Source organism: Pedococcus sp. P1_H8, assembly GCF_056405175.1.
This window is the reverse complement of the sequence record NZ_JBFUCP010000010.1, coordinates 55,458-166,565: the sequence shown is the minus strand read 5'-3', so window position 1 is coordinate 166,565 and position 111,108 is coordinate 55,458. Positions and strand designations below refer to the sequence as shown.

The window sequence follows — 111,108 nt, the reverse complement described above, 5'->3', positions numbered from 1 at the left end:
CGGAGTCCGGTATGCCGTGCCGCTTCTGTGTTGCTGGACTCAACGGCGTCGCCGAGGAGGTCCGGCTGGGCGCGTGCTGGAAACCCCTGACCAGCACCTTCCACACCCTGACCTACCCGGCGACGCGCCCCGAAGGGCGGGACGGCAGCACGCCCCCACGACCTGCCGTCCAGCCCGCTGGCACCCCTGTGACCAGCGGTCCTTCATCGCCCGGACCCGTCGCCCCCTGCGACAGGTCCTGCACGACATGAGGCGTCCTCTCCGTTGTGTCCTCCTCGGTCCCCCGACCAGGTCTGACACTGGACAAGAGTCCGCACCCGGGGTCCTGATACATCGCCGGCGAGAAATCTTTTCGGCGGAGTTTTCGGCGGTTGTCCGGTATCAACCAGCCCGTCTGGTTCTCCTGTCAGATGAGCATTCCCTCACTACGCTGAACAACGCACGCGTGGTCGACACGACCCTCAGGAGATCCGATGGCCGCATCAGTCCCCCCGCCGCCCCCTGGACCGGGACCCACACCCTGGGTCGCGATCCCGCGCTCGGCGGCCCGGCGCCTGGACGTGCGGGTGCTCGACCCCGCCAAGGCGGTGCGGCTCGATGGGGATGACGCCCTCGCCCCCACCTTGTATGTCGGCAACCGCCTGCTCGTGCGCGGGCTCGCCACCCAGTCGGCGGAAGGTCCGATCACCGCGCTGAAGGGGATCGCCCAGCGGTTGGGCTACTCGGCCGACGCCCAGCGGAACCCACAGTTCGAGGCGCTGCTCCAGCGGAACGAGCTCGAGGCCCAGGTCGACGGCGCCCTCTCCACGACGGTGCTGTTCACGCCGTTGCCGGACCGTCCCGTCGTGGCTCCGGACGCCTGGCTGATCCTGCAGACGCTGCGCGCGGAGGACCCCCAGTCCGCCAAGTCGGTGAGCCTCAGCCACATCATGACCGCCGCTGGCTACGGGTCCGGCGTGGGCTACGGGTCCGGCGTCGGCTACGGCTCGGGGGTCGGGTACGGCTCGGGGGTGGGCTACGGGTCCGGCGTCGGCTACGGGTCAGGGGTCGGGTACGGCTCGGGCGTGGGCGACGGCGACGTGCAGATGCCCGGCGGCGGACCCTCGCCCCGATGCCCGGTGGTCTGGGCCGGTCCTGCACCAGCGCCACTGGGCTACACCGCGGAAACCTCCGTCGATGGAGCAGAGTGCGAGGACGCGGGCGACCCGAAGGGACCGGTCGTCGCGCTGCTCGATACCGGACTCGGGCAGCACCCCTGGTTCGGCTACGGCGTCCTCCGGAACGTGACCGTCGACGGCATACCCATCGGTGAGCGCTTCAGCCCCGACGACGACCCGGAGGGGTCCGGTTGCACCCTCGACCGGGTCAACGGGCTGCTCGACCCACTGGCCGGGCACGGCACCTTCATCGCGGGCGTGGTGCGGCAGCGCTGCCCCGACGCCACGCTGATGATCGTGCCCGTCATGCACGGCGACGGTGTCACCGACGAGGCCTTCCTCGTCGAGACGCTCGGACTCCTCTACGTCCGCCAGCTGCTGGCGTACCGAGATGGCGACAAGGGGCCGGCGATCGACGTCCTGTCGCTCTCGCTCGGGTACTACCACGAGACACCTGGGGAGTTCGACGACGAGCCGGCGTTCTGCGGCATCCTGAGGGCGCTGGCCAGCACCGGCGTCGCGGTGGTGGCCGCGGCCGGGAACGGCGGCACCAACCACGAGTTCTACCCCGCAGCCTTCGCGGTCGCGGGTGGTTTCGACCTGCCCGTGATGAGCGTCGGCTCGCACAACCCCGACGGCCGCACGGTGTCGGTCTACTCCAACACCGGTCCATGGGTACGCACCTATCGGTGTGGGACCGCGGTGGTGAGCACCATGCCGACCACGTTCAACGGCAGCCTGCAGTCGGTCCTGCTCCAGCCGGGCGCACCTGACCCGGCGGCAGCCCGCCCGCTGCGCGGGTCGTGCGACCCCGACGACTACTCGAGCGGGTTCGCCCTCTGGAGCGGCACCTCGTTCGCAGCGCCTGCGTATGCCGGTGACCTCGCTGCCTGCCTCGTCCGCGAGGGCTGGTGGGGGGTCACCTTCTCGACGGCGCAGGGCGAGTCCACCGATCCCCGGACCCGGGCCGAGGAAGTCGCCAAGGCACGGGTCGAAGGGCTGTCCAAGGCCATCGCGACGCTCGATGCTCCCGAGGGGGGCCAGCGGTGATGCACGCGGAGGGCGGCACCCGCAGCCTCGCCGAGCTAGCGGCACGCGCCTTCGCGGACTACCGGGACGGCCGCCCGGAGGCGATGTCGCAGCTGGTGGACAGCACCACCACGCTGCTCTGGCACACCGCCCGGGCGCAGGGCCTCAGCGGCCCCCAGGCCGAGGACGTCGTGCAAAACACGTGGCTGTCGCTGGTCCAGCACGCGTCGGGGATCACCGACCCCCAGGGCGTGCTGAAGTGGCTGCTCACGACCACCCGACGCGAGGCCTGGGCGGTGTCCAAGCGGGCCCGGCGCGAGGACGTCCGCGAGGACATGGGAGACGCGATGCCTGACGTTGCCACGACCAGTGACGAACCTGCCGAAGTCGTCGTGCGCAGCCAGGAGCAGGGGTTGCTCTGGCGGCACTTCAAGGACCTGCCCGAGCGCTGCCAGCAGCTGCTCCGGGTGATCGCCCTCGCCGACCGGCCCGACTACGCGCAGGTCGCCGACGCGCTCGGCATGCCGGTCGGCAGCATCGGTCCCACGCGTGGGCGGTGCCTGGCGAAGCTCCGAACTGCCCTGCTCGGCGACCCCGGGTGGGCGACATCATGAGCGGCGGCGTGAGCGGCGACTGGGGCGGCGATGACTGGAGCGGCGGCGACTGGGAAGCGGAGGCACTCGGCGAGATCGACGACCAGGACCTCAGGGCGCTCGCGACGCTGCGGACCGTCCTGCAGGCGAGCGACCCGGTGCCGAGTGGCCTGGCCGAGCGGGCCAAGTTCGCGATGTCGGTGGCCGCGCTCGAGGCGGAGGTTGCCGAGATCACCACGACGACCGCCGAGCTCGCAGGCGTTCGCTCCACGCAGTACGACCGCGCCGGCACCATCACGTTCTCCAGCGACCAGCTCAGCGCGATGATCACGATCGAATTGGTGGACGGCGGTGGCGCCCGGCTGAGCGGCTGGGTCACCACCGGACCCACGCACGTCGAGCTGCGCGAACGCTCGCGAACCCAGGAGACCACGACCGACGACGCCGGCCGCTTCACCTTCGCGTCCGTCGAGCGCGGCCTCGTCCACCTCGTCATGCGGCGGCTCGACGACCCGCAGAGCCGCCCGGTCATCACTCCCGCCATCGAGATCTGAGGTACGACATCGAGGTTGCTGACCACCAGGTCGCCGAGCTCTTGGCCCGAGCGCGGAACCTCAACGAGATCGGCCGGTTCCGTGACGCCGAGCGCTCGCTCCGTCGCGCCCTCGTGCTGGCTGAGCGCCTGGACGGCGAGGAGCGGGTGTCGACGCGGGCGCGGCTGCTCATCACCCTGGCCTGGCCGACCCTGGCACTGCACGGGCTGGACCAGGCGCTGGCGATGCTGGCCGAGTCCCGTGAGCAGAGCGACTCCGCCCGGCTGCGCGCGCTGAGCTGGATCCAGGAGGCAGTCGTCCACGTCTCCTGCCAGGACTGGCGGTCGGCCCTCGCGGCCCTGGACAGGCTCGGCGACACCGACGGGTTGCTCGTGCCGGGCGAGGAGGTCGCGGCGCGGATCAACGCGGGGCTGGCCCACCTCTCACTGCTCGAGCTCGGACCGGCCCGCACCGAACTCAGGACCGCGCTCGAGATCAGCGTGGAGCACGGGCTCGTGGAGCAGGAGTTCAAGGTCCGCCACAACCTCGGATGCCTCGAGTACTACGCGGGCCGCCTCCCGGAGGCCATCCGCCTGATGCGGGAGGCCGACGAGATGGACGTGCAGGTCGGCCGGGTCAGGGCCCAGCACGACCTGGCGCTGGTCCTGCTCGAGGTCGGGCTGCTCGACCAGGCGCGCGAGACCCTGACCCGCGCACTCGACGAGGCCAAGCGCGACGGCCACCGCCTCGAGGAGGCCGACCTGCGGCTCGACCTCGCGACGACCGCGCTGCTGCGCGACGACCTGGCGACCGCGCGTGACCACCTCGACGCCGCCGTGGCCGCCTTCCGCGCCAGAGGGGCGGGCGAGCGCCAGCGGAGCGCCGCCCTGCTGCGTGCCTGGGTCGCCGTGACGGACGGGGTCGTGCCCCGCGCCCTCGACCGGACCCTCGCGCCCTGGTTGGGCGTTGATCGACCGGTCACGCCCGACGAGCGCCTCGCGGCGCGGGTGCACGTCGAGGCGCTCCTGCTCCGGGGCCAGGTCGCCGAGGCCGGGTATGCCGCGCAGCGGCTGCGGGGACGGGTGCGCCAGGGTTTCGCTGCCGACATGCACGACCGCCTCCTGGTCGCCAAGGTCGCTGCGGCGCAGGGCGACAGCACCAGGTCCCGCCGGGCGGTGCGCTCGGCGATGCACAGGCTGACCGAGCGCCAGGCGCCGAGCCAGAGCGTCGAGATCCGTTCGGCCCTGGCCCTGCACGGCCGCCGGATCGCCGACTTCGACGTCAACGACGCCCTGGCCAGCGGATCGCCCGTGCGGATCTTCGACGCCGTGGAGCGCTGGCGCGCGGTGTCCCACCGCCTGCCGCTGCTGTCGACACCGGAGGACGGGCGTTCGGCCGAGCTGGTCGCCGAGCTGCGCCAGGCCCGTCGTGAGGGAGCCGCACCCGGAGAGGAGGGGGCTCGCCAGCGCGCTCGCGCCGCCGAGCTCGAGTGGGAGGTCAGCCGCCTGGACTGGTCGCGCGCCGAGGACGACGGGGTCGCGGCCGCGGTGGCCCCGGTCGGCCATGCCGCCACCCGCGAGCTGCTCGGGTCGCGGGGCGAACAGGCCCTGGTCTGGGTCGCGCAGGAGGGGGAGGAGTACGTCCTGGTCGTGACTGCCACGGGCACCCGCCTGCACCACGTAGGTGCCGCCGCCGAGGTCGCGGGTCTGGCAGACCGGCTCACACGGGACCTCCACGCGCACGCGTTCGCCGGCACCAACCCAGCCCTGGAGGCGGCGGTCGGCCGAGCCGTGGCCGGCTCCCTGGCCGCCCTCGACCAGCGGCTCTTCGCCGACGTGCAGCTGGACGAGGGACCCGTCGTCGTGGTGCCGGGGCGGACCCTCATGGCGGCGCCCTGGGGGATGCTGCCCAGCCTCTCGGGCCGACCGGTCACGATCGCCCCGTCCCTGACCCGCTGGTCGACCCCGCTGCTGTCGTCCGAGGCCGCTCCGGTGGAGCGGCTCAGGGTCACGACGCTGACGGGGCCGAGGCTCGACCGCGCCGCCGCAGAGGCGGCCGCGGTGACCACGGCCTGGGAGCGCGTCGGCGCCCTGGCGACCCGCCACGAGGGCGCGACGGCACAGACTGTCCGGGAGGCCTTGTCCGGTGCCGGCCTGGTCCACGTGGCGGCGCACGGCACCCACGAGCGCCAGAGCCCGTGGTTCTCCTCGTTGCGGATGGCCGACGGCCCCGTCTTCGCGCACGAGCTCCCGCGACAGGCGACGGCGCACCACGTCGTGCTGTCGGCGTGCGACGTGGGACGGCTCGACCCCCGCCCGGGCGACGAGCCCCTCGGGCTCACGGCCGCGCTGATGGCCCTGGGCGTTCGCAGCGTCGTCGCGCCGGTGGCCCCCGTGTCAGACGCCGCAGCGGCCGTGGCGATGGGGACCTACCACCGGCACCTGGCTGACGGCGACTCCGCGTCGGAAGCCCTGGCCGCGACGCTGACCGAACACCCGGGCGCCGGCGCCTTCTGCCTCTACGGCACCGACTGGCGACCGGAAAGGGCTCAGATCCAGAGGGCAGGGTCCTTGAACATGGCCTCGTAGGGGTCTTCATGCCCCTGCGGGAAGCGGATCACGGCCGGAATCCCCGTGGCAATCGCGCCAGCCGGAACGTCTTTGACCACGACGGAGTTCGCGCCGATCTGCACGTCGTCACCGATGTAGACGGGACCGAGGATGCGGGCACCGGCGCCGATCGTGACCCGCGATCCAACAGTGGGATGCCGCTTGACGCGCTGCAACGAGCGACCACCCAGCGTGACGCCGTGATAGAGCATCACGTCGTCTCCGACCTCGGCCGTCTCGCCGATCACGACACCCATCCCGTGGTCGATGAAGAACCGGTGTCCGATCACCGCACCGGGGTGGATCTCGACCCCCGTCACCGAACGCGCCATCGTCATGACGACGCGGGCCACCGGCTTCGCCCAGCCGCCGCGCAACCAGAGGCGGTGGGCGAACCGGTAGGTCCAGATGGCGTGCAGCCCAGGCGAGTTCAGCGCGACGTCAACCCGCGACGTCGCGGCTGGGTCGCGGGCGATCGCGGCGTCGAGGTCGTCGACGATGCGGCTGCGCGCGCGCCGGGCATACAGGGCGAGGGTCACGGAAGAAGCGCCACCTTGGGTCGGGTCGGGTCGGTCAGTGGGTCAGTCGAGCAGGTCGGAGAAGAGGATCGTCGACAGGTAGCGCTCACCGAACGACGGGATGATGACGACGATCGTCTTGCCGGCGTTCTCGGGACGCCGGGCGACTTGGTCGGCCGCCGCGAGCGCCGCGCCCGAGGAGATCCCGACGAGCAGGCCCTCCTCCTTGGCCGCGCGCTTGGCCCACTCGACCGCCGTCTCGGCGTTGATGTCGATGACCTCGTCGTACACAGTGCGGTCGAGGATCTCGGGCACGAAGTTGGCGCCGATGCCCTGGATCTTGTGGGGGCCGGGCTCGCCACCGTTGAGGATCGGCGACTCGGCCGGCTCGACGGCGACGATCTGCACACCGGGCTTGCGAGCCTTGAGAACCTGTCCGACGCCCGTGATGGTGCCGCCCGTCCCGATGCCCGCGACGACGATGTCGACCTGGCCGTCGGTGTCCTTCCAGATCTCCTCGGCCGTCGTCTTGCGGTGGATCTCGGGGTTGGCCTCGTTGGCGAACTGCCGGGCGAGGATCCCGCCACGCTCCGCCGCGATCTCCTCGGACTTGGCCACAGCGCCCTTCATGCCCAGCGCGCCCTCGGTGAGGACGAGCTCGGCGCCATAGGCGCGCAGCAGCGCCCGGCGCTCCTTGCTCATCGTCTCGGGCATCGTGAGCACCACGTTGTAGCCGCGGGCCGCACCCACCATGGCCAGCGCGATCCCCGTGTTGCCCGAGGTGGCTTCGACGATGGTGCCGCCCGGCTTGAGCTCACCGGCGGCTTCGGCCGCGTCGATGATCGAGACACCGATGCGGTCCTTGACCGACGAGGCCGGGTTGTAGAACTCCAGCTTCGCCGCGACGGTGGCCTCGCTGTCGATCAACCGGTTGATCCGCACGAGGGGCGTGTTGCCGATGAGCTGGGTGACGTCGTCATAGATGGGCATGCGCGCTTCCTTGCGTTCGTATGCCGCGCGCCTGCCGTGCGCGCGGACGTGGACGTTCGTCCTGTTCAGCGAACCAGACGTTATGCGTATTCCAACAGATCGTTATGCATTCTGGCAACGCTCGCCCACGTGGCGGGCAACGCAAGCTCCTCGCACGGCATACGTCGCGCTCTTGGGTCTGCTCATCCGTGCTTTGAGCCTGCTCACAATCCTGCTAAGCAGGCGCTTACCAGCCAGTAGAGTGACGGCCATGTCTGCGCTCGAGATCGTCGCGCTCGTCGTCTGCGGAGTGGTTGCCCTCGTGGGGATCGCCCTGTTCGCACGGGTCATCCGGCAGTTCTTGTCCGTCTTCCGGCTGGGTCAGCCCGACGGCACCCGCACGGGTGACAAGGGCGCGAGGACGGTGACGCTGCTGCGCGAGTTCCTGGGGCACACCCGCATGTCGCGGCTGCCAGTCGTCGCGGTGGCGCACTGGTTCACGATGATCAGCTTCGGGGTGCTGTTCTTCACGCTGGTCAACGCGTTCGGGCAGCTGGTCAAGGCCGACTTCGCACTGCCGGTCATCGGGCACTTCTTCCTGTACGAGTGGGTCACCGAGTTCTTCGCCTGGACCGGGCTGGTCGGCATCGTCACGCTCATGGTGATCCGGCAGAAGAACCACCCGCGCTCGGCCGCCGGTGAGGGCGGGCGTCGCTCGCGGTTCTTCGGATCGACCTGGTGGCAGGCCTACTACGTCGAGCTGACCATCCTCGGCGTCACGATCTGCATCATCACCCTGCGGGCGCTGGAGTACGCGCTGGAGAAGCTCGGCGGGACGACCGGTACGACCGCGGTGGGTCACGCGAACGCGCTGCACTACCCGCTGACCGGCTGGCTCGGGGGTGCGTTCGACGGCGCCTCTGTGAGCACGCTGGAGAAGGTCGTCGTCGTGGTTGCGGCGGTGAAGATCCTGATCTCGTTCGCGTGGATGATCACCATCTCGTTGCAGCCCACCATGGGTGTCGCGTGGCACCGGTTCCTGGCGTTCTTCAACATCTTCCTCAAGCGGCACGCCGACGGCCGCACGTCCCTGGGTGAGCTGCAGCCGCTGATGGTCAAGGGTGAGCCGGTCGACTTCGAGAACATCGAGGACCTCGACGAGGACGCCGCCCTCGGAGTCGGCAAGGTCGAGGACTTCACCTGGAAGGGCCTGCTCGACTTCACCACCTGCACCGAGTGCGGCCGCTGCCAGTCCCAGTGCCCGGCCTGGAACACCGACAAGCCGCTGTCGCCCAAGATGCTCGTCATGGCGATGCGCGACCACGCCCACGCCAAGGCCCCGTGGCTGCTGGCCACCGAGTCCGAGCGCGAGGGCCTGGAAGCCAAGGACGACACGCTGACTGCCGTGTCAACGGTGCCGCTGGTCGGCGACACCGGCTACGACATCACCAACCCGCTCGCGGCCTACAACCCGCACGGCCCCGACGCGGTCATCGACCAGGACGTGCTGTGGTCCTGCACCACCTGTGGCGCCTGCGTCGAGCAGTGCCCCGTCGACATCGAGCACGTCGACGCGATCGTCGACATGCGCCGCTACCAGGTGCTCATCGAGTCGGCGTTCCCCAACGAGCTGAACGGCCTGTTCAAGAACCTCGAGAACAAGGGCAACCCCTGGGGCATGGCCGCCCGCGCCCGCCTCGACTGGGCCAAGGACCTGCCCTTCGAGGTCAAGATCCTCGGCCAGGACGTCGAGTCCGCCGACGACGTGGACTACCTGTTCTGGGTCGGCTGCGCCGGCGCCTACGAGGACCGCGCCAAGAAGACCACCCGCGCCGTGGCCGAGCTGCTCGACCAGGCCGGGGTCACCTTCGCGATCCTCGGCGACGGCGAGTCCTGCACCGGCGACTCGGCGCGACGGGCCGGCAACGAGTTCCTTTTCCAGATGCTCGCCGCCCAGAACGTCGAGACCCTCAACGAGGCCGGCGCCACCAAGATCGTCGTCACCTGCGCGCACTGCTTCAACACCATCAAGAACGAGTACCCCCAGCTCGGCGGCAAGTACGAGGTCGTCCACCACACCCAGCTGCTCAACCGGCTCGTCCGCGAGAAGAAGCTCGTCCCGGTCGCCCGCCCCGCCGACGTGCCGGGCAAGTCCTCCACCAAGGACGTCGCCTCCACCGCCGCGACGGTGACCTACCACGACCCGTGCTACCTCGGCCGCCACAACGGCGTCTACGCCCCGCCGCGCGAGTTGATCGGCGCCCTGCCCGGTGTCGAGCTGCGCGAGATGGAGCGCACCAAGGAGAAGTCGTTCTGCTGCGGCGCCGGTGGCGCCCGCATGTGGATGGAGGAGAAGCTCGGCACGCGGATCAACACCAACCGCACCGAGGAGGCCATCGGCACCGGCGCGGAGCGAATCGCGATCGGCTGCCCGTTCTGCCGGGTGATGATGTCCGACGGCCTCACCGCCGCCCAGTCCGAGGGCAAGGGCGAAGACGTCGAAGTCGTCGACGTCGCCCAGATGCTCCTCGCCGCCGTCAAGCGCCGCGACGACGAGCCGCTGCCAGTCCCCTCTCCCTGACCGTCCCCCGCGCCATGTCGCTAACTTCTGCTAGCAGACCTTGGCTCGCTCAGCAGAGGTTGCAACGTCTGCTGAGCGAGCCAACCTCTGCTAGCAGAAGTTAGGGAAATGGCTGGGGGGTAAGGCGCGAGGCCGGGTCAGTGGCGGGTGTCGACCCGGAGGACCGCGGCTTCGTCGAGACCTCTGGCGACGTCGACGGTCGGCGCGGCGCCACCACGGGAGGCGGGCCACCACCAGGCGGCGGCCGGATCGCCCGGCGGCTGGGGATAGCGCGCCACCAGCTTGTCGACCATGGCGTCCAGGCTGTCGTGCAACCGAGCGGTGAGGGCTTCGGCGGTCTCCCCCGCCAGCGGCACGAGCGGCTCCCCGACGACCACGTCGACCGCTTTGCCGCGACGCAGCGAGTAGCGGCCGTCGACGGTGAAGATGCGGTGGACACCCCAGTGCGCCACCGGGACCAGTGGCGCTCCGGTCGCGAGGGCGAGGTAGGCCGCACCCCGCCTGAAGTCCGCGCGATCCTTGACGACGAACGCCCGCCCGATCGTCGCCTCGGGATAGACCCCCACGACCTCGCCGGCCTGCAACGCCCGCAGTGCCTGTCGGGCAGCGAGCTCACCGTGGGCACGGTCGACCGGGAGGTGCCGCATCCCGCGCATTAGCGGACCGGACAACCGCGACCGGAACACCGACTCCTTGGCCATGAACCGCACGAGCCTGCCCCGCTGCACACCGGCGAGGCCGACGAACATGAAGTCGAGGAAGCTGCTGTGGTTCGCGGCGACGACGACCGGCCCCTCGGTCGGCAGTCGATCGGCACCAGACACGGTGATCCGCAGGCCGAACGCGCGGAACAACCCGCGGCAGAGCCCGATGACGAGGCGATAGGTGAGGTCCGGCACGGGAGGCATTCGGAGCCGCGGCCGCAGTCGCCTGCTCAGGCGACCTCGACCATCAGGGCCGCGAGCTTGGCCCGCGAGGCGATCTCGAGCTTGCGGAAGATGTGCGACAGGTGGGCATCGACCGTGCGCGGCGACACGAACAGCTGCTCCGCGATCTGCCGGCTGGTGAGGCCCTCAGCCACGAGCTCGGCGACGCCGCGTTCGGCTTTGGTCAACACGTGCAGCGGTGACGAGGACGCCTCGGGCGCGACCTGACCGGCAAACAGGGCCGCCACCGCGGCGACACCCTGCGTGGTGAACTGACCGCGCTCCAGCCAGCCGGCGGGACAGTCACGAATGGCTCCCGCGGCATACGCGACGCCGGGACGATCGCGGCCCACGGCGCGGCGGCTGACACGCAGCGCTGCCGCGGCCCCCGCCACCGGCCGGTATGCCGCCGTGCCCGACTCGGCGGCGATGGCCGCCAAGCCGTCGAGCGCGTCGGCGGCCCGCAACGGCATCGGGACCTCGGCCGCCCGCCGCAGCACGGACAGGTAGGAGGCCTGCGCCTGTGCGGGTTCGCCCAGTGACATCAGGGCGTCGGCCACGAGGAGTCTCGCCTCGACCGCGTCCCGACCCAGCTTGCTGCTGTCGGCCAGCACGACGATGTCGGCGGCCCGTCCTGCAGCGCGGCTGACATCGCCGACCGCCAACAGGTCGCGGGCATCCTGGAGCTGGACGACCAGGCGGACGGCCCAGGGCAGGGTCTCGGCATCGACGGCCAGGCCCGGCTCACCCGAGACCATGCGGTGCACCGTGTCGGCGAGCAGGGCGATGCGGTCCTCGCGGATCTCCTCGGCCTGGGTGCGGGCGAAGAGCGCCAACGAGGCCGCCTCGACCAGGCGCCCCTGCTCCCAGGCGATCTTGGCCTGCATCGTGCGCGCGGACAGCGCGATCCAGACTTCGTCGGGAGGGGGCGAGTCCACGATGACGGCTGCCAGCTTCTCGGCCTCGGCGAAGTCACCGGCTGAGACGCGGACGTCCATCAGGGTGCGTCGGACCTGCCGGATGACGTAGGGGTCGTCGCCGCCGAGGGCGAGGGTTCGCTCGGCATCGGCGCGCGCCGCGACCAGGTCCCCGGCGTCCAGGTGCATCTCGGCACGGATGGCCGCGGTCCGGGCCAGCTCGACGTCGCGCATCGGTCCGTCCAGGGCGCTCGCGTGCTCCTCGGACCGGTCGAGCAGACGAAGTCCCTCGTAGGTGCCGCGCACCTCCGACGCGCAGATGCCGGCTCGGCGGGCCAGCTGCGAGCCGATGATGGGCGGCCCGTCGCCGCTGGAGAGGGCGGCGTCCATCATGTCCAGGGCTTCGCGGGCCCGCATGGCGGCCGAGAGGGAGGGGAAGGCCCGGTTGGCGATGGCGTAGCCGCGCGGGCGGGTGGCTTCGACGGCACACGCCTGGCGGACGGCGGTGTCGACGAGGGCCAGCTGGCTGAGGAAGGGCGCATCGGCGGACCCTTCGTTGACGGCCTGCGGAATGACGCGGTCGGCCCAGGCCAGCAGGCCGGCCAGTGACTCCTGGGCATCGTCCGTGGCCTTGGCGAAGGCTCGACCGACCTCCCTCATCGGGGGCAACAGGTCGAAGCTGCCGTCAGGGTGCACCTCGACGAGGCTGCGCCGGGCGAGGGCCGACGCGAGCTGGACGGCCTGGGGCCGACTGACGCCGCACACATCCGCGAGGACATCGAGCCCGAGCGGGCGACCGATCACAGCGAGCCGCCGGAAGCACTGCTGCTGCTCTGCATCGAGCAGGTCGTAGGACCGCCGGATGGCCTCGGCGAGGGTGCCGGCCGGCGAGACGTCGCTGACCCCGATGAGCGCGATCTGGACGGCCAGCTGCTCGACCAGCGAGGGCAGGCCCCCGCTGGCTCGCAACAACCGCCGCAGGATGGCGTCGTGCCTGTCGAGGTCGACCGAGTGCCCGCCGGCCGCGGCCACTCGGGCCAGCAACAGCTCGAGGGCCGGACCCTCCAACGCCCCGCGAGTCGACGGAACGGGCAGCGGTGGCAGCTTCATCGCCTGCTCATGGGGGCGTCCCGCCACCGTGGTCGCGGTGCACAGGAGCTTCCAGTCCTCGGCATCCTCGACGAGGTCGTTGAGCACCCCGCCGAGACCCTCGATCGCGTCCACTCCGTCGAGCACCAACAGGGTGTCGCGACCATCCAGGGCTCGCTTGAGTGCCAACGTCGGCGAGTCACCGGGGGCGACCTCGGCATCGAGGGCATCAAGACACGCGGTGACGAGCGACTCGGTCGTCGTGTGCCGGTGGGCGGGGACCCAGGCCACGGCCGGTGCGGTGCTGGCGGTGTGCCGGGCCACGAGGGTCTTTCCGCACCCGGGAGCGCCCGTCAGCGTCACCCATCGGTTGCTGCCGAGCAGGAGCCGGAGGCGATCGAGATCGTCGTCGCGACCCACGCACGGAGTCAGCATTCGGACAGGCTATCGAAAACCCGCTGACCAAGATCGGTGGTTTCACCGATGCCGGTCCCCACGACCCACGGGCACTCTGATGGACAACGGAGATCCTGGATCCGACGTTGCGGGAGTTGCGGAGGGGCACCTCCCGAAGCGGCGGATCTGGGACAGGCGGACCGGGGGGTCACGCCGAAAGGCCGGGTGCGGGTTCCGGGGGGAGCCCACCCCCGGCCTTCTTCCTGTCCGGGGTCCTGCTGGGTCGTGCTGGGTCGTGCTGAGGCCTGCTGGCTGACGCGGGTCAGCTCAGGCTGTTCTTGGTCAGGAACTCCTTGGCCACCACGTCGGGATCCTTCTTGTCGACGACGACCTCCTTGAGCAGGGCTGCCAAGGTGGCGGTGTCGAGCTTGGCCGACACGGCATTGAGGGCACCTTCGATGGTCGCGTTGCTCTTGCTCTTGGTGATGAGCGGCACGACGTTCTGGGCGGCGTACATGTTCTTGGGGTCGTCGAGCGCCACCAGGTCGTTGGCCGCGATGCTCGGGTCGGTGGTGAACAGGTCACCGGCGTCGATCTGACCGTTCTTCAGCGCGGCCAGCGTGAGCGGGCCACCGGCGTCGAGCGGACGGAACGCCTTGAACTCCAGACCGTAGATCTTCTTGAACCCGGGGATGCCGGTGTCGCGGGTCTTCCACTCGGGCGGGCCACCCACGGTGAGCGTGCTGGCCTTGGCGGCGAGGTCGGCGATCGACTTCACGCCCAGCTCGTCGGCGCGCGACTTCTTCATGACGAGGGCGTCCTTGTCCTCGGCCGCCGACTTGTCGAGCACGGTGAGCGTGGCCGGAACCGATGCCTTGAGCTCGGTGTAGACGGCCTCGGCGTCGGTGCCCGTCTGGCCCTTCTTGAAGTAGTCGCGCAGGACGCCGGTGTATTCGGGGATGAGGTCGATCGACCCGTCCTGGAGCGCCGGGATGTAGGCCTCACGAGCCCCGATGTTCAGCTTCTTCTCGACCTTGACGCCCTTGGCCTCGAGGGCCCCGGCGTAGATCTCGGCGAGCAGTGCGCTCTCGGGGAAGTCGGCCGAGCCGACCTTGATGGTGCTGCTGGCAGCGCCGCCCGAGCTCGAGCTGGACGTGGTGGCGAGCGGGTCGCCACCGGAGTTGCCGCACGCGGCGGTGGCCATGAGGGCCGCTGCCGTGGCGATGGTCAAGGTGATCTTGGTGAGCTTCACGGTCCCGCTCCTACTGTTGATCAGGGGGTCTGGGGATCCACCGTACGTGCCGACGACGGAATGTCTACATCAAGGGGGGTATTACCTTGGTTACGGTTCGGTGACCGCCGACGCGACCCCCGGGCGGGTCCGGCCCCCCGGCCGGTGAGCCCGGGCGAGACGACGTAGCGCTGCACCACGGCGAGCAGCAGGTCGACCACGAGGGCGAGGACGGCCACCAGCAACGCGCCACCCGCCATCTGCGGGTAGTCGCGGACCTTCTGGCCGTCGATGAGGAACCGCCCCAGCCCGCCCGTGCCGGCCACCGCCGCCAAGGTGGCGGTCGCGATCACCTGGAGGGTGGCCGAGCGGAAGCCGGAGAAGATCAGCGGCAGGGCGTTGGGCACCTCGACCTTGCCGAGGACCTGCATCCCGGTCATACCCATGCCCTTGGCGGCGTCGCGGGCCGCCGGGTCGACACCCTCGACCCCGGCGTAGGCGCCGGCCATCAACGGTGGGATCGCCAGGACGATGAGCACGATGAGGCTGGGCACGACGAACGCCGAGTCGCCGGAGAGCTTGGGGAAGAGCCACAGCACCATGAGGTAGAGCAGGCCCAGACTCGGGATCGCTCGCGCGGCGCCCGCGAGGTTGACCACGAAGAACCGACCTCGGCCGGTGTGACCGATGGCGAGCCCCAGCGGGATGGCGATCAGGCACGCAATGAAGAGGGAGATCGCGGAGTACCAGAGGTGGGTGAGGGTCTGGCCGGGGATGCCGTCGGACCCGGACCAGTTGGCCGGGTCGGTGAGCCAGGTGAGGACGCCGTTCATGCCCGGCCTCCCGTCGCCCGCTGCCAGGGAGTGAGCACCCGGGCGAGCAGGATGATGATGCCGTCGAAGACCAGCGCGAGCACGACGCAGCCGATGATGCCCACCACGAGCGGGTCGTAGAAGTCGCGGTTGAACCCGTCACTGAAGAGCAGGCCGAGCTGCTGCACGCCGATGATCGTGCCGACGCTGACGATGCTGACGTTGCTCACCGCGGCGACCCGCAGGCCGGCCGCGATGACGGGGATCGCGAGCGGGAGCTCGATGGCGAAGAACCGCTTGCCGCGGGTGTAACCCATCGCGGTCGCGGCGTTCTGGACGTGGTCGGGGACCGCCCCCAGGCCGTCGGCGACGGTGCGCACGAGCAGGGCCAGGGTGTAGAGGGACAACGCGATGACGACGTTGACCGGACTGAGGATGCCGTAGCCGGTGAACAGCGGGAGGATCACGAACAGCGCCAGGCTGGGGATCGTGTAGAGCAGCCCGAACCCGGCGGTGAACGGCGCGTAGAGCCACGAATAGCGGCGCGCGAGCCAGCCGAGGGGCAGCGCGAGGAGGAGCCCGACCACCAACGGGATGCCCGCGAGGTAGGCGTGCGTCCACGCCAACCGCAGGACCTCAGGGATGTGGTCGAGGAACCAGGTCATGCCGCCGGCGCCCCGGGGTTGTCGGGGTTGGCCAGCTCGGGCCGGCTGGTCTGCTCGATGGCGGTCAGCACCTCGTGGGCCCGGACGGTGCCGATCAGGGAGCCGGACTCGTCCACGATCACGCCACGGCGGCTCGGGCTGGACAGCGCGGAGTCGAGGGCGGCGCGCAGCGGCCCGCTCGCCCGGGCGACGGTGCCACCGCGGTGCAGCAGCTCGGTGCGGACCTCGCCCTTGACGCGCGACGGCTCGACCCAGCCCAGCGGGTGGTTCTGGTCGTCGACGACGAGGACCCAGTCGGCGTCGATGCTGTCGACGCGCTCACCCATGCCGACGGTGCGCTCCGCTGCCAGCGGCAACCGCGGGGTCGCCTGGAAGGACAGCGCGCGGTAGCCGCGGTCGCGACCCACGAAGTCGGCCACGAAGTCGTCGACCGGATGCGAGAGGAGGTATGCCGGTGCGGCGATCTGGGCGAGGTGCCCCCCGACCTTGAGCACGGCCACCTGGTCACCGAGCTTGATGGCCTCGTCGATGTCGTGGGTGACGAAGATGATCGTCTTGCCGAGGTCGCCCTGCAGCCGCAGGAACTCGTCCTGGAGCTGCTCGCGCACGACCGGGTCGACGGCGCTGAACGGCTCGTCCATCAGCATGACGGGCGGGTCGGCCGCGAGGGCCCGGGCGACGCCGACGCGTTGCTGCTGGCCACCCGACAGCTGGGCGGGGTAGCGCTTGGCGAACGCCGGGTCGAGCCCGACGCGCTCGAGCAGCTCCATCGAGCGCTTCCTGGTCTCGGTCTTGTCCATGCCCAGCAGGCGCGGGACGGTCGAGACGTTGTCGAGCACGGTGCGGTGCGGGAACAGGCCAGCGTGCTGGATGACGTAGCCGATGCCGCGGCGCAGCTCGGACTCCTTCATCCGCCCGGTGTCCTTGCCGTCCAGCGTGATCGTGCCCGAGGAGGGCTGGATCATCCGGTTGATCATGCGCAGGGACGTCGTCTTGCCACAGCCGGAGGGACCGACCAGCACGGTGATCTTGCCGCTGGGTGCCTCGAAACTGAGGTGGTCAACGGCGACAGTGCCGTCGGGGAACTTCTTCGTGACACCGTCGAAGGCGATCATGCGGATCAACCTAACCCAGCACACCGACATCCGACACCGGCATCCGTCACCGACCAGCGATACTTGGCGGCGTGACGCAAACCGTGCACCTCGACGGCCACAGCCTCGATCTCGACGCCCTGGAGCGCGCTGCCCAGGGAGCCACCGCGTCGATCGAACCAGCCGCCATGGAGACTGCTGAGCGCTCGCACCGCCATGCGGCAGAGGTCAGTTCGCGCCGATCGGTCTACGGACGCACGACTGGCGTCGGAGCCGCGCGCGACGAGAGCACGGACTCCAAGGTCGACCACGGGCTGCGGCTGCTGCGCTCGCACGCAGCCGGCTGGGGTGAGGTGATGCCGTCGACCGTGGTGCGGGCGGCGCTGGCCGTGCGGGCCAACCAGCTGCTCGCGGGTGGGTCCGGAGCCAACCCCGCGCTGGCGCAGGCGTTGGCGGACCTCGTGGGCGCTCCGGCTGAGGACCTGCCGGTGGTGCACCGGTACGGCTCGCTCGGGACAGGTGATCTCACCGCACTCGCCGAGGTGGGGCTCGCGCTCATCGGCGAGCGCGAGCGCTCCGGCGGCGAGCACCGCGCCGACCTGCAGCTCACCTCGGCCGACGCCCTGCCGCTGATGTCGTCCAACGCGTTCGCGATCGCCGAGACGGGCCTGCACGCCGCCTCCCTGCACGCCCTGGCGCGCGCGGCAGACACGGTTTGCGCGCTGAGTTTCGTTGCCCTGCAAGGCAATCCGGAGGCAGTCAGCGAGACGGCCGCAGCGGCGACGCCCTTCCGGGGCGCCCAGGAGGTGATCCGCGTCCTGCGGGAGCTGCTCGAGGACCAGCCCGGCGAGCCGGCCCACCTGCAGGACTTCTTCGGCCTGCGCACCTGGCCACAGGTGCACGGACCGGTCCTCGACACCATCCTCGAGCTCAAGACCGTGGTCGAAACCGCCGCGAACACTGCCTCGGAGAACCCCCTCTTCACCGGCGTGGAGGACGTCGCCGAGGTGACGCACCACGGCGGCTTCCACGCGGCATACCTGGTGTTGGCGGTGGACACGACGTTGCTGGCCCTCACGCGGTCGGCGCAGGCCGTGCAGTCGAGGATCAGCCACACGCTCACCGACGCCGACAGCGGGCTGCCACTGTTCCTGTCGGACTCGACCATGGGGTCGTCGGGGGTGCTGATCGCGGAATACGTTGCGGCGTCGGCGTTGTCGACGATCCGTGGGGTGGCCTCGACGCCGTCGAGCGTGCAGACCGCAGGGGTGTCGGCCGGCATCGAGGACGACGCGTCCTTCGCGGGGCAGGCGGCACTGCGGCTGGGCGAGGCCACCGCTGCCTATCGGCGGATGCTCGCCGTCGAGCTCGTGTGCACGGTGCGGGCGCTGCGGATGCGAGGGGTGGTGCCGGTGGGTGAGCTGGGCGAGGCGTTCGCGCGGTGCGAGAGCCTGCCTGCCGGCATCGAGGACCGCGACCTCTCCCCCGAGCTCGCGACCGCCGAGCACATCGTGGAGCGGTATGCCGTGTCGACGCCGGAGGAGCGCTAGTCACCTTCGGCGCACGGCCCGGGGGGTCGGCTAGGCCTCGGCGGGCCCGCTCGGGCAGTGCTGTTTCTCCTCGACCGCCTCACGTGCCAACAGGTGGGTGGCGAGGAAGTCCGCGGACTCGCGGTGCCACCGGGCCGCCTGGCGCAGCATTGCGTGGCTCTCTCCCCTGACCGCGTCATAGGTGACGTCGGCGCCGAGCGCTCCCATCGCCGTCGCCAGCGCGCGGGAGGCGCGGGGCGACGTCATCCGGTCGAGCGTGCCGTGCATGAACAGCACGTGCAGCCCCCGGTGCCAACGGGCCCGGTCCTGGGCTTCGACCCACGGAGCCAGGGCCACGATGGCGGTGACGCGCTCGTCGTCGGCGAGGTGCAGGGCGACCCGGCCGCCCATCGAGTGCCCGAGCAGGCCGATGGGCACGCCGGGGTACCTCGCGGCGATCTGCTCGAGGGCGAGGCGGGTGTCCGCGAGCGGACTGGCCTTGTCCCCGTTCCAGCCGCGCACGGCATACCGGATCGAGGCCACGGCGATGTCGCCCTCGCCGGCTTCGCCGATGGCACGGGCGAACGGCGCCATCCGGAGCACCGCCCCCTGCCACGGCCGGACCGGGCGGTGGCTGCGCGACTTGCCACCGTGCAGGACGAGCACGACGGCGCGCGGCTGGTCGACCTCGATGGGCCAGAGCAGTCGGGGGGCGCGCACGGGTTCTCCTCACGGTGGGACGGTCGCAGTATTTCGTAGCCGGGGGCCGGGTGGATGGCGGCCCGACACAGGCGGGTGGCCGCGCTTGCTCACCAGGCGTCGTCGAGGGCCCCGCGCTGGTCGTCGGTCAGGGTCAGGCGCGCCCCGTCGAGCGCCTCGGTGAGCTGGGCGGCGCGGCTGGTGGCCACGATGGGGCGGATCGCCGGGTCGCCTCCGACCATCCACGCCAGCACCACCGCGCTGCGGGACACCCCGAGGTCACCCGCAACCTCGGCGACGGCCGCCTTGCGACGGTCGCTGCCGAGGTGGTCGAAGGCCTCCTCCGGCTCACGGTCGTCGCGGTCGTAGGACCCCTGCATCAACGGGCTGTAGGCCCAGGCCTCCCACTGCGGGTTGGCCTCGAGGTAGTCGATCGTCTCGTCGGTGATCCAGCCCATCCGGTGGTCGTGGATGCGGTTGCGGACCATCGGGCGCGGCTGGAGGTAGGAGTAGCGCAGCTGGAGGGTGTCGGCGCCCGGCAATCCCTGGCTCTCGGCGTGGGCGCGCGCCCGTTCGGCCCGCCAGACCGGCCAGTTCGACAGGCCGACGCGCCCGATCCGACCCTCCGCCGCGTGCTGGCCCAGGGTCTCGGCCACTTCCTCGACGCTGACCTCGCGGTCGTCGCGGTGGGCGAAGAAGAGGTCGACGCTGTCGAGGCCGAGCCGACGCAGCGAGGCCTCGAACTGGGTGTCGATCGCCGCTCTGGACAGTCCAGTCGTGGGGCCTGGAAAGACACCTGCTTCGACCGGCTCGCAGCCCGCCTTGGTGGCGATCTTGACCCGGTCGCGCATGCCGGGGCGTTGGGCCAGCCAGCGGCCGATGAGCGCCTCGCTGTCCCCACCGGCGCCGTTGTCGCTGAGCCAGAACGCATAGCAGTCGGCCGTGTCGATCCACACCCCGCCGCCGTCGACGAACTGGTCGAGCAGCGCGAACGAGGTGGCTTCGTCGATGCGGGTGCCGAACTCCATGGCTCCCAGGGCAATTCTCAGGTCAGCGGTCATGCCACCACTCTGGCCCCTCGCCCTGCGGGACGCCTACCGGGGGCGGGGGTGGGGCTGGGTGGTGAGCCCGCGGCATACCCCCGGGTGGTCTCAGACGTCGGTGACGTGGAAGTTCTTGAACGAACGGCTCGCGGTGGGGCCGCGCTGACCCTGGTAGTGAGAGCCGTACTTTGCTGAGCCGTAAGGGTTTTCGACGGGGCTGGACAGTCGGAAGAAGCAGAGCTGTCCGATCTTCATGCCGGGCCACAGCTTGATCGGGAGGGTCGCAACGTTGCTCAGCTCGAGCGTGACGTGACCGGTGAACCCGGGGTCGACGAACCCGGCCGTCGCGTGGGTCAGCAGCCCGAGCCGGCCGAGGCTGGACTTGCCCTCGACGCGGGCGGCGAGGTCGTTGGGGAGGGTGACCGTCTCGTAGATGGAGCCGAGGACGAACTCGCCCGGGTGCAGGATGAACGGCTCGCCCTGATCGACCTCGACGAGGCGGGTGAGGTCGGGCTGGTCCTCGGCCGGGTCGATGAACGGATACTTGTGGTTGTCGAACAGCCGGAAGTAGCGGTCCAGCCGCACGTCGACGCTCGACGGCTGGACCATGTCGGGGTCCCAGGGCTCGAGGACTACGCGTCCGTTGTCGATCTCGGCCTTGATGTCACGGTCGCTGAGCAGCACGGAGAGAGACTAACGCGAGGGGTATGCCGGCGGCCGTCAGTCTCGCGCGCGCCTTCGGTTAGACTTCCTGCCGCACCGCCCGCGGGCGGTGTTCACGTGGCTCTTGGGCCACGTGTGCCGGTGTAGCTCAATGGTAGAGCGCCAGCTTCCCAAGCTGGACACGCGAGTTCGATTCTCGTCACCGGCTCCAAGAAGAGAAGGGCCCAGACACGCTTTACCGTCTGGGCCCTTCTCTTCTTTGGTTTGAAAGCTCGCCGGGAATCGGGAGGAGCGCCGCCCGCGAGCGAAGCGAGCCCAGCACGCGACGGCTCTCGTCACCGGCTCAGACACGACGAAGGCCCTCCCAGTGACGCACGGCGCTATTCGCGTGGGCCCTCAGCGCGGGTGCGTTGGATGCGTTGAGCCGCGATGGTCACGACGATCAGGGTGACGACGAAGATGGCCACGACCTCGGGAGCAGACAACCCGCCGATCCTCGTGTCCAGCGCAACTGACGCACCGCCTGCCACGAGAAGCGCCAGGATGAACGCGACCACCCGTTGCCCCATTGTCGATCTCGCTCTCATTCGTGCTGCCAGCCTTTGCTGTCGTCACGGTTGAACCAGCTCTCTGGCCCCCGGCCGCGACGCTAGTGGCGAGGACGGTTTAGGTCGTCATTCTGTGACGATGACCTCTTTGGATCGCGATGCCGTGCCCACCCCACCCCAACAGGTGTAACGAGCCATCGGTGTGTTGCGGTCGGCCCCGGACTTCGTGGAACGGCCGACAGCTGACCCTCGACTCCGGACGCGAGCCGAGGGTCAGCTGTCGAAGCGTTCCGACCTCGCCTTAGCGGACGACCTGGACCTTGATCACCTGGGTCTGGCCGCCGACTCGCATGCCGATGTTCCAGTAGCGCTGGTGAAGCATCGCGCTCTTGAAGGTCACGCCGAGCGCCCACCGGTTGGTGCCGGTCTTGACGAACTTGTTGTCCAAGCCGCGCGGCGCCTTGGGGTAGGGCATCGCGTCGACATATCGCGGCTGACTCGTCGCGGCTGCCAGCATCGTGTAGGTGCGACCCGCGTGCACCGTGTACATGCCCTTGCTGTAGGTCGCGCCCTGGATGACGAACTTGGCCACCTGCGCGGTGAGTCGGGTCGTCGAGACGTTGCCAGCCTTGTCCGTCGCGGTCGCGGTGTAGATCGCACTGCTGCCGCTGAGACGCCGGCTGATGGTGCAGGACGCGATGCCCGAGAGTCCATCGCGAGCGCTGCAGCGCCCGACCGGTGCGGTCGCGAAGTACGGCGTCTTGGTCGAGACGCCAGTGATCGCCACCGTCGGCCGGGTCTGGTCGAGGTTGATTCCGGTGACCGAAACGGTCGCTGCGCCACCGTCGACGGCAGTGATGGTGCGCGAGACGGACTGCGCAGCGCCGTTACCGCTGAGCGTGACCGGCTGCGGGCAGCCGGACACCAGTGCGGCGCCGTTCGGGGTGCAGGTGAAGCCCACCGTGACGGCACTGCGGTACCAACCACTCTTGCTCTTGGGGTTGGCGCTGATGAGCGTCGCCGTGATCGTCGGGTTGTGACGAGTCGTGGAAGCGGACGAGGCGAGGAAGTTGGAGTCGCCCTGGTACTGGACGGCGACCTCATCGGCCTTGTCGGTGGGGAGTGAGTAGCTCAGCGTCGCGACTCCTGCGACGAGCGTCGCAGTCCCGACCGGGATGCCGTCGACGGAGAACGTGACGGTGCCGCTCGGCATACCCGAGCCCGGTGCCACCGGGGCGATGCTGGCCGCGATGCTGTCAGCTCGCACGGTGATGGTCGGCGTCGTCGCAGCCTGGTCGACGACCAGGGTCTGAGGCGTTGCGCTGGAGGGTGCGTACTTCGTCGCTGCGAGGGGCGTGAAGACCGCCCCGACCGGGTGTGCGCCGGGCGCCAAGGTGCCCAGCGCGGGGCTGGTCGCCTGGCCGTTGCTCACCGTGACGGGTGCGCCGAGGTCAGCGCCGTCGACGGAGAACTGGATGGTCCCGGCCTGGCCACCACCCACGGTTGCGGTCGCGGTCGCGGGCTGGCCGAAGACCGACGTGGCCGGGCTGAGGGTGGCGGACACCGAGGTCGGCGCGAGCGCGACGGTCACGGTCTGGCTCACCTGCGGGGCGCCCGCGTAGTCGGCGTTGCCTGCCTGGTCGGCGACCACGTCACAGCTGCCGGCGTGGTCGAACGACAGGGTGGTCCCGGTGATCGAGCAGGCCGAGCCGGTCGTGCTGGGCGCGACGGCGAAGGTCACCGGGTTGCCCGAGGCGCCGCCGACCGCGGTGAGGGTCTGCGTGTCGCCCACGGTCGCCGGGGAGGTGAGCGGGGCGAAGGTGATGGCCTGTGCCACGACGCCGACGGCGATGGTCTGCTGAGCCTGCGGAGCGTCGAGGTAGTCGGCGTTGCCGGCCTGGTCGGCGTCCACGACGCAGGTGCCGGCGTGGTCGAAGGCGACGGTCGAACCGCTGATCGAGCACGTGGAGGCGCTAGCGGCATCGATGGAGAACGTCACAGCGTTCGCCGATGCGCCGCCAGTGGCCGCGACCGGGTAGCTGTCTCCCATCACGGCAGCGCTGGGGGCCGCCGAGGTGAAGGTGATGGCCTGGGCGCCCCGGCCGACGGTGATCGTCTGGCTGGTGCTGATCGCGTCGGAGGAGGTGCCGTTGCTCGCGGTGACCGTGAAGGTGGAGACCCCGGCGCTGGTCGGGGTGCCCGAGAGCACTCCGGCGCTGGTCAGGGAGAGCCCGGCCGGCAGCGTGCCGGAGGACACGGCATACGCGGGGGCCGGGTAACCGGACGCGGTGAAGGTGTAGGAGTACGCGTCACCCACGGCGCCCGTGGCGGGCGCGGTGGCCGCGGTGAACACCGGCGCAGTCGTCAGGTAGGTGAATGCGCCGACGGCGGGGAGCGTGACTCCGCCGGTCGTGGTCACGTTGACCGGCTGCGGTCCGCCGGGAGGCGTCGAGGGCGCCGGAACGGTGGCCACGACCTCCGTGTCGGTCGAGGAGGTCACCGTCGCGGCGTAGCCACCGATGGTGACGGTCGCTCCCGTGAGGCCGACGCCATCGATGGTCACCGAGGAACCGGGCAGCCCGGTCGCGGGCGAGATCGTGGTGAGCTTCGAGGGGTAGTACAGCGTGACGATGCCGTTGCCGCCATGGATGCCGGCGGCCGCACCGGTCAGCGAGCCGGCGAAGTAGGAACCGCCACCGCCACCGCCGCCGTTGTTGCTGAAGTTGTACCGGCCGCCACCGCCGCCGCTGTAGCCACCACCGCCGCCTCCTGCGTACGAAGTCGTCGCGCCGCCGGCGCCGAGGCCGCCGCTCGCGACGGACCCGCCGCCACCACCCTGGGCGCTACCACCGTTGGTGAGCAGGCCGCCGCCACCGCCTGCGGTGCCGGCGCCGCCGCCGTTACCGCCAGTGCCGCCCGCGCCACCGCCGTTGCCACCACCGTTGCCGGAGGTGCCGGTGCTCGCTCCGGAGGGGAAGTTGTTCGATGCCGCGCCTCCGCCGCCGCCCGCCGCAGCGAGGATGCCGCTCTGGTCCGGAGTCGTGTAGACGAACGACCCACCGCCACCGCCGGCTCCTCGGCTGTACACGCTGCCATTCGTGCCGTAGCTGCCGGCGATGATGTGGAGCGTGCTGCCTGGGGTCACGGAGATGTTGCCGGTGAGTTCGGCCCCACCACCACCCCCGCCGTAGGACGCCCCGCCCTGCGCACCGGCGATGTCGACGTAGACCTGCGTGACGCCTGCGGGCACGGTCCAGTTTTGGACGGTCCCGGTGGCGCCGAAGGTCTGGGCCGTGTCAGTGGTGACTGCGAAGGACGGAGTGGCCGCGATGACGGCCGCGGCCGTCATCGTGCTGACCGTTACGCCGGCGGCAAGCAGGCGATAGCGCATCGATTTCATGAAATGTGTAAACTTTCTGTCAAATATCAGTCAAAGTCAGGTCTCGCCGAGTAGAGCACTATTCACGACCTTTCGTTGGGTTTTCATCCAGTTGGACCCAGAAGGGTGACCCTCGAGGAAGAGCCTGCGCAGGGGGTGTGGAGGGTCGGCCGTGATGCCGGGCCAGGCGGGCCGAATCAACGTCATCGTCCCGCCGGCGGAGCCCACCTCGGTGACGGTGGCCGGCGCGCCCCTGCTCGCCGATTTCAGCGGTCGATGACCAGGACGCCCCAGGTGTCGAAGCTCGGGACGTCGACAATGACTTGCTCGCCGTCTCGCTGCGGTGCCACGTCCTGAAGCCCTGGCCCCGCAGCGGGGTGCCCGAACCTCACGCGAACGGACTCGGACGCCACGCGAACGGTCAGCCTCAACCCCGTCGTGGGCTGAGTTTCCTGCCGCGCCACGTTCCACCTGCTATCGCCCTGACCGGTGAAGTCGACGAACTGGAGAACCAGCCGCCGGCCCTGCGTCGACGCACGCACCCAGACCGCGCCGGCCGCGGGGCGCAGGGAGACAGGCGCTCCGGAGACTTCGACGTCGCCGTTGATCCCACCGACGAGATGGGTCGTCGTCTCGAGGAGGTCGGGGTCGAAGAGCAGGTCGCCAATGGCAACGGAGAAGTCGGCGAAGGTGCGCAGCTCGCGCACCGCGGACTCGTCGAGCGTCGCGTAGTTCGGGTAGTACGGGTGCACGAGCACGCCTGCCTGCTCCCCGAAGAGGAGGTACTGGCCGCCCTCCGCCCACGTGGTGGCCAGCGCGAGCTTGGCTGCCGCGACCTCCGCCGGCCCGCAGGCCTCCGCGAACGGCTCCAGGTAGGCGGCGAGGATGACCGGACGGTCCGGCGCGAGGGAGCGGGCTCCACGGACCAGGTCGACGAGATCCGCATGGTCGTCATGGGGAGACCAGACCTCGATGTAGGTGGCGTCCTGCGCGGCTCGGACGGTGGTGCGGGTCGGGAAGTTGTTGACGTTGTTGAAGATCAGGGTCGCCTGGGGCAGGCGACGACGGACGGCGTCGATGAACGTGGGGAAGGCGGCCGCGAGGTCGAGCACCTCACCGCCGGCGGTCGTGGCGAGCTTGGGGTCGCCGTACTGGTCGAGGTGCAGGCCGTCGAAGCCCACGGACTCGACGGCGCGGCCCATCTCCTCGACGATGTGCCGGGACCAGGACGAGCCGGGGGTGAGGTCCGTGTTCCACAGGAAGTCCCCGAGCATCCACGGGGTCCCGTCGGGGTGGTTGACGACCTCCTCGGGGTGCTCGGCGGCATACTCCTTGCCCGCGGCGTACACCGCGGCATAGGCCAGGGCCTCGGCACCCGCGCCGTGCACGGCGTCGACGAAGTCGCGGACGACGGCGAGCGACAGCTCGCGGCCGAGGGTGTCGGTGAAGACGTCCTGCGGTGGCAGGAGCTGGGCGTGCCTGTACATCCAGTCGTAGAACTGCACGTGGGTGATGTGGAATGTGCGCAGCGACTCGGCCACCTCGGCGGCGTTGTCGCGGCCCGGGTGGAAGTCCGTGACGAAGCCGTACCGCGGGCGCGCGGAGCGTTCGAGGAGCACGTCGTATGCCGTGTGCACGGCTTCGCCGTTCACCTCCAGCGTGACGGCGTAGGACCCGGCGTCGAAGCTGCCGAGGGACAGCCGGGTCCTCCCGTCGGCGAGCTCCACCTGGCGTGACAGGACGAGATCGCCCAGGTGCGTCACCTCGAGCTGCCCCCGGTCGGCGTGGGTGGAGTCCACGAGCAGGGCGACTTCGTCACCAGGACCTGCGTCCGAGCGTTCGGGGCGGACGTCCAGGACGGTGCTCATCGCAGCCCCCGCTCGGCGCGCAGACCGAGCTCGTCGACGAGGACGAGGTACATGGCGTGCGACCACAGGAGGGGGGTCGCGACCGGGCCCCATCGGTCGACCCACTCGGCCACGTGACCGGGACTCTGCGGGTGGTCGTCGACCTGTTCCGGGAGGTCCAGCGCGGCGGTGGCCGTGGACTCGATCCACTCGAGGCACGCGATCGCTTCCTCCCTGCGGCCGAGCTCGAGCAGCGCCCACCCGAGCCACGCGGTGAGGAGCACCCATTCACCGCCGCCATAGAACGTGTCGCCGACGTAGCGGCGGACTCCGCCGCTGGGGACCTGCAGCTCGGCCTGGACCCGCTCGACCGTGCGGACGAAGGTGGGGTCGTCCGACGTCACCACACCGAACGGCAGAGCCAGCCACAACAGCGAGGCGTCCACGGCGTTCGTTCCGGCGTACTTGACGAAGGTGCCGTCGGACCGGAACTCGTGCAGCAGGACCTCCTTGAGGGAGCGTGCGGCGTCCCCGAAGGCGTCGTCGCCCAGGACCTGGGCGGCAGCGCCGAGTCCAGCAACGCAGGCGGAAAGAGTCGCCGCATGCCGGTGCTCGACGAACTCCTCCCAGCAGTCGTAGCACGGCTGGTCGCGGGCGGCAGCGAGATAGCGGGCGACGAGCTCGACCGCCTCTCGTTCATCGGGCCGTGCGTCACGTCCCTGTCTGCGCAGGTGGTCAGAGAAGGCCCACAGCCAGGTGCCGTAGCCGTCTAGCTGGAAGTTGGGCCACTCCTCCTCCCCGGACTCCTCGGCGCCATCGAGCTCGAACCGGGTCGGCAACATGGCGGCGATGTCGCCGTTCGTCGCGGCAGTGATGGCATCCTCGACCCGCTCGCGCATGCCGAGGACCGTGCCGCACACCCACCCGTGGAACCGCTCAGCGGCACGGTAGTCGCCGAGCCTGTCGAGGGCCTCGGCGCAGAAGCTCCCGTCGCGCAGCCAGGCGAACCGGTACGTCTCGTAGGTCGGGCTGGCGACGAACGCGCCGCTGGCGGCCTGGCCCCCGCTGAGAACTGAAAGCGAGTGATCCACCAGTCCTGTGCGGATCGAGGGGGTGGTGATGGTCATCCTTTGACGGCTCCTGCCTGGACGCCAGCGACGAACTGTCGCTGGAAGATGGCGAACACGGTGATCACGGGGACCACGGCGATCACGGAGGCGGCGAAGACCAGCCCCCATGACGTCGCGTGCTGTCCCTGGAAGAGGGCGATGGCGATGGGCAGGGTGCGCTTCTCGGGCGAGTCGATGACGGTGACGGCCCACACGAACTCGTCCCAGGCGCCGAGGAAGGAGAAGATGCCGGCGGTTGCCAGGGCCGGCCGGCACAGCGGGAGGATCAAGCTCCAGAAGATGCGGAACGGGCCCGCGCCGTCGATGAGCATGGCCTCGTCGAGGTCGCGTGGGATGGTCACGATGAAACCGCGCAGCAGGAACGTCGTGAACGCGAGCTGACCTGCGACATAGAAGAGCACCAGGCCGAGCCGGGAGTCCAGCACGTGCAGGTCCTTGGCCACGAGGTACTGCGGGATGATCAGCATCATCCCGGGGATCATCAGGGTCGCGATCAGCGCGAGGAAGATCGCACGCTTGCCCGGGAACTCGAAGCGCGCGAACGCGTAGGCCATCATCGCGCCGAGCAGCAGCACACCCGCGACCGTGGCCACGGCGACGAGGACGCTGTTGAGGAAGTAGGTCGCGAATCCCGTTGAGGCCCAGGCCTGCTGGTAGTTCGCCAGGGTGGGGTCACGGGGCAGCAGCTTGGGTGGCACCTCGAGCACATAGGTCTGCTTCTTGAACGACGTCGAGACCATCATCAGGAACGGCACGCAGGTGACCAGCGCACCCGCTGACAGCACGGCATACCGTGCCCATGGGATGGGTCGGCGACGCAGCGACGGGACTACGGCGGCGGTCACGCACCCACCTCCTGGTCGTAGTGGAACAGGCGCATCTGCGCAAAGGACAAGGCGAAGATCACCAGCGCGAGCAGGTAGGCGATCGCGGAGCCGTAGCCGAAGTCGAGGAACGTGAACGCCTGCTTGTACATGTAGCTCAGGACCACTTCGGTGTCGTTGGCCGGCCCTCCGCCGGTCATGACGAAGACCGAGATGAAGACGTTGAAGCCGCCGATCACGAGCATGACGGTGACGAACGCGACGACCGAGCGCAGCAGGGGGAGGATGACGCTGAAGAACTGGCGCACCGGCCCGGCACCGTCGACCGCTGCGGAGTCGAGCAGCTCGCGGGGCACCGCCTGGAGGGCCGCCAGGAAGATGAGCATCGACCAGCCGACGCCCTTCCAGATGCCGAGCAGGCTGAGCGTGATCATGGCCGACCACCGTCCGCCGAGCCAGTCGACCGGCTGGCTGGTGACGTGCAACCAGTCCACCAGCACGTGGTTGACGAAGCCGGCCTGGGTGTTGAAGAGGTACTCGAACACGAGGGACACGACGACCCAGCTGGTGATGACCGGCAGGTAGTACAGCGCGCGGAACACCACCCGGCCACGGATCGCGTTGTTGAGCAGCAGGGCCAGGAGCATGCCGATCACCATCTGCGCGGGAACCGTGGCGACGAGGTAGAAGACGGTGTTGACGGTCGCCTTGCCGAGGATCGGGTCGTGCAGCGCCCGGATGTACTGGTCGAGTCCGACGAAGGGACTGACCGCACCCTTGACCACCTTCCAGTCGAAGAAGCTGATCCGCAGTGCCAGGAAGACCGGGTACGCGATGAGGGCCGCGAAGAGCAGCAGGCCGGGGGCCAGGAAGAGGTATGCCGTGCCCCAGTCCCGTCCGCGCCCCCGGGGGGAGCGGCGCGGACGGGCCTGGGTGGCGGGGGCAGTCGTCATCCTGCGAGCAGGGGATCGATCTGCTTGGCAGCGTTGTCGAGCGCTTGCTGCACGGTCTGCTGGCCCTTGAGCGCCTTCTGCACCTCCGTCGAGATGATCGTCTCGATCTTGGGGTACTGCGGGTGCGGCAGACGCGGCTGCGCCGTCTTGAGCTGCTCGGCAAAGATGGCGTAGTAGGGCTGGATGTCGGTCAGCTTGCTGCCGAGGTCGGTGAGGACGGGCATCTGGCCCACCTTGGCCATCGCGGTCTGCGCGTCGTCGCCCAGCAGGTAGCGGGCGAACTCGGCGGCCTGTGGCTGGTGGTCGCAGCTGGAGGTCATGACGAGGTCCTCGCCGCCGACCACCGACACCGAGCCACCCGGCCCGGCCGGGACGAGCGCGGTCTTGAGGGCGAAGTCGGGGTTCTGCTTCTGGAAGATCGGGAACATCCAGGGCCCGTCGAGGATGCTGGCGTACTGGCCCTTGGGCAGCCCGACAGAGGTCTCGACCCCACCCTTGGCGCCCAGGATGATGTCAGGCAGCTGGCCCTCCTTGTGGAGGTCGGCGAGCAGCTGCACACCCGCCACGGACTGGGGCGAGTTGAGGTAGCCGGTCGCCTTGGTCAGGTCCTTGTCCGTGACCGAGCCTCCCGCGGACCAGATCCAGGGGAACAGGTTCCACCCGCTGGTTCCGTTGTCCGCGAAGGCGACGTCCTTGGTCCCCTTGAGCTTGGCGGCGAGGGCGCGCAGGTCGTCGAAGGTCTTCGGCGCGGCGTTCAGCCCGGCCTTCTTCAGGGTGGCTTCGTTGTACATCAGGACCCGCGTGTTGGTGTCCAGCGGCAGGCCGTAGTGCTTGCCCTTCCAGACGTTGGTGGCCAGAGCGCCGGGGTAGGTCTTGGCGGCGATGCTGTCGTAGTCCTTCATCACCCCGTCGAGGGCGGTGATGCCGCCCAGCTTGGCGAGCTCGGGGACCCAGATGATGTCGCTGCGCACCAGGCAGGGCAGGGTGCCACCGGCCGTGGAGGTCAGCAGCTTCTGGTGCAGCTGGTCGTAGGGGAAGGCGACGGACTTGATGGTGATGTTGGGGTGCGTCTTCTCGAAGCCGGGGATCACCACGGTGTTGAGGGTGTTCACCTCAGGGCTGTCGGCGCTGAGAGCGTGCCAGTAGGTGATGGTGACCTTCTGGTTCGTGGCTGCGTCGGACGAAGGACCGTTGGCGCAGGCCGCCAGGCCAAGCACCGCGAGTCCGGCGACGGCCACGCAGACGGGGGATGCAGGCATGCGTATGACTCCTCGTTGAGACATGAGCGGGGGCGGGACGGAGGGCGGGGCGCCATCCGGGATTATTTTCACCACGGAACTTAGTTGGTGTCAATAGGCACTTGCGGGGCACCTGACTCACTGCATTAACATCATCCTGAAATGAACGCTGCGGTAGCGAGGGGAGCGACATGGCAGTCACCGACGGGCTCTGGACGGGCGCGGCCGGCAGTGGCGCACTCGACGGCCTGGCCCGCGACCTGGCGCTCACCGTGCTCATCCACGGCCCCCTCTCACGGCGGGAGCTGGCCGACCGGTTGGGCGTGTCAGCACCGACCCTGACGCGGCTCAGCGCACCCCTCGTGGAACGCGGGCTTCTCGTCCCGGCCGACGAGCCGGTCTCCGGACGCCTCGGCCGGCCGGCGAGACCTCTCGACATCGCTGCAGGGGCGCACTCCTTCATCGGCGTGAAGCTGGCCGGCGACAGCCTCCATGCAGTCCGCACCAACTTTCGAGCCGAGATCCAGGCCGCCGCCGACGCACCTTTGACGTCACAGGATCCAGCCGAAGTCATGGACATCATCCACGACCTGCTCCCACGACTTGGTGCGACCCACGACATCAGCGGCCTGGGCATCTCCCTCGGCGGGAGCACGCCCGACCACCGGCGGGTTACGCGAGCGCCCTTCCTGCACTGGACGGACGTGCCCTTGGCGGATCTCGCCACCGAGCGCCTCGGCCTCCCCACAGTCATCGAGAACGACCTCGTCGCGCTCACCGTGGCGGAACAGTGGTTCGGCGACGGTCGCGACGTAGACAGTTTCGCCATCATCACCATCGGTGCAGGCGTGGGCTACGGCCTCGTCATGCACCGACGCCTCGTCACCAGCCCCGATGCCGGAGTCGGGCTCGTCGGTCACTTCCCCGTGGATCCCGACGGGCCGTGGTGCGCCGACGGCCACCGCGGCTGTGCGGACACGATGCTCAGCCTGACCGGCGTCAGGGCGCAGGCCGGGCTGGCCCTTCGGCGGGACGTGACCTACGACGAGGTGATGCAGCTGGCCCGCGCCGGCGATCCCGCAGCGACAGCCATCGTGAACGCCTCCGCCAGGGCGCTGGGACGGCTGGTCTCAGCCGTGGCCAACCTGACGATGTGCCAACGGATCTTCCTCTCCGGAGAGGGAATCGAGCTCGCGATCGTCGGGCGCGAGGCGCTCTCGGACGGCATCCAACGCGACAGGGACCCGAACGCCGACCCTGTAGACCTCGTCATCCAGCCCTACGACTCCGACCTCTGGGCCAGAGGCGCCGCCTCCGTGGCCATCCAGCAGTTCGTCCTCTCCGAGCCGATCTAGGGAACAGCGTCGGCTTACTCCTTGGGAACCGGGGCCTCGCGCACACCGGTGTCACAGCGCTCGTGGACCGCTTGACGCCCGGCGACCGGGCGAAGGGCTCGCACGTCTGGGGATGTTGTCGCGCGTGGCCGCCGGTCAGACAATGGGCCATGACCCGGCGCAGGCTCACCGACATCCTTGCGATGTCGCTCGGAGGTCTGTACGTCGTCGCGGGCATCGCGGAGACAATTCGCGCCGTCGTCACCGGTGACGGCGGAATCCCCTTCTGGTTTGGATCCCTCGTCGGTGGTGGCGCGCTGATCCTGCTGGGAACTCTGGGTCTGCGTGGTCGCCCGAGGTTGGCCCGCGGCCTCGTCACGGTGGGGTGTCTCGCCGGAGTGCTCGCGACCCTGTGGACGATTGTCATCCCCCTGTTCGCCCTGACCGTCGTCGTCCTCGTGCAACGGAACGGCGAGGACGCACTGGCGCGACCGTCGGCATCGTGATGCTCCACGGATGGGCTCAGCCGCCGCCACCCCCACCGCCCGCTCGCCCCCGCGAGTCGACCCCTGATCAGGAGCCAGCGACGTAGTCAGGACGACTGCCGGTGGACAAGCTCTAAGGGCACGAAGGCCACGTCGTTGACAGGGACGCAGCAGCTGAGGTCGGCGCGGCAGGCCGCCGGTGGTGGTGACGCTTCGAGAGCTGCACGCACGCCGCGGAGCTGGTCCGCAAAGGCGGTGAGCTCCTCGATGCGACCGGCGATCTCGGACTGCTTCTCGTCGATGAGCTGCACGACCCGGTCCTGGGCGGAGCTGCAGTCTGCTCCGCCCCAGACGGGCAGCAGATCGCTGATCTGCTCACAGCTGAGCCCGAGCCTGCGGGCTCGGGTGACGAACAGCAGGCGGACGGCCGACTCGTCCTCGTAGACCCGGTAGCCCGAGCCGGTACGCGCCGGCGCGCCCATGAGGCCGATCCGCTCGTAGTAACGGACCGTCGAGACGGGCACACCCACCTGCTCGGCAAGCTGTGAGATCCGCACCTTTCAACGGTAAACCCGTCACCCGGGTTCAGGGTCAAGCCCTTGACCTTGAACCCGGGTTCAGGGCCTACCTTCGGCGCACGGACCGAGACACGGTCCACGCACCAGGGAGGCAGCGATGTACGAAACACGCAAGGTCGTTCCCGTCGACGACATCGAGATCGCCTGCACCATCGTCGGGGACGGCGACCCCGTCGTCGTCCTCCACGGCGCGATCGGCCTCGGCAGCGCCTACCTGCGCACTCTCGACACCTGGGGCGACGAACTCCGCCTGGTTCACTACGACCAGCGTGGCAGCGGTGGAACTCCGCTCGGTGATGCGCAGAAGGTCACCTTCGCCGGCGGCGTCGAGGACCTCGACGGGCTACGGCGAGCGCTGGGTCTGGACCGCGTAAGCCTGCTCGGACACTCGGCTGGCGCATACCTCGCGGCGCTGTACGCAGCCAAGTACCCCGAGGCGGTCGCCGGTCTGGTGCTGCTCAACGCCGGTCCCCCGCTGGTGCCGGACCTGATGCGACGGTTCGGGATGTCGATGGCCGCCAGACGAACGCCCGCCGACGATGCCGCTCGGATGGCCATCGAAGAGTCCGACGGGTTCCGAAACCACGAGCCGGCCGCGTTGGAGCACCACCAGCTAAACACGTTCATCCCCTTCTTCAGGGATCGCGCGACCGTCGACAGGGTCTCCTTGGGATTCACGGCGATCACGGCCGCGAACGTCCAACTGGCGGCCGAGCGGATGGTCGGAAGCTTGGGCGCCCTCGACCCGATGCGGCAGTTCGCCCACATAGGCTGCCCCACGCTGGTCGTCCATGGGGGGCTGGACCCCATCCCCGTCGACTGGAGTCGGCTCGTGGCCGACACGATTCCTCGCGCCGACTTCGTCGTCCTCGAGGCCGCGAGCCACTTCCCGATGATCGAAGATGCCGCCGCACTGCACCGCGCCGTCATCCCCTGGCTCCTCCGACTGCCCCGTGAATCCGTCAGGCCGAGCCGCCGTGGTCCGGCGCCTGAGGTCGCCATCGCAGCGGTGGCATCTGCCGTCCGCGCAGAATGACCGTTGCGGTACCCAACGGAAGCCTCGCTGTGCATGCGTCGCGGGCGGTTTGAGGCTGGCTGCGCATTTTGGGGGAAGTCTTCACAGGGAAGTGGGAAGACCATGGCGGGTGGGCGCATCCGCACACCGACGGCATCGGAGGCCCGACCGGGTGCGCGTTGGGAGGCGTCATGGCGTCCAGAACTCTCCTGGCCGGTGTCGCCGTCGTCGCGACGGTAGCCCTGGTCAACGTGGCCCCCGCGGAGGCGCGGGATCGGCCCTTCTCCACCTTCCGCATGGTCGTCCGGCCTGTGCTCGATCCGGGTGACGGTGGTAGCACGACGGGAGGCAGCGGCCAGTTCAGCAAGGTCGCCATCGAGCAGTATCGCTGCAACGTCGCCGCCGGGGCCGCGTACGGCTCGCCGGCTGGCGCCATGGACATCTCGTGCAACGACACCGAGCCGTACCGGCAGGACTTCAACCCGGACAACGAACTCGCGATCGCGGTGAACCCCAAGGTGCCGACGCACCTCCTCGCGGGGTCCAACGACTACTTCTACCGGTTCAACAACTCCACCGGTGTCCGGCAAGCACTGGTGCCGACCGGGTTCTTCACGTCGATGGACGCGGGGGCGACCTGGGTGGACGGCCAGGTCCCGCTCCGCAGCGGCAACGGTGCTGGAGACCCGTCGCCGGCCTTCGACGGCAAGCTGTCCGGCAGCACGGCCGCGACAGGGTGGGCGATGATGGCGCAGCTGGAGAACACCGGCGGCCAGGGTGGCCCCTACGTGTCCCAGGGCGATGTCGCAGTCAGCTGGTCCTCCGACGGAGGGATCACGTGGAACGAGCCCGTGACCGTCATGAAGGGCAAGGGAACCGGCATCGGTCCAGCCAACAGCGCGCTGTTCTTCGACAAGGAATGGCTGACCGTCGACAACTACCCGGCCTCGCCGCACTACGGGCGCGCCTATCTCGTGGCGGCGCGGTACCTCAACGGGCTCCAGGGCTCGTATGACGAGTCGCCGGTCTACTTCGCCTCCTCGGACGACGGTGGTCGGACCTGGTCGGACCCCAAGGAGATCTCGGGCACGAACCCTCTCTGCAGCGCGCAGAGCGCGGGACCGGCGGGCGAGTGCGACGAGGACAGCTTCCCGATCCCCGAGGTGGCCTCGAACGGTGACCTCGTCGTGCACTTTGCCACTGGCAACGTCGACGCGGCGTGGGAGACGGCCGGCGAGTACGAGCAGACCTTGCTCGCGGTGAAGTCCACCAACGGGGGCGCCACCTTCAGCGCCCCGGTCGTCATCGCCCCGCTCGAGGACGGCGCTGCCGACACCCCGTGGAGCGTCATCGGGCGACAGACCGTGACAGGACACCAGATCCGGTGGCAGTCACCGGGCACCATCACCGCCGACCCGACGAACGCGCAGCACTGGGCCGTGGTCTACAACGACAACGCCGCCGGCGTGCACGACAACGCCCCGGCCAGCTGTCTGAACGACATCCCGGGTGAGGCGCCGGACTACAACCCGTGCGGCGCCGTGACCGACACGAACATCTACCTGGCCGAGAGCTGGAACAGCGGGGCCTCGTGGACGCCACGGATCACCCTCGACGGCTCCGCGGGCGACCAGTGGTTCCCCTGGGCTGACTTCCGCTCCGACGGCTCCCTCGCCGTGGCCTACGACTCCAACGAGAACATCGCCGACCCCGGCGCTGACCGCGACGACACGTTCAACCACGTGCTGCTCACCGTCGCGCCGCGGACCTCCGCCGGTGGGCCCGCTGTGGTCACCGGCCGTGAGGTGCTCGTGCCCAACGGTGCCGGGCGTCAGCCCACGGAGCAGGTCGACCTCTCGGTGACGCACTGGGCAGGGCAGTACGTGCCACCGAGCGCCTGGCCCCGCAGCTGCGGCCCGGACGGCTACACCGACCCGCCGGTCACGGATGCGTCCGGCAAGGACTGCAACGTGTTCGACGGCGACTACACGGGTCTCGTGGTCGGCTCCGACGACCGCGTCAACGTGGTCTGGACCGGCCTGAACCGGTTGGCCGTCTCGCCCCAGATCGACGCCTACACAGGGCTCCCGCACGACGGGTACGCGCAGGACGCCATGTTCGCCCGCAGGTAGGAAGTGAACAGCTAGGAGGTGAAGACGAGGAGGGCTGTGCCGTCGGCGGCGCCGCGGCACAGCCCCCTCTATGCCGCGGTAGACATTCAGCGTGGGCCGAGCTGCGGGTCGCTCCCGTTGGACGCGTACTGAGCCGTCGCGGCTAGCGGCTCGGCTCGGTGGCCCGCTCCTCCTGGTCCGCGGCCTGTTGAGCGACGGCCGCACCCTTGAGCTTTCGCGGCCACGCGCTGAAGTCGCCCAGCAGCGTGAGCAGCGCCGGCACCAAGATCGTCCGCACGACCAGCGCGTCGATGAGCACCCCCAGCCCCATGACGAACGCCAGCTCGCGGAACTGCCGCAGCGGGATCAGCGCGAGCATCCCGAAGCTCGCCGCCAGGGTGATGCCGGCTGCGGTGATGGCGCCGGACGTCTCGGGGATCCGCTCCGCAATCGCCTTGCGGAGCGTCGTGTGGTTGGCCCGGGTCCAGACGTGACCGACCCCGTAGATGTTGTAGTCGGAACCAAGGGACAGCAGCAGCACCGAGGCCGCGAACGGCACGTAGAACGCCACACCCTCGTGGCCCAGCCGGTCCTGGAAGACCAGCGTCAGACAACCCAGCGACGCCGCGAGGGCAAGCACACTGCAAGCGAGCAACAGCACCGGCGCGACGATGGCACGCAGGAACACCATCAACAGGACCAGGTTGACCAGCAGCACCGCGACCGCGATGCGGCGAAGATCGGCGTTGGTCGCTGCCACCAGCTCGCTGGCCACGGCGGTGTCTCCGGCCAGGCCGTATCGGGCGCCCTCCAGACCAGCCCGCTGCAGCAGTCCGGGCATGGTCGCCGACAGGTGGTTCAGGTCTCGGATCGCCGTGGGCCCAAGGGGGTCGTGGTCGAGGATCACGAGGAGGCGAGCCGCGTCGCCACTCTTGGTCACCAGTGCACCACGCACGACCTCGTCCGGCAGGGCGTTGGGGCTCAGGACACCGGCGACCCCCGGCTGGTGCCCGAGCTCCTGACCGAGGCGGGTGAGCTTCTCCCGATCACTGCCGACGCCGTTGCCCTGCAGTAGCAGCTCGGTCGGCCCGACGATGCCGGGCGCGAAGCCCGAGGAGGCCGCTTGCGCGGCCGCGTGCGGCTCACTGTCAGAGGGGAGCGACGCGACGAAGGACACGCCGAGGTGGAGGCGTCCCGCGTCGGCGGAGAGCGCCGCCAGCCCCAGCACACAGGCTCCTCCGAGGACCAGCGCCACCACCCTGACGGTCAGGACCCGGGCGGCGGCACGCGCCACGGGAGGACCGATGCTTCGCTTGGGCCGCGTCGGCGACGTCGGCCAGAACAGCGCGCGACCGAAGATGGCCATGAGGGCCGGCAACAGGGTCAGCGAGACGACGACCGCCGACAGCACCGACAGGGACAGCACCGGTCCGAAGGCGCGGAAGAAGCCAGACTTCGCCACCAGCATCGCCGCACTGCCAGCCGCCACCGCGATCCCCGCGACCAGCACGATCCGACCGGTCTGCGAGGCCGAAGCCCTGGCCGCCGTCAGCTTGTCCAAGCCATCTTCGAGACCGGTGCGCATACTGGACAGGTAGAAGATGGCGTAGTCCGTGACGATGCCCAGCACCAGCGCGAGAACCAGCGGTTTGAGTTCCTCGGGAGCCCCGCCCTCAACGAACCCGCCGGCATAGTTGGTGACGCGCACGGCCAGGAAGTACGACGCCGCGGCCGTCACCAGCGCCACGAGCGGGGCGACGACCGAGCGGAACTTGAGGGCGACGATCCCGATGACCGCCACGAGGGTTGCGCCCTCGAGTAGCAGCAGGTGGTCGTAGAGGATCTTGGACTGGGCAAGCTGCGCGGGAACGGTGCCCGTCACCCCGACCAGGTGGTCGTCGGGCTGGTTCACGTGCTGTTGGCCGAACCTGCGCGCCGCGGCGACCTCGTCGCCGAAGGTCGTACCCGGTTTGGTGAAGACGAAGCTCAGGGCCGTGGTGCCCTGCTCCGACGACGACGGAAAGGCGCCCTGGCTGTTGGCGATGGGCACCACGGCCACGATGGGGCCGACGTCACCGATGGTCTTCTTGGCCACCCCTACCGCGCGCTGGACGACCCGCTGCTGCGCTGCCTGCGACAGGCCGCGCTCATCGCGTTGGACGAGCAGCGTGCGGGACAGCACCGGGAACCCGAAGGCCTTGGCCGACGCTGTTTCCGTCGCGATGGCGCGGCTGTTGGGCGGCGCGAACCCGCCCAGGTCCGCGTTGGGGGTGGTGGCAGGGAGCCACAGGGCGGCCGCGATCGCGCCGACCGCCCACCCCAGCACGACGAACCAGCGGAGCCGCACCACCAGCCAGGCGTAGATCCTGGCGAGCGAGCCGGCCTCGGACTTGCGCCACGACCTCATTGATCAGCCTTCCGTGTATGGAGAAGGACTATCCCATTTCAGCGTCCGGCACACCCCGGGGCACGCGGCGGCGCGAAGGCGCACCTCGAACGGCATACCCCCCAAGCGGTCCATAGACGCGCCGGCCGGGTCCGTGGCAGCGTGGCTTCATGATGCGCACTATCGACGCTGACTATCTCGTCGTCGGGGCCGGTGCCATGGGGATGGCGTTCACGGACGCGCTCATCGACCATGCCGACGTCCGCGTGGCCCTGATCGACCGTCGCCACGGTGTCAGCGGGCACTGGCTCGAGGCGTACCCCTTCGTGCGCCTGCACCAGTCCTCTGCCTTCTACGGCGTCGCGTCGACCCTGCTCGGGGGTGGTCAGCTCCAGCAGCGTGGGCCCGAGAAGGGGCTTCAGGAACGAGCCACCCAGTCGGAGATCTGCGCCTACTACGCGCGGATGCTCGACCGGATGGTTGAGTCGGGGAAGGTCGAGTTCTTTCCCAACTGCGAGTACGTCGCTGACCGCGGGGTCGTCTCGCGCATCTCGGGTGAGCGGTTCGAGGTGTCGGAGGGGTGCCGCATCGTCAACGCCCACTACCTGGCCCCCAGCATCCCCGCGGAGAAGCCGGCGCCGTTCGACGTCGCCGAGGACGCCCGGGTGCTGCCGGTCAACGACCTGGCGCGGCTGGAGGAGGCGCCGAGCCAGTACGTCGTGGCCGGGGCGGGCAAGACCGCGACCGACGCCTGCATCTGGCTGCTGTCACGGGGCGTCGACCCCGACGCGATCTGCTGGGTGCGGCCCCGCGACCCGTGGATGATCAACCGCGCCGTGGTCCAGCCGAATCCCGCGATCTTCCTCGGCATGGCCGCCGACACCATGCAGGCAGCGGCCCAGGCGACCTCGCTCGACGACTTGTTCCTCCGGCTCGAAGAGGCCGGCATCATGCTGCGGATCGACAGGACGGTCCTGCCGACGATGGCCAAGGCCCCGACCCTTGCCACGTGGGAGCTCGAGCAGCTCCGCACGCTCGAGAACGTCGTCCGACGCGGGCACCTCAGGACCGTGGACCGGGGAAAGCTCTCCTTCGCCGACGGATCGGTCGCCGTCGCGGAGGACGCCCTCGTCGTGCACTGTGCGGCAGACGGACTGAAGTACCCCCCGCTCGTCCCCGTCTGGCGCCCGGAGGAGATCACCCTGCAGGCGATCAGGGCCGGCTTCCCGTGCTTCGGGGCGGCACTGGTCGGGTACGTCGAGGCGACCCGCGCTGACGACGACGAGAAGAACCGGCTCTGCCCGCCGACGCCGTACGGCAACTCGATGGCGGAGTGGGCGCGGATGAACGTCCTGGGCACCCGAGCAGCGATGTCCTTCATGGCCGAGCCCGACATCAGGGAGTGGTGCAACCAGGTCTGGCTCAACCCGGCGCGCATATCGCCCGGACAGCCCGCGTCGGCGGCACTGGATGACGCCCGCGAACGCCTGGCGACGCACACCGGTCCGGGGCTGTCAGGGTTCGCGGCGCTGTTGTGAGCCGGTCTCCTCAGCCGGCCTCGACACGGACGTTCCCCGCCGGTGGCGATCAGGCCGGGGCCTGCCGCTCGACGAGCGACTTCAGGTTCGCTAGCTCCTTGCGCGCCTCTGTGGGGCTCAGGATCGCCAGCTCAATGACCTTGCCAACCGGACCGAGTCGGCGGCGCCACTGGGTGGCAACGTGGAGCCGCAGGTCCGTGCCCCCAGAGCGCCCGCTGAGACGCGAGGTCACCTCGAGCTGCAGGCCGAAGTAGGCATCAGTCCTCGTGACCAGTTCGCGCGGTGCGTCGGCGCGCAGCACCGTCGTGCGCGCGGAGAGCGGGCCCCGTCTCGAGACGTACGTGGAGCCGGGCAGGCCGTGGGCACCCTGCAGGTCCCCGATTACCGGCTTCCCGGTCTGCCACTGCGGAATTCGGGTGGGGTCGACGTAGGTGCGCCACACCTGCTCAGGTGTTGCCTTGATCCAGACGGAGTGCTCGAGCTCGCCCACGCGATCCACCTCCGCGCCGACGACGACGCCGACACTCACAAGGGTACGCATCCGGCGTCCGGGCAGCCTAGGTCCGCGTCGCCCGCATCTGGGCCGCCACTGCTTCGGCCTCGCGAGAGTCCTCGCGCAGCAGGCCGTCCACCACACCGGCCCCGTCCTCGTCGGAACGGTTCTGGCTGAGCTTGGCCTTTGCCTCCACCCGCTCGACGGCGATCTCGACACCCACGATCGCGCGCAGCTGGCCCTGGAGGTATCGCTCGGGCGCATCGGCACTGCGCCACGGCGCCTCACGATGTCCCTCGTGCCGCTCGACGAGCTCGTCCACGGCTCCACGGACCCACTCGGCGTCGTCGTGCACCGTCGCCCTCCCGGTGAGCTGGACCACCGAGTAGTTCCAGGTGGGCACGACCCTGCCGTGCTGGGCCTTGCTGGCGTACCAGGACGGCGAGATGTAGGCCTGCGGACCGGTCACGACCAGCAGGACCGGTTCGTCGGCGCCGATGGACGTCCAGTGCGGGTTCGCGCGGGCCAGGTGCGCGATGACGGTGTCGCCGCGCCAGACGACGGGGAGCAGGGTCGCCAGCGGGTAGCCGTCCGGGCCGACAGTGATCAGCTGCGCAGAGCCGATCTCCGCGACCATCCGGCGGATGGCCTCGGCGTCGTCCAGGGCATTGAAGTGGGGCACGTACATGGCCGTCAGTCTCTCTCCCCGCCGAGCCGCACGCGCACGGCAGCACCCGCGCACAGGACGACGACGAGACCGCCGACGATCGTGGTCCAGGTCAGGTCCTCCCCCAGCAGCAGTCCCGCCCAGGCGATCGACAGGACCGGCTGGACGAGCTGCACCTGGCTCACCTGGGCCATGGGTCCGATCGCCAGGCCGTGGTACCAGGCGAAGAACCCGAGGAACATGCTGACCACACCGAGGTAGGCGAACGCGGCCCACTGCGCCGTGGTCCCAGACGGTGGTTGCTGGGACGCGGACAGCACCGCCAGGAACACCATGAGCGGCGAGCAGAGCACGAGCGCCCACGACACCGTCTGCCACGCGCCGAGCTCGCGTGCGAGCAGGCCGCCCTCGGCATAGCCGATCGCCGCAGCCACCACCGCGCCGAAGAGGAGCAGGTCCGACCACCGCAGCTGCCCGACGCCACCCCACTGGGCTGACGCGAAACCCATCGCCGCGACCGCACCCACCACCGCGATGACCCAGAAGGCGACCGGCGGACGCTCGTGAGCGCGGAGCACGGCCATCGTCGCGGTCGCAGCCGGCAGCAGCGCGATGACGACGGCGCCATGACTCGCGGGTGCGGTCGTCAGCGCGTACGACGTCAGCAGCGGGAATCCGACGACCACCCCGCCGCCGACCACGGCGAGCCGCGCCCACTGGCGGCCACGCGGCATACGTTGGCGGGTCAGGGCAAGAGCGGCGCCGGCCAGCACGGCCGCGACCACCGCACGACCCGACCCGATGAACAACGGCGACAGGCCCCCGACCGCCACGCGCGTGAACGGCACGGTGAACGAGAAGGCTGCTACTCCGACCAGGCCCCAGAGCAACCCGGCGAGCGGCGTGGAGGGTACCGCCGTGCGGGATTTCAGAGTAGCGCTACTATGTTGCGTCATGAATGACGATAGCAGTTCGCGGATCGCTGCGAAACTCCGGGACTGGATCGCGAGCGCTCCCCCCGGTGCGCGCCTGCCGTCGACGCGAGCCCTGGTCGACCGGCACCACGCCAGCCCGGTCACCGTGCAGAAGGCCTTGCGAGAGCTCACCACCCAGGGACTCGTCGAGACCCGGCCCGGCGTCGGGACCTTCGTGCGGGCGGTCCGCACGGCGCGACCCTCGGACTACGGCTGGCAGACGACCGCGCTGCGCGCCCCCCAGTCGCGCGGCCAGGCCGTCTCCACCGCCATGCGCAGCGCGCCGAACGACATCATCGCCCTGCACTCCGGCTACCCCGAGCGCGAGCTGCTGCCCGAGCGGCTCGTGCGCGCAGCCCTGACCAGGGCGGCGCGCGGCGACACGGCCACTTCGCGACCCCCGGCGGCCGGCCTCCCCGACCTGCAGTCGTGGTTCGCCCACGAGCTCGGTGCCGCAAGCCCGGTCGGGGTCACGCCTCCGGCCGCGAGCGATGTCATCGTGCTGCCGGGGAGCCAGAGCGGGCTGAGCTCGGTGTTCCGCGCGCTCGTGGCCGGCGGGCAGCCCGTGCTCATGGAGTCGCCGACCTACTGGGGTGCCATCACGGCCGCGGCCCAGGCCGGGGTGCGCGTCGTCCCGGTGCCCTCAGGACCCGACGGCCCCGACCCCGACGAGCTCGCGCGGGCCTTCGAGGAGAGCGGCGCCCGCGTGTTCTACGCACAGCCCAACTACGCGAATCCCACCGGCGCGCAGTGGTCGACCGAGCGCGCGGAACAGGTACTCGGCGTCGTCCGCGACCACGGCGCGTTCCTCGTCGAGGACGACTGGGCCCATGACTTCGGCATCACCACGACGCCCAAACCCGTTGCTGCGCATGACGATTCGGGCCACGTGATCTACCTGCGCTCATTGACCAAGAGCGTGTCCCCGGCGCTGCGCATCGCCGCCGTCATCGCTCGCGGGCCGGCCCGCGAGCGCATCCTCGCCGACCGCGGAGCCGATTCGATGTACGTCAGTGGCCTCCTCCAGGCGGCGGCACTCGACGTCGTGACCCAGCCCGCGTGGCAGACCCACCTGCGCAGCGTCCGTGAACAGCTCCGAGCCCGTCGCGACCTCCTCCTCGACAGCCTCCGTGAGCACGTGCCGCAGGCCCATGTCGAGCAGGTGCCGACGGGTGGCCTCAACCTGTGGGTCCGCCTCCCGGACGGCACGGACCTCACCGAGCTCGTCACCCGCTGCGAGCGCGCCGGGCTGCTCATCGCGCCGGGCACCGAGTGGTTCCCGGCAGAGCCCGCCGGACCGTTCCTGCGCCTCAACTTCAGCGGCCCCAATCCGAGCGCCTTCCCCGATGCTGCGCGGATCCTCGGCGAGTCCCTCGAGTCCCTCCGCGCCCAGGTCCACCGCTGACGGAGCGCGTGGTGAAAGAGTCGCGCCATGCGTGACCTGTCTGCGTGGGCCGAGGCCGCGGTGAGCCACGTCCGGACTCGGGCGCTCGGTGCGCCGATCGACCCGGCGCTGCGCGTGACGCTGAACTTCCACCCCGACCGGCAGCACCGCGGCATACCGATCCTGCGGTCCATGGCGCGCGACGGGCGCTACCGCAACCAGTTCGAGACGGGCACCGGCAACGGTGGGCTGACGGCGCACCCGGGCGGCAGGCGCTGGGTCTGGGAGCAGCGCATCTTCGGCGGCGCGTACGACGACGCCCCGGCACAGGAACGCCCCAAGTACGGCGCCCTCAACCACCGCGACTCCCCCGTCGGTGGGGCACCACGGTTCGGGTCGGCGCACCTGCGGCTCGCTCCACACACCCTCGCCCGCACCACCTTCTGCTACCCCGACTCGGTGTTCGAGCCCGAGCACTTCGGCACCGCCACCCACCTCGACCTCACGACGGCCGCCGACCAGGACTGGACGACGGGGGTGACCGAAGACCTCGACAACTACGTCGAGGCCCACGTCCACGGGGTCGTCGACCTCGCCACCGACGTCGAGGCCCTCGTCCTCGACCCCGTCTACCGCGGCACCTCGGTCGAGTCGGACGCCGCGGCGTTGCCCTGCGAGGTCGAGTGGCACGGCGGCTTCCGGCTCGACCTCGCGACGGTCCGCGCCAACCCGGAGTACCGCGGCGCCCACATCGTCGACGTCGCAGCGCAGGTCGCCGCCGACGGCCACCTCGACCCGGCCGTCATCGGCGCCGCGGTCGCCACCGGTCGCCAGGACCCTCAGGACGTCAAGAAGGTCTGGCACTACCTCGCGCGTTTCGGCGGGCCCGGCTGATCGAAGGCCACCGGCTCACCTGACTTCCTCGAGCACCGCCTGGATGCCGCGGCGCGCGGTCGCGACCATGGCCGGGTTGGTGTGCAGGTAGTAGGGCAACGCGATCACGCCGCCGGAGACGACCAGCCCGCGCGCGCGCTGCACCGTCGCGTCGTCCGCCCCGGTCAGCGCGAGGAACCTGGCGCGGGCGTCACCCTCGAGGACGTGCCAGGCCGGCGTGATGTCGTATGCCGGGTCACCGGTGGCCATCGCCCCGAAGTCGAGCACTCCGGCCAGGCTGCCGTCCCGGACGAGGAGGTTGCCGGGGAGGAGGTCGGCGTGCAGCCACACGGGTGGGCCGTCCCAGTGGGGTGCGGCGAGCGCGTCCTCCCAGACCGCCGTGACCCGATCGACGTCGAGCAGGCCGCCGCACTCCGCGAGGGCGTCTCGGAACTGCTTGTCGCGCTGGGCGATCGGCATCCCGCGCACGAACCCGTCCGACCCCGGCACCGGCGCACCCGCCAGGTCGATCGACTGCAGTTCTCGGACGAACTCGCCGAGGTCCCGAGCCAACTGGTCCTTCGACGCGAAGTCGGCAGTCAGCGCGTCCTGGCCGTCGAGCCAGCGCACCACCGCCCAGGGGAACGGATAGTCCTCGCCGGGCTTGCCCACGGCGACGACCTCCGGGACGGGCAGCGACACGTGCGGGGCGACCACGGGGAGCCAGCGCACCTCCTTGAGGAGGCCGCCCACGGCACCGGGAGTCATCGGCATACGGAGGGCGAGGTCGTCGCCGAGGCGGAAGACGACGTTCTCGGTGCCACCTGACGGGACGCGCACGATCGGCAGGTCGGCCCACTGCGGCAACTGAGCCGCGACGAGCGAACGCGCCAACGACTCGTCGATCTCGACCTGGTCGGCGTGCAGTCGTGGGGCGAGCATGCCCGCCATCCTCAGTCAGAGGATGCGACCGCCACAAACGGATATCCCTGCTGGGACCGGCTGCTGGGGCGAACCGCGGCGATGCTTCTAGGCGGAGCGGCGCAGGGCGGCGACGGCCGGCAGGTCGTCGAGTGCCGAGAACACCGCCGTGTCGCAGACCGTGCAGCAGAAGCCGCCGGGCAGGTCGTCGATCACGGGCACGAGGATCCGCTCGCCCTGGCACTCGTCACACCAGGCCTGGACCGCATGCAACAGCAGCACATCCGAGGTGTTGTCCATGCATCGAGAGTGACAGGAGGCACCGACAGCCGCGTGGACCCACGCCGTTCAGGTGGGCCGTGTGCGCACCAGGACGGGCTCGGCCAGGTCGGTGTTGTCGACGACCAGGTCGGCTCGTGACCACGGAGACCGCTCGGCGAAGTAGAGCCGCTGCCCCTCGACGTAGCGCCGCAGCTCGGGATGCGCGGGGTCGGACGGCGACCCGTCGCGCACCGCCATCCGCGCGGCCGACACCTCGAACGGCACGTCGACGAACACGGTGAAGTCGAAGCAGCCGGCCAGCTCGGCCCGATGCAGGAAGAGCCCGTCGACCACCACGACAGCACCCTCGGGAGCCTCGACGAGGTCCGGTCGGAGCACCTCGTCGGTGCGCACGTCGTGTCCGGCCGGCCGGAAGCGCCGCGAGCCTCCCGGACCCAGCGGCCCCAGGGCCTCCTCCAGCAGGCGCGGGTAGTCGTACGAGTCCAGCCAGAAACCCTCTGGCGACTGCGGGCCGCGGGCGTGGCGTCTCGCTCGCACGCGGTGCCATCCGTCGAGCGAGAACTCCACGACCGGACGCCCCAGGTCTCGAAGTGCCGCCGACAGTTCGGCGGCAAAGGTGGTCTTCCCCGCGCCATCGACGCCGTCGACCCCCACCCGGACACAGTCCGGTCCGACGGCAACAGGCACGCGGGCAGCCACCTCGGCCACGAGCGCCTCGCGGACGCTGGTCCCTGCGAGGGACTCGGGACCGGCCCCGAACCCCGAAACCATCAGCCCGGGACCAGCCAGCCCAGGAGAGTCACGAGGCCGATGACGGCACACACGACGAACAGTCCGGCCAGGGCCACCGCGATGATCGTGGCGGCATCCGTACCGCCCTCTCCGGAGGACGAGCCGTTGGCCGACCCTTCGTCCGCCGCTCCGGCGCCCGCCGCTCCGGCGCCCGGCGGCCGGGGCGCGCCACTCGGGGCGGTCGGCGTCGTGACCTGCTCAGCGCGTCGCCGCAGCGCGTCGACCCGCTTGTTGCCCTCCCGCTCACGCACCGACCGGGGCAGGCTGCTCCACATCTGGGCGAAGTGGTCGCCGTGCCGTTCCCGCCAGGCCTCGACCGCCTCGTCCACGTCCTTGCCGCGTCGGGCCGTGCCGAACCAGGCCGCCCCCGCCGCCGGGAGGTCGCGCATCGCGTAGTTGACCTCGCCCAGCAGCTCCAGCGCCTCGGCGTCGAACTCGCCGGCCAAGTGACCGACGAGGCGCTCGCGCGCCTTCCACTCCCGCCCGGCGTCGAGGTCGGCCCGAGCACGCTGGACCGCGTTGCTCGGCTGGCTCGAAGGCTGCGTCTGGGGTTCCTCGGTCACACCACGTGAGTATGCCGTGCCCTCCCCCGCGCGCCGCCTCCGATCCGCGTCATCGCCGCGTCATGGGGCGCACGCGGCATACGTCATCCGTTTGGTGGGGAATCCCACAGAGGGGTTGCAATTGTTACCCACCGGTAGCACCATGGAAGTTACCGGCCGGTAAGGGCCGCTCGACCACAAGTCATCACTCGGAGGTTCCCCGACATGGGCCACTACAAGAGCAACCTGCGCGACCTGGAGTTCAACCTCTTCGAGGTCTTCGGCCGCGGCGACGTCCTGGGCACCGGCCCCTATGCCGACGTCGATGCAGACACCGCCAGGGAGATGCTGAAGGAGGTCGCGCGACTGGCCGAGAACGAGCTGGCCGAGTCGTTCGCCGACGCCGACCGCAACCCGCCGGTCTACGACCCCAAGACCTACTCGGTGACGATGCCCGAGTCGTTCAAGAAGAGCTATCAGGCCTACGTCGACTCCGGCTTCTGGAACGTCGACGTCCCGCGCGAGCTGGACGGCACCGTCGCCCCGCCGAGCCTGAAGTGGGCCATGAACGAGATGGTGCTCGGCGCCAACCCGGCGATCGCGATGTTCGCCGCGTCCTACTCGTTCGCCAACCTGCTCTACATCCTGGGCAACGACGAGCAGAAGAAGCTCGCCCACTGGATCGTCGACAAGGGCTGGCACTGCACCATGGTGCTGACCGAGCCCGACGCCGGCTCCGACGTCGGCGCCGGCCGCACCAAGGCCAGCGAGAACGCCGACGGCACCTGGAACGTCACCGGCGTCAAGCGGTTCATCACCTCCGGCGAGTCCGACATGACTGACAACGTCATCCACTTCGTGCTGGCCCGCCCCGAGGGCGCCGGCGAGGGCACCAAGGGGCTGTCGCTGTTCATCGTCCCGAAGTTCCACATCGACCTCGAGACCGGTGAGCTCGGCGAGCGCAACGGCGCCAACGTCACCAACCTCGAGCACAAGATGGGCCTCAAGGTCTCGACGACCTGCGAGATCACGTTCGGCGACAAGGAGCCGGCCATCGGCACCCTGCTCGGCGACGCCCACGACGGGATCGCCCAGATGTTCCGCGTCATCGAGCACGCGCGAATGCTGGTCGGTACCAAGGCGATCTCGACCCTGTCGACGGCCTACCTCAACGCGCGGGACTACGCCAAGGAGCGCGTCCAGGGCGCCGACCTGACCCAGATGAACGACAAGGCCGCGCCCCGCGTGACCATCACGCACCACCCCGACGTGCGACGCTCACTGATGACGCAGAAGGCCTATGCCGAGGGCCTCCGCGCGCTCGTCATGTACACCGCGACCCAGCAGGACATCGTCCACCAGGCGTTCCTCGAGTCCGGCTCCGAAAAGCTCGCCGAGGGCTCCCCTGCCGAGATCGCCAACCGCGTCAACGACCTCCTGCTCCCGATCGTCAAGGGCGTCGGCTCCGAGCGCGCCTGGGTGCTGCTCGGCACCGAGTCGCTGCAGACCCTGGGCGGCTCCGGCTTCCTGCAGGAGTACCCGATCGAGCAGTACATCCGCGACGCCAAGATCGACACGCTCTACGAAGGCACCACGGCGATCCAGGGCCTCGACTTCTTCTTCCGCAAGATCATCAAGGACAAGGCACAGGCCCTCTCGCACGTGGCCCTGCAGATCCAGGAGTTCGCCAAGGACCTCGGCGCCAGCGGCGGACGTCTCGACGCCGAGCGCGAGCTGCTCGGCACGGGCCTCGAGGACGTCCAGGGCATCATCGGCTACATGGTCGGCGAGCTGATGAAGTCCGACCCGCGCCAGGAGGGTGGCGAGCTGTCCAACCTCTACAAGATCGGCCAGAACACCTCACGCCTGCTGCTGTCCGCCGGCGACCTCGTCATCGGCTGGCTGCTCCTGCGCCAGGCGGCCGTGGCTGCGAAGGCCCTTGAAGGAGAAGGGTTTTCGGCCAAGGACCGCGACTTCTACGAGGGCAAGATCGCTGCCGCGTCGTTCTTCGCGCGCAACGTCCTGCCCAAGATCGCGGCCGAGCGCGCGATCGCCGAGGCGACCGACAACGCGCTGATGGACGTCCCCGAGTCCGCGTTCTGACGCGTTCCCACGCGTTTCCCACCCAAGGTATGCCGGGTGCTCCCGGCACGCTCGAAGGGCTGGCTTCCCCTGGGAGCCAGCCCTTCGGCATACCTGCTCTTGTTCGTCAGGCTGTGTGGTCCCGCCCTCCCCTCCGGGGACGAGCGCACCTCACTTGTTCGGATCAGCCGGCGAAGCGGATGTCACCTCAACGCGGGAAGCGGATGAAGTCGCTGAACTGCTCGCTGCCGGTGCCCTTCGTGGCGCGGCGGTAGCTGTAGGTGTCCGAACGCACGTGGTTGTACTCCTCCACCATGAAGCTGCCGTCGCTGTTGACCTTGGCGACGTAGGCGACGTGGCCCCAGGTGCCGCTGCTGCGGACCGCGATGTCGCCGACCCTCGGGGACTTGTAGACGGGGATGCCGGCGGCGCGAGCGGCGTCGTCCCAGTGCTCGGCGTTGCCCCAGTGCTGGCCCTGGTAGGAGTTGGAGAAGGAGACCCCGAGGTTGTGACGGACGCGCCAGGCGGCGAACGACGTGCACTGGCCCTTGTAGAAGTTCCACGGGTCGACGCCCGAGGCGGCGCCGCGGTAGGGGTAGTCGTCCTTGATGGCGCCGGACGGCGGGGTCGTGGGCGGGGTCGTGGGCGGGGTCGTGGTGCCACCGCACTTCGGGGCGACGAAGCCGTCCCGACCGGTGTAGACGTAGGCGTCCGAGACGAACTTGCCGGTGCCGATCTTGTCCCAGATGTTCGAGGTGCCGTAGGTGCCCCTGACCGTCGACCCGTAGGTCTGGCAGCTGATCGTGACCCTGGTGCCCTTCGGGAGGGTGGTCACGGCGCTGTAGGACGTGCCCGGGCCGGAACGGACCGTCAGGCTGGCGGCGCTGGTCCGGATCGTGCCGGTGGCGGCATCGGCGATCGCCGCGCCACTCGCGACGACGGACAGGCCGAGGGCGCCGGCGAGGGCCATCCGGACCGGCTTCTGGCTGAGCTTGAGGGTGCGCATTGTCGTTCTCCTGCATCGTTGTTCGGATCGTCCTGCCCCGTGGCGGGACCGGCTGCTGACAACGAAGCTAGGAACGAAGGCGATCGCCGTCGATGGGGAGGACTACCCCGGCGCAGGGGTCACGCACGGACCGCTGGGAGGGGAGCACTCCCCCGGGGACGGGACACGACACTGAGTCGGACACGAAAGAACGGCACCGGATCTGTCCGGTGCCGCCCTGTCGTGGATCGGGTGGTTCAGGTGGTGCTGGTCAGGCGCGGGGGTCCACCTCGACCTCGTCGACCTGGGTGCCGGTGGCCGGGTCGGTGTGGCTCACGCGGCGCGACGAGTAGCCGGCGCCGGTGCCGCGGCGGCCGGTGACGACCAGCGACAGCAGGATGGCCAGCACGCCTGCGGCCATGCAGATCCAGCCGATCATGCCGAGGTTGACCACGTCAGTGGACGCGTTGAGCGCGAAGGTCAGGATCGCGCCGACGACGATCAGGAAGATGCCGACTCCGATGTACATGCTCACTCCTGGGGGGATTGCGGGCACTTGTCACCCGTTGCCCCGACTCTACCGGCCAAGAGCCCCTGACCTGCGCTAACGCCGCGTAATCCTCGCTCAGGACCGCCTCCGGGCGCTGCGCCGAAGGGCCCCGCCGCCTCGCCACGCCTGCGAGCCAGCAGGGCTACGTGACCTGACCACCTTTCTGGCCATCATTCTGTGGATTGCGCTTGTGTTCGAACATATGTTCGACTAGAGTTGCCTACATGTCAGCAGCCGCCACCCTTCGCACCGTCCCACTGGGGACGGTCGAAGTGCTGCACGAGATCGACGAACTGCTGGACCGGGTCGACACGGGCGATGTGAGCGGCGGCGCTGCCGCGGCGGCAGCGTTGGGCGACGTGGACCGCGTGATCACCCGGTTGCAGGCCGTCCGGCTCTCGCTGGTCGCCGAGGCGGACCGGTCCGAGGTGGCGTCCGACTCCGGACTCACCGACACGTCCGCGTGGTTGGCGGTCAGCACGCGCCGCGAGGGCGGGCAGGCGGCCCGTGACGTGCGACTCGCGACGGCGCTCGACAACGGCCTTGCCGCCACCCGTGAGGCGCTGGCCGCCGGAGACGTCTCCACCGAGCACGCCCAGGTGATCGCGACAGCCACGACGCAGCTGCCCGGCGGCCTGAGCCCGCAGGAGCGGGCAACGATCGAGGCAGACCTGGTGCGCCGAGCCAAGCTGGTCGACCCCGGCACCCTCCGCAAGGAGGGCCGCAGGATCCTGTCGGTCGCGCAGCGTTCTCAGGCCGAGGTCGATGCCCACGAGGACCAGGTGCTGCGCACCGAGGAAGACGCGGCGCTGGCCAAGGCACGACTGACCTGGCACCACAACGGCGACGGCACCACGACCGGCCATTTCACCCTGCCGACTCTCGCCGCGTCGATCCTGGCCAAGACCGTGCAGCAGATCGCGTCTCCCCGTCGGTTCGCCCAGCAGGCCGCCAAAGCGGCCAAGGCTGCCGGCGCCGCCACGGCGGAGGACGTCCAGGCCGCCACCTGGGAGGCCTTCCAGGCAGGCGGCGACTGGGCGCACCGCTACGGCACGGCATTCGTCGAGCTGCTCGAGCACCTGCCCACCGACAAGCTCAGCGGCAAGGTCGCAGCCACGGTCGTCGTCACCATCGACCACGACCAGCTCAAGGCTGCGGTCGGAGCCGCACACCTCGACACCGGCCACGACGTCTCGGCCGGGGAGGCCCGACGGCTGGCCTGCAACGCCGGCATCGTCCCGGCGGTTCTGGGTGGCCAGTCCGTGCCGCTGGACCTCGGTCGCCAGGAGCGGTTCTTCACCGAGGCCCAGCGGGTCGCCCTCGCCACGACGTACGACACGTGCGCGGCGACAGGCTGTGATCGGCCCTACGCCTGGTCCGAGCTTCATCACGAGGATCCGTGGGCGAGTGGGGCCCGGACCGATCTGGCCCTGGCAGTCCCCGTGTGCGGACACCACCACCGCAGGATCCACGACCCGCGCTACTCGCACCGGATCGACACCGACGACCGGGGGAAGAAGTGCGTCACCTTCGCCCTGCGGACCTGACGCGAGGGTTGGCGCGTTGGGCGGGCACACCCGTGGGGCTTTGGCATGCCCCGGGCCGGGTCTTGGCGTGCCCGCAGCTTGCTAGATCAGACGCCGCGCAGGTCGAGGGTCAGTTCGGCGGTGGCCCCTGCGACGAGGACGACGGGGATCCCCCAGTCCTGTTGGTAGAGGTGGCAGGCCGCGTGTTCGGGCACCTCACCGGTCTCGGGATCGCCGTCACACGATGCGGCCTGGACCGAGACGTGCAGCACTCCGTCGCCGGCCGCGGGGTCGAGGGTCAGCGTGCGGGTCAGGCCTTCGGAGCTGCCGGCACCGTCGCGCAGCAGGCCGTCGGGAGTCGCCGAGACCATCAGCCGGGTGGGGTCGCCCCACCGGAAGTCGAGCTTCTGCCCGGTCGGCGGGATGAAGTTCACCGTCAGCGTGAGGGGGCCTGGCGCGACCTCGGTGCGGGGTCGCTGGGTCTGGTGCGCGAGGCCGTCGACGCGCTGGGCCTTGTCGGGCAGGGCGATCCGCACGAGTTGGTGGGCCGCCGACTCGACGACGACCAGGCGCGCTCGAGGCTCGACGCTCGAGCGGTCACCGGACTCGGTGTCGCCGACCTCGTTCAGCTCGACGACGGCATCGGAGGGCTCGCGAAGGCCGGTCGCCAGGGTGCTGACCTCGCGGGTTGCCGAATCGAACCGGCGGATCGCTCCGTTGTAGGTGTCGCTGATGGCCACCGAGCCGTCGGGCAGGGTGGTCACGCCGAGGGGGTGCTGGAGCAGGGCTTCGCCGGCCGGGCCATCGCGGTGGCCGAAGTCGAACAGGCCCTGACCCACGTGGGTGGTGACGATGAACCCCTCGTCGGTGACGTCGAGGGATCGCAACGCCGAGGTCTCGGAGTCGGCGACCCACAGACGGGAGCCGTCTTCCGACACTGCGAGCCCGGACGGCTGGGCGAACCACGCCTCGTCGGCCGCGCCGTCGCGGATGCCTTCCGCGGACGTGCCGCCCAGGACGGCGACCGTGTTGTCGGCCGGGTCGGTGGCCAGGTGCAACGCCCACAGCTGATGGGTCCCGGCCATGGCGATCACGACCCTGCCGATGAACCAGGCCAGGTCCCACGGCGTCGACAGGTCCTGCTTGAGGGCCGGGCCGCTGCCGGACCGTTCGCGCAGCTGTCGACCCGTCCCGGCCAGCACCGTCCACGCGCCGTCGGCGAGCCGCAGGCCCAGGATCCTGTGGTTGACCGAGTCCGCGACGACCACGTCGTACCCGACCCGCTCCGCTGTGTCCGCCGGAAGCACGACCAGCCCCTGCGGTTCGTTCAGCTCGGTGCCACTCGTTCCACCGAAACGTCGGCGCTCGGTCGCCAGGTCGGACTCGAGCCACACGAGCTCGTGGTGCGCCGTGTCGGACACGAGGAACGAGCCGTCCGGCAGGGCAGCCGCCTTGCCCGGGAACCGCAGCGCCGTCTCGGCAGGTGCTGGCGGGGTGTACGGCGAACTGCCTTGGCGCAGGGTGCCTTTGGCACTGTGCTCGGCGATCAGCTCCTCGATCAGGACGGACAAGCCGTGGCCGTGGCCCTCGCCGGACATCGAGGCGACGAGGTAGCCCTCGGGGTCGATGACGACCAGGGTCGGCCACGCGCGGGCGGTGTAGGCCTGCCAGGTCACGAGCTCCGGATCGTCGAGGACAGGGTGGTGCACGGCGTACCGCTCGACCGCCGCGGCGAGGGCGTCGGGGTCGGCCTCGTGCTCGAACTTCGGGGAGTGAACCCCGATGAGGACAAGGGAATCCGCGTACTTCGCCTCCAACGGACGCAGCTCGTCGAGGACGTGCAGGCAGTTGACGCAGCAGAACGTCCAGAAGTCGAGGACCACGATCCGACCACGCAGGTCGGCCAAGGTCACCGGCTCGCCGCCGGTGTTCAGCCACCCGCGTCCGACCAGCTCGGGCGCGCGCAGGCGGGCTCCTCTTTTCACAGCAACACTCTTCACAGCCGCCGGTCCCGCAGGACGGGGAACTGCTCGCGCCAGGTGGTCACCGCATCGAGGTCGACCTCGACGCTGAGCACCTCCTCGCCGCTGCCTGCCATGGCGAGCGCTTCGCCGGTCGCCGAGATGACCTGCGAGTGGCCGCCCATCGCGGTGCCCGCGTGGGTGCCGGCGGTGTTGCAGGCGATGACGACGCACTGGTTCTCGATGGCGCGTGCGTGAGCCAGCAGGGTCCAGTGCCGCACGCGGGCCGCGGGCCACGCGGCCGGGATGACGAAGACGGTGGCGCCCGCGTCGAGCTGGCGGCGATAGAGCTCAGGGAACCTCAGGTCGTAACACGTCGAGAGCCCGGCGCGGTGGGCAGCGTGAGCGTCCTTGGACAGCGAGACCTCGCCCGGCAGGTCGACGAGGACGATCTCTTCACCGGCGTCCATGAGCTTGGGCTCGCCCGAGCCGAAGCCAAAGCGGTGGATCTTGCGGTATGCCGCGACGAGGCGGCCGTCCACGGCGTACACCAGCGAGGTGTTCCAGAGTCCGTGGCCGTCCGAGCCCACCTCGCCCGACGCGGGGCGTTCGACGATGGACCCGGCGTGGAGCATGACCCCTGCGTCCCGGGCGGCGGCGGACATCGCGGCACCGATCGGACCGTCGACCGGCTGGGCGCGCGCATCCCATTCGCGGTAGGAGAACCCGCCCGGCGCCCAGAGCTCGGGCAGGACCACGAGGTCGTGCCCGGCCTGGGCGCGCACGAGGTCCGTGACGCGCGTGATGCGCTCCGACATGGGTTCGTCGTCGCCGTACCCGATCTGCAGCACCGCAACCCGCATGGTCAGTCCTTCCCTGGCTCGTCGCCGCTTGGTTCGTCGCTCTGCACTCGTCGTTGCGGCGACTCGCGCTGCGTTCGCTTCGCCTCACGCTGCTTGAGTTCCTGCAAGTGTGCGTTGTAGGCCGCCAGCTCCGCATCCCCGTCGCGGTCGGCCTGGCGGTCCTTGCGCTTGGTCTCGGCCCGGTCGGTGCGGACCCAGGCCATCGCGACGAGCAGGGTGAGGATGACGGTCGGCGCCTCGCCGATGCCCCAGGCGATCGCGCCGGCCTCGCGCTGGTTGCCGAGCACGTCGGTCATCCACGGCAGCTTGAGCGCTTCGAAGAAGTCGGGGGCCAGCACCGTCGTGCTGCCCGTCATGACGACGCCGAAGAACGCGTGGAACGACATCGTCGCGAAGAGCACGACGAGCAGCATGATCGGCGGCCACTTCTTCGGGCCGGGGTCGATGCCGATGAGCACCCAGGTGAACAGGTAACCGGTGAGCAGGAAGTGCACCACCATCAGCACGTGGCCGGTGTGGGTGCGCAGGGCCAGCTCGAACAGCGGCGAATAGTAGAAGATCGCGAGGCTGAAGAAGAACAGCGCCGCTGCCACGACCGGGTTGGCGACCACCTTGAGCAGTCGAGACTGCACCACCTGGAGGACGACCTCGCGGGGCCCCCAGGTCTTGTCGGCGCGGGCCGGCAGGGCGCGCAGGGCGAGCAGGATCGGCGCCGCGGGCACGAGCAGCAGCGGCACGAGCATCGCGATGACCATGTGCATGACCATGTGCATGGAGAACAGCACGCGACCGTAGACGCCGGGGGCACCCGAGGTCGCGTAGGCGAACACCGCCCAGCCCAGCACCCAGACGATCGTGCGGTGCACGGGCCAGGCGTCGCCCCGGCGGCGCAGTCGCAGGACGCCGGCGATGTAGGCGCCGACGGCCAGCACGGCGAGGCCGAGCCAGAGCCAGTCGGTCGTCCAGGTCGTCAGCCACGAGGACCCGGAGAGCGGCCCGGGGTCGGGATAGCCGGTGAGCGCGAAGGTCCGTGAGGCGTCTGCCACAGGCACGTCCGGCACCGGCGGAGCACTGCGCGACAAGGCGACGGCCGTCCCCAGCGCCACCCCCATGACGACGAGCTCGGCACCCACGAGACGGACGAAGGCCGTGGACGTGCCGCGCTCGAGGCCCGCCAGCAGCGAGCGTCGGTGGCGCCACCCGGCATACCCGAGCAGGAAGAGGGCCACGGTCTTGACGATGAGCAGCACGCCGTAACGGGTGCCGAGGTCGCTCCACGACCCCACCCGGATCAGCGCACTCTGCAGGCCCGAGAGCGCCACCGCCGCGAAGCACCAGCCCGCCAGCGTCGAGAAGCGCGCCGCCGTCGGGGCGAGGTCGCCACCCAGGAGCGGCCGCAGCAGCGCGAGCGCGAGCAGGCCGCCGACCCAGACGGTCACCGCGACGAGGTGGACTGCGAGCGCGTTGACGGCGGTGCTGTGGTCGGTCGCCCCGGCCGCGTGACCGGCGAGCGCGAGGGGCAGCAGCCCGACCACGGAGATCACCGAGAGCCAGGCCATCGCGGCTCGGCTGGTCACCACGAGGGCGACGACCGAGACGAGCGCAGCGACGACTGCCGTGATGAGGGTGACCCTGATCGGCTCGATCCGCCAGGCGAACGTCGTGAACTGCTGCCCGAACGACGGGTCGGAGAGGGGGATCCCGATCAGGTCGGCCATGCCGAGCACGGCGCCGGCGGCGCCGGCGAGCGCCCACAGCCCGGCGGCGATACCAGCGAGCCTGGTGGCGGTCAGCCGGCGGTTCGTGCGCGTCGTCTCCGGCACGAGGTATGCCGCGTGCAGGAGCAGCCCGACCGTCACCGCGGCGGCGAGGTCGTGGACCACCCGGGCGTAGAGGACTCCCCACCGGACGACGACGCCGGGATCTGCGACGACCGGGGCCGTGGCGGCCTCGCCGATCACGGCCGCCAGAGGCAGCGCCACGAGGGCCGCGACCGCGAGCGCCAGGAGCGGAAGGCGCCCCATTGAGGCCGGTGGGGCCGGTGGGGCCGTCACGGTCCTGGCGACGGGAGAAGTCATGGCGACAGCCTAAGTATGGTGGAGTCATGTCCTTGCACCCGGCAGCACCCGAAGACCTGGCCGGACTCGTCACGGCCTACCAACAGACGACGCAAGCCGTCATCGACTTGGGCCGGTCCTGCTCGGATGCGGACTTCGACCTCCCGACGGCCTGCCCCGGCTGGACGGTCAAGGATCAGATCTCGCACGTCGTCGGTCTGGAGTCGTGGCTGCACACCGGAGACGTGCCGCGCGTCGACCTGCCCGACTACGACCACGTGCGCCATGAAGCCGGCAAGTTCATCGAACGGTCGGTCGAACTGCGGCGCTCGATGCTGGGCGCCAAGGTCGTCAATGAGCTGGAAACCATTGCGGCGCAACGCGTGGAGCAGTTCAGCGCCCCCGACATGACCCTCGAGACCATCGTGCGCGGAGCCTGGGGGCCGGCACCCGCGGGTGAGAACCTCCGCACCCGGATCCTCGACATCTGGACCCACGAGCAGGACATCCGGCAGGCCTTGCGCCGGCCCGGCAACCTCGACTCCGGTGGCGCCACCGTGTTCATGGAGCTCCTCTTCGCCTCGCTGCCCAAGCTCGTGGCCCGCACCGCCGGTATCGAGCCCGGCAACGTCGTCATCATCGACAGCACCGGACCGGTGGCCGGCCGGGCCGGCGTGTGGGTGGAGGCCAGCGACGACGGCAAGCCGCGCGGCATACCCCTGTTCTCGGGCATCGCCCACGACGGGGACCCCGACGACGTCTTCACGACGATCACGCTCTCGACGGACGCCCTCACCCGCCGGGCCGCCGGTCGCGGCGGGCTCGAGGACATCCACTTCACCGTGCAGGGCGACGAGGACGTCGCCCGCCGGGTGCTGGAGAACCTCGTCCTCGTTCCCTGAGAATCTTTGCTGCTGGGTCGTTGCTTGCATCACACAACCATGTCGTGATACTTGTATGTCGCAAGCAACTGTCTGTGCACCCTCCCAGCTCTGAGGTCCCCCATGTCCACGCACCACCTCGACCGGCAGACGGCTGAGCGCGTCAGCGTCGGCCTGATCCGGCTGATGAAGCTCCTGCAGGCCCTGCGCCAGCACGCGCCGCGCATCCACCCCGCCGTGGACGCCACCGCCTACCCGATCCTGTTCAACCTCGCCGCCGAGCCGCGGCGGGTCTCGGCGCTGGCCGAGTGCGTCCACTCCGACGTCTCGACCGTGAGCCGGCAGGTGAGCACCCTCGAAGGCCATGGCCTCGTCGACAAGGTCAGCGACCCCGACGACGGACGGGCCCAGGTCGTCCGTCTCAGCGACGAGGGCCAGGCCCTGCTCGCGGGCATCCAGCAGCAGCGGACCGAGTGGTTCCGCGAGCTGATGGCCGACTGGACCGCCGAGGAGGCCAGCGACTTCGCCGGTCACCTCGAACGGTTCGGCGCCGACCTCGAGGGCTTCCGCGAGCAGCTGACCACCCGCCGCCCCGTCCTTTCCACGCCCGCCTCCACCCCTACTCGTTCCACGGAGAACTGACATGGCAGCCGCCGCCCCCGCCCGTCCCGACGGGCCCCTGACCCACCGACAGATCATCACGATCCTGGTCGGACTGATGATGGGCATGTTCCTCGCCGCCCTCGACCAGACCATCGTGGCCACCGCCATCCGCACGATCGCCGACGACCTCAAGGGCCTCGACGAGCAGGCCTGGGCGACGACCGCCTACCTGATCACCTCGACGATCGTCACCCCGCTCTACGGCAAGCTGAGCGACATCTACGGTCGCAAGAAGTTCTTCTCGGCCGCGATCACGATCTTCGTCGTCGGCTCGGTGCTCTGCACCCTGTCGCAGTCGATGCTCCAGCTGGCGTTCTACCGCGCGGTCCAGGGCCTCGGCGCGGGTGGTCTCTTCTCGCTCGCCCTCGCCATCATCGGCGACATCGTGCCCCCGCGGGAGCGGGCCAAGTACCAGGGCTACTTCCTCGCCGTCTTCGGCACCTCGAGCGTTCTCGGCCCGGTCATCGGCGGGTTCTTCGCCGGTCAGGACAGCATCCTCGGTGTCGACGGCTGGCGCTGGGTCTTCCTCGTGAACGTGCCGATCGGCATCGCCGCGCTCTTCGTGGTCTCACGCACGCTGCACCTGCAGCACACCCGCCTCGACCACCGGATCGACTGGTGGGGCGCGGCCACGCTGACCCTCGGGCTCGTCCCCCTGCTGCTCGTCGCCGAACAGGGCCGCGACTGGGGCTGGGGCTCCGGACGGTCGATCGCCTGCTACGTCGTCGGGATCATCGGCGTCATCGCCTTCCTGCTCGTCGAGCGGGCCATGAAGGACGAGGCCCTGCTGCCGCTCACGCTGTTCCAGGAGCGGACCGTGGCCGTGGCATCCGGTGCCTCGGTGCTCATCGGCATGGCCATGTTCGGTGGCCTCGCCTCGCTGCCGCTCTACCTGCAGATCGTCAAGGGCGCGTCGCCGACCAAGGCCGGTCTGCTGCTGCTCCCGCTGACCCTCGGCATCATGGCCGGCTCGATCGTCTCGGGCCAGATCATCAGCCGCACCGGGCGCTACCGCCGGTTCCCGATCATCGGCTCGGCCCTGCTCGCGATCGCGCTGTTCGTCTTCCACTTCATCAAGGCGGACACCCCGCTGTGGCAGACCGGCATCGTGATGGTCGCGTTCGGGCTCGGGCTCGGCTTCAACTTCCAGCCGCTCACCCTCGCCGTCCAGAACGCCGTCTCCCCGCGGCTGATCGGCGTCGCCACGTCGTCGGCGACCTTCACCCGCCAGATCGGCGGCACGCTCGGCACGGCCGTGTTCCTGTCGATCCTGTTCTCCACGGTGCCCGACAAGATCTCGGCAGCGCTCACCACGGCATCGGGAACCAAGGACTTCCAGGCCGCCGTGGCCGATCCGGCCAACGCCGAGTTCGCCAAGGGACTGCAGTCGGCGGCCGGACAGGCCGGGGGGACGGCCGGGAGCGTGCTCAAGGACAGCTCGTTCCTCACCCACCTCGACCCACGGCTGGCCAAGCCGTTCCTCCAGGGCTTCTCGGACTCGATGGACCTGGTCTTCCTCGTGGGCGCAGGGGTGATGGTGATCGGCTTCCTCGTGATGCTGTTGCTCCCGCACGTCGAGCTGCGGGGCGGGTCTGCCTACTCCGAGCGCGGCGCGGCCGACAAGGCCGACGCTGACAGAGCCGACGCCGACAGGGCCGACGCCGACAGGGCCGACGCCGACAGGGCCGACGCTGACGCTGCTGCCGCAGCGCCGCCCGCGATCGGTCACTGACGTAGGGGTCTTCCCTGAACCTCCCCTGAATCTCCACCGAACCTCCCCTGAATCTCCACGTAGCCGCGCTGGTCGACCCGACCCGCGCGGCTACTGTGGCTCGCGTGGAAGCCGAACGAGTGGGGGCCGTGGTGCGCACCGAGCGCCTCACCAAGGACTACGGTCCGGTGCTCGCGCTGGACTCGCTCGACCTCGAGATCGGTCCGGGGATCACGGGACTCGTGGGCGCCAACGGGGCCGGCAAGTCGACGCTGCTCAAGATCCTGCTCGGTCTGGTCCCCGCGACCGGCGGGAGGGCGCAGGTGCTCGGCCACGACATCGCGACTCAGGGGCCGGCCATCCGCGCGGCCGTGGGGTACCTCCCGGAGCACGACTGCCTGCCCCCAGACGTGAGCGCGAGCGACTTCGTCGTGCACCTGGCGATGATGTCGGGGCTACCCAAGGTCGCGGCCCGTGAGCGAGCGGCCGAGGTGCTGCGCCACGTCGGACTGGCCGAGGAGCGCTATCGGCCGATGGGCGGCTACTCCACCGGCATGAAGCAGAAGGCCAAGCTCGCCCAGGCACTGGCCCACGACCCCCGACTGGTGCTGCTCGACGAGCCGACCAACGGCCTCGACCCCGCCGCGCGCGAGGAGATGCTCGGCCTGGTCCAGCGGATCGGGCACGACTTCGGGATCGCGGTCATCGTCACCTCGCACCTGCTCGGCGAGCTCGAGCGGGTGAGCGACCACGTCGTCGTGCTCGACGGTGGCCGGCTCCTGCGGGCCTCGCGCACCGACGAGTTCCTCGATGCGACCGGTGTCCTGCTGGTCGAGGTGCTCGGTGAGGACGGGACCGCACGGATGGCCCAGGCGCTGGCCGCCGTCGGGGTGGCGACCGCTCCGCGCGGCGCCCTCCTGACCGTCGACGCCGCTGCTGGGCAACTCGACGGGCACGAGGTGCACGACCTGATCCGTGACACCGCGAGCGACCTCGGACTCGGGCTGGTGCGGCTGCAGGTCGACCACCGCCGCATCGAAGATGTGTTCTCCGATGAGTGATCCCACGTCCGCGACCCCCGAGGGACGCAGCGTCATCCACGACCTCGGCTACCGGCCCTACACCGGCCCACGGCTCGGATCCGCGGCCATCGCCCGGGCGCTCCTGGTCACCGGTTTCCGCAACGCGTTCGGGCTGGGCCGGTCGGGCCGGTCGAAGGTGCTGCCGTTCATCCTGCTCGGCCTCAACGTCCTGCCCGCCGTCATCATCGGCGGGGTGATGGTGCTGGTCGGCCTCAAGGAGCTGCCGATCGGCTACGCCCAGTACGCCTCGACGACCCAGGTGCTGCTGGGCATCTTCGTCGCCTCCCAGGCACCCGTGCTCTTCTCGCGCGACCTGCGACACGGCACCATCTCGCTCTATCTGGCGCGCCCGCTGCCGTCCGCCACCTACGCGATCGCCCGCTGGGCCGCCCTCCTCGGCGCGACCCTCGTCTTCCTCCTGCTCCCGATCCTCATCCTGTATGCCGTGGCGCTGCTGGGTGAGCTCGACGTGTCCGACCAGTCCCGCGAGGCCGCCGTCGCCACCGGGATGGCGGTCCTGCTCGCGCTGTCGCTGGCCGGCGTGGCCGGGCTGATTGCGTCGTGGTCGACCCGTCGCGGGTTCGCCGTGGTCGCGACGATCGCGCTGCTGTTGCTCGGCAACGGCATCGTGACGGCGATCCAGGGCATTGCCGGCGAGGAGAACCACCCACGGGTCGGAGAGGTCGCCGGTCTGTTCTCGCCCTACTCGCTCTATCGCGGGCTGATGGCGATGTGGGCCGATGGTGAGATCGCGACCCCACCCACGGGCGTGCCGATGCAGACTGCCTACGTCGTCGTGTTCGTCGGCCTGTCCGCCGCGTGCCTCGGCGGCCTGGTGTGGCGCTACCGGCGGGTGGCGACGGCATGAGGGTGGTTGGTTCATGAGTGAGATCTGTCATGAGTGAGATATCGGTCGACCAGGCCTCACGGTGGTACGGCAACGTCGTGGCCGTCAACGGCATCTCGATGACGGTGCGGCCCGGGGTGACCGGGCTGCTCGGACCGAACGGCGCGGGCAAGACCACGCTCATCGCCCTGATGTCCGGCTTCCTCGCCCCGTCGGCCGGTTCCGTGACCCTCGACGGCAGGCCCATCTGGCGCCACACCGATGCCTACCGCGCCATCGGCCTGGTGCCGGAACGCGAGCTGAGCTTCGGCTACCTCACCGGCCGCGAGTTCGTGCGGGCCAACGCCGAGCTCCACGGGCTCGCCGACCCGGGCGCCGCGACGGAACGCGCCCTCGACGTGGTCGAGATGACCGAGCCCGCCGCCCGCCGCATCGGCACCTACTCCAAGGGCATGCGGCAGCGCGTGAAGCTCGCGTCCGCGCTGGTGCACGACCCGGCGGTGCTGCTGCTGGACGAGCCCTTCAACGGCGTCGACCCCCGCCAGCGGTTGCACCTGATGACCCTGCTCCGGCGGATGGGGGCCGAGGGTCGCACCGTGCTCTTCAGCTCGCACATCCTCGAGGAGGTCGAGCAGGTGGCCCGGCAGATCGAGGTCGTCGTGTCCGGCCGGCACGCGGCGTCGGGTGACTTCGGCCAGATCCGCAGGCTGATGACGGACCGCCCGGTGCAGTACGTCGTCGTGGGCGACGACGACCGTGGACTGGCCAGCGCCCTGATCTCCGAACCCTCGGTGGTCGCGGTGTCGCTGCGCCCGAAGGGTGGGGTGGACGTGTCCGTGTCCGACTTCGGCGCCTTCGCGGTCCGGTTGCCCCAGGTGGCCCGGCAGCACGGCATCCGGATCCTCGAGCTGACCCCGACCGACGAGTCGCTCGAGAGCGTCTTCGCCTACCTGGTGGGGGGCTGAGCTGTGCGGACCCGAAACCGCTTGCCTCTCAACCCCACGATCCTGCGCCTGTCCCGCCAGGCCCTCCTCGGCCGTCGCCGCGGCCTGGTCCTGGTCCTCATCCCCGCAGTGCTCGTCGCCCTCGCCGTGATCGTCGCGGCGCTGACCGACGACGCCGTCGGGTACGACGCCGTGCTCACCCTGGGCTTCACGCTCGCCCTGCCCCTCGTCGCACTCCTCGCCGCCACCGCGGTACTCGGCCCCGAGGTCGACGACGGGTCGATCGTCTACCTGATCTCCAAGCCGGTGAGCCGACACGTCATCGCCCTCAGCAAGTTCGCGGTGGCGTGGGCTGCCACGATCGCGCTGGGTGCGCTGCCGCTGCTGGTCGCGGGCCTGGTCCTGGACGGCTCGGACATGCGGCAGGCGGTCGCCTGGGGCACCGCCGGTGTGGTGGCGGGCACGGCATACACCGCGTTGTTCCTCGCGCTGGCCGCCTTCACGCGGCACGCCGTGGTGATCGGGCTGCTCTTCGCCCTCCTGTGGGAAGGGCTGCTCGGCTCGCTCCTCGGCGGGATCAAGTGGGTCTCCATCGGGCCGTGGGGTCGCGGTGTCGCCGAGGAGATCAGCCCACAGGTGTCCGGCTCCGGCACGGGACTGGCCTACGCGCTGGTCGCGGCCACACTCGTCAGCCTCGCGGCACCGTCATCGGTGCGGGCCTTCGACGTGTGCGCTGGACTCAGCCCCAGACGAGGCCTCGGGCCGGGTCGGCCAGGATGGCCCCGACATCGGCGATGAACTTGCTGCCGAGCTCGCCGTCCACGAGGCGGTGGTCGAACGACAGGGCCAGCTGGGTGACCCAGCGCGGCTCGATCGTCTCGGTGCCGTCGGCGGCCGTGACGACCCACGGCTGGCGACGGATCGCACCGAAGGCCATGATCGCCGACTCGCCCGGGTTGATGATCGGGGTGCCGGTGTCGACGCCGAAGACCCCGACGTTGGTGATCGTGATGGTGCCGCCGGACATCTCGGCGGGCTGGGTGCGGCCCTCACGCGCGGTCGCCGTCAGCGCGCCGATGGCCTCGGCCAGCTGGCGCATCGACATCTGGTCGGCGTCCTTGATGTTGGGAACCATCAGGCCACGCGGGGTGGCGGCGGCGATGCCGAGGTTGACGTAGTTCTTGACCACGATCTCCTGGGCGGCCTCGTCCCACGTCGCGTTGATCTCCGGGTGGCGACGGATCGCGACGGTCATCGCCTTGGCCAGCACCAGCAGCGGCGTGACCTTGACGTCCTTGAACTCGCGGTCCTTCTTCAACCGGTCGACGAGCTCCATGGTGGCCGTCGCGTCGATCGTCACCCACTCGGTGACGTGCGGTGCCGTGAACGCGCTGCCGACCATGGCCTGCGCGGTCATCTTGCGGACACCCTTGATGGGGATGCGCGTCTCGCGCTCGCCTCCGCGGGTGAAGACCGGAGCCACGTATGCCGGCTGGCCGGCACCCGCCGGCGCGACCGGGGAGACGCCGATGGCAGCGTTGCCCGCGCTGGAGGACTGGCCCGTCGCGTGGGCGTCGATGTCGGCGCGACTGATGATGCCGCCCTCACCGGAGCCCGCGACCGCGGCGAGGTCGATGCCGAGGTCCTTGGCGTACTTGCGGACCGGCGGCTTGGCCAGGGCGCGGGCGCCACCCTCCCGGGCGGCAGGCGCGCTCGCTTGACCCGACAAGGGTGCGCTTGACCCCGAAACGGTTGTCGAGTCAGGCGCCCCTTTATCGGGTGACCCGATAAAGGGGGGATCAGCTGACTGCGACTTGCGGGGACGACGCTTGGCCTCGGTCTGCTTGACGCCGTAGCCGACGAGGACGGCGGTGCGACCGGTCGACGTGGTGCCGCCGATCTTGCCCTCTTCGATCTCCTCGTCGTCGGAGGCGTCAGCCGCGGCGGCCGCCATCTTCGGAGCAGGCGAGCCCTCGATGCCGGGCTCGACGGCGCCGGCCGCGGGGGCCTCCTGGACAGGAGCGGCGCCCTGGCCCTGCGCCGGTCCACCCGCAGTGTCGACGGAGATGATCGGCGTGCCGACCTCGACCGTGTCGCCCTCGGAGACGTGCAGCGCCGTCACGGTGCCGGCGAACGGAACCGGCAGCTCGACGAGCGACTTGGCGGTCTCGATCTCGACGATGATGTCGTTGACCTTGACCGTGTCGCCGACCTTGACGTTCCAGGTGACGATCTCGGCCTCGGTCAGGCCCTCACCGGGGTCTGGAAGCTTGAACTCTTTGACTGCCATGCGTTTTCGCGCCCCTCTCAGAAGGCCAGTGAGCGGTCGACGGCGTCGAGCACCCGGTCGAGATCGGGGAGGAACTCCTCCTCGAGCTTGCTCGGCGGGTAGGGCAGGTTGTAACCGCCGACCCGGAGCACCGGAGCCTCGAGGTGGTAGAAGCAACGCTGCTGCAGGGCTGCGGCGATCTCCGCACCCATGCCGAGGAACGTCGATGCCTCGTGGACCACGATGGCCCGGCCGGTCTTCTCGACGGACGCCGCGACGGTGTCGAGGTCGAGCGGGCTGAGCGTCCGCAGGTCGATGACCTCGAGGTTCTTGCCCTCGCCTGCGGCGGCCTCGGCCGCCTGGAGGCACGTCTTGACCATGGGGCCGTAGGCGACGAGCGTCGCGTCGGTGCCCTCGCGGCATACCTGTGCCTTGAGCAGGTCGCGGGGGGCGGCGGACTCGTCCACGTCGCCCTTGTCCCAGTAGCGGCGCTTGGGTTCGTAGAAGAGCACCGGGTCGTCGGACTCGATGGCCTGCTGGATCATCCAGTAGGCGTCCTCGGCGTTGGAACAGCAGACGACCTTGAGCCCTGCGGTGTGGGCGAAGTACGCCTCGTTGGACTCGGAGTGGTGCTCGACCGCGCCGATGCCACCGCCGACGGGGATGCGGATGACCATGGGCAGCTTGATCTTGCCGAGCGAGCGGGCCCGCATCTTGGCGACCTGGCTGACGATGTGGTCGAACGCCGGGTAGATGAACCCGTCGAACTGGATCTCGACGACGGGACGGTAGCCGCGCAGCGCCATACCGATCGCGGTGCCGACGATGCCGGCCTCCGCGAGGGGGGTGTCGATGACGCGGTCCTCGCCGAAGTCCTTCTGGAGGCCGTCGGTGACGCGGAAGACGCCGCCGAGCTTGCCGATGTCCTCACCCATGAGGACGACCTTGGGGTCGCGCTCCATGGCGGCGCGCAGGCCGTTGTTGATGCCCTTGGCAATCGTCATGGTCCCCATCAGTGGCTCCCCTCACCCTCGAAGCCGGCGTGGTAGGCGGCGAACTCCTTGCGCTCGGCCTCGACCACCGGGTGCTCCTCGACGTAGATGTGGTCGAACATCGAGTCGGGCGTCGGGTCGGGCATGGACAGGCAGCCCTCACGGACGGCGACTGCGAGCTCGTCGGCCTCGGTCTCGAGGGCGTCGAAGAAGATCTGGTCGGCCTTCTGGGTGTGCACGAGGTAGGACTTGAGCCGCTCGATGGGGTCGCGGTGCTTCCACACCTCGACCTCGGCGGAGACGCGGTACTTGGTCGGGTCGTCCGAGGTGGTGTGGGCGCCCATGCGGTAGGTGTAGGCCTCGATGAACGTCGGGCCGTTGCCGGAGCGAGCCGCGTTGAGCGCCTGCTGGGTCACGGCATACACGGCCAGCACGTCGTTGCCGTCGACCCGCACGCCGGGGAAGCCGAAGCCGCGCGCCCGCTGGTAGAGCGGGATGCGGGTCTGGCGCTCGTTGGGCTCGGAGATGGCCCACTGGTTGTTCTGGCAGAAGAAGACGACCGGGGCGTTGTTGACGGCCGCGTAGACGAACGACTCGTTGACGTCGCCCTGCGCGGTGGCGCCGTCACCGAAGTAGGCGATCACGGCGGCGTCGCGCTCCTCGTCGCCGGTGCCGACGTCGCCGTCGCGCTGGATGCCCATGGCATAGCCGGTGGCGTGCAGCGTCTGGGCGCCGATGACGATCGTGTAGAGGTGGAAGTTCTTCTCGTTCGGGTCCCAGCCGCCGTGGTTGACGCCACGGAACAGGCCGAGCAGGTTGAGCGGGTTGACCCCGCGGCACCAGGCGACGCCGTGCTCGCGGTAGGTCGGGAAGGCGTAGTCCTGCGGGCGCATCGCGCGACCGGATCCGACCTGCGCCGCCTCCTGGCCGAGCAGGCTGGCCCAGATGCCGAGCTCGCCCTGGCGCTGGAGCGCGGTGGCCTCGGCGTCCACGCGGCGGATGAGGACGAGGTCGCGGTAGAAGCCGCGCAGGTCCTCGTCGGTGAGGTCCTTGACGTACTCGTCGTACTCGGTGTTCTCGACGCGCTGGCCCTCGGGGGTGAGCAGCTGGACCATCTCGGGTCCGCCGTCACCGACCTCCGGGACCGGGGCGGTCAGCTCGGCGAGCACCTCGTCCTCATGCTCGACGCTCGTGGCGCCGGCGACTGCGTTGTCGCTCACTGGAACTCCTTCTTCACCCGGGCGGGGTCTCCGCCGACGTGGGGCGGCTGGTGTGGGGCGCGCTTGTGGCGGCGCTCACAGGGGTCCTTACACGGCCAAGATATCGGGACGACGGAAAATCTCAGAATCCGGACGCTTCCGTGCTCATCACCTGCACCTTTGTATGCCGCGCGGCCCAGTTCAGTTCGTCTCACGTGATGCGGGACTGCGAGCGCCAGAGGTCGATCCCGGCGTCGACGGCGTCGCGATCGATCCCCTCGAGCTCGGCGTCGCTGAACCGCAGGTTGCTGACCGCCGCTGCGGAGTCCTCGAGCTGGCCGACCGAGGACGCTCCGACGAGCACCGAGGTCACCCGCTCGTCGCGCAGGGCCCAGGCCAGCGCCAGCTGGGCGAGGGACTGGCCCCGCTCGGTGGCGAGGTCGTCGAGCTTGCGGATGTGGGCCAGCGACTCGTCGGTGAGCAGGTCGGGCGACAGCGACTTGCCCTGGCTGGCGCGCGAGCCTTCGGGTATGCCGCCGAGGTACTTGTTCGTCAACATCCCCTGGGCCAGCGGGCTGAACGCGATGCAGCCGATGCCCCGCTCACCCAGGGTGTCGAGCAGGCCGCCCTCGATCCACCGGTTCACCATGGAGTACGACGGCTGGTGGATGAGCAGCGGGACGCCCATCTGCTCGAGCACCTCGGCCGCACGCTCTGTGCGCTCGGGCGAGTAGCTGGAGATACCGGCATACAACGCCTTGCCCTGCTGGACCGCGGTGGCGAGGGCACCCATCGTCTCCTCGAGCGGGGTGTCCTCGTCGGGGCAGTGGCTGTAGAAGATGTCGACGTAGTCCAGCCCCATCCGGGTCAGGCTCTGGTCCAGGCTCGCGAGGAGGTACTTGCGCGAGCCGCCGATGCCATAGGGGCCGGGCCACATGTCGTAGCCGGCCTTGGAGCTGATGACGAGCTCGTCGCGGTAGGGCTTGAAGTCGGCGGCGAAGTGGCGCCCGAAGTTGACCTCGGCCGCGCCATAGGGCGGGCCGTAGTTGTTGGCGAGGTCGAAGTGCGTGATGCCGATGTCGAAGGCGCGGCGCAGGATCGCGCGCTGCACGTCGAACGGTTTGTCGTCACCGAAGTTGTGCCACATACCGAGGCTGACGGCCGGGAGCCGCAGGCCGCTCTGACCCACCTTGCGGTAGGGCATCGGGCCGTAGCGGTCCGGGCGGGCGAGATAGGGCGGGAGCCAGGTGTCGACCATGGCCCCAGTCTGTCGCGCCGGGGCGCCCCCGACTACCTGGGGCCCTGTGCGTCGGCGCGGTCGACGCGGTCAGCCGGTGGGTGCGATGTTCTGGTTGTGCCGGAACACGTTCTCCGGGTCCCACACGCCCTTGATCGCGCGGAGGCGGGCGAGCTTGGTCTCGCCGAAGGAGCTCTCCACCCGCTCCTGACCCTCATCGCCGATGAAGTTGAGGTAGACGCCTCCCGACGTCCACGGCTTCATCGCCGCCGCCAGCGTCCGCGTGTGGGCGATGTTCGCGTCATCGTCTGCCGGGTCGGGCCAGATCGACAGGTAGTGGATGTTGAACGGCGCCTGCCGCTCCCCGAAGGCGGTAGCTTCCTCGGCCACGCGCGCGACCGCACCCCCGCCGGGGACGACGATGACCTGGCTCACCGGCGACACGGGCGCCGACGCCAAGGACGCGAGGGTCTCGACCGCCTCGTCCGGCAGCTCCTCGAGGAAGTCGGCCGTCCAGTAGTTCTGCAGGCCGTGCGGGTTGGCATCATCGAGCAGCCGCTGCAGCGCCACGTAGGGCATCGGGCCGACGTGGGCGAAGACGGGCGGCCCGAAGGTCAGCAGCGGGGCCAACGCCGCCTCGGCGCCCTCGAGCGGGCCGGTGTAGGCCACGATCACGCCCACTGCCGGTTTGCCGCGGGCCGGCTCCGGCACCATCTCGATCGGCGGAGCGGTGATGAACGCGACGCCCCCACCCACCTCGTCGGGCGCGTCGACGAAGAAGTCCCGGAAGTTGCGCAGCACCGCGGCTCCCATCGGGGGCGGATAGATGAGCATGCCGCCGAAGACGATCGGTCCGATCGGGTGCAGCCGCAGGGTGAAGCGGGTGACGACGCCGAAGTTGCCGCCCCCGCCGCGCAGGGCCCAGAACAGGTCGGGGTTCTCGGTCTCCGAGGCCGTCACGATCCGGCTGTCCGCCGTCACCACCTCCGCCTCGATGAGGTTGTCGCAGGTGAACCCCAGGCTGCGCTCCAACCAGCCGCTGCCGCTGCCCAGCGCGAGACCACCGACGCCCGTCGTCGACACGCGCCCGCCGGTCACCGCCAGACCATGCTCCTGGGTGGCTGCGTCGAGCTCGCCCCACGTGCACCCGCCGCCCACCTGCGCCGTCGCCGTCTCGGCGTCGACCACGATGTCGCGCAGTCCCCGCAGGTCGACGCACAGCCCGCCGTCCACGACCGCCGAGCCGTTGACCGAGTGGCCGCCTCCGTAGACGGAGATCGGCAGTCCGCAGGTCCGGGCGTGGGCGATCGCGGCCGCCACGTCCGCCGCCGTCCGGCAGGTGGCGATCAGGGCCGGCGCCCGGTCGATCATGCCGTTGAACACGCGCCGAGCCTGGTCGTAGCCGTCGTCACCCGGCGCCAGCTGGAGGCCCGAGAACTCCGGGATGGTGGGGCGGACGTCGGTCAGGTCGGTCATGGCAGGCCTCCAGGAGTGTTTTGCCGACTCTCCTCCGGCCCCCGGATGCCGCGCCTCCCCCAAAGGGACGACGGGGCCGGGAGGTCAGGCCGGGTCGACCGGGTGCTCCGCGAGGAAGTCGCCCGCCACCTGGATCAGCACGTCGTTGGCCTCGGTCTCCCCGATGGTCGCGCGGACCCCGTCCGTGCCGTACTGGCGCAGCGTCAGACCTGCCTCCTGGGCGGCCGCCGCGAAGTCGGCGGACCGGTCACCCAGCGCGAACCACACGAAGTTGGCCTGCGTCTCGGGGATGAACCAGCCCTGGCCGCGCAGCTCCTCGACCACCCGGGTGCGCTCTGCGACAAGGGAGTCCACGCGCTCCTTCAGCTCGTCGAAGGCCCTGAGCGAGGCCACCGCGGCAGCCTGCGCGATCGAGTTCACGCCGAAGGGCGTCGCCGTCTTGCGCAGGGCCGACGCGACCGGGGGGTGCGCCACGGCATACCCGATGCGCAGGCCGGCCAGGCCGTAGGCCTTGGAGAAGGTGCGCAGCACCATCACGTTGGGGCGGTCGCGGTAGAGCTCGAGGCTGCGCGGCGCCTCCTCGTCGGTGACGAACTCGACGTAGGCCTCGTCGATGACGACGAGCACGCGGCTCGGCACGGCGTCGAGGAACCGCTCCAGCTCGGCGTGGGTCACCATCGGGCCGGTGGGGTTGTTGGGGGTGCAGACGATGACGACCTTGGTGCGGTCGGTGATCGCGGCGTGCATCGCGTCGAGCCGGTGGCGAGCGTGGTCGTCGAGCCCGACCTGGACCGAGCTGGCGCCGGCGAGCGCGGTGACGATCGGGTAGGCCTCGAACGAGCGCCACGCGTAGACGACCTCGTCGCCCGCGTCGCAGGTGGCCGCGATGACCTGGCCGAGGACACCGACCGAACCCGTGCCGGTCGCGATGTGCTCGGCCGGGACGCCGAGCGTGTCGGCGAGCGCCTGGGTGAGCTCGGTGACGGCCATGTCGGGATAGCGGTTGATCGCGCCGGCCGCCTCGCGCACCACCTCGAGGACCGACGGCAGCGGCGGATACGGGTTCTCGTTGGACGAGATCTTGTATGCCGTGACGCCCGCGGGCGCGGCTGCGGGCTTGCCGGGGACGTAGGCGGGCACCTGGTCGAGGGCCGCGCGCAGGCGGACGTCGGTGTCGTTGGTAGAGGCAGCGTCGCTCATGGCTTCACTCTAGGCGCGGCCCCGCCGGCGGCTGACCGGGCCGTCGTCGTCGGACGTGTCGTCCAGGTCGTCGTCCAGGTCGTCGTCAGGGGCCTCGCCGGTGAGCCGCGTCTCGAGATCCTCGCGCACGTCTCGGCGGAACTCGTCGTCGCAGCGCAGGACCGGTGAGGCCGCGACCCAGTAGTGGCCGTCGATTCGCAGTTGGACGGCGCCACCCTCCTCGAGGTCACCTCGCACACCGCAGCGCCCCTCCGGTCGCGGATGCTCCTCCGAGCCGAGGACAACTGCCCAATGGGGGATGTCGCCCAGCAGGAGCAGCACGAACCACAGCTCATCCTCGGTGCGGACCAGCTGGTAGTCCCACTCACTCGTCACCGTGCCCAGGGCCGCCCGTCGGATGACCAGCCAGGCGGTGAGCGCACGGTAGGCGGCCCACAGCAGCACGACCAGCGCGCCGGCACTGAGGGCGTAGCGCCACGGGTCGGGCAGCGACTCGGGGAACCAGGCAACCGCGAGCAACACCCCCGCCGGCCACCACCGGCCGGCGGCGAGGGACATGACCACGGGTTCCCACCACCGTCTGGGAGGAGGCTCGAGGGCCGCCTCACCGACCCAGTCCTCCTGCCGAGAGACCGACCGAGCCAGCTCGCGCAGGCTCAGGGCCGCGACCTCCGCGGGCCGCGGTGGCGCCGCGGCCTTCGGCGCCGAGCCGTCGGGTGCCCGGAGCCTCATCACGGGCCGGCGCAGCCGGCGGGCACCCAGCACGAAGCCCACCAGCACGGCCAGCAGTCCGGGGCCCAAGGTGAGGCTGGTGATCCCCTCGAAGCTGCCTTCGCGGTCCATGGCGCTCTCGTCGAACGGCCAGGCCAGCGCGCGGACCGTCAGGGTGGAGCCGACGCGCGGATAGGGCTCATAGCAGTCGACCTCGGCGTACTCCGACCGCGCACCGTCGCGCCAGGTCACGGCGCACGAGTCACCCTCGTCGCCCGCGACCAGCCGCACCATGGTGGCCGAGACGTCGTGGCCGGACCACCAGATCGCCTGGAACAGCCCGGCGCCGACGAGGGCGACCAACGCGAAGAGGACGGCTGAGCGGGGAACCCCCGCCCGGAGGCGCTGAAGTGTTCCCGCAGGCCGGGCAGGAGCCGCGAGCAGGGCGTCGAAGGTAGGCCACCAGCTCTCCGTCGGACCCAGGAAGTAGCGCTTTCCCGAGTCGTCCACGTAACCCCGGAGGTCGGCGACCTCGTCCAGCTCCTCGTCCACCTTGGACCGACGCGTCGCGCTCCGGCCGACCTCCTCGCGAGCCAGCAGCAGGTGGTGGCGGGCGGTGACCACGCGCAGGTCGTTGCCGTCCAGGATCGCCAGACCCGCGGAGTCCTGCTCCGCGTCGACGAGCACGGGGATGGCCACCCGTCGTCCGGCGCGCACTGCCGGGAGGCTCCGCCGTCCCCGCCAGCCGCGCCACGCGGCATACCCGAACCCACCGGCAACGCTCAGGCCGATGCCGATGGCCGGTCCGACGAGATCCTCCCAGGAAGCCATCTGCGCAGTGTCAGGACGTGATCAGTCGTCGTCGCCGTCGGGGATGACCCAGCCGAGGACCATCGAGACGATCGTGATGATGATGGCGCCGAGCACCGCGTCCCAGAAGAAGTGGTCGATCGTGAAGCTGAGCCCCAGCGGGTCGGCGATCCACTCGGTCAGCTGGAGCATGAAGGCGTTCACGATGAAGGTGAACAACCCGAGCGTCAGGATGATGAACGGGAAGCTGAGCAGCTTGGCGATCGGCTTGACGACGGCGTTGACCAGACCGAAGACCAGGGCGACCAGCAGCACGGTCGCGAACTTCGAGCCGAACTTGCCCTCCCCGAAGCTGATGCCCGAGACGAGCCAGGCGGCCACCCACAGTGCCACCGCGTTGACCGCGACCTTGATGACGAAGTTCATGGCCCCGATCGTGCCAGATGGCTAGACGTGTCGGCGGGAGGTGACGACCCGGAACCGGTTGGCCACGAACGCGGCGTCGACGTAGGCCGCGTTGGCCGCGGGGTTGGCGCCGGTGCCGTGGAAGTCGCTGAACGCCGCGGTCTGGTTGACGAACACCGGTCCGGTGAGGTTCTCCGACAGCGCGACTCCAGCGTCCGCCGCGGCGTCGCGCGCGGCGTCGAGGACGTCCTCGCTCGTCGAGTAGACCGCCGCCGTCATCGCGCCATGCTCGCGCACCGTGTCGCGGAACTGCGCCAGCGACTGGTCGGTCCCGGACGTCGCGATGAGGAAGGTGACCGGCCCGAAGCACTCCTGGGTGTAGACGTCCTCGCGGCTCGCATCCATGCTGACCAGGCCCGGGGCCCGGACCACCGCGTCGGGGTATGCCGGGTGGCTGACCTCGCGCGAGTCCAGCACCACCGTGCCGCCCGCCTCCTCGGCGAGCGCGGCCAGACCCGCCGCGTTGGCGCGGACCCCGTCGTTGACGGTCGCGCCGAGCAGCTCGACGGCTCGGGCGTCGTCGCCGGTCAGCTTGCCCACGGCCGCTGCGAGCTTGGCCCCGAAGTCCTCGAAGGAGACCTGCCCCTCGTCGGTGGCGATGCCGTCGCGCGGGAGGTAGATGTTCTGCGGGGTCGTGCACATCTGCCCGGAGTAGAGGGTCAGCGAGAACGCCAGGTTGCCCAGCACCCCGCGCAGGTTGTCGGTCGAGTCGACGACGATCGTGTTGACGCCCGCCTTCTCGGTGTAGACGAGCTGGCCACGACCGGCGCCGTTCTCCTCGAGCCAGCCGCCGAAGGTCGGGCCGCCGGTGTAGTCGATGATCCGGACCTCGTCGCGCTCGGCGAGCACCTTGGCCAGGCCCTCACCCTCGGCCTCGGGCGCGAGCTGGACCAGGTCGGGACTGAAGCCGGCCGCGGACAGCACCTCGCGGCATACCGCGACGGAGATGGCGAGGGGCAGCACGGCCCGCGGGTGCGGCTTCACGATGACGGGGTTGCCGGTGACCAGGGAGGCAAACAGCCCCGGGTAGCCGTTCCAGGTCGGGAAGGTGTTGCAGCCGATGACGAGGGCGACGCCACGCGGCACGACGCGGTAGTCCTTCTGCATCCGCAGCGGGGCCGGGTTGCCCTCCTTGTCGCGGCCGGGCTTCTCCCAGACGACGGACGCGGGCACCCGCTCCTGCTCGACGAGGCCGGCGACGATCGACTCCAGCGCGCGGTCCTGGGCGTGCGGTCCGGCGGCCTGGAAGGCCATCACGAACGGCTGGCCGGTCGTGTGCATGACCGAGTGCGCCATCTCGAACGAACGCGCGTTGATCTGTTCGACGATCTCCACGCAGACCGCCGCGCGGGTGCGGGCACCGGCGTCACGCCACGCGGTGGTGGCGTCGGCCGCCGCCGCAAAGGCCGCGTCGAGGTCGAGGTGCGGGTAGGTGATGCCGAGCGCCGGCCCGTACGGCGAGACCTCCTCGCCGACCCACTCACCATCGGTGCGCACGTCACCGAGGCCACCGAAGGCGTTGTCCCGCAAGGCTTCGTATGCCGCCTGGCCGGCCTCGGCGGACCCCTCGCCGTACACGCGCGGCGACGGCGACTCCGGGAACCGGCTGAAGTAGGAGCGGTCGGCGAGGGCCTGAGTCGCCTGGGCGATCACCTCGGCGTGCTTGTCGACGAGCGGGTGGGTGGTGGGCGCCGTTGCCGTGGTCATGCGGTCATCGATCATGCCTTTCATCGTAAGGGCCACTGGACACCGCGCCGACGGTTGCTCTAGAGTAACCGTTGCCCATGAGTAACCAATCAGCCCTTGTCCTCGACGCTCTCGGCGACCCCAGTCGGCGCCAGATCCTCGAGCTCCTCGCCGAGCGACCGCGCGCGGTCGGCGAGATCGCCGCGGCCATGCCGATCGGGCGGCCGGCGGTCAGCAAACACCTCAAGGTGCTCGAGGGCGCCGGCCTGGTGGACCACGAGAGCCGGGGCACGCGGAACCTCTACGCCCTGGCCCCCGACGGGCTCGTCGACCTCCAGCAGTGGCTGGTCGCGACCTGGGACACCGCGCTCGCGTCGTTCGCCACGTATGTAGCTGAACACCGCGTGGAGCAACACCGCGTGGAGCAACCCCGCGTGGAGCAACACCGCGTCGGGCAACGACGCGTCGAACAGCACCAGCCGGAAGGACGTCCGTCATGACCACTCAGCCTGCCGAGACTGCCGAGAGCACGTCCCGCCCCGTCGCCCCGGTTCGCCGCGAGGTCCGGGTGCGCTGCGACGTCGACACGGCGTTCGAGCTGTTCACCGCCCACCTCGGGGCGTGGTGGCCGCTCGACACGCACAGCGTCTTCGGGGCGCAGGCGAGCGTGGCGTTCGAGGACGGCGTCGTCGTCGAACGCCATGGCGCCGACAAGGCGGTCTGGGGCACGGTGCTGCGCTGGGACCGGCCCAACGGTTTCGCCATGACGTGGCATCCCGGCCAGGGTCCGGAGCGGGCCACCGAGGTTGCGGTGGCGTTCGAACCCGACGGTGACGGCACGCTGGTGAGGCTGACCCACACCGGCTGGGAGCGACTGCCCGAGCCCGATGCCGCGCGGGCGGAGTACGACCGCGGCTGGCCGCTGGTGCTCGCCCGCCTCGCTCAGCGGGTCGAGGTGCAGCCCTGAAACGTGCGGCTCACGACGTGAGCTCAACGCCTCCGCCCCACTCGCCGGAGGTATGCCGCGAGCCGGCGCCGCGGCATACCTGACGTTGCGTCGTCTCGGGGCGGCTACTTGGGGGCATTGGAGAACTCCTGCCACCCCGAGCCAAGAGCTCTCAGCCACTCGACCCGCTTCCGGGCGGGGGGCGCCGAGCCCGCCAGCGCATCCGCCTCGTTGTCGATGCGTTCTCGCAGAGCCGGTGCCACGACGTCCTCGGCTTCCTGGTAGTCGTGAATGACCCAGTCTCCGGGATCACCGGCCCATCGGGCCTGCCGAGCCTCGGCGTAACACGCGGTGTGGCGATCGGCGGCCAGCCGGTAGCAGGCGAGCAGCTCGACGGTGACCGAGTGACCGGGCTGGCACGCGATGAACCTGAACCCTCCCCACTCCGGATGCGTCGTCATGTCCAGCTCCGAGAGACGGTCTGGGGTGACCCGTTGGATGGAGGCGTCGGCGGCGGCCTTGCGGACGATGCCGAGGTAGTACGTCGCGGTGGGAGTGTCCTTGCCGTAGACCCGCTCGATCGTCAGCCGCCACTGCTCGTCGGTGACTCCCTTGACCGCGCCCAACAGAGGGAGCAGCTGTTCCGCCGAGGCGATGGCCGCGACGGCGCCCTTGCAGGTCGCCGGATAGGCGATGGGGGTGAGGCGGTTCGCGGCTTTGGCAGTGGCTCCCTCACCCGGTCGGACGCTGGTACGCGCAACACCGGCGCCTGAGGTCGTCCGTGTCGCGGAGTCAGTCGCGGGGGTGTCCTGGTAGCGGTCGAGGGTGAACGCCGCACCCAGGGCAGCCGCGATGGCCAGGGCTGTGCCGCCCGCGAGGAGGCGCCGGTTCACTGGACCGACGACGCTGGGTGGCGGCGGTCGTTTGCGGAAGATGTCACTGCTGAGGGACGGGGCGAGGGCGAAAGGGTGACGCGCCCGGCCCTTCCTTTCTCTGCCAGACTCCGGACCATGCACGAGGAGGCAGCACGGTGACCGCAGACCTCACGCACGTCCTGCAGATGTGGGAGGACGACCAGGCCTCGCGGGCCCTCGGCATGGAGGCGACCGTCATCGAGGTCGACCACGCGCTGGTGCGCATGACCGTCACCGCCGAGATGGTCAACGGTCACGACATCGCCCACGGGGGCTACCTGTTCACCCTGGCCGACTCGACGTTCGCGCTGGCGTGCAACAGCCGCGGCGCGTTGACCGTGGCGGCAGGGGCGGACATCACCTTCGTCACCTCCGCCCGTCTGGGCGACGTCCTCGTCGCAGAGGGCCGAGTACGGACGGCCTACGGGCGCAGCGGAATCACCGACGTCACGGTGACGCGCGAGTCCGACGGTGCCGTGGTCGCGGAGTTCCGCGGACGCTCGCGCGCGCTGCGGTCCGCGCTCCCGCCGACGCCATGACCGCCCGATCGGTGGCTGCCCGCGCTGGGAGCCCGCCGCGCGGCATACGGTAGGGCCATGCGCGTCCTCGTCACCGGCGGTGCCGGCTACATCGGATCCCACACCGTCGTCCAGCTGGTGGCGGCAGGCCACGAGGTGGTCGTCGTCGACAACTTCTCCAACGCCAAGCCCACCGTGGTGGGGCGGCTGGAGTCGTTGACCGGGACACACCTCGAGGTGCACGCCTTCGACCTGACCGACCGGGACAAGATCGAGTCGCTCTTCGCGGCGCGGCAGTTCGACGCGGTCATCCACTTCGCCGGGCTCAAGGCGGTGGGCGAGAGCGTGGACGTGCCGCTCGAGTACTACCAGAACAACCTCGACTCGACCTTCGCCCTGGTGCGTGCCATGCACCGACACGGCTGCCACCGCCTGGTGTTCTCCTCCTCAGCCACCGTCTACGGCGACAACGCCCCGGTGCCGATGAAGGAGGAGTACCCGACCTCGGCGACCAACCCCTACGGCTGGACCAAGGTGATGATCGAGCAGGTGCTGCGCGACGTCGCCGTCACGGACGAGCGGTGGCGGATCGCGTTGCTGCGCTACTTCAACCCGGTCGGAGCCCACCTCTCAGGGACCATCGGCGAGGACCCGCAAGGCATCCCCAACAACCTCATGCCGTTCATCGCGCAGGTCGCCGTCGGCAAGCTGGAGAAGCTCAACGTCTTCGGCGGCGACTACGACACCCCGGACGGCACGGCCCTGCGGGACTACATCCACGTCGAGGACCTCGCAGCCGGACACCTCGCGGCGCTGACCAAGCTCGGCAGCACCGACGAACGGGTCTCGACCTGGAACCTCGGCACCGGGCACGGGACGTCGGTCCTCGAGGTGCTGCGAGCCTTCGAGAAGGCGTGCGGACACCAGCTCCCCTACGAGATCGTCGAACGGCGGGCCGGCGACATCGCCGCGTCCTACGCCGACCCGACCCGCGCCGAGCGCGAGCTCGGGTGGAAGGCCACCCGCACCATCGAGGACATGTGCGCCGACCAGTGGCGTTGGCAGCGTGGCAACCCGCTGGGCTACCCCGACTGACCGGCTGGGCCGCCGCGGTGCCTGAGCAGCTCAGGCCCGCTGTCGCGGAGCTCGTCGACCGTGGAGACGCCGAGCAGCCTCATCGTGCGAGCGATCTCCTCGCCGAAGAGGCGCAGCACGTGGTCCACTCCGGCCTGCCCGGCCACGGCCAGCCCGTAGAGGTAGGGCCGGCCGATCGAGCACGCGGTGGCACCCAGCGCGATCGCCTTGACGACGTCGGAGCCGCGCCGGATGCCCCCGTCCACGACGATCTCGAGCCGGCCGGCGGTCGCTCGCACGATCTCGGGGAGAACGTCCAGCGGGGAGGCCATGTGGTCGAGCTGGCGTCCGCCGTGGTTGCTGACCTGGATCGCGTCGATGCCGAGGTCGGCGGCCTTGACCGCATCGGCGGGGTTCACACACCCCTTGAGGACGATGGGACCGGCCCAGCGGGCCCTGAGGTCGGCGATGTCGGTCCAGTCCGTGGGTTCGTAGGAGCCGTCGAGAAGGGTGCGCCACATCGCCGGCGAGCTGGCCATCGGGCCCTCGGGAAGGGTGCCGTCGAGGTTCGGGAAGGCGATCGCGTCCTGCGTCAGGAAGCCCAGGCTCCAGGCAGGGTGCAAGGCACCCTCCACGAGTGTCCTGGGCTTGATGGACGGCGGTGCAGTGAAGCCGTTGCGATAGTCGCGTTCGCGGCGCCCGATCGCCCGGCAGTCGACATTGACGAGCAGGGCCTCGTAGCCGGCACGGGCGACCCGGTCGAGAAGGCCCTGGAGGGCGACCTTGTCCGTCGTGGGCTCGAGGTTGAACCACCGCCGCAGGCCGGGGGTCCCCGCACTGACCGACTCCATGGCGGTGGTGCTGAGGTGTGCCAGGCCGTACGGGATCCCCGCGTCGCGGGCCGCGCGGGCGGCCCCGATCTCGCCGTCGGGGTGGAAGAGCCGGGTGCCGCCCGTCGGGGAGAGGGTGAGGGGCAGGGCGACCGGGCCACCGAGGAGCCGTGAGCCCAGGTCGAGGTCGGCCACCGAGCCCCACCGGGGCAGGAACGTCCAGTCGTCGAAGGAGGTGCGGTTGCGCCGCAGTGACACCTCGTCCTCAGCACCACCCTCGAGGTAGTCGAAGACACTGCGGGGCAGGCGCCGTCCCGCAGCGCGCCGCACGTCGTCCACGGTGAAGTACTTGCGGGACAGGCGCTCTGACGCCGTGGCGGCCGGCCCCGGCACCGTGACCAGCGCCCTGAGGTCGCTGAGCCTCACTCGTCCTCCGTCCTCGTCCTCCGTCCTCGCCCTCCGTCCTCGTCCGCCGTCCTCGTCGGTCGGGGTGGGTTCATCGTTGCCCAGACGGACGCCCGAGAGCATGGAGTAAAGACCAGAAGAACGAGCACGCTCTGGTGATAACGTCCAAGGGTGGACGAGGCCACCCACGGGCCCGGAAATGCTGACACGCAGGTCGTCCGGCTTGCTGACTTCATCGAGCTCACGCATGCAGAGCTGGTGCATGCCAATCCCACGACCGACACGCTCGATCACCAGGTCTCCGACGTGCTCATGTACGACGCGTTGGACGACTGGAGCGACAGCGGCGACCGGATCATCCTGGCGGTCGGCATCGCGGTCGGCACGCCGGACTTCGACCAGCTGCTCCATCGAGCGGCCGAGAGCAACGCGGCCGCAGTCGTCGTGAAGGCGCACGGCGCTTCGGTCGAGCAGCTCCGGGAGGCAGGCGTCCGCCACCACCTCGCGGTACTCATCGCGCCAGACTCGGCCGACTGGTCCCGCCTCGCGACGGTCGCCAGGGCCTCCGTCATGGGCGCCGCAGCGGACTCGGTCTCGGGGGCCCGACTCGGCGACCTGTATGCCTTCGCCAACACGATCGCGTCGATGACCGGAGCTGCCGCCAGCATCGTCGACCCCCTCGGGCAGATCCTCGGCTACTCAACCCTCCCGGGGCAACAGATCGACGAGCTCCGGAGGGCGACCACCCTCGCTCTCCGGGAGACGACCCCACCGGGGATCGACCCCGACTACAAGATCGTCTACACCTCCCCCCGAGCGGTCCACATCCCGCTGGACGAAGGAGGTTCCGATCGACTCGCCCTCGCGGTCCGGGCCGGCGGCGAGCTGCTCGGGTCGGTGTGGCTGATCGACCCGGGAGAGGAAGAGCGTGCCGAAGCGCTCGCGGCACTTGACCGGATCGCTCCCCTGATCGGGCTGCACATGCTCCACGCCCGGTCCACGTCCGACTTCGGCGAGCGGCGCAACGGTGACCTCCTGCGGACCCTCATGGAGGATCCCGCTCACGCCGCCTTCGCAGCGGCCCAGCTGGGGCTCAGCCCGGGAGGCGGTCTTGCCGTCGCGGCGTTCGCGGTCGTCCGGCCCGAGCCGGCGCGGTTGGACCTGGCGCGAGAGACACACCGCCTCCTCCACCTGGTCTCCACCGTCTGCGACGTCTATGTCCACCAGAGCACCACCGCGCTGATCGAGTCGACCGTGTATGCCGTGTTGGCCGGCTCGGGGGAAGGTGCCCGCACCAGGCACCGCCGCATCCTGCAGGAGGTCGAGTCCCACTCCGACACGATCAGCTCGTTTCCCATGGTCGCGGCCGTGGGGAGCGTCTCGACCTCGGTCGACGCCCTACCGACGTCGAGGAGGGAGGCGCTGGACACGCTTGCGTACCTGTGGCGGCGGGCCTCGGCGTTCCCCCGCGCTCCGGGCGCCGCTCCGGGCGCCGCTCCGGTCGGGTCCGTGGCCCTGTTCGAGGACCACCGCATACCCCTGAACCTCCTGAAGATCCACGGGTTCATCGCTGACAACGCACTCGGCGAGGGCGACGCGGTCACGACCATCAGCGCGCACGACCGCGAGCACCAGACGGACTACCTCCAGACCTTGCGGGCCTACTCCTCGACCAACGGCAACGTCTCCGCCATGGCGGCGGTTCTCCACGTTCACAAGAACACCGTCCGCTACCGCCTGAGCCGACTCGTCGACGAGTTCCACCTCGACCTCGAGGACCCCCACGTCCGGCTCTGGCTGGCCCTGCGAGTGGCCAGCAGCGAACTGGCGGACGCGGTCGACGGCGCGACCTGACCCACCTTCCGCACCTCGGTGCACGACCGCGCGGGGCGAAATGTCGTCGATGCACCGAACGACCCCTGGGACTTGGCGTAGCGGCCAACCTGCCCCGTCGAATTCCGTACGAGTGCCCAAGGTAGGGCGACCGGGCGCAATGTCATCCTCGTCGTGCGCCGATCGACGGCAGCAGGCAACAGGTGGCTCGACCACGCAGGGCTGTTGACCAGTCGCTCCCGGCCCGGCTCAGCAAGGGTCCGCGAGTCGCGACCCACCTGACCACCCACCTGGAGCCATACCGCCATGCCCGCTTACGCACAGCCTTGGGCCGATGCCCCTTCGCGCCCGCCAGCCCAGCCCCTTCCCTCGGACGCGCCGCTGCTGGCCGCCGCCCGTCACGGTGACACCCGAGCTGTTGCCGAGCTGTACTCCCGTCACCAGGCCGCCCTGATCAGGATGGCTCGGCGCCGCGCCCACCCCGACTACTCAGCACAGGACCTGGTCTCCGAAGCCTTCGCCAAGATGCTCGAAGCGCTGGCGAACGGCCAAGGACCCCACGACAACGCCCTGGCCTACCTGGCCGTGACCGTCCGCAACCTTTCGGCCGCGCACACCAGGCGGCGCAGCCACCGCTACGCGCCTTCTGTCGCCGCGGACGAGACGTTGCTGGCGGTTCCCGACCCGCGTCCAGGAGTGGACCACGATGTCCTCACCGAGGAGCTGCACGACGAGCTGCGCGCCACCCTCGAGGCCCTGCGTCCCCGTTGGCGTGAGGTGTTGCTGCTCACCCACGTCGAGGAGCTCAGCGTCGCCGAGGCCGCACGCCTGCTCGGCACGACGCCGACGGCCTTCAGGGCGCTGTCGTACCGCGCGCGTGGAGCCTTGCGTATCGCCTACGTCACCCGCACGCAGACCCACCTGGCCGCGGACGTCGGCTGACGCACGTCGGGCGAGTCGCAGCCGGACCCGGGCGATGTCGTTGAATGGACCCATGGCAGAACAGCTGGCCGCCAAGCGTCCCTACCGAGTCACCGTCGTCTGCACCGGCAACATCTGCCGCTCCCCGATGGGCGAGTTCGTCCTGCGTGAGCGGTTCGAGGACGCCGGCCTCGGGGACGCGGTCGCGGTCGACTCGGCGGGCACGCACTCGTGGGAGGTCGGCAGTCCCGCCGATCCGCGCACCCTGGCGGTGCTCGAGCGCAACGGCCACGACGACTTCGGGGGGCGAGACCATGTCGCTCGCCGGTTCGAGGCTTCCTGGTTGGCCCAGGTCGACCTCGTCCTGGCCGCGGACGCCGGACACCTGCGCGAGCTGACGAGGCTGGCCCGCACCGAGGAGCAACGCGCCAAGATCAGGCTGTTCCGCTCGTTCGACCCGGAGGCCGAGCGCGCCGGAGCGCTCGACATGGACGACCCCTGGTACGGCGACGAATCCTCGTTCGACCAGACCTACGCCGAGGTGGTGGCCGCCGCCGACGGCGTGGTGGAGCACGTCCGCCGCGAGCTCGCCGCCGGCTGCAGTCCGGAATAGTTGAATATCGAACTAGTGTTGAGCGGGCATGACGACCAGCATGCCTTTCGCCCTGCGGCTCGACTGGGCTCGCGGCCTGTTCGACCGCGGCGACTTCAGCGCTGCCGCCACCGCCGTGCGAGAGCTCGTCGACGAGGGCGACAGCACCGAGACCCTGCACGGGACGGCAGACCTTCGAATCCTGCTGGCCCGTGCCTACTTCGGTTCGGCCCAGCTGGGGCGCGCCGAGACGGTGCTGCGCCGACTCGTCGAGGAGGCGCCTGACGACGGCTACCTGCACCTGCTGCTCGGCCGCACGCTGCAGCGCCGGGCCCGGCACGACGACGCGCGCCGACACCTGGCCCTGGCCGAGGTCCTGGGCGACTACGCGCGACCCACGGCCTACGGTGAGCAGCGATGACCGACTACGGGCACGACCTCCAGTTCGGGATCTTCCCGACTCCCGACGCGGACGCCGCCGACCTCGTCCTCGAGATGAGCGAGGCGGCGGACGTCGCGGGGCTCGACCTCGTGACGATCCAGGACCACCCCTACCAGGCCAGACACCTCGACGCCTGGACCCTGCTGTCGGTCATCGCAGCCCGGACGACCTCCATCCGGGTCGCGCCCAACGTCCTCAACCTGCCCCTTCGACCACCCGTGGTGCTGGCGCGCAGCGCGGCGACCCTCGACCTGCTCAGCGGCGGCCGGGTGGAGCTCGGCATCGGAACCGGTGCCTTCTGGGACGCCATCGTGGCGGCGGGCGGACCGCGCCGCACGCCCGGCGAGTCGATCGAGGCGCTGGAGGAGGCGATCGCCATCATCCGTGGCGTGTGGTCAGGAGCCGGACCCGTGGCGGTCGAGGGAGAGCACTACCGGGTCCGGGGGCTGCATGCCGGGCCTGTGCCGGCGCACCCGATCGGCCTCTGGATCGGTGGCTACAAGCCGCGGATGCTCCGGCTCACCGGTCGCCTCGCCGACGGCTGGCTCCCGAGCCAGGGGTATGCCGAGCCCTCGGCCCTGCGTGCCATGAACGCGACGATCGACGGCGCCGCCCTCAAGGCGGGGCGCGACCCGGCCGCGATCCGCCGCCTCTACAACGTGAGCCGGAAGGCGTCGCCTGAGCTGCTGGCCGAGCTGGCGCTCGAGGAAGGCATGAGCGCCTTCATCACCGGCGTCTCGAGCGTCGCCGACGTGGAGCGCTGGGCGCACGAGGTCGCGCCGGCCACCAGGGAGCTGGTCGACGCCGAGCGTGGGCGCCCGGCCGCCGCCGACGCGACCGTCGGGCCCGCGGTCCACGACCGGCCGCTCGACGTGAGGGACGACGCCGCGGCGAGCACCCGGCATACCGAAGCCGTTGCGGCGCAGCAGTCCTCGGGGGCCGGCGCCCACCTCGTCGAGGTGCACGACGGCCTGCGTGCCGAGCTCGGCCGGCTGCGCGACATCGTCGAGCAGGTGGTGGCAGGCGAGGAGCAGGCGCATCGCGCGCGGAACGCGATCAACGAGCTCACCATGCGGCAGAACAACTGGACGCTCGGGGCCTACTGCGCGCAGTACTGCCGTTTCGTCACCGGGCACCACACGCTCGAGGACCGGTCGGTCTTTCCCCACCTGCGACGGAGCGACCCAGCCCTCGCACCGGTGCTCGACCGGCTGGAGGCCGAACACGTGGTCATCCACGACGTGCTCGAGCAGCTGGACGACGCGCTCGTGGGGCTGGTGTCCGGGGCTTCCGGAACGGCAGAGCTGCAACGCGTCGTCGACCGGCTGACCCAGACCCTGCTCGACCACCTCTCCTCCGAGGAGTCCGAGCTGGTCCCAGCGCTCGACCGCCACGGGTTCGCCTGAGCAGTCGCGCCGCGGGGCGCGCCGCCTCTCGTCAGCCGGTCAGTCCCCGGTGCCGCTGGTCGACGCCGGCCGCGCCGTAGGGATAGTCGTCCACCTGGGGGGCGCTGACCGACGACAGCCGGTCCACGTGTTCGCGGCTGAGCTCGAGGTCGGCAGCGGCGAGGTTGTCGCCGAGCTGCTCGACGGTCCGGGCGCCGAGGATCACCGAGGTGACGGCGGGCTGCGCGGCGACCCACGCGAGGGCTACCTGCGCCGAGCTCACGTCGAGTTCCCCGGCGACCTGGCCGACCGCGTCGATGACGGCCCAGGTGCGTTCCTGGGCGTTGCGCGGTCCCCACGCCTCCATCCCGCGCGTGGGGTCATCGCCGAGCCGGGACTCCCCGGTCGGGGTCGTGTCGCGCTGGTACTTGCCGGTCAACCAGCCCCCCGCGAGCGGCGACCACGGCAGCAGCCCCAACCCTGCGTCCAGGCAGGCAGGGACGACCTCGTGCTCGATGTCGCGGACCAGCAGGTTGTACTGCGGCTGCAAGGTCACCGGGGCGGTCCACCCGTGCTCGCGAGCCGTGAACACGGCCTTGGTCACCTGCCAGCCGAGGTAGTTCGAGAACCCGTAGTAGGAGATCTTGCCCGCGCTGACCGCGTCGTCGAGGAACCGCAGCGTCTCCTCGATCGGGGTCAGCGCGTCCCAGGCGTGCATCTGGTAGAGGTCGATGTGCTCGACACCGAGGCGCCGCAACGAGTCGTCCAGGGCGCGGCGCAGGTGGCGGCGCGAGAGCCCGAGGTCGTTGGGTCCCTCTCCCATGCCGAAGCGTCCCTTGGTGGCGACGACGAGGTTGCGCGCGTCCTCGGGGTGGGCCTTGAGCCAGCGGCCGATGATCGCCTCGGACTCACCGTCCTCGGCGTAGACATCGGCCGTGTCCACGAAGTTGCCGCCCGCCTCGACGAACGCCTCCAAGATCGTGCCGGACGTCGCCTCGTCCGCCTCGGCGCCGAAGGTCATGGTGCCGAGGCACTGGGTGGAGACGACGGTGCCGCTGCGGCCGAGGGTGGTGTATCGCATGGCTTCACCGTATGCCGCGGCTGCCCGCCCCGCGCGCCGCGGGACAGCCCGTGACCGCGGACCGTGTCCACGGCGCTCTCGTCACTCTGGGAGACTGTCGCCATGGCTTCGCTTGCTGACGCGACCCCACCCATCGCGCTGGGCGCCCTCGACGGCCGCTACCGCGGTGTGGTGGGCGCTCTCGTCGACCACCTGTCCGAGCCGGCGCTCAACCGGGAGCGGGTGCGGGTCGAGGTCGAGTGGCTGATCTTCCTCACCACGCACCAGGTCGTCCCCGGCGTCCGCGCCCTGACCGACCCGGAGCAGCAGCGGCTGCGCCAGGTCGTCGAGGACTTCGGCGCCGACGAGATCGCCGAGCTGGCACAGATCGAGAGCGAGACCCAGCACGACGTCAAGGCGGTCGAGTACTTCCTCAAGCGCCGCCTCACCGCGATCGCGCCCGGCGACGAGGACCGCGGGCTCGCCGAGCTGATCCACTTCTGTTGCACCAGCGAGGACATCAACAACCTGTCCTATGCACTCATGGTCAAGGGTGCGGTCGCCGACGTCTGGCTGCCCCGGGCGACCCAGCTCGTCGAGTCGGTCGCGACGATGGCCTCCGACCTGCGCGACGTGCCCTTGCTGTCGCACACCCACGGGCAGCCGGCGACGCCGACCACGATGGGCAAGGAGCTGGCCGTGCTCGCCCACCGGCTCGGCCGCCAGCTGCGGCGCATCGGTGCCGCAGAGTTCCTCGGCAAGCTGAACGGCGCTACCGGCACCTACGGCGCCCACCTCGCGGCCGTGCCCGACGCCGACTGGCCGACGCTGAGCCGTGAGTTCGTCGAATCCCTTGGGCTGCAGTGGAATCCGCTCACCACCCAGATCGAGTCGCACGACTGGCAGGCCGAGCTCTATGCCGACATCGCCCGGTTCAACCGGATCCTGCACAACCTGTGCACCGACGTCTGGACCTACATCTCGCTCGGCTACTTCGCGCAGGTCCGCGGCCAGGGCACCGTCGGGTCGAGCACGATGCCGCACAAGGTCAACCCGATCCGCTTCGAGAACGCCGAGGCCAACCTCGAGGTGAGCAACGCGCTGTTCGACGTCCTGTCGTCGACCTTGGTCAACAGCCGGCTCCAGCGCGACCTCACCGACTCCTCCATGCAGCGCAACATCGGCGTCGCCTTCGGGCACTCCCTGCTCGCCATCGACAACGCCGCTCGTGGACTGGCCGGGCTCGACGCCGTCCCCGCCGCGATGGCCGCCGACCTCGACGCCAACTGGGAGGTCCTCGGCGAGCCGATCCAGTCGGCGATGCGCGCCCTCGGCGCCCAGGGCGTCGCCGGCATGGAGAACCCCTACGAACGCCTCAAGGAGCTCACCCGCGGCCGCCGCATCACCGGCGACGACCTGCGCGAGTTCGTCGCCGGCCTCGGGCTGCCCGACGACGTCGCGAAGCGCCTCGCCGAGCTGACGCCCCAGAGCTACATCGGCGCGGCTCCCGCGCTGGTCGACTATCTCGACTGAGCTCCGCGACTGACACGTATGCCAGGTGGTCACCGCAGGGGTGACCACGCGGCATACCTCGCCCTCGTGCGACGCTGGGCGCATGGTGGCGTTGGGCTGGTTGGTGTTGGCGCTGGTGTTCGTCGACGAGCTGCTCGCCGCGGCCGCGGCGGCTGTGTGGGGCAACCACGTGGGTGGGGTGCTGCTCGCGATCGTGATGGCGCTGGTGGTGGTCGCGGTCTGGTGGACGTTCGCGTCTCCGAAGGCGCCGCTGGGTGGTCGGGTGGTGCGGCCGGTCACCAAGGTGTCGGTGTTCGGTGTCGCTTCGGCCGGGCTGTGGGCCGCGGGGCACCACCGCTGGGCGGTGGCGTTCCTGGTGTTCTCGATCGTGGTGAACGGTCTCGCCCTCCTGCCGTCGATCCAGGCCCTGGTGTCCGAGGCAGAGGTGTCCGAGGCAGAGGTGTCCGAGGCGGAGGTGTCCGGTCGGGAGTCGGCGTAACGTCGCCGGCATGGCTGCACGCAAGGCGAAGCTGTCGGACCTCGCCGAGATCGCGCTGGCCCTCCCCGAGGCCGAGGAGGGCAAGTCGTGGGGCAACCCGGCCTACGTGGTGCGCAAGAAATCGTTCCTGCACTTCCGCGAGCCGCGCCCGGATGCCATCGACCCCGAGACGGGCGAGCGGATGCAGGACGTCATCATCTTCAGCGTGCCCGACCAGAGCGACAAGGAAGCACTCGTGGAGGGCGATGGGCCCTGGTTCACGACGCCGCACTTCGACGGTTACAACGCGGTGCTGCTGCGCCAGCGCGATCTGGGTCGGCTCACCCGTGCCGAGCTGGCGGAGGTCATCACCGATGCCTGGGCGGCGAGCGCGCCGAAGAAGCTGGTCGACGAGTACTTCGGGAAGGGCTGACGGTTCCGCTCTGGGCGAAATCCGTTGCGCAGCAACGAATTCTCCCTGTGGATAGATGGACGAGCGATTCGAACAGGTGTACGATCGGGGTATGTCGATCAGCCCCTTGGCCACCCAGCGCGATGAGGTCCAGCGTGACCTCTGGACGCGCACGGCCGAGGTCGCGGGCCGGCTCAACCGGGCGCAGGGCGAGCTCGTCGACCTGGCTGCGGAGGTCATCGACGGCAACCACTGGGGTGACGGTGGGTTCCGGTCGCCGGAGCACTACTTCGTCGTGCGGGCCGGTCTGTCACCGTCGCACGCCCGAGACGTGGTTGCCGTGGCGAAGCGCCGGCACGAGCTGACCGCGGCCTCGGAGGCACTGCGTGACGGGCTCCTGTCGCTTGACCAGACCGCCGTCGTGGCGCATCACGCACCGGCGAGCCACCAGCAGTCGGCGGCCGACTTCGCCAAGCACGCCACGGTGCCCCAGCTGCGTCGCGCGTTGAGTCGGCACGCCTTCGCCCCCGCACCAGTCGCGGACGTCGAGAACCCCGACGGGGAGGCCTCGACCGAGTCCCCCGCGCTCGTCCTGACGGCTCCCGGGCTGCCCGGGCAGGAGGACTCGGAGCGCCGGGCCTGCGCTCGACCGGACCTGTCGATGCACTACGACGTGGATGGCCGGTTCCAGCTGCGCTACAGCGCACCGGCGCCGACCGGTGCTCTCGTCGAGCAGGCGCTCAAGGAGGCCAAGGACGCGCTGTTCCTGGAGTCATCCGGTTCGCGCGACGGGGAGGCAACCGGTGCCGACCAGCCCGACTCTCCCGGCATCGCGGCGATGGACCGCCCCACCCACGCAGACGCCCTCGAGGAGCTCGCCCAGCGGTCGCTCTCGTCAGTGACCTCGACCGGGCGCACCAGCCACTACCGGGTCTACCTGCACCTCTCCACCGACGGAGCGTGGGTGAACGGGGGAGGGGCCATCCCGCGCCGACTCCTCGACCGCTTCGTCTCCGACGGCGTCGTGCAGCCGGTGTGGGAGACCGAGGGCCGACCGGTCAGCGTCGGACGCTCGATGCGGATCCTGCCGGAGCGGTCTCGTCGACTCATCGAGGACCGCGACCGGGGATGCCGGTTCCCCGGCTGCACGGCCACCCGGTTCGTCGAAGTGCACCATCTCCACGAGTGGGCCGACGGCGGCTCGACCGACGTCGACAACCAGGTGAGCCTCTGCCCGTTCCACCACGACGCGATCGGCCGGGGCGACTTCAGCATCGCGGGTGACCCGACCAGGCTCGACGGCCTGGAGGTCACCAACCGCTACGGCCTGCACGTGCGACCGCCCACAGCCGCCGAGCTCGCGCCGCCACTCGGCGGCGACCCACCGTGGAGGTGGGCGGGCGCGCGCGGCGAGCCCCCGGCATACCAACCACCCACGGGCGAACGTGCTCGGTGGTCCGACATCGAGATCCTCCCCGACGCTGCGACGCGATGGAGACGGGAGCTCCACCTCGTCAAGCCGCTTGACGATCTCGCGGATGGATCCGACGACCCTCCCTGGCCACCACGTGACGCCGACGCCGAACTGGTCCCCAGCAGCTACCGCACCTGGGACGGCTAGCGTTCACAATTCCCGCCTCGTCATCAACTTCCCTGCCGGGTACACCTAGAGCGAGAGCAGCACGAAGGCCTCGATGGCCTCTGCCTTGCCCTTGAGCTCCAGGGACCCGAGCGGCTCGGTCCGTGCGCCCGGCAGCAGGTCACGGGTGGCGGCGCTGACCGCGACGCCTCCGACTGGTGCCTTGCCCTCGAGCCGGGAGGCGGTGTTGACCGCGTCGCCGATGACCGTGTGGGTCCGCCCGCCACCGGCGCCCAGCAGGCTGACCGAGACCTCTCCCGTGTTGACGGCCGCGCGGAAGCGGGGCCAGCCCGGGTGGTCGGCCGCCACCCGGGCGGTGGCTTCCTGCATCTGCAGGGCTGCCGCCGCCGCACGACGGGCGTGGTCGGGTTGGTCGCCACGGCGGTTGAACGTGGCCATGATCGCGTCGCCGATGATCCTGTCGATGTCGCCGCCATGCGCCCTGACGACCGGCGGGATGGCCACCTCGAAGTAGGTGTTCAGCATCGCGGTGACCTCTTGGGGGTCGTGCGTCTCGGAGAAGGTGGTGAAGCCCTGGAGGTCGGCGAAAAGGATGCTCATCACGCGCCGCCCCGAGGTCGTCTGGTCGAGATAGAGACCGGAGAACCGCTCCTCGTGCCACTGCCGCTGCGCCCCCCACGCCACCAGGGCGAACGCACCCAGCATGAGCACGTGCCACTCCCACCAGCTGAGCCGCCAGTTGGGGGCGAACACCAGCGCCACCATGGCCTCGGCGAGCAGCACCACCGCCGCCGCGACGGCCAGCGGCATGGTCCCCCGACGTCGGCGCCAGAGCGCGAGGTAGTGCAGCGCGGTCCAGGCGTACAGGCCGATCGACACCACGGCGAGGGCTACGAGCGGCCTGAGGCGCGCTCCGGGGCGGTGTGGGCGTCGAGCGGAGGCAGGCTCGCCAGCGAGGCGACGGCCCACAGCACCATGACGCCGATCAGCGCCACGCGCAGGGTCGTCGCCCGGACGATCACCCGCACCCCAGGTGGTCCCTCGAGGTGTGCCGTCGACCAGGCGGCGAACACCGAGGCGATGCCCAAGCCCACCGGAGTCGCCACCATGAACCCGGCGTTGGGATGGGCCACCAGGACCCCCGGAGTGGCGAGCGCGTGCAGCCCGAGGAACCCTGCGGCAGCAAGGAAGCTCAGCGAGACCAACAGGACCCGGGCGTCACCGCGACGCGTGGCGGCGACTCCGGTGCCGTAGGCGACCATGGCGCTGAGGACGCCCGCGCCGAGGACGAGCCAGAAGTGCGAGGGGTGGTGTTCCCAGGTCAGGTCCAGCGAGGGTCGACGCCGAAGCAGGACCAACCCGCCGAGCGGCACACACGCCGCCAGCACCCCCAGCACGACGGGCCCCGTTCGAGTCGGCGCGGCCTTCCGTCCGGGCCTCGCTGTCACGGCCCGGCACCACCTGCGGCACCACCCGCGGCCTCACCCGCGGTGGCACCAGCGGCGGCCGCACTGGCGGTGGCACCAGCGGCGGCGGCACCCGCGGCACGCACCTGCCCGAGGTACTGGTGCAGCTGGGACACGACGACCGAGCCCTCACCGACCGCCGACGCCACGCGCTTGACCGAGCCGTCACGGACGTCACCCACGGCGAAGAACCCCGGCAGCGTCGTCTCGTAGGGCATGGGCGGTCGTTCGAGCGGCCACCCCTGAGGTCCCATGGCGTCAGTGCCGCACACGACGAACCCCCGGTTGCGGCGAACCCGCTCCGGCAGCCAGTCCGTGCGGGGCTCCGCTCCGATCATGACGAAGAGCCCGTCGGCCTCGACCCGCTGCTCGTCGCCGGTCGAGCGGTCGCGAACCACGACGTGGTCGAGCCAGCCGTCGCCACCACCGCCGGAGACCTCGCTGTTGGTGTGCACGGTGATGGTCGGATTCTGCTCGATCTCCCCCACGAGGTACTGCGACATCCCCTCGGCGAGGGAGCCGGACCACACGACGAGGCGCACGTGCGCGGCATACCTGGCGAGGTGGAGCACCGCCTGCCCGGCCGAGTTCCCGCCACCCAGCACCACCACACTCAGTCCCGTCAGGCCCTGGGCCTCCGAGACGCTGGCGCCGTAGTAGACGCCCGCACCGCTGAGCGCCTCGAGCGGCTCGATGCCCAGGCGGCGGTACGACACCCCGCTGGCCAGGACCACGGTGGTGGCATGGACGGCACCGACGCCGCTGATCTCGACGTCGAAACCTCCCGGCTGACCGCCTGAGTCGCGCGCCTCTCGCACCTCGACCACCTCGCGGGTGAGCAGGAAGTGGGCGCCGAACACCCAGGCCTGCTGGTAGCCGCGCTGGGCCAACTCGGCTCCGCTGAGCCCTCGCGAGAAGCCGAGGTAGTTGCGGATGAGCGAGCTCGAGCCGGCCTGGCCGCCGAGGGAGTCGCGCTCGACGACCAGCACGCGGAGCCCTTCGGAGGAGGCGTAGACGGAGGCCGCCAGTCCGGCCGGGCCGGCGCCCACCACCACCACGTCGAAGTCGCGGCTGTCGTCGTCCAGGGTGGTGCGGATCCCCCACGCCTCGCACAGCTCGGCGTCCGTCGGGTCGAGCAGCACCGCGCCACCGATCGCCGGCATCCACACGACCACTGGTCCGGTGAGGTCTTCGGGGTCGCGGACCCCGACCTGCCGCAACGCGGTGATCGCGCCCGGCGAGCCCCGCTCGAGATAGGTGTGGGGGATCCCGTTGCGGGTGAGCAGGCTGCGTATGCCGTGCCCGCGCGGCGCCCGCCGTTCGGCGACGACGACGACCTCGCGTTCCGGTGAGACCACCGTGCGGGACCACTCGTGGACGAACTCGCCGATGGTGCGACTGAACAGCTCGTCGTGGTCGGACCAGGGCTTGAGGACGTAGTAGTTGATGTCGCCGACCGACATCGCCCGCAGGATCGCGTCCGCCGTGGGGCGGTCCGACCAGGCGCCCCAGCGCACGAGCAGGGCGCGCCGGGCATCGGGGTGCATGGTCCGCACCCGCCCGAGCAGCTCGGCGCCCGAGGTCTCCCCGAGCCACTGGTCGGCAAGGACGGCCACCACGGGTTCACCGCGGTCTCGTGCCGCTTCCAGCTGGACCATCGCCTCCCGGCCGCCCAGCTCACCGCGCACGCGGTACTCGGCCCCGAACCGGCGTTGCAGGTGGGCCTCGATCCGGGACAACGACTCGGGGTCCGCATCGACGGCAAGCAGGAGTGGACGTGCCATGGCAACTTCCAGCGGTCGGGGCCCTGACGTCCCTCAACGCTAGGCGCGCCCCCGCCCCCCGGACTCGTCTCGATGACGTAGATACCCGAGGGTCGTGCAGTCAGACGGTCAGACGGTCAGACGGTCAGACGGTCAGACGGTCAGACGGTCAGACGGTCAGACGGTCAGACGGGCAGGCGGTCAGACGGTCAGACGGTCAGACGGTCAGACGGTGACCTTGCCACTCGGGGTGTCGAAGGTGACCGCCAGCAGCCCGGGGGTGCCGTGCGGCGCGACGAAGGTGAAGTCGATGACCGAGGACGTCTGGTCCACGGGGAGGTCGAGCCAGTCCCGGACCCGGGCCGGGTCGCCGGCGATCTGCAGCCCGTCGATGGTGACGTGGGTGTGCGCCGCCGTGGAGGGGTGCAGGCTCGGGTCGTCCCACTGGATGAAGAAGGGCAGCTGCGGATCGGAGATCAGGCCCTTGACGCCGAGCTGGCGCCAGCGGAGCTCGACCCCGTCGGGGCGGTGCCGGTTGCCGACCACGGCCTCACGGCCGATGCGCGCCTCATAGGGTGCGAGGTCGTCCACCGCGACGACCCACCCGAGCCAGCCCCCGCCGGCTTCGGAACGGGCGCGGACGGCTTGCCCGAAGGGCGCCTTGTCCGATGCCGGGTGGTCCAGGACTTCGACGATCTCGACGTAACGCTCGTGCGCCAGCGGGAGGATCACGTTGCGCGTACCGAACCGCGGATGGATTCCCCCATCGACCGGGTCGACCCCGATCAGCTTGGCGAGGCGTTCCGCGGTCGCCTGCAGTCCGTCGTGCTCTGCTGCATACGAAACGTGGTCAACTCGCATACCCGACATCGTGACATACGTCAGGGAGTGCTCCTGACACGGGTGTGCTCAGTGGGATCGGGCAGGGCCGGAGGCGCCCCGCTGCCGCACCGCTTCGTAGATGACGATGGCGGCGGAGGTCGCGACGTTGAGCGAGTTCGCCTTGCCCACCATCGGGATCCGGACCTTGTATGCCGCGTGGTCGAGCACCTCGTCGGTCAGTCCGTACTTCTCGGCACCGACGGCGATGGCCACCGGGCCGGTGTAGTCGACCTCGGTGTGCAGCACGTCCGTGTCGGGGGTCGTGGCGACCAGGGCGATGCCGTGGGCGTCGAGCCACGCCAGGGTGTCCGCGGTGGAGTCGGTGGCCACCGGGACGCTGAACACGGTGCCCTTGGAGGCGCGTACGAGGTTGGGGTTCCCCCAGTCGGTCACGGGGTCGGCCGCCACGACGGCCTCCGCTCCGGCGGCGTCGGCGGTGCGCAACATGGCCCCGAGGTTGCCGGGCTTCTCGACCCCCTGGCACAGCACGGTCAGCGCGGCCGGACCCACGACCAGCTCGGCGCACCGGCGCACGACCGAGGGGACGACCGCGATGAAGCCGTCCGGACCCTCGCGGTAGGCCGCCCGCTCGAACGCCGTCCGCGACACCTGGACGGTCTCGACCCCGTCGCGCCGCGCCTCGTCGACGACCCGCGTCTGGCTGGCCTCGTCGAGCATCAGCTCGGGGCAGTAGTAGAGCGCCTCGGGCCGCACCCCCGCGCTGAGGGCGAGGGTCAGCTCCTCGTACCCCTCGATCAGGGTCTGGCCGGCTTCCTCGCGCGTCCGACGGCGCCGGAGCCCGGTGAGGGACTTCAGGCGCGGGTTCGACGGCGAGGTGATGATCAGGTCAGCCATGGCGACCTCAGTCTGTCAGTCGAAAGCAGTCTGTCAGTCAAACCGACCCGGGTCAGGCAGACTGTCGGCCATGAGCCAGCCCACGGTCACCGAACACTTCTCCCTCCGCCAGAAGATCACGATGATGGTCAACCGCTACGAGATCCGGTCGGTGGATGCCGCCGGGGTCGAGGGGCCGGTCATCGCGATCGCCCAGCAGAAGCGGATGGCGTTCAAGGAGCAGGTGACCTTCTACGCCGACGAGGCCCGCACGCAGCCGGTGTTCTCGTTCAAGGCGCGGACCCGGATGGACCTCGGCGCGACCTACGACGTGTTCGACGCCTCCGGTGCCTCGATCGGCTGGTTCCGCAAGGACTTCGGCAAGTCGCTGTTGCGTTCGTCGTGGCACCTCGGGACGCCCGACGGACTCCAGGCGTTCGGGACCGAGCGCAACCAGAACATCGCGATCCTGCGGCGCGTGTGGGACCTGCTCCCGGTCGTCGGCGAGATCCCGCTGCCCTTCATCTTCCACTTCGACTTCACCGCGCCGGACGGCAGCGTCGTCCTGTCCTCGGAGCGCCAGCGCTCGCTGCGCGACCGCTATGACATCCGCATGCCGCAGGCCAGCAACGGCTGGCAGCTCGACTGGCGCGTGGGCCTGGGCATGGCCGTCGCCCTCGACGCGCTCCAGGGCCGCTGATCCGGGGTCGCTGGGCCGAGGCCGCTGAGCCCCGGCCGGGCGACTAGAGCAGGGAACGCAGGACGGGCACCAGCCCGTCGTCGTCGACGTCGAGGGTGACCTCGTCGGCGATCGCCTTGACCTCATCAGGGGCGTTGCCCATCGCGACACCGCGGGCGGCCCAGTGCAACATCTCGACGTCGTTGCGCTGGTCCCCGATGGCGACGGTATGCCGCGGCTCGACTTCCAGCCGGCGGCGCAGGAGCTCGAGGGCGGAGCCCTTGGAGACGCCTTCGGGGTTGAGGTCGAGCCAGGCGCTGAACCCGACGGCGTAGTTCACGCCGTGCAGGCCGATGCGTTCGGTGAGGGCCAGGAAGTCCTCGGCGGTGCCGCCGGGCGCCCGGAAGGTCACGCGGGTCACGGGTTCGGCGACCAGCTCCTCCCACTCCACGACGCGGAGCTCGCCCTGGAGCTCACCGTCCGGGAACGGTGCGCTCAGCTTGAAGCCGAGGCCGAGCTCCTCGACCGCCACGACCGCCCCAGGCCACTCGTGGCGCAGGAGGTTCAGCGCCGGGGCAGGGTCGAAGGTGACGGCCTCGATGATGCGAAACCCGTTGTCCGCCAACGGATCCAACTCGAGGGTGACCGCGCCGTTTGAACACACGGCATACCCGCTCTCGATCCCGAGCTCGGCGAGGATCGTCGTCGTCGCCACGATGGAGCGCCCGGTGGCGACGATGACGTGGTGACCCGCGGCCACGACGGCGTGCACGGCCTCGCGCACGTCGGGTGACAGCTCACCGGCGTGGTTGATCGTCGTGCCGTCGAGATCGAGGGCGATGAGGCGAGGCACGAACTGGGGATCGGTCGCCTGGTGGGCATCGGTCATGCGGGGCAGCCTACGGAAGGCGGACGTGCTGCGGCCCGAGGTCCGCGATCCGGCGAGCGCCCAGCAGGGCCATCGTGCGTCGCACCTCGGTGGCCAGGATCTGCGCCGCGCGTTCGACACCGTCCTCGCCGCCGGCCATGAGTCCGTAGAGATAGGCGCGCCCGACGAGCACCGAGCTGGCGCCGAGCGCCATGGCGGCGACGACGTCGGAGCCGGACATGACGCCGGTGTCGACCATCACCTCCGGGCCGTCACCCAGCGCCTCGCGCACGTCCGGGAGCAGCCGCACCGGCACTGGGGCCTTGTCGAGCTGGCGACCGCCGTGGTTGGACAGCACGATCGCGTCGGCGCCGGCGTCGAACATCCGGCGGGCGTCGTCGACGGTCTGGATCCCCTTGACGATGAGCGGCCCGTCCCACGTCGAGCGCACCCAGTCGAGGTCCTTGACCGTCATGGTGGGGTCGAAGAGGGCGTTCATCATCTCGGCGACGGTGCCGTCCCAGCGGTCCAGGCTGGCGAACCGCAGTGGCTCGGTGGTGAGGAAGTTGAGCCACCAGTTCGGGTGCATCGCGCCGTCGAGGACGGTCCTCGCGGACAGCGCCGGGGGGATGTTGAAGCCGTTGCGCACGTCGCGCAGCCGCACGCCCGCGACCGGGACGTCGACGGTGAGGATGAGCGCCTCGAACCCTGCGGCCCTGGCCCGCGCCATCAGGTCCTCCGCGGGAGCGTGGTCACGCCAGACATAGAGCTGGAACCACTTGCGCGCGCCCGGCGAAGCCTCTGCGACGCCCTCGACGTCGGTCGTGCCCAAGGTGGACAAGCCGTAGGGGATGCCGAGCCGCTCGGCCACCCGGACCACGGCCCGCTCGCCCTCGTGGTGCATCATCCGCGTGAACCCGGTCGGGCCGAAGCCGAACGGCAGGGCCGACGGTGTGCCGAGCACCGTGGTCGTCGTGTCGATGTCGCCGACGTCGCGCAGCACCGACGGCTGGAAGGTCAGGTCGCGGAACGTCGCCCGGGCCCGCTGCAGGCTGAGCTCGCCCTCGGCAGCACCGTCGGTGTAGTCGAACACCGAGCGCGGCGTACGTCGCCTGGCCACCTCGCGCAGGTCCGCGATCGTCAGGGCGGACGCGAGCCGCCGCTTCTTGGCGTTGAGCTCGACGGGCCGGGGGCGCAGCAGCGGCTTGAGCTCGCTCCACCTGGGCAGCTGTCGATCGCTCACCCTGCCGACGCTACCCGCGAACGGCTACACCGGCTTGAGGACCTCGAGGCCGAGGAAGGGCTGCAGTGCCTTGGGGACGAGGACCGAGCCGTCGGCCTGCTGGTGGTTCTCGAGGATGGCGACCATCCAGCGCGTCGTCGCGAGGGTCCCGTTGAGCGTGGCGACGGCCCGGGTGCCCGAGCCGTGGGGGTCGCGCTCACGAGTGCCCAACCGTCGAGCCTGGTAGGTCGTGCAGTTGGAGGTGGAGGTCAGCTCGCGGTAGCGGCCCTGGGTGGGCACCCAGGCCTCGCAGTCGAACTTGCGCGCCGCCGGTCCGCCGAGGTCGCCCGCCGCCGTGTCGATGATGCGGTAGGGCACCTCGATCTTGGCGAGCATCTCCTTCTCCCACCCGAGCAGCCGCTGGTGCTCGGCCGTCGCGTCCTCGACGCGGCAGTAGGTGAACATCTCGACCTTGTGGAACTGGTGGACGCGGATGATGCCGCGGGTGTCCTTGCCGTGCGACCCGGCCTCGCGGCGGTAGCAGGCCGACCACCCGGCATACCGCTTCGGGCCCTCCGACAGGTCCAGGATCTCGTCGGCGTGGTAGCCGGCGAGCGCCACCTCGGACGTCCCGGTGAGGTAGAGGTCGTCGGCTTCGAGGCGGTAGACCTCGTCGCCGTGCTTGTCGATGAAGCCGGCTCCGGCCATCACGTCGGCCTTGACCAGCGTGGGCGTGATCATCGGGGTGAAGCCGTGCTCGACGGCCTGGGCGATGCCCATGGTGAGCAGCGCGAGCTCGAGCCGGGCGCCGACGCCGGTGAGGAAGTAGAAGCGCGACCCGCTGACCTTCGCGCCACGCTCCATGTCGATGGCCGCGAGCGACTCGCCGAGCGCCAGGTGGTCCCGCGGCTCGAAGTCGAACTCCGGCACGGAGCCGACCGTCTCGAGCACGGTGTAGTCGTCCTCGCCGCCCACCGGGACACCGTCCTCGACGATGTTGCCGATCTGGCGGATCAGCACGTCCAGCTCGACCTGCGCGGCATCGGCGTCGGTCTGCAGCTGCTTGACCCGCGCCGAGAGCTCCTTGGTCTGGGCGAGCAGCGCCTGCTTCTCGTCTCCCTGCGCCTGCGCGACCTGCTTGCCCATCGACTTCTGGGTGGCACGCAGCTGCTCGAACTCGGTGAGGGAGGAGCGGTGCGTCTGCTCGGCAGCGAGGATCGAGTCGACGATCCCGTCGTCCTCACCGCGGGCGCGCTGGCTGGCGCGGACACGGTCCGGGTCCTCACGCAGGAGCTTGATGTCGATCACCGGGCAAGACTACCGAGCGCTCCCGGGCCCGATGGACGCCGTGTATGCCGTGCCCCACCCTCGGGGGCTCGGCACAGGAACCGCGCTGGGCTCCCAGGCCTCCGCAGGTCACAATGCCTGCATGCTCTCGCGGCGGCACCTCCTCCTCCTCGCGCCGCTCGGTGCCGCGGCGGCCTGCGGCCGCGACTCCACGCAGGGGGCCCCGYCCCCCACGACCGGTCCCGCGGACGGGAGGTCGAGCGCGCCGACCGTGTCACCATCAACCACCACCGCGCCCACCACCGCAGCGCCGTCCACGACCAGCCGGGCTCCCGCGCCGACGAAGGCCCCCGCCCGACCCGCCGCGACCCTGGGTGCCTTGCGCGACGAGCTGTCCGCCCTGTCCCGCCGCTACGGCGTCGACCTGGGGGTCGCGGCGACCGAGGCCCGGTCGAAACGGTCCTTCACGTGGGGCGCCGACACAACCATCGAGACGGCCAGCATCGCGAAGGCCGACATCCTGGCGGCCCTGCTGCTCCAGCTCCAGGACCGCGGCTCGCGGATCTCCGCGCGGCAGCTGGCCGTCGCCGGCCAGATGATCCGCCTGAGCGACCACGAGTCAGCCTGGACGCTGTTCCGCGAGATCGGCCTCGCGGACGGCATGGAGGACGCGAACGAGCGGTTCGGACTGAGGGCGACCCAGTGCTTCGACTACAGCTGGGGGTTGACCCGGACCACCGCGCGCGACCAGCTGCGGTTCCTCGGGGCGATCAGCGCGGCGGGGACGAAGACCTCACCCCTGAATGCCCGATCAGGGGCGTTGCTCCTCGACCTCATGGAGGACGTCATCGCCGAGCAGAAGTGGGGCGTGAGCGCCGCCGCCCACCGCGGCGACAGCGTCAGCCTCAAGAACGGCTGGCTGCCCCGCTCGACCCTCGGCAAGCGGTGGATCGTCAACAGCATCGGCCGGATCACCGGTCCGGCACTGGACCTTCGGCTGGCCATCCTCAGCCAGAAGGCGACGTCTCAGGGCCAGGGCATCGAGATCGTCGAGCAGGCCGCGACCTTGACCCGCAAGCACCTCGGGGTCTGAGTCATCTCGCACCCTGGGCAGACGCCGAATCCCGTTGCCCTCGGGGGCAGTCGGGCGCGATCCTTGCGGGTATGCCGTCCACGCCCACCCTCGCGTCGTTCGCCCTCGCCGCCACCGCGCTCATCCTGCTGCCCGGTCCGGCAATGCTGTTCCTCATCTCCCGGGGGATCGGACAGGGCAGCCGCCGGCTTGCGGTCGCGTCGATGGCCGGCATCGAGACGGCGACAGCGGTGATGGTGGTCGCGACGGCGTTCGGCCTGTCCGCGGTGATCAGCTCGTCGGTCCTGGCCTTCTCCGTCGTGAAGTACGCCGGCGCGGCATACCTGGTGTGGCTCGCCATCCGCGAGTTCCGAAGCAAGGGGCACTTCTCCCTCGACCGCGCGCCCGTCACCAACTCAGGTCGCGCGTTCGGGGACGCCTTCCTCGTGGGCATCTCGAACCCCAAGACGGCCGTCTTCTTCGTGGCCTTCTTCCCACAGTTCCTGCACCGCGAGTCCGGCGCGATCTGGTCGCAGGTGCTCGTCCTCGGGGCGATCTTCGTCGTGATCGGCGCGGTCTTCGACAGCGTCTACGCGCTCACCGCCGGCTCGCTCGGCCAGTGGCTGGCCCGCCACCCGCGGGCGGTGGAGCGGCAGAAGTACGTGTCGGGGAGCATCTTCCTCGCGATGGGCGGGGCGGCCGCCCTCACCGGCCACCCCCAGAAGGCCTGACCGCCGCGTTGCCCACCTTCGGGCGCAGGTATGCCGCGTGCGCGGCTCAGGCGCCCACGTCGACGAGGTGGTGGGCGAGGTCGTGCAGGAAGTACTGCCCGAGCGTGTGCACCGTGAACTCGGACCCGTCGCTGCGCAGACCGGTGCGCTCCCAGGCGTCGTCGGGCACCGCCGCGAACACGGCCGCGACGGCGGCGGCAGCCCGCTGGACCTCACCACTGACGACTGCCGGGTCCTGCTCGCCGTAGCGTTCGGCGACCGCCGTCTCGTCCTGGTCCCAGTTGGCGAACTGCGGCCCGTCCTGCTCCAGCATCAGCTCGACCCTGCCCTTGAAGATCCGGCACACGTCCCTGACGTGGCACGCGTACTCCAGAGGCGACCACACGGTGGGAGCCGGCCGTTCGCGGGCCGAGGCGCGCTCGAGCACGGTCGTCCACGGAGCAGTCGATGCCAGGGTCAACGGTGCGATGTCGGCCCGCGCGACGGACGCCGCCTCGAATCCGCAGTCAGGACAAGGCCGGGCGAGGGTCCAGGTCCAGTCCTTGGTGTCGGGGACGATCTGGTCGCTCGCGTCGGCGTTGAGGTCACCCATGTCGAACACAGTATCCGGGCTCTGACCTGTGCTGATGGCACGCCGACCGTGGGGTAGCGTCGGCCCGTGCTCCGCGAACATTCCGGCTGGATCGCCTTCGGGGCGATCGCCCTCGTCATCCTGCTCGCCCTCGGCGTCGCCGGGTGGGCAGGGATGCGCGGGCTCGCTGCCGGTGGTGCCCACCGTGGTCGTCGATGGGGGCGTCGCCCGCACCGCAACGACTTCCGCCCGGAAGGCACCGTGTCCGACTCGCCGATCCGCCGCGCAGCCATCATCGTCAACCCCACGAAGTTCGACGACGTGGCTGCGGTGCGCCGGAGGATCACCGAGCAGTCGGTCAACCACGGCTGGGCCGAGCCACTGTTCATCCTCACGACCGAGCGCGATCCCGGCACGGGACAGGCCAAGCAGGCCCTGGCGAAGGGCGTCGACCTCGTCTGCCCCCTCGGTGGGGACGGCACCGTGCGCGCCGTGGCCGAGGCGATGGTCGGCAGCGAGACCCCCATGGGGTTGCTGCCCGGGGGCACCGGCAACCTGCTGGCCCGCAACCTCGACCTGCCCGTCGACGACCTCGGCGACGCGCTGCGGATCGCCCTCACCGGCCAGAACAAGCGCGTCGACGTCGGTCGCCTCACGATGGACACCTCGGGCGAGGACGACCGGCCGGCCACCCACATCTTCCTCGTCATGGCCGGCCTCGGCTTCGACGCGGCGATCATGGCCGATGCCCCGGAGGGGCTCAAGGCCAAGGTGGGCCCCGCGGCCTACGTGGTCTCCGGCACTCGCAACCTGCGCGGCCCGCAGTTCAAGGTGCGCGTGAAGGTCGAGGACCAGGAGGAGTTCACCCGGCGCGCTCGCACCGTCGTCATCGGCAACTGCGGCAAGCTGCTCGGCGGACTGGTGCTGATGCCCGAGGCCGAGGTCGACGACGGCCAGCTCGACATGGTCATCCTGTCGCCCAAGGGCGTCGTGGGCTGGGCCGCCGTCGCCGCACGGCTCGCGTCCAAGAAGCGCAAGGGCCACCAGATCGTCGACCACTACACGAGCCCGTCCGTCCGCGTCCGCGCAGATCGTCCCCAGGAGGTCCAGATCGACGGCGACACCCTCGGCAAGGCCCGCGCGATCGCCGCCGAGGTTGTGCCCGGCGCCCTCGTCGTCCGGGTCGGATCGCTCGACTGATGTCCTCCTCCACCACGGCCACGCCGCGCTCGCCTCGCACCCCTGGCACGCCACGCAGCTCGCGCGCCGCGCGGCTGGCGCGCGGCGCTGCAGCCATGGTGCTGTTCGTCGTCCCCGTGCTGCTGCTCGGGTTTGCGGTGCGCCAGAAGTTCGACCCCCTGATCCGGCTCGACACCGACCTGATCCGCTCAGCCACCGACTTCACGCGCGCGCACGACACGGCTGGCGCCCTCCTCGCGCTGCAGACAGGGAGCCAACCGTTCCTGCTCTACGTCGTGGCGACGGGCGTCGCGCTCTGGGCGTGGCTGGCCAAGGGCCTTCGCAGCCGGGCGCTGTGGGCTTTCGTCACGATGATGGTCGCCTGGAACGTCGGCTTGCTGGCCAAGGCGCTGGTCGGACGCGCCCGCCCGATCGTCGACGACCCGATCTCGCACTCCCCCGGTTACTCGTTCCCGTCGGGCCACGCGTTCAACGTCGCCGTGGTCGGCACGGTGGTCGTGTTCCTGCTCTGGCCGCTGCTCTCGACGGTGGGCCACCGGGTCAGCGTGGCCGTCGCCGTGGTGTGTGCCCTGGCCGTGGGCCTGGACCGGATCTTCCTCGGCGTGCACTTCCCGTCGGACGTGCTGGCTGGGTGGATCCTCGGGATTGGCGTTACGTTCTCCTCATGGCTCGGATTCATTGGCAAGACGGCCGCGACCTCCTCACCAGGGCCGTCGCACCCGGCGTAGTCCTCTTCGGGGTGCTCGCCGGCCTCGGCCTGCTCATCACCGGACCCTTCTCGGCGATCGACAAGGCCGAGGACAGGGCGGCGAGGGCGCTGAGCCGTGATCGCACCGACTTCTGGAACCCGATCAGCTGGGTCTTCTCGAGGCTGGGCAACACCGAGATCGTCATCGGCGTGTGCCTCATCGCCGTCGCCCTCATCTGGTGGCGCACCCGCGAGTGGCGGTGGTCCGTCGTGCCGCTCATCTCGATCTCGCTGCAGGCGACGATCTTCCTGTTCCTGACGCTTGCGGTCGGACGGGCGCGACCCCCGGCCAACCCCATGGACACCTCACCGCCGACGACCAGCTATCCCAGTGGTCACACCGGCGCCTCCACGGCGCTGTACTTCTCGTTGCTCCTCATGGCGGCAACGCGCATCGAGCGCCCGTGGCTCCGCCGGCTGTTGATGACCCTGTGTGGCGTCATCCCGTTCCTCGTCGGGATGGCCCGGCTCTACCGCGGCGCCCACCACATCTCCGACGTGGTCGCCGGGCTGGTCAACGGGGTCGTCTGCGCCGTGCTCGTCTTCCAGTGGTACCGCCACCGCACCCGTGCTGAGGGCGCCGATGGGGTGCGCGGGTCGGCAGCGCCTCAGCTGGAACCAGCCTGACCCCCGACCCACGTCGTCGACGGCCGTCTCAGTGGTGCGTCGTCAGTGGTGCGTCGTCAGCCGTGCGTCCACTGTCGCGTCGTACTCACGTTGCCGCCGGGTCACCCGATCTGCGATGCGCCCACGGAGAACACGGTGATACAGCAAGGTCAGCACGACGCAGACGGGGATGGCGACCAGCCAGCTGTCCGTCCACCAGAGGCCCAGCGCTCCGGCGGACCAGGCCGCGAGCACGGCCAGGAAGTCCACGACCCTCATGGCTCACCCCTCATCCGACGCAGTTGGACAGGGCTACTTTGTACCAGCCGGTCGACGGGCCCACGATGCGCCTCTGGTAGCAGGTGGCGCTCGAGGTGCTTCCCCCCGTGCGCCAGAGCGAGACGATCGAGTTGAGGATGGCTCGGATCGTGGGGACGCCGACGACGGTGCACAGGAGCTGCACGATGCGCCCCAACAGGACCGGGAACTTCGACAGACCCGAACACGCCACCACGGCTCCCGCCCCGCCCACCGCGATCACCGCGCTGCCAATCGCCTTGGCCTCAGCCCCCGTCACGTTCAGGTAGATGCCCCACCCGTAGGTCAGCCGAGGGTCGGCTGCGATCGGGTACGTCGCTCCTTCGGTGTCGACGTGCTGGGTCAGGACCCGGCGGGACGAGTCGAGCACGTACCAGGTCGACAGTGACCTGCCGCTGGCATCCTTGGCCCACGGCGGGGCGATCTCGGCGCTCAGCCGCACTCCCGGCGACGCCTCCCTGCTCAGGACGACCGAGCCGTCGGCCTGCAGCTCCCCCGTCGCCGGCAGGCCGAACGACGCGGTGGTCTGTCCCTCCTCCAGCGCCGCGATCACGGCGTCCTGCGTCGCATAGGCCCTGCGATCCCGCGGGGCGGTGATGCTGACACCAGCCAGGTCCACCGTGCCGGTGACCTCACGGACCTGCTGGTCGACGCCCACCGAGCGCTGCACCACACCGTCCGTGGTGTGGTCGGCAGCCTGGGCCCCTGGCGCCTGACCGACCAGCAGAGCTGCGGCCGCAAGGGTCACCAGGACCGATTTCCAACGTTGCATGTGTTTCCCCCTCGTGCTTCCGCACCCGGCTTGCGAGTGCGGAATGAACATGGACATACATCCAAGCATTTGGATGCATACCCAAACAAACCACAGAAGAACTCTCTATGCAACCCTATGTTTCTGGTCAGTAGAAACCCGGCGGACAGCGCAGCGGGACGTGGGGTGGGCCGCGCGAAGGAAGAGTCCGGCGGCGCCGACTAGCTGAAGAGGTCCTGACCCCAGTGCTCGTCGGGACCGAGCCCGGGCGGGCAGGCGAAGATCGCCGATCCGGTGTGCTCGATGTACTCGTTGAGCCCGTCCTTGGCCGCCAATGACCGCTGCATGGGCACGAACTGGGTGTGCGCGTCGCGCATGAACCCGATGAAGAACAACCCTGCATCGAGGTGCCCGACGCCATCGGACCCGTCGGTGAAGTTGTAGCCCCGGCGCAGGATGCGGATGCCGTTCAGCCGGCTCTCGTGGGCGAGCGCCACGTGGGCGTCGACCGGGATGGCGGGCTTGCCGTCGGCGCCCTTGGCGTCGAAGTCGAGCGTGTCGAACTCGGCCTTCCGGCCCAGGGGAGCGCCCTCGCCCTTGTCGCGGCCGATGATCTCCTGCTGTTCCTGCAGCGTGGTGCGGTCCCAGATCTCGATGTGCATCCGGATCCGGCGGGCCACGAGGTAGGAGCCACCGGCCATCCAGGCACTCGCGCCGGGCACGTCGTCCGGCTGCACCCAGACGTGCTCGGCGAGGGCGGCACCGTCCTCGGCCTTGAGGTTGTTGGTGCCGTCCTTGAACCCGAACATGTTGCGGGGGGTCACCTGGCGGCGGGTGGTCGACGACGTCCGCCCGAAGCCGAGCTGGCTCCAGCGCACGGACACCACGCCGAAACCGATCCTGACGAGGTTGCGCACGGCGTGCACGGCGACCTGCGGGTCATTGGCGCAGGCCTGGATGCAGATGTCTCCCCCGCTGCGGGCCGGGTCGAGGTCGTCGCCCACGAAGCCCGGGAGGTCCTTCAGCGCGGCCGGCCTGCGATCGGCCAGCCCGAACCGGTCGTCGAAGAGCGAGGGTCCGTAGCCGATGGTGATCGTCAGGTCCGACGCATCGAGGTCGTACGCCTCACCGGTGTCCTGCGGCGCCCGGTAGGGGCCGCCACCTACGACTCCGCCGGGCGCCGCCTCGGCACCCACGGACATCCGCTCGGCGGCTCGAGTCCACGCCTTCAGCATCTCGGCGACTGCGGCGCCGTCCTTGGTGACGACGTCGAGCGCGACGAAATGCATCCGGTCCTGGGCGGGGGTGATGATCCCCGGCTGGTGCTCACCCCTGAACACCACCTCGGCGTCCCCGACCGCCGCGTCCCCGACCACGCCGTCCCCGGCCAAGGCGGAACCGTCGCCGGCACCCGATCCGTGCTGCGCGGCATACGCACCACCGACGCCCGCGAGCCCCCCTGCGACGACGGCGCCCGCACTGACGCCGAGCAGCCTGCGACGGGAGAGGTCGGTCACTGGGCCACCACTCCGGCGACCTTCGAGATGTCCTCGCTGACCGCGTCGACGGCAACGGACAGCGCCTTGACCTGGTCCTTGGACAGGGCGGTGTAGAGCTGGAAGCCGGCGTCGGTGCGGTACTTGTCGAGCTCGGCGTCGAGCGCCGCGAACCCGGTGTCGATGGACGCGAGCAGGGCGCCGTCACGGGCCTTGAGCACGGGGCGGAGGGCGTCGATGGCGGCCTTGGACCCCTTGACGTTCTCGTCGAAGTCGTAGAGGTCGGTGTGGCTGTAGCGGTCCTCCTCGCCGGTGATCTTGCCGACGGCGACCTCGTCGAGCAGCCCCTTGGCGCCGTTGGCCAGCTGCAGCGGATTGAGCGTGACGGCCTTGGCCTGGGCCACGATCTGCGTGACGTCGACGAGCAGCTTGTCGGCGATCGCGGCCGAGTCGGCCTGCAGACCGGTGACCCACAGGTCTTTCTCCAGGCGGTGGAAGCCGGTGAACTTCATGCCCTCCTCGACGACGTCCTCGCGACCGTCGATCATCGGGTCGAGGTCGCCGAACGACTCCGCGACCGGCTCGATCCGCTCCCAGGGCCCGCGGGCGACGGGGAACGCCGCCTTGGCCTCCTCGACCTTGCCGGCCTTGACCAGGCCGACGAACTCGGTGGTCCGGGTGAGCAGTTCGTCGGACTGCGCCGAGACGAAGGCCTGGTAGCTCGTCACCGCGGCTGCCCTGGCAGCGTCGGGCGCCTGGCTGGCCGTCGCGCCGGTGATGGTGAAGTCGGCGCGGATCCCCTTGCCCTTCATGCCCGGCTTGCAGGCCGTCTGGTAGGAGCCGGGGTTGGCGACCTCGACGTGGAAGGTGCGCGTCAGGCCGGGCGTGAGGTTCTCGACCTCACCGATGATCTGGTCACCGTCGCCGTAGAGGTAGAACTCGTTGACCTTGGAGCCGGCGTTCCGGACCGTGAACTCGATGGTCCCGGCGGCGGCCTCGCTGCGGCCCACCGTGCACGAGGTGTCCGTGGCCTCGACCGTGATCGGGCCCTTGCCGCCGGCGGCACTGGTCTCGTCGGAGCCGGCACAGGCAGCGGTCGCCAGCAGGACGGCGACCCCGAGGGCGGCGGGGACGGGGGCGATGCGCATGGTGCTCCTAGGTGAGTGGTGAGGTGGCGTGCGATGGGTATGCCGGCTGGCTGGGGCTGGGCGTCGGCGCGGGTCGCAGGAACAGGGTCATCACGACGACGAGGTAGAGCGTCCAGGCGATGGCCTGCAACCACGTCGTGTTGGGCGTGAAGTTGACGGTGCCCTTGAGCAACGTGCCGTACCAGGAGTCCGGCGGGATCGTGGCGCTGACGTCGAAGGCCAGGGAGTTGAGTCCGGGCAGGAAGGCGGCTTCCTGCAGGTCGTGGATGCCGTAGGACAGGATCCCGGCGGCGACGACGATGAGCGCGATCCCGGTGTAGCGGAAGAACTTCGAGAGGTTGATGCGCACGGCCCCGCGGTAGATCAGCACCCCGAGGACGATGGCGACGGCGATGCCGAGGAGGAAGCCGACCAGCGGCTGGGCGGTGCCGCTGCCCGCGGTCTGGACGCTGGCGTAGAAGAACAGCGCTGTCTCGAGTCCCTCGCGGCCGACGCCCAGGAAGCCGACCAGGGCCACGGCCCAGCCGCCGATCGAGAGCGCCTGGTCGAGCCTGCCCTTGAGCTCCCCCGAGATGGTCCGGGCAGCGGTGCGCATCCAGAACACCATGGCCGTGACGAAGGCGACCGCGAGCACCGAGGCGCTGCCGCCGATCAGCTCCTGGGTCTCGAAGGACAGCTGCCGGGTGCCGAACGTGAGCAGCGCGCCGAGGCCGACCGAGAGGACGACGGCGAGCGCGACGCCGGTCCAGACGGGCTTGAGCGCCCAGCGGCGGTCGGTCCTGACGAGGAAGGCGACGAGGATGACGACGACAAGGGCCGCCTCCAGCCCTTCACGGAGTCCGATGAGCGCATTGCTGACGAGCACGATGACCTGATTTCCGGCATGTCGACGGTGCGTTATTAGAACCAAGGTAAGCCTCACCTAACCCCGCGCGTCAAATCGCTGGACAACCGGGTGCGCAGGCCCGCCTGCGGTGGAAGTATCGGAAGGTGCCCGAGCAGACCGCGCCCAGCGCCCAGACGATCTCGTATCCCGCCGCTGACGCACGCAGCTCGCGCGCCGCCGTGGAGAAGGCCGATCCGCACGTCATCGTGCTGTTCGGAGCCACCGGCGACCTGGCCCGTCGCAAGCTGTTGCCCGGCATGGCCCACCTGGCGACGTCGGAGCTGGCGCCCGCCATCCGGGTCGTGGGCACCTCGCTCGAGGAGATGACCGACGAGCAGTTCCGTGAGTTCGCCCGCACGGCCGTCGACGAGTTCGCCACCCACCCGCTCACGCCGGAGCAGTGGGAGAAGTTCGACGACAACCTCGTCTACATCCCCCAGTCGGCCGGCCCCGGGCCCCTGGCTGAGGCGGTCAAGCGCGCCGAGGAGTCGCTCGGCCCGGACGCCCAGCGGCTGCACTACCTGTCGGTCCCGCCCAAGGCGGCCGTCGCGGTGATCACGATGCTGCGGGACGCCGACCTCGTGGCGCGCTCACGGGTGGTGATGGAGAAGCCCTTCGGCACCGACCTCGCGAGCGCCATCGCCCTCAACAACACCGTCCACGAGACGTTCGACGAGAGCCAGGTCTTCCGGATCGACCACTTCCTCGGCAAGGAGGCGGCGCAGAACATCCTGGCCTTCCGGTTCGCCAACGGGCTGTTCGAGCCGATCTGGAACCGCAACTTCATCGACCACGTCCAGATCGACATCCCCGAGACCCTCGGGCTGGACGAGCGGGCCAACTTCTACGAGGCGACCGGCGCCTACAAGGACATGGTGGTCACCCACCTGTTCCAGGTCCTGGCGTTCGTGGCCATGGAACCGCCGACCGCCCTGGAGCCGCGGGCCATCTCGGAGGAGAAGAACAAGGTCTTCCGGTCGCTGATGCCGATCGACCCTTCGGACGTCGTGCGCGGCCAGTTCGCCGGCTACACCGGGCTCGACGGGGTCGCCCCCGACTCCGACACCGAGACGTTCATCGCGCTCAAGGCCGGGATCGACAACTGGCGCTGGGCGGGCGTGCCGTTCTACCTGCGCACCGGCAAGAAGATGGCCGACGGCGCGCGCATCATCTCGATCGCGTTCAAGGAGGCGCCGCGCTCGATGTTCCCGGCGAACTCCGGCGTGGGGTCGGCCGGGCCTGACCACCTGACCTTCGACCTGGCCGACGAGTCCAAGGTGTCGCTGTCGTTCTACGGCAAGCGCCCCGGGCCCGGCATGCGCCTGGAGAAGCTCTCGATGCAGTTCTCCACGCGCGAGACCGAGCGGGCCGGCGACGTCCTCGAGGCCTACGAGCGACTGATCCTCGACGCGATGCGGGGCGACCACACGCTGTTCACGACGGCCGAGGGCATCGAGTCGCTGTGGGAGCGCTCGCAGCCATTGCTGGCCGACCCACCCGAGGCCAAGCCCTACCCCGTCGGCAGCTGGGGTCCGAACGCGATCCACCAGCTGATCGCTCCCCACGCCTGGCGACTGCCCTTCGAACGCGTCTGGCGCGAGAAGAAGTAGCCCCCGGCTACCTCCCCTTTATCGGGTTTAGGGACTTTGTTGCGCTTCACCCGAGAACGGTTGTCGGGTGAAGCGCAACCTTCCCCCTAAACCCGATAAAGGTGCGCGCACGGGCCAAGGGTGCGTCGGGTCAGGGGTGAGTCGGGTCAGGTGCCGCGCAGGGAGTGCAGCCAGGCGCGGGCATCGCCGAAGGCCGCGTCGCTGGTGTGCGGCGTGACGTGCACCGCGGTGCCGTGGGCGGCAGGGTAGCTGCCGAGGAACCGCACGTCCGCGCAGACCCGCTTGAGCCCGAGCAGTGCCTCGCCGACCCGCTCGTCGAGGACGTGCCCCTCGATGTCGATGGAGAAGCAGTAGTCGCCCATCGACGACTTCGTGGGTCGGGACTCGAGCCGCGACATGTTGATGCCGCGCACGGCGAACTGTTCCAGCAGCTCCAACAGCCCGCCGGCGTGGTCGTCGCGCTGGAACAGCACCAACGTCGTCTTGTCGGCGCCGGTGCGTTCG

Annotated in this window: 101 protein-coding genes and 1 tRNA gene (1 of these 102 cut by a window edge); 43 read left to right on the top strand and 59 right to left on the bottom strand. The window is 70.3% G+C overall.

The window, feature by feature from the left end; translation table 11 throughout:
- The first annotated feature begins 473 nt into the window (after positions 1-473).
- From AC1DYG_RS15860 to AC1DYG_RS15845, 4 genes are read left to right on the top strand one after another with little or no spacing between them, the layout of a single operon-like run.
- Positions 474-2,207, top strand: coding sequence for a S8/S53 family peptidase (locus tag AC1DYG_RS15860; RefSeq protein ID WP_477640833.1), 1,734 nt, complete (start codon positions 474-476; stop codon positions 2,205-2,207).
- Complete coding sequence (locus AC1DYG_RS15855) at positions 2,207-2,800, top strand: RNA polymerase sigma factor (protein ID WP_477640836.1); 594 nt, start codon at positions 2,207-2,209, stop codon at positions 2,798-2,800. The genes AC1DYG_RS15860 and AC1DYG_RS15855 overlap by 1 nt, the downstream gene beginning before the upstream one ends.
- Positions 2,797-3,333 carry a hypothetical protein gene (locus tag AC1DYG_RS15850; protein ID WP_477640832.1) on the top strand — a complete coding sequence of 179 codons (537 nt, stop codon included), beginning with the start codon at positions 2,797-2,799 and terminating at the stop codon, positions 3,331-3,333. The genes AC1DYG_RS15855 and AC1DYG_RS15850 overlap by 4 nt, the downstream gene beginning before the upstream one ends.
- A gap of 41 nt (positions 3,334-3,374) precedes the next feature.
- Positions 3,375-5,900, top strand: a complete 2,526-nt coding sequence (locus AC1DYG_RS15845; protein ID WP_477640831.1) for a CHAT domain-containing protein — start codon at positions 3,375-3,377, stop codon at positions 5,898-5,900.
- Here AC1DYG_RS15845 and cysE read toward each other — a convergent pair.
- Together cysE and cysK are read right to left on the bottom strand one after the other, a co-directional pair.
- Positions 5,861-6,460, bottom strand: a complete 600-nt coding sequence (gene cysE / locus AC1DYG_RS15840) for a serine O-acetyltransferase (protein ID WP_477640830.1) — start codon at positions 6,458-6,460, stop codon at positions 5,861-5,863. The two genes, AC1DYG_RS15845 and cysE, sit on opposite strands and share 40 nt — an antisense overlap.
- 42 nt (positions 6,461-6,502) lie before the next feature.
- Entirely contained in the window at positions 6,503-7,429 is a 927-nt protein-coding gene (cysK, locus tag AC1DYG_RS15835) for a cysteine synthase A (RefSeq protein WP_477614424.1), read from the bottom strand.
- Positions 7,430-7,679: 250 nt separating this feature from the next.
- On the opposite strand from cysK, the gene AC1DYG_RS15830 reads away from it, so the two are divergent.
- A complete protein-coding gene (locus AC1DYG_RS15830) occupies positions 7,680-9,989 on the top strand; it encodes a (Fe-S)-binding protein (RefSeq protein WP_477640829.1) in 2,310 nt (769 codons plus the stop codon).
- A 137-nt stretch (positions 9,990-10,126) separates the two neighbouring features.
- On the opposite strand, the gene AC1DYG_RS15825 is transcribed toward AC1DYG_RS15830, so the two are convergent.
- From AC1DYG_RS15825 to AC1DYG_RS15800, 6 genes are all read right to left on the bottom strand, one after another.
- Positions 10,127-10,888, bottom strand: coding sequence for a lysophospholipid acyltransferase family protein (locus AC1DYG_RS15825; RefSeq protein ID WP_477640828.1), 762 nt, complete (start codon positions 10,886-10,888; stop codon positions 10,127-10,129).
- Between the two features lie 35 nt (positions 10,889-10,923).
- A complete protein-coding gene (locus AC1DYG_RS15820; protein WP_477640827.1) occupies positions 10,924-13,356 on the bottom strand; it encodes a LuxR C-terminal-related transcriptional regulator in 2,433 nt (810 codons plus the stop codon).
- Positions 13,357-13,639: 283 nt separating this feature from the next.
- On the bottom strand, positions 13,640-14,569 hold the full coding sequence (locus tag AC1DYG_RS15815) for an ABC transporter substrate-binding protein (RefSeq protein WP_477640826.1): 930 nt from the start codon (positions 14,567-14,569) through the stop codon (positions 13,640-13,642).
- A 20-nt stretch (positions 14,570-14,589) separates the two neighbouring features.
- On the bottom strand, positions 14,590-15,381 hold the full coding sequence (locus AC1DYG_RS15810) for an ABC transporter permease (RefSeq protein ID WP_477640825.1): 792 nt from the start codon (positions 15,379-15,381) through the stop codon (positions 14,590-14,592).
- Complete coding sequence (locus AC1DYG_RS15805; protein WP_477640824.1) at positions 15,378-16,025, bottom strand: ABC transporter permease; 648 nt, start codon at positions 16,023-16,025, stop codon at positions 15,378-15,380. Before AC1DYG_RS15805 ends, AC1DYG_RS15810 begins: the two co-directional genes overlap by 4 nt.
- Positions 16,022-17,140 (bottom strand): ABC transporter ATP-binding protein, encoded by a 1,119-nt coding sequence (locus AC1DYG_RS15800; RefSeq protein WP_477640823.1) that lies wholly within the window; start codon positions 17,138-17,140, stop codon positions 16,022-16,024. The genes AC1DYG_RS15805 and AC1DYG_RS15800 overlap by 4 nt, the downstream gene beginning before the upstream one ends.
- 71 nt (positions 17,141-17,211) lie before the next feature.
- On the opposite strand from AC1DYG_RS15800, the gene AC1DYG_RS15795 reads away from it, so the two are divergent.
- Positions 17,212-18,669, top strand: coding sequence for an aromatic amino acid ammonia-lyase (locus AC1DYG_RS15795; RefSeq protein WP_477640822.1), 1,458 nt, complete (start codon positions 17,212-17,214; stop codon positions 18,667-18,669).
- Between the two features lie 30 nt (positions 18,670-18,699).
- Here the strand turns inward: AC1DYG_RS15795 and AC1DYG_RS15790 are convergent, their stop codons facing one another.
- The 3 genes from AC1DYG_RS15790 to dcd all read right to left on the bottom strand — a co-directional run bounded on the left by AC1DYG_RS15790 (position 18,700) and on the right by dcd (position 21,074).
- Positions 18,700-19,368, bottom strand: coding sequence for an alpha/beta hydrolase (locus AC1DYG_RS15790; RefSeq protein ID WP_477640821.1), 669 nt, complete (start codon positions 19,366-19,368; stop codon positions 18,700-18,702).
- 89 nt (positions 19,369-19,457) lie between these two features.
- Complete coding sequence (locus AC1DYG_RS15785) at positions 19,458-20,408, bottom strand: aldo/keto reductase (RefSeq protein WP_477640820.1); 951 nt, start codon at positions 20,406-20,408, stop codon at positions 19,458-19,460.
- A gap of 90 nt (positions 20,409-20,498) precedes the next feature.
- Positions 20,499-21,074 carry a dCTP deaminase gene (gene dcd / locus AC1DYG_RS15780; RefSeq protein WP_477640819.1) on the bottom strand — a complete coding sequence of 192 codons (576 nt, stop codon included), beginning with the start codon at positions 21,072-21,074 and terminating at the stop codon, positions 20,499-20,501.
- A gap of 116 nt (positions 21,075-21,190) precedes the next feature.
- Between dcd and AC1DYG_RS15775 the strand changes: the two genes are divergently transcribed.
- Positions 21,191-21,264, top strand: a tRNA-Gly gene (locus AC1DYG_RS15775).
- A 169-nt stretch (positions 21,265-21,433) separates the two neighbouring features.
- On the opposite strand, the gene AC1DYG_RS15770 is transcribed toward AC1DYG_RS15775, so the two are convergent.
- The 7 genes from AC1DYG_RS15770 to AC1DYG_RS15740 all read right to left on the bottom strand — a co-directional run bounded on the left by AC1DYG_RS15770 (position 21,434) and on the right by AC1DYG_RS15740 (position 30,993).
- Positions 21,434-21,610, bottom strand: a complete 177-nt coding sequence (locus AC1DYG_RS15770) for a hypothetical protein (RefSeq protein ID WP_477640818.1) — start codon at positions 21,608-21,610, stop codon at positions 21,434-21,436.
- 292 nt (positions 21,611-21,902) lie between these two features.
- A complete protein-coding gene (locus AC1DYG_RS15765) occupies positions 21,903-24,992 on the bottom strand; it encodes a beta strand repeat-containing protein (protein ID WP_477640817.1) in 3,090 nt (1,029 codons plus the stop codon).
- Positions 24,993-25,246: 254 nt separating this feature from the next.
- Positions 25,247-26,848, bottom strand: a complete 1,602-nt coding sequence (locus AC1DYG_RS15760; RefSeq protein WP_477640816.1) for a glycoside hydrolase family 66 protein — start codon at positions 26,846-26,848, stop codon at positions 25,247-25,249.
- Positions 26,845-27,954 (bottom strand): glycoside hydrolase family 15 protein, encoded by a 1,110-nt coding sequence (locus AC1DYG_RS15755; RefSeq protein WP_477640815.1) that lies wholly within the window; start codon positions 27,952-27,954, stop codon positions 26,845-26,847. The genes AC1DYG_RS15760 and AC1DYG_RS15755 overlap by 4 nt, the downstream gene beginning before the upstream one ends.
- Positions 27,951-28,802, bottom strand: a complete 852-nt coding sequence (locus AC1DYG_RS15750; RefSeq protein WP_477640814.1) for a carbohydrate ABC transporter permease — start codon at positions 28,800-28,802, stop codon at positions 27,951-27,953. The genes AC1DYG_RS15755 and AC1DYG_RS15750 overlap by 4 nt, the downstream gene beginning before the upstream one ends.
- Positions 28,799-29,734 carry a carbohydrate ABC transporter permease gene (locus AC1DYG_RS15745; RefSeq protein WP_477640813.1) on the bottom strand — a complete coding sequence of 312 codons (936 nt, stop codon included), beginning with the start codon at positions 29,732-29,734 and terminating at the stop codon, positions 28,799-28,801. The genes AC1DYG_RS15750 and AC1DYG_RS15745 overlap by 4 nt, the downstream gene beginning before the upstream one ends.
- A complete protein-coding gene (locus AC1DYG_RS15740; protein ID WP_477640812.1) occupies positions 29,731-30,993 on the bottom strand; it encodes an extracellular solute-binding protein in 1,263 nt (420 codons plus the stop codon). Before AC1DYG_RS15740 ends, AC1DYG_RS15745 begins: the two co-directional genes overlap by 4 nt.
- A gap of 170 nt (positions 30,994-31,163) precedes the next feature.
- Here AC1DYG_RS15740 and AC1DYG_RS15735 point away from each other — a divergent pair, with 170 nt between their 5' ends.
- Positions 31,164-32,327, top strand: a complete 1,164-nt coding sequence (locus AC1DYG_RS15735; RefSeq protein ID WP_477640811.1) for an ROK family protein — start codon at positions 31,164-31,166, stop codon at positions 32,325-32,327.
- Positions 32,328-32,476: 149 nt separating this feature from the next.
- Positions 32,477-32,812 (top strand): hypothetical protein, encoded by a 336-nt coding sequence (locus AC1DYG_RS15730; protein ID WP_477640810.1) that lies wholly within the window; start codon positions 32,477-32,479, stop codon positions 32,810-32,812.
- Positions 32,813-32,898: 86 nt separating this feature from the next.
- On the opposite strand, the gene AC1DYG_RS15725 is transcribed toward AC1DYG_RS15730, so the two are convergent.
- Positions 32,899-33,348, bottom strand: a complete 450-nt coding sequence (locus AC1DYG_RS15725) for a MerR family transcriptional regulator (protein WP_477640809.1) — start codon at positions 33,346-33,348, stop codon at positions 32,899-32,901.
- 118 nt (positions 33,349-33,466) lie between these two features.
- On the opposite strand from AC1DYG_RS15725, the gene AC1DYG_RS15720 reads away from it, so the two are divergent.
- Positions 33,467-34,405, top strand: a complete 939-nt coding sequence (locus tag AC1DYG_RS15720; protein ID WP_477640808.1) for an alpha/beta fold hydrolase — start codon at positions 33,467-33,469, stop codon at positions 34,403-34,405.
- Positions 34,406-34,575: 170 nt separating this feature from the next.
- Positions 34,576-36,516, top strand: coding sequence for a sialidase family protein (locus AC1DYG_RS15715; RefSeq protein ID WP_477640807.1), 1,941 nt, complete (start codon positions 34,576-34,578; stop codon positions 36,514-36,516).
- A gap of 142 nt (positions 36,517-36,658) precedes the next feature.
- Here the strand turns inward: AC1DYG_RS15715 and AC1DYG_RS15710 are convergent, their stop codons facing one another.
- The gene (locus AC1DYG_RS15710) at positions 36,659-38,902 is read right to left on the bottom strand and encodes an MMPL family transporter (protein ID WP_477640806.1); all 2,244 of its coding nucleotides are present in this window, start codon (positions 38,900-38,902) and stop codon (positions 36,659-36,661) included.
- 149 nt (positions 38,903-39,051) lie between these two features.
- Between AC1DYG_RS15710 and AC1DYG_RS15705 the strand changes: the two genes are divergently transcribed.
- Positions 39,052-40,419, top strand: a complete 1,368-nt coding sequence (locus AC1DYG_RS15705) for an NAD(P)-binding protein (protein ID WP_477640805.1) — start codon at positions 39,052-39,054, stop codon at positions 40,417-40,419.
- Between the two features lie 49 nt (positions 40,420-40,468).
- Here AC1DYG_RS15705 and AC1DYG_RS15700 read toward each other — a convergent pair whose 3' ends face one another.
- From AC1DYG_RS15700 to AC1DYG_RS15690, 3 genes are read right to left on the bottom strand one after another with little or no spacing between them, the layout of a single operon-like run.
- Entirely contained in the window at positions 40,469-40,960 is a 492-nt protein-coding gene (locus AC1DYG_RS15700; protein WP_477640804.1) for an SRPBCC family protein, read from the bottom strand.
- Positions 40,961-40,976: 16 nt separating this feature from the next.
- A complete protein-coding gene (locus AC1DYG_RS15695) occupies positions 40,977-41,600 on the bottom strand; it encodes an FMN-binding negative transcriptional regulator (protein ID WP_477640803.1) in 624 nt (207 codons plus the stop codon).
- Positions 41,601-41,605: 5 nt separating this feature from the next.
- Positions 41,606-42,535, bottom strand: coding sequence for a DMT family transporter (locus tag AC1DYG_RS15690; protein WP_477640802.1), 930 nt, complete (start codon positions 42,533-42,535; stop codon positions 41,606-41,608).
- Here AC1DYG_RS15690 and AC1DYG_RS15685 point away from each other — a divergent pair.
- Together AC1DYG_RS15685 and AC1DYG_RS15680 are read left to right on the top strand one after the other, a co-directional pair.
- The gene (locus tag AC1DYG_RS15685; protein ID WP_477640801.1) at positions 42,534-43,958 is read left to right on the top strand and encodes an aminotransferase-like domain-containing protein; all 1,425 of its coding nucleotides are present in this window, start codon (positions 42,534-42,536) and stop codon (positions 43,956-43,958) included. The two genes, AC1DYG_RS15690 and AC1DYG_RS15685, sit on opposite strands and share 2 nt — an antisense overlap.
- Positions 43,959-43,985: 27 nt before the next feature.
- Positions 43,986-44,831 carry a DUF3626 domain-containing protein gene (locus tag AC1DYG_RS15680; protein ID WP_477640800.1) on the top strand — a complete coding sequence of 282 codons (846 nt, stop codon included), beginning with the start codon at positions 43,986-43,988 and terminating at the stop codon, positions 44,829-44,831.
- Positions 44,832-44,846: 15 nt separating this feature from the next.
- Here the strand turns inward: AC1DYG_RS15680 and AC1DYG_RS15675 are convergent, their stop codons facing one another.
- The 4 genes from AC1DYG_RS15675 to AC1DYG_RS15660 all read right to left on the bottom strand — a co-directional run bounded on the left by AC1DYG_RS15675 (position 44,847) and on the right by AC1DYG_RS15660 (position 47,368).
- The gene (locus tag AC1DYG_RS15675; RefSeq protein ID WP_477640799.1) at positions 44,847-45,752 is read right to left on the bottom strand and encodes an aminoglycoside phosphotransferase family protein; all 906 of its coding nucleotides are present in this window, start codon (positions 45,750-45,752) and stop codon (positions 44,847-44,849) included.
- A gap of 87 nt (positions 45,753-45,839) precedes the next feature.
- Positions 45,840-46,031 (bottom strand): hypothetical protein, encoded by a 192-nt coding sequence (locus AC1DYG_RS15670; protein ID WP_477617286.1) that lies wholly within the window; start codon positions 46,029-46,031, stop codon positions 45,840-45,842.
- A 48-nt stretch (positions 46,032-46,079) separates the two neighbouring features.
- Positions 46,080-46,784, bottom strand: coding sequence for a nucleoside/nucleotide kinase family protein (locus AC1DYG_RS15665; protein ID WP_477640798.1), 705 nt, complete (start codon positions 46,782-46,784; stop codon positions 46,080-46,082).
- On the bottom strand, positions 46,784-47,368 hold the full coding sequence (locus tag AC1DYG_RS15660) for a DUF6584 family protein (protein WP_477640797.1): 585 nt from the start codon (positions 47,366-47,368) through the stop codon (positions 46,784-46,786). Before AC1DYG_RS15660 ends, AC1DYG_RS15665 begins: the two co-directional genes overlap by 1 nt.
- A 204-nt stretch (positions 47,369-47,572) precedes the next feature.
- Here AC1DYG_RS15660 and AC1DYG_RS15655 point away from each other — a divergent pair, with 204 nt between their 5' ends.
- A complete protein-coding gene (locus tag AC1DYG_RS15655; RefSeq protein ID WP_477640796.1) occupies positions 47,573-49,450 on the top strand; it encodes an acyl-CoA dehydrogenase in 1,878 nt (625 codons plus the stop codon).
- Between the two features lie 187 nt (positions 49,451-49,637).
- Here AC1DYG_RS15655 and AC1DYG_RS15650 read toward each other — a convergent pair whose 3' ends face one another.
- Positions 49,638-50,435, bottom strand: a complete 798-nt coding sequence (locus AC1DYG_RS15650) for a CHAP domain-containing protein (RefSeq protein ID WP_477640795.1) — start codon at positions 50,433-50,435, stop codon at positions 49,638-49,640.
- 250 nt (positions 50,436-50,685) lie between these two features.
- The gene (locus tag AC1DYG_RS15645) at positions 50,686-50,943 is read right to left on the bottom strand and encodes a DUF6458 family protein (protein WP_477640794.1); all 258 of its coding nucleotides are present in this window, start codon (positions 50,941-50,943) and stop codon (positions 50,686-50,688) included.
- A gap of 245 nt (positions 50,944-51,188) precedes the next feature.
- Between AC1DYG_RS15645 and AC1DYG_RS15640 the strand changes: the two genes are divergently transcribed.
- A complete protein-coding gene (locus AC1DYG_RS15640; protein ID WP_477640793.1) occupies positions 51,189-52,511 on the top strand; it encodes an HNH endonuclease signature motif containing protein in 1,323 nt (440 codons plus the stop codon).
- 86 nt (positions 52,512-52,597) lie between these two features.
- Here the strand turns inward: AC1DYG_RS15640 and AC1DYG_RS15635 are convergent, their stop codons facing one another.
- From AC1DYG_RS15635 to AC1DYG_RS15625, 3 genes are read right to left on the bottom strand one after another with little or no spacing between them, the layout of a single operon-like run.
- Positions 52,598-54,475: an NHL domain-containing thioredoxin family protein gene (locus AC1DYG_RS15635; RefSeq protein WP_477640792.1), complete on the bottom strand. Its 1,878-nt coding sequence runs from the start codon at positions 54,473-54,475 to the stop codon at positions 52,598-52,600.
- Positions 54,476-54,486: 11 nt separating this feature from the next.
- Positions 54,487-55,314 carry a carbon-nitrogen family hydrolase gene (locus tag AC1DYG_RS15630; protein ID WP_477640791.1) on the bottom strand — a complete coding sequence of 276 codons (828 nt, stop codon included), beginning with the start codon at positions 55,312-55,314 and terminating at the stop codon, positions 54,487-54,489.
- A gap of 2 nt (positions 55,315-55,316) precedes the next feature.
- Positions 55,317-57,392: a bifunctional copper resistance protein CopD/cytochrome c oxidase assembly protein gene (locus tag AC1DYG_RS15625; protein WP_477640790.1), complete on the bottom strand. Its 2,076-nt coding sequence runs from the start codon at positions 57,390-57,392 to the stop codon at positions 55,317-55,319.
- Positions 57,393-57,418: 26 nt separating this feature from the next.
- Between AC1DYG_RS15625 and AC1DYG_RS15620 the strand changes: the two genes are divergently transcribed.
- From AC1DYG_RS15620 to AC1DYG_RS15590, 7 genes are all read left to right on the top strand, one after another.
- Positions 57,419-58,273 carry a maleylpyruvate isomerase family mycothiol-dependent enzyme gene (locus AC1DYG_RS15620; RefSeq protein WP_477640789.1) on the top strand — a complete coding sequence of 285 codons (855 nt, stop codon included), beginning with the start codon at positions 57,419-57,421 and terminating at the stop codon, positions 58,271-58,273.
- 102 nt (positions 58,274-58,375) lie between these two features.
- Positions 58,376-58,894 carry a MarR family winged helix-turn-helix transcriptional regulator gene (locus AC1DYG_RS15615; RefSeq protein ID WP_477640788.1) on the top strand — a complete coding sequence of 173 codons (519 nt, stop codon included), beginning with the start codon at positions 58,376-58,378 and terminating at the stop codon, positions 58,892-58,894.
- Position 58,895: 1 nt separating this feature from the next.
- Positions 58,896-60,647 (top strand): MDR family MFS transporter, encoded by a 1,752-nt coding sequence (locus tag AC1DYG_RS15610; protein ID WP_477640787.1) that lies wholly within the window; start codon positions 58,896-58,898, stop codon positions 60,645-60,647.
- Positions 60,648-60,751: 104 nt separating this feature from the next.
- On the top strand, positions 60,752-61,687 hold the full coding sequence (locus AC1DYG_RS15605) for an ABC transporter ATP-binding protein (RefSeq protein WP_477640786.1): 936 nt from the start codon (positions 60,752-60,754) through the stop codon (positions 61,685-61,687).
- The gene (locus tag AC1DYG_RS15600; RefSeq protein WP_477640785.1) at positions 61,680-62,576 is read left to right on the top strand and encodes an ABC transporter permease; all 897 of its coding nucleotides are present in this window, start codon (positions 61,680-61,682) and stop codon (positions 62,574-62,576) included. Before AC1DYG_RS15605 ends, AC1DYG_RS15600 begins: the two co-directional genes overlap by 8 nt.
- Positions 62,577-62,605: 29 nt before the next feature.
- Positions 62,606-63,520, top strand: coding sequence for an ABC transporter ATP-binding protein (locus AC1DYG_RS15595; RefSeq protein WP_477640784.1), 915 nt, complete (start codon positions 62,606-62,608; stop codon positions 63,518-63,520).
- A 21-nt stretch (positions 63,521-63,541) separates the two neighbouring features.
- Complete coding sequence (locus tag AC1DYG_RS15590; RefSeq protein WP_477640783.1) at positions 63,542-64,297, top strand: ABC transporter permease; 756 nt, start codon at positions 63,542-63,544, stop codon at positions 64,295-64,297.
- Here the strand turns inward: AC1DYG_RS15590 and AC1DYG_RS15585 are convergent.
- The 9 genes from AC1DYG_RS15585 to paaN form a co-directional block, all read right to left on the bottom strand.
- On the bottom strand, positions 64,239-65,789 hold the full coding sequence (locus AC1DYG_RS15585) for a dihydrolipoamide acetyltransferase family protein (protein WP_477640782.1): 1,551 nt from the start codon (positions 65,787-65,789) through the stop codon (positions 64,239-64,241). The two genes, AC1DYG_RS15590 and AC1DYG_RS15585, sit on opposite strands and share 59 nt — an antisense overlap.
- Positions 65,790-65,806: 17 nt before the next feature.
- Positions 65,807-66,781 (bottom strand): alpha-ketoacid dehydrogenase subunit beta, encoded by a 975-nt coding sequence (locus tag AC1DYG_RS15580; protein ID WP_477640781.1) that lies wholly within the window; start codon positions 66,779-66,781, stop codon positions 65,807-65,809.
- Positions 66,781-67,980, bottom strand: a complete 1,200-nt coding sequence (gene pdhA, locus AC1DYG_RS15575; protein ID WP_477640780.1) for a pyruvate dehydrogenase (acetyl-transferring) E1 component subunit alpha — start codon at positions 67,978-67,980, stop codon at positions 66,781-66,783. Before pdhA ends, AC1DYG_RS15580 begins: the two co-directional genes overlap by 1 nt.
- Positions 67,981-68,170: 190 nt before the next feature.
- The gene (gene mgrA / locus AC1DYG_RS15570) at positions 68,171-69,217 is read right to left on the bottom strand and encodes an L-glyceraldehyde 3-phosphate reductase (protein WP_477640779.1); all 1,047 of its coding nucleotides are present in this window, start codon (positions 69,215-69,217) and stop codon (positions 68,171-68,173) included.
- A gap of 69 nt (positions 69,218-69,286) precedes the next feature.
- Entirely contained in the window at positions 69,287-70,672 is a 1,386-nt protein-coding gene (locus AC1DYG_RS15565) for an FAD-binding oxidoreductase (RefSeq protein ID WP_477640778.1), read from the bottom strand.
- A gap of 84 nt (positions 70,673-70,756) precedes the next feature.
- Entirely contained in the window at positions 70,757-71,872 is a 1,116-nt protein-coding gene (hisC, locus tag AC1DYG_RS15560) for a histidinol-phosphate transaminase (protein WP_477640777.1), read from the bottom strand.
- A 9-nt stretch (positions 71,873-71,881) separates the two neighbouring features.
- Positions 71,882-73,414, bottom strand: a complete 1,533-nt coding sequence (locus AC1DYG_RS15555) for a hypothetical protein (protein WP_477640776.1) — start codon at positions 73,412-73,414, stop codon at positions 71,882-71,884.
- A 21-nt stretch (positions 73,415-73,435) separates the two neighbouring features.
- Positions 73,436-73,819, bottom strand: a complete 384-nt coding sequence (locus AC1DYG_RS15550; RefSeq protein WP_477640775.1) for a phage holin family protein — start codon at positions 73,817-73,819, stop codon at positions 73,436-73,438.
- A 21-nt stretch (positions 73,820-73,840) separates the two neighbouring features.
- Positions 73,841-75,580: a phenylacetic acid degradation protein PaaN gene (gene paaN, locus AC1DYG_RS15545; protein ID WP_477640774.1), complete on the bottom strand. Its 1,740-nt coding sequence runs from the start codon at positions 75,578-75,580 to the stop codon at positions 73,841-73,843.
- Positions 75,581-75,642: 62 nt separating this feature from the next.
- Here paaN and AC1DYG_RS15540 point away from each other — a divergent pair, with 62 nt between their 5' ends.
- Positions 75,643-76,044, top strand: coding sequence for an ArsR/SmtB family transcription factor (locus tag AC1DYG_RS15540; RefSeq protein ID WP_477640773.1), 402 nt, complete (start codon positions 75,643-75,645; stop codon positions 76,042-76,044).
- Positions 76,041-76,511, top strand: coding sequence for an SRPBCC domain-containing protein (locus tag AC1DYG_RS15535; protein ID WP_477640772.1), 471 nt, complete (start codon positions 76,041-76,043; stop codon positions 76,509-76,511). Before AC1DYG_RS15540 ends, AC1DYG_RS15535 begins: the two co-directional genes overlap by 4 nt.
- A gap of 104 nt (positions 76,512-76,615) precedes the next feature.
- Here AC1DYG_RS15535 and AC1DYG_RS15530 read toward each other — a convergent pair whose 3' ends face one another.
- Complete coding sequence (locus tag AC1DYG_RS15530) at positions 76,616-77,383, bottom strand: hypothetical protein (protein WP_477640771.1); 768 nt, start codon at positions 77,381-77,383, stop codon at positions 76,616-76,618.
- 137 nt (positions 77,384-77,520) lie between these two features.
- On the opposite strand from AC1DYG_RS15530, the gene paaI reads away from it, so the two are divergent.
- Positions 77,521-77,943 carry a hydroxyphenylacetyl-CoA thioesterase PaaI gene (gene paaI, locus AC1DYG_RS15525; RefSeq protein WP_477640770.1) on the top strand — a complete coding sequence of 141 codons (423 nt, stop codon included), beginning with the start codon at positions 77,521-77,523 and terminating at the stop codon, positions 77,941-77,943.
- Between the two features lie 57 nt (positions 77,944-78,000).
- Positions 78,001-79,017: a UDP-glucose 4-epimerase GalE gene (galE, locus tag AC1DYG_RS15520; protein ID WP_477640769.1), complete on the top strand. Its 1,017-nt coding sequence runs from the start codon at positions 78,001-78,003 to the stop codon at positions 79,015-79,017.
- Here the strand turns inward: galE and AC1DYG_RS15515 are convergent.
- On the bottom strand, positions 79,005-80,354 hold the full coding sequence (locus AC1DYG_RS15515; RefSeq protein WP_477640768.1) for an alpha-hydroxy acid oxidase: 1,350 nt from the start codon (positions 80,352-80,354) through the stop codon (positions 79,005-79,007). The two genes, galE and AC1DYG_RS15515, sit on opposite strands and share 13 nt — an antisense overlap.
- A gap of 48 nt (positions 80,355-80,402) precedes the next feature.
- Here AC1DYG_RS15515 and AC1DYG_RS15510 point away from each other — a divergent pair, with 48 nt between their 5' ends.
- From AC1DYG_RS15510 to AC1DYG_RS15490, 5 genes are all read left to right on the top strand, one after another.
- Positions 80,403-82,085, top strand: coding sequence for a PucR family transcriptional regulator (locus AC1DYG_RS15510; RefSeq protein ID WP_477640767.1), 1,683 nt, complete (start codon positions 80,403-80,405; stop codon positions 82,083-82,085).
- Between the two features lie 285 nt (positions 82,086-82,370).
- Positions 82,371-83,006, top strand: a complete 636-nt coding sequence (locus AC1DYG_RS15505) for an RNA polymerase sigma factor (RefSeq protein WP_477640766.1) — start codon at positions 82,371-82,373, stop codon at positions 83,004-83,006.
- Between the two features lie 52 nt (positions 83,007-83,058).
- Positions 83,059-83,598, top strand: coding sequence for a low molecular weight protein-tyrosine-phosphatase (locus AC1DYG_RS15500; RefSeq protein ID WP_477640765.1), 540 nt, complete (start codon positions 83,059-83,061; stop codon positions 83,596-83,598).
- Between the two features lie 28 nt (positions 83,599-83,626).
- On the top strand, positions 83,627-83,998 hold the full coding sequence (locus tag AC1DYG_RS15495; protein ID WP_477640764.1) for a tetratricopeptide repeat protein: 372 nt from the start codon (positions 83,627-83,629) through the stop codon (positions 83,996-83,998).
- Positions 83,995-85,425: an LLM class flavin-dependent oxidoreductase gene (locus AC1DYG_RS15490; protein ID WP_477640763.1), complete on the top strand. Its 1,431-nt coding sequence runs from the start codon at positions 83,995-83,997 to the stop codon at positions 85,423-85,425. Before AC1DYG_RS15495 ends, AC1DYG_RS15490 begins: the two co-directional genes overlap by 4 nt.
- A 31-nt stretch (positions 85,426-85,456) precedes the next feature.
- Here AC1DYG_RS15490 and AC1DYG_RS15485 read toward each other — a convergent pair whose 3' ends face one another.
- Positions 85,457-86,485, bottom strand: coding sequence for an aldo/keto reductase (locus tag AC1DYG_RS15485; protein ID WP_477640762.1), 1,029 nt, complete (start codon positions 86,483-86,485; stop codon positions 85,457-85,459).
- Positions 86,486-86,587: 102 nt separating this feature from the next.
- Here AC1DYG_RS15485 and purB point away from each other — a divergent pair, with 102 nt between their 5' ends.
- The 4 genes from purB to AC1DYG_RS15465 all read left to right on the top strand — a co-directional run bounded on the left by purB (position 86,588) and on the right by AC1DYG_RS15465 (position 90,487).
- A complete protein-coding gene (gene purB, locus AC1DYG_RS15480) occupies positions 86,588-87,997 on the top strand; it encodes an adenylosuccinate lyase (RefSeq protein ID WP_477640761.1) in 1,410 nt (469 codons plus the stop codon).
- Between the two features lie 82 nt (positions 87,998-88,079).
- Entirely contained in the window at positions 88,080-88,475 is a 396-nt protein-coding gene (locus tag AC1DYG_RS15475) for a DUF2568 domain-containing protein (protein ID WP_477640760.1), read from the top strand.
- Between the two features lie 10 nt (positions 88,476-88,485).
- Complete coding sequence (locus AC1DYG_RS15470) at positions 88,486-88,887, top strand: MmcQ/YjbR family DNA-binding protein (protein ID WP_477640759.1); 402 nt, start codon at positions 88,486-88,488, stop codon at positions 88,885-88,887.
- 91 nt (positions 88,888-88,978) lie between these two features.
- Complete coding sequence (locus tag AC1DYG_RS15465) at positions 88,979-90,487, top strand: HNH endonuclease signature motif containing protein (RefSeq protein WP_477640758.1); 1,509 nt, start codon at positions 88,979-88,981, stop codon at positions 90,485-90,487.
- A gap of 45 nt (positions 90,488-90,532) precedes the next feature.
- Here the strand turns inward: AC1DYG_RS15465 and AC1DYG_RS15460 are convergent, their stop codons facing one another.
- The 5 genes from AC1DYG_RS15460 to AC1DYG_RS15440 form a co-directional block, all read right to left on the bottom strand.
- The gene (locus tag AC1DYG_RS15460) at positions 90,533-91,345 is read right to left on the bottom strand and encodes an adenylate/guanylate cyclase domain-containing protein (RefSeq protein ID WP_477640757.1); all 813 of its coding nucleotides are present in this window, start codon (positions 91,343-91,345) and stop codon (positions 90,533-90,535) included.
- 11 nt (positions 91,346-91,356) lie between these two features.
- The gene (locus AC1DYG_RS15455) at positions 91,357-91,863 is read right to left on the bottom strand and encodes a hypothetical protein (protein ID WP_477640756.1); all 507 of its coding nucleotides are present in this window, start codon (positions 91,861-91,863) and stop codon (positions 91,357-91,359) included.
- Positions 91,864-91,910: 47 nt separating this feature from the next.
- Positions 91,911-93,716, bottom strand: coding sequence for an NAD(P)/FAD-dependent oxidoreductase (locus AC1DYG_RS15450; RefSeq protein ID WP_477640755.1), 1,806 nt, complete (start codon positions 93,714-93,716; stop codon positions 91,911-91,913).
- A 204-nt stretch (positions 93,717-93,920) separates the two neighbouring features.
- Positions 93,921-94,556 carry a VOC family protein gene (locus AC1DYG_RS15445; protein ID WP_477619278.1) on the bottom strand — a complete coding sequence of 212 codons (636 nt, stop codon included), beginning with the start codon at positions 94,554-94,556 and terminating at the stop codon, positions 93,921-93,923.
- 48 nt (positions 94,557-94,604) lie between these two features.
- On the bottom strand, positions 94,605-95,432 hold the full coding sequence (locus AC1DYG_RS15440; RefSeq protein WP_477640754.1) for a TrmH family RNA methyltransferase: 828 nt from the start codon (positions 95,430-95,432) through the stop codon (positions 94,605-94,607).
- Positions 95,433-95,502: 70 nt separating this feature from the next.
- Between AC1DYG_RS15440 and AC1DYG_RS15435 the strand changes: the two genes are divergently transcribed.
- Positions 95,503-96,111 (top strand): LURP-one-related family protein, encoded by a 609-nt coding sequence (locus tag AC1DYG_RS15435; RefSeq protein WP_477640753.1) that lies wholly within the window; start codon positions 95,503-95,505, stop codon positions 96,109-96,111.
- A 43-nt stretch (positions 96,112-96,154) separates the two neighbouring features.
- Here AC1DYG_RS15435 and AC1DYG_RS15430 read toward each other — a convergent pair whose 3' ends face one another.
- From AC1DYG_RS15430 to serS, 3 genes are read right to left on the bottom strand one after another with little or no spacing between them, the layout of a single operon-like run.
- Positions 96,155-96,979 (bottom strand): HAD family hydrolase, encoded by an 825-nt coding sequence (locus AC1DYG_RS15430; RefSeq protein ID WP_477640752.1) that lies wholly within the window; start codon positions 96,977-96,979, stop codon positions 96,155-96,157.
- 10 nt (positions 96,980-96,989) lie between these two features.
- On the bottom strand, positions 96,990-98,201 hold the full coding sequence (locus AC1DYG_RS15425) for an alpha-hydroxy acid oxidase (RefSeq protein WP_477640751.1): 1,212 nt from the start codon (positions 98,199-98,201) through the stop codon (positions 96,990-96,992).
- A 24-nt stretch (positions 98,202-98,225) separates the two neighbouring features.
- On the bottom strand, positions 98,226-99,488 hold the full coding sequence (gene serS / locus AC1DYG_RS15420) for a serine--tRNA ligase (protein ID WP_477640750.1): 1,263 nt from the start codon (positions 99,486-99,488) through the stop codon (positions 98,226-98,228).
- Positions 99,489-99,609: 121 nt separating this feature from the next.
- Here serS and AC1DYG_RS15415 point away from each other — a divergent pair, with 121 nt between their 5' ends.
- Both AC1DYG_RS15415 and AC1DYG_RS15410 read left to right on the top strand, forming a co-directional pair.
- Positions 99,610-100,560, top strand: coding sequence for a serine hydrolase (locus AC1DYG_RS15415; RefSeq protein ID WP_477640749.1), 951 nt, complete (start codon positions 99,610-99,612; stop codon positions 100,558-100,560).
- Positions 100,561-100,631: 71 nt separating this feature from the next.
- Positions 100,632-101,270: a LysE family translocator gene (locus AC1DYG_RS15410; RefSeq protein WP_477640748.1), complete on the top strand. Its 639-nt coding sequence runs from the start codon at positions 100,632-100,634 to the stop codon at positions 101,268-101,270.
- A 46-nt stretch (positions 101,271-101,316) separates the two neighbouring features.
- On the opposite strand, the gene AC1DYG_RS15405 is transcribed toward AC1DYG_RS15410, so the two are convergent.
- On the bottom strand, positions 101,317-101,862 hold the full coding sequence (locus tag AC1DYG_RS15405; protein WP_477640747.1) for a DinB family protein: 546 nt from the start codon (positions 101,860-101,862) through the stop codon (positions 101,317-101,319).
- 66 nt (positions 101,863-101,928) lie between these two features.
- On the opposite strand from AC1DYG_RS15405, the gene AC1DYG_RS15400 reads away from it, so the two are divergent.
- Genes AC1DYG_RS15400 through AC1DYG_RS15390 form a run of 3 tightly spaced genes read left to right on the top strand, consistent with a single transcriptional unit; the run spans position 101,929 to position 104,416 of the window.
- The gene (locus AC1DYG_RS15400) at positions 101,929-103,041 is read left to right on the top strand and encodes a diacylglycerol/lipid kinase family protein (protein WP_477640746.1); all 1,113 of its coding nucleotides are present in this window, start codon (positions 101,929-101,931) and stop codon (positions 103,039-103,041) included.
- Positions 103,041-103,769 (top strand): phosphatase PAP2 family protein, encoded by a 729-nt coding sequence (locus tag AC1DYG_RS15395; protein ID WP_477640745.1) that lies wholly within the window; start codon positions 103,041-103,043, stop codon positions 103,767-103,769. Before AC1DYG_RS15400 ends, AC1DYG_RS15395 begins: the two co-directional genes overlap by 1 nt.
- A complete protein-coding gene (locus AC1DYG_RS15390) occupies positions 103,706-104,416 on the top strand; it encodes a phosphatase PAP2 family protein (RefSeq protein ID WP_477640744.1) in 711 nt (236 codons plus the stop codon). The genes AC1DYG_RS15395 and AC1DYG_RS15390 overlap by 64 nt, the downstream gene beginning before the upstream one ends.
- Before the next feature lie 42 nt (positions 104,417-104,458).
- Here AC1DYG_RS15390 and AC1DYG_RS15385 read toward each other — a convergent pair whose 3' ends face one another.
- The 5 genes from AC1DYG_RS15385 to efeU form a co-directional block, all read right to left on the bottom strand.
- Entirely contained in the window at positions 104,459-104,674 is a 216-nt protein-coding gene (locus tag AC1DYG_RS15385) for a hypothetical protein (RefSeq protein WP_477640743.1), read from the bottom strand.
- 10 nt (positions 104,675-104,684) lie between these two features.
- A complete protein-coding gene (locus tag AC1DYG_RS15380; protein ID WP_477640742.1) occupies positions 104,685-105,485 on the bottom strand; it encodes a hypothetical protein in 801 nt (266 codons plus the stop codon).
- Between the two features lie 200 nt (positions 105,486-105,685).
- Positions 105,686-106,981: an iron uptake transporter deferrochelatase/peroxidase subunit gene (gene efeB / locus AC1DYG_RS15375; RefSeq protein ID WP_477640741.1), complete on the bottom strand. Its 1,296-nt coding sequence runs from the start codon at positions 106,979-106,981 to the stop codon at positions 105,686-105,688.
- The gene (gene efeO, locus AC1DYG_RS15370; RefSeq protein WP_477640740.1) at positions 106,978-108,108 is read right to left on the bottom strand and encodes an iron uptake system protein EfeO; all 1,131 of its coding nucleotides are present in this window, start codon (positions 108,106-108,108) and stop codon (positions 106,978-106,980) included. The genes efeB and efeO overlap by 4 nt, the downstream gene beginning before the upstream one ends.
- Positions 108,109-108,115: 7 nt before the next feature.
- The gene (efeU, locus tag AC1DYG_RS15365) at positions 108,116-108,973 is read right to left on the bottom strand and encodes an iron uptake transporter permease EfeU (protein WP_477640739.1); all 858 of its coding nucleotides are present in this window, start codon (positions 108,971-108,973) and stop codon (positions 108,116-108,118) included.
- A 200-nt stretch (positions 108,974-109,173) separates the two neighbouring features.
- Here efeU and zwf point away from each other — a divergent pair, with 200 nt between their 5' ends.
- Positions 109,174-110,604, top strand: a complete 1,431-nt coding sequence (zwf, locus tag AC1DYG_RS15360; protein WP_477640835.1) for a glucose-6-phosphate dehydrogenase — start codon at positions 109,174-109,176, stop codon at positions 110,602-110,604.
- 146 nt (positions 110,605-110,750) lie between these two features.
- Here zwf and pheA read toward each other — a convergent pair whose 3' ends face one another.
- Positions 110,751-111,108 carry the final stretch of a prephenate dehydratase gene (pheA, locus tag AC1DYG_RS15355; RefSeq protein WP_477640738.1) on the bottom strand. 572 nt of this gene lie beyond the right edge of the window, so the window shows 358 of its 930 coding nt (coding positions 573-930); its start codon lies beyond the right edge, outside the window; its stop codon occupies positions 110,751-110,753.

Excerpts from the sequence above, each read along its gene's own strand:
- AC1DYG_RS15860 (WP_477640833.1), top strand. The coding sequence starts at position 474 with ATGGCCGCATCAGTCCCCCCGCCGCCCCCTGGACCGGGACCCACACCC.
- AC1DYG_RS15855 (WP_477640836.1), top strand. The coding sequence starts at position 2,207 with ATGCACGCGGAGGGCGGCACCCGCAGCCTCGCCGAGCTAGCGGCACGC.
- AC1DYG_RS15850 (WP_477640832.1), top strand. The coding sequence starts at position 2,797 with ATGAGCGGCGGCGTGAGCGGCGACTGGGGCGGCGATGACTGGAGCGGC.
- cysK (WP_477614424.1), bottom strand. The coding sequence starts at position 7,429 with ATGCCCATCTATGACGACGTCACCCAGCTCATCGGCAACACGCCCCTC.
- AC1DYG_RS15830 (WP_477640829.1), top strand. The coding sequence starts at position 7,680 with ATGTCTGCGCTCGAGATCGTCGCGCTCGTCGTCTGCGGAGTGGTTGCC.
- AC1DYG_RS15820 (WP_477640827.1), bottom strand. The coding sequence starts at position 13,356 with ATGCTGACTCCGTGCGTGGGTCGCGACGACGATCTCGATCGCCTCCGG.
- AC1DYG_RS15810 (WP_477640825.1), bottom strand. The coding sequence starts at position 15,381 with ATGAACGGCGTCCTCACCTGGCTCACCGACCCGGCCAACTGGTCCGGG.
- AC1DYG_RS15805 (WP_477640824.1), bottom strand. The coding sequence starts at position 16,025 with ATGACCTGGTTCCTCGACCACATCCCTGAGGTCCTGCGGTTGGCGTGG.
- AC1DYG_RS15800 (WP_477640823.1), bottom strand. The coding sequence starts at position 17,140 with ATGATCGCCTTCGACGGTGTCACGAAGAAGTTCCCCGACGGCACTGTC.
- AC1DYG_RS15785 (WP_477640820.1), bottom strand. The coding sequence starts at position 20,408 with ATGACCGCTGACCTGAGAATTGCCCTGGGAGCCATGGAGTTCGGCACC.
- AC1DYG_RS15765 (WP_477640817.1), bottom strand. The coding sequence starts at position 24,992 with ATGCGCTATCGCCTGCTTGCCGCCGGCGTAACGGTCAGCACGATGACG.
- AC1DYG_RS15760 (WP_477640816.1), bottom strand. The coding sequence starts at position 26,848 with ATGAGCACCGTCCTGGACGTCCGCCCCGAACGCTCGGACGCAGGTCCT.
- AC1DYG_RS15755 (WP_477640815.1), bottom strand. The coding sequence starts at position 27,954 with ATGACCATCACCACCCCCTCGATCCGCACAGGACTGGTGGATCACTCG.
- AC1DYG_RS15745 (WP_477640813.1), bottom strand. The coding sequence starts at position 29,734 with ATGACGACTGCCCCCGCCACCCAGGCCCGTCCGCGCCGCTCCCCCCGG.
- AC1DYG_RS15740 (WP_477640812.1), bottom strand. The coding sequence starts at position 30,993 with ATGCCTGCATCCCCCGTCTGCGTGGCCGTCGCCGGACTCGCGGTGCTT.
- AC1DYG_RS15735 (WP_477640811.1), top strand. The coding sequence starts at position 31,164 with ATGGCAGTCACCGACGGGCTCTGGACGGGCGCGGCCGGCAGTGGCGCA.
- AC1DYG_RS15730 (WP_477640810.1), top strand. The coding sequence starts at position 32,477 with ATGACCCGGCGCAGGCTCACCGACATCCTTGCGATGTCGCTCGGAGGT.
- AC1DYG_RS15720 (WP_477640808.1), top strand. The coding sequence starts at position 33,467 with ATGTACGAAACACGCAAGGTCGTTCCCGTCGACGACATCGAGATCGCC.
- AC1DYG_RS15715 (WP_477640807.1), top strand. The coding sequence starts at position 34,576 with ATGGCGTCCAGAACTCTCCTGGCCGGTGTCGCCGTCGTCGCGACGGTA.
- AC1DYG_RS15710 (WP_477640806.1), bottom strand. The coding sequence starts at position 38,902 with ATGAGGTCGTGGCGCAAGTCCGAGGCCGGCTCGCTCGCCAGGATCTAC.
- AC1DYG_RS15705 (WP_477640805.1), top strand. The coding sequence starts at position 39,052 with ATGATGCGCACTATCGACGCTGACTATCTCGTCGTCGGGGCCGGTGCC.
- AC1DYG_RS15700 (WP_477640804.1), bottom strand. The coding sequence starts at position 40,960 with ATGCGTACCCTTGTGAGTGTCGGCGTCGTCGTCGGCGCGGAGGTGGAT.
- AC1DYG_RS15695 (WP_477640803.1), bottom strand. The coding sequence starts at position 41,600 with ATGTACGTGCCCCACTTCAATGCCCTGGACGACGCCGAGGCCATCCGC.
- AC1DYG_RS15685 (WP_477640801.1), top strand. The coding sequence starts at position 42,534 with ATGAATGACGATAGCAGTTCGCGGATCGCTGCGAAACTCCGGGACTGG.
- AC1DYG_RS15690 (WP_477640802.1), bottom strand. The coding sequence starts at position 42,535 with ATGACGCAACATAGTAGCGCTACTCTGAAATCCCGCACGGCGGTACCC.
- AC1DYG_RS15680 (WP_477640800.1), top strand. The coding sequence starts at position 43,986 with ATGCGTGACCTGTCTGCGTGGGCCGAGGCCGCGGTGAGCCACGTCCGG.
- AC1DYG_RS15675 (WP_477640799.1), bottom strand. The coding sequence starts at position 45,752 with ATGCTCGCCCCACGACTGCACGCCGACCAGGTCGAGATCGACGAGTCG.
- AC1DYG_RS15670 (WP_477617286.1), bottom strand. The coding sequence starts at position 46,031 with ATGGACAACACCTCGGATGTGCTGCTGTTGCATGCGGTCCAGGCCTGG.
- AC1DYG_RS15665 (WP_477640798.1), bottom strand. The coding sequence starts at position 46,784 with ATGGTTTCGGGGTTCGGGGCCGGTCCCGAGTCCCTCGCAGGGACCAGC.
- AC1DYG_RS15655 (WP_477640796.1), top strand. The coding sequence starts at position 47,573 with ATGGGCCACTACAAGAGCAACCTGCGCGACCTGGAGTTCAACCTCTTC.
- AC1DYG_RS15650 (WP_477640795.1), bottom strand. The coding sequence starts at position 50,435 with ATGCGCACCCTCAAGCTCAGCCAGAAGCCGGTCCGGATGGCCCTCGCC.
- AC1DYG_RS15645 (WP_477640794.1), bottom strand. The coding sequence starts at position 50,943 with ATGTACATCGGAGTCGGCATCTTCCTGATCGTCGTCGGCGCGATCCTG.
- AC1DYG_RS15640 (WP_477640793.1), top strand. The coding sequence starts at position 51,189 with ATGTCAGCAGCCGCCACCCTTCGCACCGTCCCACTGGGGACGGTCGAA.
- AC1DYG_RS15630 (WP_477640791.1), bottom strand. The coding sequence starts at position 55,314 with ATGCGGGTTGCGGTGCTGCAGATCGGGTACGGCGACGACGAACCCATG.
- AC1DYG_RS15625 (WP_477640790.1), bottom strand. The coding sequence starts at position 57,392 with ATGACTTCTCCCGTCGCCAGGACCGTGACGGCCCCACCGGCCCCACCG.
- AC1DYG_RS15620 (WP_477640789.1), top strand. The coding sequence starts at position 57,419 with ATGTCCTTGCACCCGGCAGCACCCGAAGACCTGGCCGGACTCGTCACG.
- AC1DYG_RS15615 (WP_477640788.1), top strand. The coding sequence starts at position 58,376 with ATGTCCACGCACCACCTCGACCGGCAGACGGCTGAGCGCGTCAGCGTC.
- AC1DYG_RS15610 (WP_477640787.1), top strand. The coding sequence starts at position 58,896 with ATGGCAGCCGCCGCCCCCGCCCGTCCCGACGGGCCCCTGACCCACCGA.
- AC1DYG_RS15600 (WP_477640785.1), top strand. The coding sequence starts at position 61,680 with ATGAGTGATCCCACGTCCGCGACCCCCGAGGGACGCAGCGTCATCCAC.
- AC1DYG_RS15595 (WP_477640784.1), top strand. The coding sequence starts at position 62,606 with ATGAGTGAGATATCGGTCGACCAGGCCTCACGGTGGTACGGCAACGTC.
- AC1DYG_RS15585 (WP_477640782.1), bottom strand. The coding sequence starts at position 65,789 with ATGGCAGTCAAAGAGTTCAAGCTTCCAGACCCCGGTGAGGGCCTGACC.
- AC1DYG_RS15580 (WP_477640781.1), bottom strand. The coding sequence starts at position 66,781 with ATGGGGACCATGACGATTGCCAAGGGCATCAACAACGGCCTGCGCGCC.
- mgrA (WP_477640779.1), bottom strand. The coding sequence starts at position 69,217 with ATGGTCGACACCTGGCTCCCGCCCTATCTCGCCCGCCCGGACCGCTAC.
- AC1DYG_RS15565 (WP_477640778.1), bottom strand. The coding sequence starts at position 70,672 with ATGACCGACCTGACCGACGTCCGCCCCACCATCCCGGAGTTCTCGGGC.
- hisC (WP_477640777.1), bottom strand. The coding sequence starts at position 71,872 with ATGAGCGACGCTGCCTCTACCAACGACACCGACGTCCGCCTGCGCGCG.
- AC1DYG_RS15555 (WP_477640776.1), bottom strand. The coding sequence starts at position 73,414 with ATGGCTTCCTGGGAGGATCTCGTCGGACCGGCCATCGGCATCGGCCTG.
- AC1DYG_RS15550 (WP_477640775.1), bottom strand. The coding sequence starts at position 73,819 with ATGAACTTCGTCATCAAGGTCGCGGTCAACGCGGTGGCACTGTGGGTG.
- paaN (WP_477640774.1), bottom strand. The coding sequence starts at position 75,580 with ATGATCGATGACCGCATGACCACGGCAACGGCGCCCACCACCCACCCG.
- AC1DYG_RS15540 (WP_477640773.1), top strand. The coding sequence starts at position 75,643 with ATGAGTAACCAATCAGCCCTTGTCCTCGACGCTCTCGGCGACCCCAGT.
- AC1DYG_RS15535 (WP_477640772.1), top strand. The coding sequence starts at position 76,041 with ATGACCACTCAGCCTGCCGAGACTGCCGAGAGCACGTCCCGCCCCGTC.
- galE (WP_477640769.1), top strand. The coding sequence starts at position 78,001 with ATGCGCGTCCTCGTCACCGGCGGTGCCGGCTACATCGGATCCCACACC.
- AC1DYG_RS15515 (WP_477640768.1), bottom strand. The coding sequence starts at position 80,354 with ATGCTCTCGGGCGTCCGTCTGGGCAACGATGAACCCACCCCGACCGAC.
- AC1DYG_RS15505 (WP_477640766.1), top strand. The coding sequence starts at position 82,371 with ATGCCCGCTTACGCACAGCCTTGGGCCGATGCCCCTTCGCGCCCGCCA.
- AC1DYG_RS15500 (WP_477640765.1), top strand. The coding sequence starts at position 83,059 with ATGGCAGAACAGCTGGCCGCCAAGCGTCCCTACCGAGTCACCGTCGTC.
- AC1DYG_RS15495 (WP_477640764.1), top strand. The coding sequence starts at position 83,627 with ATGACGACCAGCATGCCTTTCGCCCTGCGGCTCGACTGGGCTCGCGGC.
- AC1DYG_RS15490 (WP_477640763.1), top strand. The coding sequence starts at position 83,995 with ATGACCGACTACGGGCACGACCTCCAGTTCGGGATCTTCCCGACTCCC.
- AC1DYG_RS15485 (WP_477640762.1), bottom strand. The coding sequence starts at position 86,485 with ATGCGATACACCACCCTCGGCCGCAGCGGCACCGTCGTCTCCACCCAG.
- purB (WP_477640761.1), top strand. The coding sequence starts at position 86,588 with ATGGCTTCGCTTGCTGACGCGACCCCACCCATCGCGCTGGGCGCCCTC.
- AC1DYG_RS15475 (WP_477640760.1), top strand. The coding sequence starts at position 88,080 with ATGGTGGCGTTGGGCTGGTTGGTGTTGGCGCTGGTGTTCGTCGACGAG.
- AC1DYG_RS15470 (WP_477640759.1), top strand. The coding sequence starts at position 88,486 with ATGGCTGCACGCAAGGCGAAGCTGTCGGACCTCGCCGAGATCGCGCTG.
- AC1DYG_RS15465 (WP_477640758.1), top strand. The coding sequence starts at position 88,979 with ATGTCGATCAGCCCCTTGGCCACCCAGCGCGATGAGGTCCAGCGTGAC.
- AC1DYG_RS15450 (WP_477640755.1), bottom strand. The coding sequence starts at position 93,716 with ATGGCACGTCCACTCCTGCTTGCCGTCGATGCGGACCCCGAGTCGTTG.
- AC1DYG_RS15445 (WP_477619278.1), bottom strand. The coding sequence starts at position 94,556 with ATGCGAGTTGACCACGTTTCGTATGCAGCAGAGCACGACGGACTGCAG.
- AC1DYG_RS15440 (WP_477640754.1), bottom strand. The coding sequence starts at position 95,432 with ATGGCTGACCTGATCATCACCTCGCCGTCGAACCCGCGCCTGAAGTCC.
- AC1DYG_RS15435 (WP_477640753.1), top strand. The coding sequence starts at position 95,503 with ATGAGCCAGCCCACGGTCACCGAACACTTCTCCCTCCGCCAGAAGATC.
- AC1DYG_RS15430 (WP_477640752.1), bottom strand. The coding sequence starts at position 96,979 with ATGACCGATGCCCACCAGGCGACCGATCCCCAGTTCGTGCCTCGCCTC.
- AC1DYG_RS15410 (WP_477640748.1), top strand. The coding sequence starts at position 100,632 with ATGCCGTCCACGCCCACCCTCGCGTCGTTCGCCCTCGCCGCCACCGCG.
- AC1DYG_RS15405 (WP_477640747.1), bottom strand. The coding sequence starts at position 101,862 with ATGGGTGACCTCAACGCCGACGCGAGCGACCAGATCGTCCCCGACACC.
- AC1DYG_RS15395 (WP_477640745.1), top strand. The coding sequence starts at position 103,041 with ATGTCCTCCTCCACCACGGCCACGCCGCGCTCGCCTCGCACCCCTGGC.
- AC1DYG_RS15390 (WP_477640744.1), top strand. The coding sequence starts at position 103,706 with ATGGCTCGGATTCATTGGCAAGACGGCCGCGACCTCCTCACCAGGGCC.
- AC1DYG_RS15385 (WP_477640743.1), bottom strand. The coding sequence starts at position 104,674 with ATGAGGGTCGTGGACTTCCTGGCCGTGCTCGCGGCCTGGTCCGCCGGA.
- AC1DYG_RS15380 (WP_477640742.1), bottom strand. The coding sequence starts at position 105,485 with ATGCAACGTTGGAAATCGGTCCTGGTGACCCTTGCGGCCGCAGCTCTG.
- efeO (WP_477640740.1), bottom strand. The coding sequence starts at position 108,108 with ATGCGCATCGCCCCCGTCCCCGCCGCCCTCGGGGTCGCCGTCCTGCTG.